The 115,343-nt window shown below is 34.0% G+C and carries 118 protein-coding genes and 1 tRNA gene (2 of these 119 cut by a window edge); 51 read left to right on the forward strand and 68 right to left on the reverse strand.

The window, feature by feature from the left end; translation table 11 throughout:
* The 23 genes from JM82_RS01965 to JM82_RS02075 form a co-directional block, all read left to right on the forward strand.
* Positions 1–429, forward strand: the end of a protein-coding gene (locus tag JM82_RS01965; RefSeq protein WP_145000749.1) for a dicarboxylate/amino acid:cation symporter. It extends 927 nt beyond the left edge of the window; 429 of the gene's 1,356 nt are visible here — the last part of the coding sequence; the start codon falls outside the window, past its left edge; the stop codon is at positions 427–429.
* The gene (locus JM82_RS01970) at positions 429–1,349 is read left to right on the forward strand and encodes an alpha/beta fold hydrolase (RefSeq protein ID WP_145000751.1); all 921 of its coding nucleotides are present in this window, start codon (positions 429–431) and stop codon (positions 1,347–1,349) included. The genes JM82_RS01965 and JM82_RS01970 overlap by 1 nt, the downstream gene beginning before the upstream one ends.
* Positions 1,336–2,310: an ATP-dependent 6-phosphofructokinase gene (locus JM82_RS01975; protein WP_145000753.1), complete on the forward strand. Its 975-nt coding sequence runs from the start codon at positions 1,336–1,338 to the stop codon at positions 2,308–2,310. Before JM82_RS01970 ends, JM82_RS01975 begins: the two co-directional genes overlap by 14 nt.
* A 3-nt stretch (positions 2,311–2,313) precedes the next feature.
* A complete protein-coding gene (locus tag JM82_RS01980) occupies positions 2,314–3,582 on the forward strand; it encodes an MgtC/SapB family protein (protein WP_047418793.1) in 1,269 nt (422 codons plus the stop codon).
* A gap of 10 nt (positions 3,583–3,592) precedes the next feature.
* The gene (locus JM82_RS01985) at positions 3,593–4,582 is read left to right on the forward strand and encodes a 2-hydroxyacid dehydrogenase (RefSeq protein ID WP_145000754.1); all 990 of its coding nucleotides are present in this window, start codon (positions 3,593–3,595) and stop codon (positions 4,580–4,582) included.
* A 42-nt stretch (positions 4,583–4,624) separates the two neighbouring features.
* Positions 4,625–5,398: an SDR family oxidoreductase gene (locus JM82_RS01990; RefSeq protein ID WP_026813297.1), complete on the forward strand. Its 774-nt coding sequence runs from the start codon at positions 4,625–4,627 to the stop codon at positions 5,396–5,398.
* A 24-nt stretch (positions 5,399–5,422) separates the two neighbouring features.
* On the forward strand, positions 5,423–6,259 hold the full coding sequence (locus tag JM82_RS01995) for a universal stress protein (protein WP_026813296.1): 837 nt from the start codon (positions 5,423–5,425) through the stop codon (positions 6,257–6,259).
* Positions 6,256–7,098: an ATP cone domain-containing protein gene (locus tag JM82_RS02000; RefSeq protein WP_026813295.1), complete on the forward strand. Its 843-nt coding sequence runs from the start codon at positions 6,256–6,258 to the stop codon at positions 7,096–7,098. Before JM82_RS01995 ends, JM82_RS02000 begins: the two co-directional genes overlap by 4 nt.
* Before the next feature lie 38 nt (positions 7,099–7,136).
* Positions 7,137–7,391 carry a hypothetical protein gene (locus JM82_RS02005; protein WP_009778882.1) on the forward strand — a complete coding sequence of 85 codons (255 nt, stop codon included), beginning with the start codon at positions 7,137–7,139 and terminating at the stop codon, positions 7,389–7,391.
* A 14-nt stretch (positions 7,392–7,405) separates the two neighbouring features.
* Positions 7,406–8,782, forward strand: coding sequence for an MBL fold metallo-hydrolase RNA specificity domain-containing protein (locus JM82_RS02010; RefSeq protein WP_145000755.1), 1,377 nt, complete (start codon positions 7,406–7,408; stop codon positions 8,780–8,782).
* 28 nt (positions 8,783–8,810) lie between these two features.
* Positions 8,811–10,313 (forward strand): thymidine phosphorylase family protein, encoded by a 1,503-nt coding sequence (locus tag JM82_RS02015; RefSeq protein WP_145000757.1) that lies wholly within the window; start codon positions 8,811–8,813, stop codon positions 10,311–10,313.
* A gap of 6 nt (positions 10,314–10,319) precedes the next feature.
* Positions 10,320–11,213: a ribose-phosphate pyrophosphokinase gene (locus tag JM82_RS02020; RefSeq protein ID WP_145000759.1), complete on the forward strand. Its 894-nt coding sequence runs from the start codon at positions 10,320–10,322 to the stop codon at positions 11,211–11,213.
* Positions 11,214–11,257: 44 nt separating this feature from the next.
* Positions 11,258–11,854 (forward strand): hypothetical protein, encoded by a 597-nt coding sequence (locus JM82_RS02025; protein ID WP_261375255.1) that lies wholly within the window; start codon positions 11,258–11,260, stop codon positions 11,852–11,854.
* A 5-nt stretch (positions 11,855–11,859) separates the two neighbouring features.
* A complete protein-coding gene (locus JM82_RS02030; protein ID WP_145000763.1) occupies positions 11,860–12,153 on the forward strand; it encodes a phosphoribosylpyrophosphate synthetase in 294 nt (97 codons plus the stop codon).
* Between the two features lie 18 nt (positions 12,154–12,171).
* Positions 12,172–14,304 carry a copper-translocating P-type ATPase gene (locus tag JM82_RS02035; RefSeq protein WP_145000765.1) on the forward strand — a complete coding sequence of 711 codons (2,133 nt, stop codon included), beginning with the start codon at positions 12,172–12,174 and terminating at the stop codon, positions 14,302–14,304.
* The gene (locus JM82_RS02040) at positions 14,304–15,524 is read left to right on the forward strand and encodes an MFS transporter (protein WP_145000767.1); all 1,221 of its coding nucleotides are present in this window, start codon (positions 14,304–14,306) and stop codon (positions 15,522–15,524) included. Before JM82_RS02035 ends, JM82_RS02040 begins: the two co-directional genes overlap by 1 nt.
* Before the next feature lie 235 nt (positions 15,525–15,759).
* On the forward strand, positions 15,760–16,131 hold the full coding sequence (locus tag JM82_RS02045; RefSeq protein WP_145000769.1) for a hypothetical protein: 372 nt from the start codon (positions 15,760–15,762) through the stop codon (positions 16,129–16,131).
* Between the two features lie 114 nt (positions 16,132–16,245).
* Positions 16,246–20,610, forward strand: a complete 4,365-nt coding sequence (locus tag JM82_RS02050; RefSeq protein WP_145000771.1) for a CusA/CzcA family heavy metal efflux RND transporter — start codon at positions 16,246–16,248, stop codon at positions 20,608–20,610.
* Positions 20,611–21,804, forward strand: coding sequence for an efflux RND transporter periplasmic adaptor subunit (locus JM82_RS02055; RefSeq protein WP_145000773.1), 1,194 nt, complete (start codon positions 20,611–20,613; stop codon positions 21,802–21,804).
* A 10-nt stretch (positions 21,805–21,814) separates the two neighbouring features.
* Positions 21,815–22,231, forward strand: a complete 417-nt coding sequence (locus JM82_RS02060; protein ID WP_042293777.1) for a Fur family transcriptional regulator — start codon at positions 21,815–21,817, stop codon at positions 22,229–22,231.
* A gap of 53 nt (positions 22,232–22,284) precedes the next feature.
* Positions 22,285–22,647, forward strand: a complete 363-nt coding sequence (locus JM82_RS02065; RefSeq protein WP_145000776.1) for a DUF3703 domain-containing protein — start codon at positions 22,285–22,287, stop codon at positions 22,645–22,647.
* A complete protein-coding gene (locus JM82_RS02070) occupies positions 22,644–24,611 on the forward strand; it encodes a heavy metal translocating P-type ATPase (RefSeq protein ID WP_042247724.1) in 1,968 nt (655 codons plus the stop codon). Before JM82_RS02065 ends, JM82_RS02070 begins: the two co-directional genes overlap by 4 nt.
* Positions 24,612–24,784: 173 nt before the next feature.
* Positions 24,785–24,988: a DUF2892 domain-containing protein gene (locus JM82_RS02075; RefSeq protein WP_145000778.1), complete on the forward strand. Its 204-nt coding sequence runs from the start codon at positions 24,785–24,787 to the stop codon at positions 24,986–24,988.
* Between the two features lie 45 nt (positions 24,989–25,033).
* Here JM82_RS02075 and JM82_RS02080 read toward each other — a convergent pair whose 3' ends face one another.
* From JM82_RS02080 to JM82_RS02110, 7 genes are all read right to left on the reverse strand, one after another.
* Positions 25,034–25,309, reverse strand: coding sequence for an ATP-dependent Clp protease adaptor ClpS (locus tag JM82_RS02080; protein WP_145000780.1), 276 nt, complete (start codon positions 25,307–25,309; stop codon positions 25,034–25,036).
* A 95-nt stretch (positions 25,310–25,404) separates the two neighbouring features.
* On the reverse strand, positions 25,405–26,235 hold the full coding sequence (locus tag JM82_RS02085; protein WP_145000782.1) for a M57 family metalloprotease: 831 nt from the start codon (positions 26,233–26,235) through the stop codon (positions 25,405–25,407).
* A gap of 235 nt (positions 26,236–26,470) precedes the next feature.
* On the reverse strand, positions 26,471–27,310 hold the full coding sequence (gene prmA / locus JM82_RS02090; RefSeq protein ID WP_145000784.1) for a 50S ribosomal protein L11 methyltransferase: 840 nt from the start codon (positions 27,308–27,310) through the stop codon (positions 26,471–26,473).
* A gap of 146 nt (positions 27,311–27,456) precedes the next feature.
* Positions 27,457–28,206 (reverse strand): triose-phosphate isomerase, encoded by a 750-nt coding sequence (tpiA, locus tag JM82_RS02095; RefSeq protein ID WP_145000786.1) that lies wholly within the window; start codon positions 28,204–28,206, stop codon positions 27,457–27,459.
* 11 nt (positions 28,207–28,217) lie between these two features.
* Positions 28,218–29,294: an ABC transporter permease gene (locus tag JM82_RS02100; protein ID WP_145000788.1), complete on the reverse strand. Its 1,077-nt coding sequence runs from the start codon at positions 29,292–29,294 to the stop codon at positions 28,218–28,220.
* A 98-nt stretch (positions 29,295–29,392) separates the two neighbouring features.
* On the reverse strand, positions 29,393–30,721 hold the full coding sequence (locus JM82_RS02105) for a BT_3928 family protein (protein WP_145000790.1): 1,329 nt from the start codon (positions 30,719–30,721) through the stop codon (positions 29,393–29,395).
* Between the two features lie 34 nt (positions 30,722–30,755).
* Positions 30,756–31,295 carry a DUF1599 domain-containing protein gene (locus JM82_RS02110; protein ID WP_145000792.1) on the reverse strand — a complete coding sequence of 180 codons (540 nt, stop codon included), beginning with the start codon at positions 31,293–31,295 and terminating at the stop codon, positions 30,756–30,758.
* 115 nt (positions 31,296–31,410) lie between these two features.
* Here JM82_RS02110 and folP point away from each other — a divergent pair, with 115 nt between their 5' ends.
* The 4 genes from folP to JM82_RS02130 all read left to right on the forward strand — a co-directional run bounded on the left by folP (position 31,411) and on the right by JM82_RS02130 (position 34,231).
* On the forward strand, positions 31,411–32,235 hold the full coding sequence (folP, locus tag JM82_RS02115; RefSeq protein ID WP_145000793.1) for a dihydropteroate synthase: 825 nt from the start codon (positions 31,411–31,413) through the stop codon (positions 32,233–32,235).
* Entirely contained in the window at positions 32,228–32,935 is a 708-nt protein-coding gene (locus JM82_RS02120; protein ID WP_145000795.1) for a hypothetical protein, read from the forward strand. Before folP ends, JM82_RS02120 begins: the two co-directional genes overlap by 8 nt.
* Before the next feature lie 35 nt (positions 32,936–32,970).
* A complete protein-coding gene (gene cdaA, locus JM82_RS02125; protein ID WP_145000797.1) occupies positions 32,971–33,756 on the forward strand; it encodes a diadenylate cyclase CdaA in 786 nt (261 codons plus the stop codon).
* Between the two features lie 73 nt (positions 33,757–33,829).
* On the forward strand, positions 33,830–34,231 hold the full coding sequence (locus tag JM82_RS02130) for a hypothetical protein (protein WP_145000800.1): 402 nt from the start codon (positions 33,830–33,832) through the stop codon (positions 34,229–34,231).
* Between the two features lie 58 nt (positions 34,232–34,289).
* Here JM82_RS02130 and JM82_RS02135 read toward each other — a convergent pair whose 3' ends face one another.
* Both JM82_RS02135 and truA read right to left on the reverse strand, forming a co-directional pair.
* A complete protein-coding gene (locus tag JM82_RS02135) occupies positions 34,290–36,065 on the reverse strand; it encodes an ABC transporter ATP-binding protein (RefSeq protein ID WP_145000802.1) in 1,776 nt (591 codons plus the stop codon).
* Positions 36,058–36,807 (reverse strand): tRNA pseudouridine(38-40) synthase TruA, encoded by a 750-nt coding sequence (truA, locus tag JM82_RS02140; RefSeq protein ID WP_145000804.1) that lies wholly within the window; start codon positions 36,805–36,807, stop codon positions 36,058–36,060. The genes JM82_RS02135 and truA overlap by 8 nt, the downstream gene beginning before the upstream one ends.
* 154 nt (positions 36,808–36,961) lie before the next feature.
* Between truA and JM82_RS02145 the strand changes: the two genes are divergently transcribed.
* Positions 36,962–37,456 (forward strand): metallophosphoesterase family protein, encoded by a 495-nt coding sequence (locus JM82_RS02145; protein WP_145000806.1) that lies wholly within the window; start codon positions 36,962–36,964, stop codon positions 37,454–37,456.
* Positions 37,457–37,514: 58 nt separating this feature from the next.
* Here the strand turns inward: JM82_RS02145 and JM82_RS02150 are convergent, their stop codons facing one another.
* Complete coding sequence (locus tag JM82_RS02150; protein WP_145000808.1) at positions 37,515–37,928, reverse strand: DUF4293 domain-containing protein; 414 nt, start codon at positions 37,926–37,928, stop codon at positions 37,515–37,517.
* Between the two features lie 260 nt (positions 37,929–38,188).
* Here JM82_RS02150 and rho point away from each other — a divergent pair, with 260 nt between their 5' ends.
* Positions 38,189–39,874, forward strand: a complete 1,686-nt coding sequence (gene rho, locus JM82_RS02155; protein ID WP_145000810.1) for a transcription termination factor Rho — start codon at positions 38,189–38,191, stop codon at positions 39,872–39,874.
* A 319-nt stretch (positions 39,875–40,193) separates the two neighbouring features.
* Here the strand turns inward: rho and rpsT are convergent, their stop codons facing one another.
* The 3 genes from rpsT to proS all read right to left on the reverse strand — a co-directional run bounded on the left by rpsT (position 40,194) and on the right by proS (position 42,172).
* The gene (rpsT, locus tag JM82_RS02160) at positions 40,194–40,445 is read right to left on the reverse strand and encodes a 30S ribosomal protein S20 (protein ID WP_028282655.1); all 252 of its coding nucleotides are present in this window, start codon (positions 40,443–40,445) and stop codon (positions 40,194–40,196) included.
* Between the two features lie 30 nt (positions 40,446–40,475).
* Positions 40,476–40,547: transfer RNA gene (locus JM82_RS02165), tRNA-Glu, on the reverse strand.
* A 146-nt stretch (positions 40,548–40,693) separates the two neighbouring features.
* On the reverse strand, positions 40,694–42,172 hold the full coding sequence (gene proS, locus JM82_RS02170; protein WP_145000812.1) for a proline--tRNA ligase: 1,479 nt from the start codon (positions 42,170–42,172) through the stop codon (positions 40,694–40,696).
* A 101-nt stretch (positions 42,173–42,273) separates the two neighbouring features.
* On the opposite strand from proS, the gene JM82_RS02175 reads away from it, so the two are divergent.
* The 3 genes from JM82_RS02175 to JM82_RS02185 all read left to right on the forward strand — a co-directional run bounded on the left by JM82_RS02175 (position 42,274) and on the right by JM82_RS02185 (position 45,033).
* Positions 42,274–43,215: a hypothetical protein gene (locus JM82_RS02175; RefSeq protein WP_145000814.1), complete on the forward strand. Its 942-nt coding sequence runs from the start codon at positions 42,274–42,276 to the stop codon at positions 43,213–43,215.
* A 20-nt stretch (positions 43,216–43,235) separates the two neighbouring features.
* Positions 43,236–44,756, forward strand: coding sequence for an OmpP1/FadL family transporter (locus tag JM82_RS02180; RefSeq protein WP_145000816.1), 1,521 nt, complete (start codon positions 43,236–43,238; stop codon positions 44,754–44,756).
* 94 nt (positions 44,757–44,850) lie between these two features.
* On the forward strand, positions 44,851–45,033 hold the full coding sequence (locus JM82_RS02185) for a dodecin family protein (protein WP_409994618.1): 183 nt from the start codon (positions 44,851–44,853) through the stop codon (positions 45,031–45,033).
* A gap of 82 nt (positions 45,034–45,115) precedes the next feature.
* Here the strand turns inward: JM82_RS02185 and JM82_RS02190 are convergent, their stop codons facing one another.
* Both JM82_RS02190 and JM82_RS02195 read right to left on the reverse strand, forming a co-directional pair.
* Positions 45,116–52,501, reverse strand: coding sequence for a T9SS type B sorting domain-containing protein (locus tag JM82_RS02190; protein ID WP_261375258.1), 7,386 nt, complete (start codon positions 52,499–52,501; stop codon positions 45,116–45,118).
* A 42-nt stretch (positions 52,502–52,543) separates the two neighbouring features.
* Entirely contained in the window at positions 52,544–53,017 is a 474-nt protein-coding gene (locus tag JM82_RS02195) for a hypothetical protein (protein ID WP_145000820.1), read from the reverse strand.
* A gap of 195 nt (positions 53,018–53,212) precedes the next feature.
* Here JM82_RS02195 and folE point away from each other — a divergent pair, with 195 nt between their 5' ends.
* The 5 genes from folE to JM82_RS02220 all read left to right on the forward strand — a co-directional run bounded on the left by folE (position 53,213) and on the right by JM82_RS02220 (position 57,283).
* A complete protein-coding gene (gene folE / locus JM82_RS02200; protein WP_145000822.1) occupies positions 53,213–53,890 on the forward strand; it encodes a GTP cyclohydrolase I FolE in 678 nt (225 codons plus the stop codon).
* Positions 53,891–53,900: 10 nt separating this feature from the next.
* A complete protein-coding gene (gene cysS, locus JM82_RS02205; RefSeq protein WP_145000824.1) occupies positions 53,901–55,385 on the forward strand; it encodes a cysteine--tRNA ligase in 1,485 nt (494 codons plus the stop codon).
* 40 nt (positions 55,386–55,425) lie between these two features.
* On the forward strand, positions 55,426–55,647 hold the full coding sequence (gene yidD, locus JM82_RS02210) for a membrane protein insertion efficiency factor YidD (protein WP_145000826.1): 222 nt from the start codon (positions 55,426–55,428) through the stop codon (positions 55,645–55,647).
* Between the two features lie 200 nt (positions 55,648–55,847).
* Positions 55,848–56,777 (forward strand): prolipoprotein diacylglyceryl transferase, encoded by a 930-nt coding sequence (lgt, locus tag JM82_RS02215; RefSeq protein ID WP_145000829.1) that lies wholly within the window; start codon positions 55,848–55,850, stop codon positions 56,775–56,777.
* Complete coding sequence (locus tag JM82_RS02220) at positions 56,777–57,283, forward strand: DUF192 domain-containing protein (protein ID WP_145000831.1); 507 nt, start codon at positions 56,777–56,779, stop codon at positions 57,281–57,283. Before lgt ends, JM82_RS02220 begins: the two co-directional genes overlap by 1 nt.
* Positions 57,284–57,756: 473 nt before the next feature.
* Here JM82_RS02220 and secDF read toward each other — a convergent pair whose 3' ends face one another.
* The 8 genes from secDF to asnB form a co-directional block, all read right to left on the reverse strand.
* Positions 57,757–60,768, reverse strand: coding sequence for a protein translocase subunit SecDF (secDF, locus tag JM82_RS02225; protein ID WP_145000833.1), 3,012 nt, complete (start codon positions 60,766–60,768; stop codon positions 57,757–57,759).
* 145 nt (positions 60,769–60,913) lie between these two features.
* Positions 60,914–61,504, reverse strand: a complete 591-nt coding sequence (locus tag JM82_RS02230) for a hypothetical protein (protein WP_145000835.1) — start codon at positions 61,502–61,504, stop codon at positions 60,914–60,916.
* A 123-nt stretch (positions 61,505–61,627) separates the two neighbouring features.
* Complete coding sequence (locus tag JM82_RS02235) at positions 61,628–62,278, reverse strand: DUF4412 domain-containing protein (protein WP_145000837.1); 651 nt, start codon at positions 62,276–62,278, stop codon at positions 61,628–61,630.
* A 98-nt stretch (positions 62,279–62,376) separates the two neighbouring features.
* Entirely contained in the window at positions 62,377–63,303 is a 927-nt protein-coding gene (gene mdh, locus JM82_RS02240) for a malate dehydrogenase (RefSeq protein WP_145000839.1), read from the reverse strand.
* Between the two features lie 92 nt (positions 63,304–63,395).
* Complete coding sequence (locus JM82_RS02245; RefSeq protein WP_145000841.1) at positions 63,396–64,409, reverse strand: DUF6588 family protein; 1,014 nt, start codon at positions 64,407–64,409, stop codon at positions 63,396–63,398.
* 52 nt (positions 64,410–64,461) lie between these two features.
* Complete coding sequence (locus JM82_RS02250; protein WP_145000843.1) at positions 64,462–65,433, reverse strand: DUF6588 family protein; 972 nt, start codon at positions 65,431–65,433, stop codon at positions 64,462–64,464.
* Positions 65,434–65,524: 91 nt separating this feature from the next.
* The gene (gyrB, locus tag JM82_RS02255) at positions 65,525–67,474 is read right to left on the reverse strand and encodes a DNA topoisomerase (ATP-hydrolyzing) subunit B (protein ID WP_145000845.1); all 1,950 of its coding nucleotides are present in this window, start codon (positions 67,472–67,474) and stop codon (positions 65,525–65,527) included.
* 302 nt (positions 67,475–67,776) lie between these two features.
* On the reverse strand, positions 67,777–69,450 hold the full coding sequence (asnB, locus tag JM82_RS02260) for an asparagine synthase B (RefSeq protein WP_145000847.1): 1,674 nt from the start codon (positions 69,448–69,450) through the stop codon (positions 67,777–67,779).
* A gap of 192 nt (positions 69,451–69,642) precedes the next feature.
* Between asnB and JM82_RS02265 the strand changes: the two genes are divergently transcribed.
* Positions 69,643–70,920: a YCF48-related protein gene (locus JM82_RS02265; protein WP_145000849.1), complete on the forward strand. Its 1,278-nt coding sequence runs from the start codon at positions 69,643–69,645 to the stop codon at positions 70,918–70,920.
* On the opposite strand, the gene JM82_RS02270 is transcribed toward JM82_RS02265, so the two are convergent.
* Complete coding sequence (locus JM82_RS02270) at positions 70,921–71,469, reverse strand: HNH endonuclease (RefSeq protein WP_145000851.1); 549 nt, start codon at positions 71,467–71,469, stop codon at positions 70,921–70,923. It lies immediately after the preceding gene.
* Positions 71,470–71,534: 65 nt separating this feature from the next.
* Positions 71,535–72,164 carry a 7-carboxy-7-deazaguanine synthase QueE gene (locus JM82_RS02275; RefSeq protein WP_145000853.1) on the reverse strand — a complete coding sequence of 210 codons (630 nt, stop codon included), beginning with the start codon at positions 72,162–72,164 and terminating at the stop codon, positions 71,535–71,537.
* Between the two features lie 105 nt (positions 72,165–72,269).
* On the opposite strand from JM82_RS02275, the gene JM82_RS02280 reads away from it, so the two are divergent.
* The 7 genes from JM82_RS02280 (at position 72,270) to JM82_RS02310 (ending at position 77,469) form a co-directional block, all read left to right on the forward strand.
* Positions 72,270–73,799 (forward strand): helicase HerA-like domain-containing protein, encoded by a 1,530-nt coding sequence (locus tag JM82_RS02280; RefSeq protein ID WP_145000855.1) that lies wholly within the window; start codon positions 72,270–72,272, stop codon positions 73,797–73,799.
* A 69-nt stretch (positions 73,800–73,868) separates the two neighbouring features.
* Positions 73,869–74,420: a hypothetical protein gene (locus JM82_RS02285; RefSeq protein ID WP_145000857.1), complete on the forward strand. Its 552-nt coding sequence runs from the start codon at positions 73,869–73,871 to the stop codon at positions 74,418–74,420.
* A gap of 12 nt (positions 74,421–74,432) precedes the next feature.
* A complete protein-coding gene (locus JM82_RS02290; protein ID WP_145000859.1) occupies positions 74,433–74,819 on the forward strand; it encodes a hypothetical protein in 387 nt (128 codons plus the stop codon).
* 111 nt (positions 74,820–74,930) lie between these two features.
* Positions 74,931–75,299 (forward strand): cupin domain-containing protein, encoded by a 369-nt coding sequence (locus JM82_RS02295; protein ID WP_145000861.1) that lies wholly within the window; start codon positions 74,931–74,933, stop codon positions 75,297–75,299.
* Between the two features lie 4 nt (positions 75,300–75,303).
* Positions 75,304–76,143, forward strand: a complete 840-nt coding sequence (locus JM82_RS02300; protein ID WP_224742455.1) for an alpha/beta hydrolase — start codon at positions 75,304–75,306, stop codon at positions 76,141–76,143.
* 6 nt (positions 76,144–76,149) lie between these two features.
* Positions 76,150–77,043: a 23S rRNA pseudouridine(2604) synthase RluF gene (rluF, locus tag JM82_RS02305; protein WP_145000863.1), complete on the forward strand. Its 894-nt coding sequence runs from the start codon at positions 76,150–76,152 to the stop codon at positions 77,041–77,043.
* A gap of 3 nt (positions 77,044–77,046) precedes the next feature.
* Complete coding sequence (locus tag JM82_RS02310; protein ID WP_145000865.1) at positions 77,047–77,469, forward strand: VOC family protein; 423 nt, start codon at positions 77,047–77,049, stop codon at positions 77,467–77,469.
* A 156-nt stretch (positions 77,470–77,625) separates the two neighbouring features.
* On the opposite strand, the gene JM82_RS02315 is transcribed toward JM82_RS02310, so the two are convergent.
* The 5 genes from JM82_RS02315 to JM82_RS02335 form a co-directional block, all read right to left on the reverse strand.
* The gene (locus JM82_RS02315) at positions 77,626–78,105 is read right to left on the reverse strand and encodes a hypothetical protein (RefSeq protein ID WP_145000867.1); all 480 of its coding nucleotides are present in this window, start codon (positions 78,103–78,105) and stop codon (positions 77,626–77,628) included.
* Between the two features lie 14 nt (positions 78,106–78,119).
* Positions 78,120–78,842, reverse strand: coding sequence for a TIGR02206 family membrane protein (locus tag JM82_RS02320; RefSeq protein WP_145000869.1), 723 nt, complete (start codon positions 78,840–78,842; stop codon positions 78,120–78,122).
* A 43-nt stretch (positions 78,843–78,885) separates the two neighbouring features.
* The gene (locus JM82_RS02325) at positions 78,886–79,776 is read right to left on the reverse strand and encodes a bifunctional 5,10-methylenetetrahydrofolate dehydrogenase/5,10-methenyltetrahydrofolate cyclohydrolase (protein WP_028283907.1); all 891 of its coding nucleotides are present in this window, start codon (positions 79,774–79,776) and stop codon (positions 78,886–78,888) included.
* A 48-nt stretch (positions 79,777–79,824) separates the two neighbouring features.
* Entirely contained in the window at positions 79,825–81,153 is a 1,329-nt protein-coding gene (ffh, locus tag JM82_RS02330) for a signal recognition particle protein (RefSeq protein ID WP_099570098.1), read from the reverse strand.
* Between the two features lie 196 nt (positions 81,154–81,349).
* On the reverse strand, positions 81,350–82,363 hold the full coding sequence (locus JM82_RS02335) for a hypothetical protein (RefSeq protein WP_145000871.1): 1,014 nt from the start codon (positions 82,361–82,363) through the stop codon (positions 81,350–81,352).
* A gap of 134 nt (positions 82,364–82,497) precedes the next feature.
* Between JM82_RS02335 and JM82_RS02340 the strand changes: the two genes are divergently transcribed.
* The 4 genes from JM82_RS02340 (at position 82,498) to JM82_RS02355 (ending at position 87,076) form a co-directional block, all read left to right on the forward strand.
* Complete coding sequence (locus tag JM82_RS02340) at positions 82,498–83,013, forward strand: RNA polymerase sigma factor (protein WP_145000873.1); 516 nt, start codon at positions 82,498–82,500, stop codon at positions 83,011–83,013.
* A 66-nt stretch (positions 83,014–83,079) separates the two neighbouring features.
* Positions 83,080–83,979, forward strand: a complete 900-nt coding sequence (locus JM82_RS02345) for a FecR family protein (protein ID WP_145000875.1) — start codon at positions 83,080–83,082, stop codon at positions 83,977–83,979.
* Positions 83,972–86,248: a TonB-dependent receptor plug domain-containing protein gene (locus JM82_RS02350; RefSeq protein WP_261375262.1), complete on the forward strand. Its 2,277-nt coding sequence runs from the start codon at positions 83,972–83,974 to the stop codon at positions 86,246–86,248. Before JM82_RS02345 ends, JM82_RS02350 begins: the two co-directional genes overlap by 8 nt.
* Before the next feature lie 108 nt (positions 86,249–86,356).
* Entirely contained in the window at positions 86,357–87,076 is a 720-nt protein-coding gene (locus JM82_RS02355) for a 3-ketoacyl-ACP reductase (protein ID WP_145000877.1), read from the forward strand.
* 61 nt (positions 87,077–87,137) lie between these two features.
* Here JM82_RS02355 and JM82_RS02360 read toward each other — a convergent pair whose 3' ends face one another.
* From JM82_RS02360 to rpsL, 38 genes are all read right to left on the reverse strand, one after another.
* On the reverse strand, positions 87,138–88,052 hold the full coding sequence (locus tag JM82_RS02360; RefSeq protein ID WP_145000879.1) for a dimethylarginine dimethylaminohydrolase family protein: 915 nt from the start codon (positions 88,050–88,052) through the stop codon (positions 87,138–87,140).
* 66 nt (positions 88,053–88,118) lie between these two features.
* Positions 88,119–89,405 carry a citrate synthase gene (locus JM82_RS02365; RefSeq protein ID WP_145000881.1) on the reverse strand — a complete coding sequence of 429 codons (1,287 nt, stop codon included), beginning with the start codon at positions 89,403–89,405 and terminating at the stop codon, positions 88,119–88,121.
* 180 nt (positions 89,406–89,585) lie between these two features.
* Positions 89,586–90,878 carry a phosphopyruvate hydratase gene (eno, locus tag JM82_RS02370; protein ID WP_099570092.1) on the reverse strand — a complete coding sequence of 431 codons (1,293 nt, stop codon included), beginning with the start codon at positions 90,876–90,878 and terminating at the stop codon, positions 89,586–89,588.
* 151 nt (positions 90,879–91,029) lie between these two features.
* Positions 91,030–92,133 carry a glutamine-hydrolyzing carbamoyl-phosphate synthase small subunit gene (gene carA / locus JM82_RS02375; protein ID WP_145000883.1) on the reverse strand — a complete coding sequence of 368 codons (1,104 nt, stop codon included), beginning with the start codon at positions 92,131–92,133 and terminating at the stop codon, positions 91,030–91,032.
* A 77-nt stretch (positions 92,134–92,210) separates the two neighbouring features.
* A complete protein-coding gene (locus JM82_RS02380) occupies positions 92,211–92,918 on the reverse strand; it encodes a hypothetical protein (protein WP_145000885.1) in 708 nt (235 codons plus the stop codon).
* 43 nt (positions 92,919–92,961) lie between these two features.
* Positions 92,962–93,702: a hypothetical protein gene (locus JM82_RS02385; protein WP_145000887.1), complete on the reverse strand. Its 741-nt coding sequence runs from the start codon at positions 93,700–93,702 to the stop codon at positions 92,962–92,964.
* A 90-nt stretch (positions 93,703–93,792) separates the two neighbouring features.
* Complete coding sequence (gene rplQ / locus JM82_RS02390) at positions 93,793–94,257, reverse strand: 50S ribosomal protein L17 (RefSeq protein ID WP_145000889.1); 465 nt, start codon at positions 94,255–94,257, stop codon at positions 93,793–93,795.
* Between the two features lie 60 nt (positions 94,258–94,317).
* A complete protein-coding gene (locus JM82_RS02395) occupies positions 94,318–95,310 on the reverse strand; it encodes a DNA-directed RNA polymerase subunit alpha (RefSeq protein WP_028283893.1) in 993 nt (330 codons plus the stop codon).
* A gap of 97 nt (positions 95,311–95,407) precedes the next feature.
* Positions 95,408–96,013, reverse strand: a complete 606-nt coding sequence (gene rpsD, locus JM82_RS02400) for a 30S ribosomal protein S4 (RefSeq protein ID WP_145000891.1) — start codon at positions 96,011–96,013, stop codon at positions 95,408–95,410.
* 185 nt (positions 96,014–96,198) lie between these two features.
* The gene (gene rpsK / locus JM82_RS02405; protein WP_028283891.1) at positions 96,199–96,591 is read right to left on the reverse strand and encodes a 30S ribosomal protein S11; all 393 of its coding nucleotides are present in this window, start codon (positions 96,589–96,591) and stop codon (positions 96,199–96,201) included.
* Between the two features lie 8 nt (positions 96,592–96,599).
* Positions 96,600–96,974 (reverse strand): 30S ribosomal protein S13, encoded by a 375-nt coding sequence (gene rpsM / locus JM82_RS02410; protein WP_028283890.1) that lies wholly within the window; start codon positions 96,972–96,974, stop codon positions 96,600–96,602.
* 2 nt (positions 96,975–96,976) lie between these two features.
* Positions 96,977–97,093: a type B 50S ribosomal protein L36 gene (gene ykgO, locus JM82_RS02415; protein WP_010519235.1), complete on the reverse strand. Its 117-nt coding sequence runs from the start codon at positions 97,091–97,093 to the stop codon at positions 96,977–96,979.
* A 4-nt stretch (positions 97,094–97,097) separates the two neighbouring features.
* The gene (gene infA / locus JM82_RS02420) at positions 97,098–97,313 is read right to left on the reverse strand and encodes a translation initiation factor IF-1 (RefSeq protein WP_007094967.1); all 216 of its coding nucleotides are present in this window, start codon (positions 97,311–97,313) and stop codon (positions 97,098–97,100) included.
* Positions 97,314–97,323: 10 nt separating this feature from the next.
* Positions 97,324–98,673, reverse strand: a complete 1,350-nt coding sequence (secY, locus tag JM82_RS02425; protein WP_145000893.1) for a preprotein translocase subunit SecY — start codon at positions 98,671–98,673, stop codon at positions 97,324–97,326.
* 14 nt (positions 98,674–98,687) lie between these two features.
* A complete protein-coding gene (rplO, locus tag JM82_RS02430) occupies positions 98,688–99,140 on the reverse strand; it encodes a 50S ribosomal protein L15 (RefSeq protein ID WP_090841251.1) in 453 nt (150 codons plus the stop codon).
* A gap of 11 nt (positions 99,141–99,151) precedes the next feature.
* Entirely contained in the window at positions 99,152–99,334 is a 183-nt protein-coding gene (gene rpmD, locus JM82_RS02435) for a 50S ribosomal protein L30 (RefSeq protein WP_028283887.1), read from the reverse strand.
* Positions 99,335–99,345: 11 nt separating this feature from the next.
* Positions 99,346–99,870, reverse strand: coding sequence for a 30S ribosomal protein S5 (gene rpsE / locus JM82_RS02440; RefSeq protein WP_099570084.1), 525 nt, complete (start codon positions 99,868–99,870; stop codon positions 99,346–99,348).
* A 6-nt stretch (positions 99,871–99,876) separates the two neighbouring features.
* The gene (gene rplR, locus JM82_RS02445) at positions 99,877–100,230 is read right to left on the reverse strand and encodes a 50S ribosomal protein L18 (protein WP_145000895.1); all 354 of its coding nucleotides are present in this window, start codon (positions 100,228–100,230) and stop codon (positions 99,877–99,879) included.
* Between the two features lie 9 nt (positions 100,231–100,239).
* Positions 100,240–100,782, reverse strand: a complete 543-nt coding sequence (rplF, locus tag JM82_RS02450; RefSeq protein ID WP_145000897.1) for a 50S ribosomal protein L6 — start codon at positions 100,780–100,782, stop codon at positions 100,240–100,242.
* Positions 100,783–100,800: 18 nt separating this feature from the next.
* Positions 100,801–101,199 (reverse strand): 30S ribosomal protein S8, encoded by a 399-nt coding sequence (gene rpsH, locus JM82_RS02455; protein ID WP_145000899.1) that lies wholly within the window; start codon positions 101,197–101,199, stop codon positions 100,801–100,803.
* A gap of 59 nt (positions 101,200–101,258) precedes the next feature.
* Complete coding sequence (gene rpsN, locus JM82_RS02460) at positions 101,259–101,528, reverse strand: 30S ribosomal protein S14 (RefSeq protein WP_028283882.1); 270 nt, start codon at positions 101,526–101,528, stop codon at positions 101,259–101,261.
* A gap of 3 nt (positions 101,529–101,531) precedes the next feature.
* Positions 101,532–102,083: a 50S ribosomal protein L5 gene (gene rplE / locus JM82_RS02465; RefSeq protein ID WP_145000902.1), complete on the reverse strand. Its 552-nt coding sequence runs from the start codon at positions 102,081–102,083 to the stop codon at positions 101,532–101,534.
* A gap of 2 nt (positions 102,084–102,085) precedes the next feature.
* The gene (gene rplX, locus JM82_RS02470; RefSeq protein ID WP_145000904.1) at positions 102,086–102,397 is read right to left on the reverse strand and encodes a 50S ribosomal protein L24; all 312 of its coding nucleotides are present in this window, start codon (positions 102,395–102,397) and stop codon (positions 102,086–102,088) included.
* Between the two features lie 11 nt (positions 102,398–102,408).
* Complete coding sequence (gene rplN, locus JM82_RS02475) at positions 102,409–102,777, reverse strand: 50S ribosomal protein L14 (RefSeq protein WP_028283879.1); 369 nt, start codon at positions 102,775–102,777, stop codon at positions 102,409–102,411.
* Positions 102,778–102,779: 2 nt separating this feature from the next.
* Positions 102,780–103,037 carry a 30S ribosomal protein S17 gene (gene rpsQ / locus JM82_RS02480; RefSeq protein ID WP_028283878.1) on the reverse strand — a complete coding sequence of 86 codons (258 nt, stop codon included), beginning with the start codon at positions 103,035–103,037 and terminating at the stop codon, positions 102,780–102,782.
* Positions 103,038–103,050: 13 nt separating this feature from the next.
* Positions 103,051–103,242, reverse strand: coding sequence for a 50S ribosomal protein L29 (gene rpmC, locus JM82_RS02485; RefSeq protein WP_028283877.1), 192 nt, complete (start codon positions 103,240–103,242; stop codon positions 103,051–103,053).
* Between the two features lie 13 nt (positions 103,243–103,255).
* Positions 103,256–103,675 carry a 50S ribosomal protein L16 gene (gene rplP / locus JM82_RS02490; RefSeq protein WP_145000906.1) on the reverse strand — a complete coding sequence of 140 codons (420 nt, stop codon included), beginning with the start codon at positions 103,673–103,675 and terminating at the stop codon, positions 103,256–103,258.
* Between the two features lie 20 nt (positions 103,676–103,695).
* Positions 103,696–104,415 carry a 30S ribosomal protein S3 gene (gene rpsC / locus JM82_RS02495; protein WP_028283875.1) on the reverse strand — a complete coding sequence of 240 codons (720 nt, stop codon included), beginning with the start codon at positions 104,413–104,415 and terminating at the stop codon, positions 103,696–103,698.
* Positions 104,416–104,422: 7 nt separating this feature from the next.
* Complete coding sequence (gene rplV / locus JM82_RS02500) at positions 104,423–104,830, reverse strand: 50S ribosomal protein L22 (RefSeq protein ID WP_145000908.1); 408 nt, start codon at positions 104,828–104,830, stop codon at positions 104,423–104,425.
* Between the two features lie 3 nt (positions 104,831–104,833).
* Entirely contained in the window at positions 104,834–105,112 is a 279-nt protein-coding gene (gene rpsS, locus JM82_RS02505; RefSeq protein WP_028283873.1) for a 30S ribosomal protein S19, read from the reverse strand.
* A gap of 6 nt (positions 105,113–105,118) precedes the next feature.
* A complete protein-coding gene (gene rplB / locus JM82_RS02510; protein WP_145000910.1) occupies positions 105,119–105,943 on the reverse strand; it encodes a 50S ribosomal protein L2 in 825 nt (274 codons plus the stop codon).
* 10 nt (positions 105,944–105,953) lie between these two features.
* The gene (gene rplW, locus JM82_RS02515; protein WP_028283871.1) at positions 105,954–106,244 is read right to left on the reverse strand and encodes a 50S ribosomal protein L23; all 291 of its coding nucleotides are present in this window, start codon (positions 106,242–106,244) and stop codon (positions 105,954–105,956) included.
* A gap of 7 nt (positions 106,245–106,251) precedes the next feature.
* The gene (gene rplD / locus JM82_RS02520) at positions 106,252–106,881 is read right to left on the reverse strand and encodes a 50S ribosomal protein L4 (protein ID WP_145000912.1); all 630 of its coding nucleotides are present in this window, start codon (positions 106,879–106,881) and stop codon (positions 106,252–106,254) included.
* A complete protein-coding gene (gene rplC / locus JM82_RS02525) occupies positions 106,881–107,498 on the reverse strand; it encodes a 50S ribosomal protein L3 (protein WP_028283869.1) in 618 nt (205 codons plus the stop codon). Before rplC ends, rplD begins: the two co-directional genes overlap by 1 nt.
* 145 nt (positions 107,499–107,643) lie before the next feature.
* Entirely contained in the window at positions 107,644–107,949 is a 306-nt protein-coding gene (rpsJ, locus tag JM82_RS02530) for a 30S ribosomal protein S10 (protein WP_010181931.1), read from the reverse strand.
* An 11-nt stretch (positions 107,950–107,960) separates the two neighbouring features.
* Entirely contained in the window at positions 107,961–110,087 is a 2,127-nt protein-coding gene (gene fusA / locus JM82_RS02535) for an elongation factor G (protein ID WP_145000914.1), read from the reverse strand.
* A 6-nt stretch (positions 110,088–110,093) separates the two neighbouring features.
* Positions 110,094–110,570, reverse strand: coding sequence for a 30S ribosomal protein S7 (gene rpsG, locus JM82_RS02540; RefSeq protein WP_028283867.1), 477 nt, complete (start codon positions 110,568–110,570; stop codon positions 110,094–110,096).
* A gap of 21 nt (positions 110,571–110,591) precedes the next feature.
* The gene (gene rpsL, locus JM82_RS02545) at positions 110,592–110,966 is read right to left on the reverse strand and encodes a 30S ribosomal protein S12 (RefSeq protein WP_145000916.1); all 375 of its coding nucleotides are present in this window, start codon (positions 110,964–110,966) and stop codon (positions 110,592–110,594) included.
* A gap of 180 nt (positions 110,967–111,146) precedes the next feature.
* On the opposite strand from rpsL, the gene JM82_RS02550 reads away from it, so the two are divergent.
* Both JM82_RS02550 and JM82_RS02555 read left to right on the forward strand, forming a co-directional pair.
* Positions 111,147–112,841, forward strand: coding sequence for a hypothetical protein (locus tag JM82_RS02550; protein WP_145000918.1), 1,695 nt, complete (start codon positions 111,147–111,149; stop codon positions 112,839–112,841).
* Positions 112,842–112,960: 119 nt separating this feature from the next.
* On the forward strand, positions 112,961–115,343 hold the 5' portion of the coding sequence (locus tag JM82_RS02555; protein WP_145000920.1) for a SusC/RagA family TonB-linked outer membrane protein. The gene runs 680 nt beyond the window's last position; only the first 2,383 of its 3,063 coding nucleotides appear in the window; it begins with the start codon at positions 112,961–112,963; its stop codon lies beyond the right edge, outside the window.

A 115,343-nucleotide genomic window follows, 5' to 3' on the forward strand; every position in this document is an offset into this window, starting at 1 on the left:
ACCGCCGAAGAAGAACTAAAAGTGGACAAGACTATTAGCAATTTTATCATACCTATAGGGGCGACCGTCAATATGGATGGTACTGCACTATATCAAACTATTACAACTCTTTTTATTGCCCAAGCTTACGGACTGGAAATGAGTTTACTCAATATTATAGTGGTCATTGTAACTATTGTCGCTGCATCCATTGGTACACCTGCCATTCCAGGAGGTGGTGTGGTTATACTCGCTTCTGTTTTGGGAAGTGTCGGCATACCCGCTGAAGGCATCATCATTATCATTGGTGTAGAAAGACTCTTGGGAATGTTTAGGACTGCTGTAAATGTAACTGGTGATTTAACTGCCTGTATGGTCTTCAATAGATTCTATGGTAAAACCCCAATCTTGGTTAGTGAGAAAACGAATAATAAATCAATTTCAAAATAATGACATTACTACTCATATCCATAGTGTTCATTCTTCCTGTTGTGGCTATTGCCAGCTATCAGCATTATAAGATTGGTAAGCAACCAGCTTATGATGCCAAAGAAACACTGTTGAATTATGAAATAATAGGCTCTGGAGAAAACAAACTTGTTTTGTTACACGGTTTAACAGGCTCATTGCATTATTGGAAACGCAATTTAGAAAGTATTACAACTACGCATAAGCTACTTTTAGTCGACCTGCTAGGTTTTGGTGATTCGCCAAAACCACAAAGTGATTATTCCCTTTCAATACAATTGCAGGCCCTTGAATTGATTCTTAACAAAGAAGGATTCAATGATGGAAATATCATTATTGCAGGACATTCTATGGGAGCTATGATTTCATTAGCAATATTGGAAAAGCAACCAACTTGGTTCAAGGCAGGAATTTTTATAAGCATACCTGTCTACAAGAACGCTGATAAGTTTAAAGAAATTATGTCGTCCCATTCCTTTGTAGATAGGATTTCAACAAGCAAATTTTCGAAATACATATGTATGATTCATCCCATTTTTATGTCAAGCGCATTCAAACCCCATAACCTAACGGATGAAGTTTATGAAGATGTAAAAAAGCATCATTGGATGAGCTATTATTATTCGCTCACAAAAGTCATCTTGAAAACAGATTTATATGAAATGGCAAAGAAAATTAAAGATAAAGACGTGCTTTTTATTCACGGAGAAAAAGACACCACTGCACCTTTAGAAAATGCCTTGAAATTATCAAAGGAATTTAAAAACACACAAATAATTACTTCACCTGAAGGAGATCACCAGTTTTTTCTGAAAGAAACAGAATTTGTTTGGAGCACAATTCAAGATTTTACTAATTCGGAAAAAAAGTTACAAAAAACAATATCTAATGAGCACGAATAAAATTAAACATATAGGCGTATTCACATCTGGAGGCGATAGCCCTGGGATGAACGCTGCACTCTTCGCCATTGCCAAATCTACTGAAGCAAAGGGAATTAAAGTAAGTGGTTTTCGAAAAGGATATGAAGGATTGATAGATGGCGATTTGACACCCTTAAAATCCCACGAACTAAAGAAAATAACTCAAAAAGGCGGTACTATTCTAAAAACAGCACGGAGCAAACGATTTCTGGAATTGGAAGGTCGTAAAAAAGCATTCCAAACTCTAAAAGTAAATAATATAGATGCATTAATTGCTATTGGTGGCGATGGTACATTCAAAGGACTACTAGCTTTTTCAGAAATATGCGACATCCCATTTATAGGTATTCCTGGGACTATTGACAACGATATTTCAGGAACGGATTATACCCTTGGTTTTGATTCCGCAGTAAACACAGCCATTGAAAATATTGACAAAATAAAGGACACCGCCGAATCCCACAACCGCGTATTTATTGTAGAAGTAATGGGAAGAGATTCAGGTTACATAGCTATTCATTCGGGTTTAATGTCGGGTGCAGATGCCATACTAATTCCAGAAAGCGGGAAAGACTTTATTTATCTATTGGATAAGGTTAAAAATTACAATAGCGAAGATGCTTTCCTTGTCGTGGTCTCTGAAGGTGATGAAATAGGCGCTGAACTGGTTTCCTCAAAAATAAAGGAAGTTAATCCAAATGTCGATTTACGAATTACGAAGCTTGGGCACGTGCAGCGAGGTGGAAATCCGTCAGCTTTAGATAGAATGTTAGGCATTAGACTTGGAGTGGCGGCTGTGAAAACACTTTTACAAGGTAAAAAAAAAGTAATGGTAGGAATCTTAAATAATCAATTGCATCTAACCCCTTTTGAAGAGGTGGTCAAGCAACATCAAGTAGATAATGAATTGTATGAACTTTTAGAATTATTTGGAAAGTAAGAAATGATAGAAGCCTTTAAAAATATCAACCCTTTCATCCTTGGACTGCTCATCAGTCTGGGCATTGGCCTTATTCTTGGGCTGGAACGTGAATACGATAAATTGAAGGAAGAACAAGGCTTTGCAGGTATAAGAACCTTCCCAATTGTTGCCATTATTGGTTTTATATTGGGAAATCTTTCCACAACCTATACACCTTGGTTGGTCATTATAATTGCAGCAGCATTTCTTTTGTTTCTGTCTTTGAGTCATCTTTCCATAGTACAAAAGCATATTATGACTGGTATTACCACCAATATGGCATTATTCGCTACTTTGATTTTGGGTGTTATGGTTGCTAATCATTTGCATAAGGAAGCAGTTGCTACTGCGGTTATCATAGTTACTCTGTTATCATTGAAAACGACATTTAATACCTTCATTAAAAATATTACTTCCGAAGAGCTTTTCGCCTTTATTAAGTTTTCAATTATTGCGCTTCTTATTTTGCCTTTCTTACCAAATCAAGATTATGGTCCAGAGGGATTGCTTAACCCTTTTGAGATTGGAGCGATAATAGTGATAGTGTCATTTCTGAATTTCATTGGTTACTTTCTTGTAAAATATGTAGGTTCTAAACGTGGTATTCTGCTCACTGCTATTTTAGGCGGATTGATTTCAAGTACCGCAGTAGCTTGGATATATGCTTCGCGAAGTAAGGAATCGCCAGAACTTTCAAAAGAATATGCTGCGGGTATCATTATAGCTTCCGCAATTATGTTTCCCAGACTTGCGATTCTGGCCTATATTTTCAATAGTGCCATACTTTTAAATTTAGTCATTCCATTTACTATTCTTACCCTTATCTGCTTGATAAGCGCACTCTTATTCATCAAAAAGAATACAGATGTCACAAAAACAGCTATCAATCTGGGTAATCCGCTCAATATTTGGAACGCCCTTGGGTTTGGTGGTATTTATGTGGTCATCCTGTTTGCAGTTTTTTATGGAAATCAATTTTTTGGCGAAAGCGGTTTATACTATTCAGCCCTAATTGCAGGATTGGCAGATACGGATGCGATAACTATTAGTATGGCAAAATTTGGGTCATTGGAAGAAAAACTCACGCTGGCCACCAATGTCATTATAACAGCAACCATAAGCAATATGATTGTAAAACTTGGTATTACCTATTTCAAAGGTTCTAAAAAGACCGGGAAACTCGTGATGCTAATTTTTGGAACTGTTGTCATCGTAGGGTTAGTATATATTTTAATACAGTTAGGAAATTAAAAAAAGTGAAATGAAAACAACAGTATTCAGCACGCATAAGTTTGAAGAGCCGTATCTCGTAAAAGCGAATGATGGCAAGCATCAATTAAAGCTGCTTGAGAGTCGTTTAACTCAAGAAACTGCTATTCTCGCAACGGGTTCTAAAGCAGTAAGTCTATTTACGGGCGATGATGCCTCGGCACACATTCTTGAAAAATTCAATGCTTTTGGCATAAAATATATTGCTCTGCGTTCAGCAGGATTCAATCACGTGGATTTAGCAAAAGCAGCTGAACTGGATATGAAGGTGGCACGTGTTCCAGCCTATTCCCCTTATGCCATTGCAGAGCATACAATGGCGCTCATACTTGCATTAAACCGAAAATTGATTAAAGCACACAACAGGGTTCGTGACCAGAATTTCTCATTGAACGGTCTTACCGGTTTCGACCTCAATGGAAAAACCGTCGGCGTTATCGGGACTGGAAAAATTGGGTCTGTATTGGTAAAAATACTACACGGTTTTGGTTGTAAAATACTTGTTCAGGATGTCATTGAGGATGAAAATTTAATCAAGTTCTACAATGTAATCTATACCAATTGTGAAACTATTTGTAAGCAGTCCGATATCATAAGCTTACACGTACCACTAACGTCTTCAACGAAACACTTGATTGATGCAAAACATATTTCATTAATGAAGCAAGGCGTAATGCTTATCAATACAAGTCGTGGTGGATTGGTCGATACCAAAGCTGTTATCGAAGGATTGAAAACTAAAAAAATTGGGTATTTCGGAATAGATGTGTATGAGGAAGAAGAAGGATTGTTCTTTGAAGACCATTCCGATGACATTTTGCAAGACGATGTCATTGCACGCTTAATGACTTTTAATAATGTTTTAATTACCAGTCATCAGGCCTTTTTAACCGAAACTGCATTGACAAATATTGCTGAAACCACAATATATAATCTGGATTGTTTTGAAAAAGACAAAGTTTCAGGAAACGAAGTTTCTTGATTAAGAAGCAAAAAATAGTAGTAACACTTAAATCTTAAAATTATGAATCGAGTAAAAAATAAAGTAGCCATTGTCACAGGAGGTGCCTCTGGTCTAGGGAAATCAAGTGCTATTTTATTAGCACGTGAAGGAGCAAAAATCGTTGTTACAGATATAGATGAAGAAGATGGAAAAAAGGTAGTCCAACAAATCAAAGCTAACGGTGGGGAGGCTATATTCATTAAACAAGATGTATCCAAAGAAGATGAATGGAAAAATGTCATTGAGACCACGCTCAAAACTTTCGGAAAATTACACATATTAGCTAATTCTGCCGGAATAGGATTAGGTGGAACTGTAGAAGAAGTTACCCTTGAAGATTGGAAAAACCTCATAGATGTAAACCTAAATGGCACTTTTTTAGGTACTCAATATGGTATAAAGGGTATGAAGGAAACTGGAGAAGGTGGTTCCATCATCAACTTCTCTTCCATTGAAGGACTTATCGGTGACCCTAACCTACCTGCTTATAACGCAAGCAAAGGCGGTGTTACCATATTCACGAAATCTGCTGCCCTGCATTGTGCAAGACAAGGCTACGGAATCCGTATCAATTCTATACATCCTGCTTATATCTGGACACCAATGGTAGAAAATTTTCTGAAAGCTCAAGGTAATGTAGAAGAAGGCAAAAAGCAATTAGAAAGTTTGCATCCTGTTGGTCATTTGGGAGAGCCTGATGATATAGGCTATGGAGTCGTCTATCTAGCTTCGGATGAGTCCAAATTTATGACTGGTTCTGAATTGGTAATAGATGGTGGTTATACCGCACAATAACAAACTACCCTAAAACAAAAAATTATGAAAAACATACTTGTACCTACCGATTTCTCTGAAAACTGTACTAAAGCTGCACATCTCGGGATTAAAATGGCAAAAACATACAATGCAGAAATACACTTTCTACATCAAATGACAACACCTGTGGATTGGGTAAAATTAGACAAACTTAAAGAAAAGCGTTATCCAGAAACCTTAAAGCAGATAGGTGCTGCAAAGGCTAATTTACGTGAACTCGAAAAAATAGCGGAACACGAAGGTCTTAAATGCCGAACCTTTCTTCAGTTCGATTCAGGACAAAAAGATATTCTGGAACATTCTGGCCATTTTCATCACGATTTTATTATAACTGGCAGTAGTGGAACAAAGGGTCGAGTGAGGGAAATAACTGGCAGCAATGTTGAGAAAATTGTCCGAAAGGCCAATGCCCCGATTATTGTGGTCAAAGAAGAGGAAGTAACATTTCCCTTTAAGGACATTCTATTCGTATCAGATTTTGAAGAAGATGTGAGTCATCCGTTTCAAGAAGTACTTTCGATAGCTGAAAAATGTGATGCAAAAATTCATTTGTTACGCATAAATACAGAAACAGACTTTAACAGTATAGAAGTTGGATTAAACCCTGTTAAGGAATTCCTTGAAAAATTTCCCGACCTAAAAAAATTTTCTATGAGTGTTCATAACGAATCTTCAGTAGAGGCAGGTATTAATACATTTTTAAAACATCAGCCATCAGATTTAATTGCGATGAGTACCCACGGAAAGACAGGATTTTTGAGCTTATTTTCAAAAAGTATTGCCGAAGGTGTAACCAATCATTCAGAACTTCCTGTAATGACCATACATATTAAAAAATGAAACATCCAATAAACATAGTAAAATATTCGGGCGACGTGGTAGCCTTTGATGTGGATAAACTTATCAATTCATTAAGACGTTCGCAAGCAAGTGAAGAATTGATTCAGCAAATAGTAGGGCAAGTTGAAGACCAATTATATGAAGGCATTACCACCAAAAAAATCTATCAAATGGCATTTAAAATGCTAAAAGGTAAGTCGAGAGTAAGTGCTTCAAAATACAAACTCAAAAAAGCCCTGATGGAATTAGGTCCTTCTGGCTTCCCATTTGAGAAGTTAGTAGGCAAACTACTAGCACACGAAGGATTTTCAACACAGGTTGGTGTAATAGTTCAAGGCAATTGCGTTCAGCACGAAGTGGATGTAATAGCCCAAAAAGACAATACCCATTATATGATTGAATGTAAATACCACAGTGACCAAGGTCGCTTTTGCAACATTAAAATTCCCTTATATATCCACTCAAGATTTTTAGATGTTGAAAAACAATGGGAACGTCAAAAAGGTCACGAAGCCAAGCTTCATAAAGGAGGCGTTTACACCAATACACGATTTACAAGTGATGCGGTGAAATATGGTAAATGCGTGGGGCTACTATTGACAAGTTGGGATTATCCAATTGGTGACGGTTTAAAAGACAGAATAGATAAATCGGGGCTGCATCCATTAACAGCATTAACAACACTTACCAAAGCTGAAAAAACAAAACTATTGGATGAAGGTATCGTACTCTGTAAAGAGCTTCACGAAACCCCAAAAATTTTAGAACAAGTAGGAGTGCCAAAATCAAGACACAAAAAGGTTCTCGAAGATTCAAGAGAATTATGTGGAATTCATTAGAGCACTACTTAAATTTTTAATCTAAATAAATAGGACAAATGAAAACAGAAGAACTGAAAGAACAGAACCGTATAGATTTAGAGCCATTTTACCAAGCATTGGAAGATGATTCTAAACTACTTGAAGAAGCCCTCGAAATATTATTGGGTATGGTACACTTCGAGCCTAAATCCGTAAAGAAGTTGGCACTCGTAATAAAAGAGGATTCCCGCAATCTATATAACGAAATAGCGGAATTGAGCAAATCGAACCAAGACAAAGGAAATACGCCTTCCTGTTGTGGTGGACATTAATATATACTATAACGATGAAAAACAAAAAAATAAACATCCACTTTTTGGGAGCGGCAGGCACCGTGACTGGCTCAAAATATTTGGTGGATACAGGAGATAGAAAGATACTTATAGACTGTGGCCTCTTCCAAGGGTTAAAGGAATTACGCCTTAAAAACTGGGAGTACCCACCTGTTAATGTAGGTGATATTGATGCTGTTTTGCTTACCCACGGTCATATGGACCATACAGGCTATTTACCCAGATTGGTAAAACAAGGCTTCAATGGTCCCATTTATGGTACGAATCCTACTTTGGACATTGCAAAAATCATTTTGAATGATAGTGCAAAAATACAGGAGCAAGAAGCCGAACGTGCCAATAAGGAAGGCTATTCCAAACATAGTCCCGCAGAACCATTATACGATTTAAAGGATGTAGAAAAAACTATCCCACACTTTAAAGGAATTCCACAATCACAATGGATTCCGTTATTTGATGGTATTAGGGCTCGCTTCCAATACAACGGACATATTCTGGGTGCAACCTATATTGAGTTGGATGTGCACGGAAAACGTTTTGTCTTTTCAGGAGACATTGGTAGAACCAATGATTTATTGCTCTATCCACCCCTTAAACCAAAAAAAGCGGATGTGCTTTTCATTGAATCCACTTATGGTGGAAGGTTTCATCCCGATGAAGTAGAAGCACTTCCACATATTGAAAAATTAGTAAATGATACCATCAACAGAGGTGGTAGCTTATTTGTCCCAAGCTTTTCGGTAGAACGTGCCCAGCTAATGATGCTCATCTTTTGGAAATTATTGAAAGAAAAGAAAATCCCCAGAGTACAAATGATTATGGACAGCCCGATGGGTGCCAATGTATTGGAACTGTTTCATAGAACTCGCGATTGGCACAGATTGGAGGACAACGAATGTGACGAAATGTGTTCTCACTTTACGGTCGTAAGCAGTTATCGGGAAACAATGGAATTAAGAACAGACAACAAGCCAAAAATCGTGATTGCAGGAAGCGGAATGCTCACAGGCGGAAGAATGCTCAACTATCTCGAAACCCAAGCGCAAAATCCAAATAACACCTTACTTTTTGTAGGCTATCAAGCCGAAGGTACACGTGGTAGAAAATTATTGGAGGGTGAGAAAGAACTAACAGTCTATGGAAAATGGGTGCCGTTTCATATGGAAGTTGCTGAAATCGAAGGGCTTTCGGCACACGCAGACCACGCTGAACTTATGGATTGGATGCGCAAAATAAAAAATAAGCCAGAGCGGGTTTTCATTGTACACGGTGAAAAAGAAAGTGCAGAAGCATTACAAAAGGGCATCAAGGAAACCTATGGGTGGGATGCAGAAATTCCGCAATTATACACCATCGAAGAAATAGAATAAATCGAAAAATCACAACAATCAATAAAATATGGACACACACTCAAACATATTAAAATATAAACATCTCGGAATCTATACCCAAAACGAAAATGTAGTGTATATGCGCGAAGATTGCCACGTCTGTATTTCAGAAGGGTTTGAGGCACTTACCCGAATAAGAATATCCAATGCAAATAAATCAATCGTAGCAAGTCTTAATGTCCTGAATTCTGATATTCTGTTGCCCAATGAAATCGGGCTATCAGATGCTGCTGCGAAAAAACTGAATGTTTCCCCAAATGATACATTATATGTTTCCCATTTAGAACCAATTGAATCTTTAAGCCACGTCAGGGCGAAAATTTATAATCAAAAACTGGATTATTCAGCATTTAATGAAATCATAACCGATATAGTTGAAGGCGATTATTCCAACATCCACCTTTCGGCATTTATTACGGCCTGTGCAGGTGACCGACTGGATATTGACGAAATATCTGACCTTACCAAAGCAATGATTGCTTCTGGTAAGCAAATGAATTGGGACAAAGAAATTGTGGTCGATAAACATTGCATTGGCGGATTGCCTGGAAATAGAACCACCCCATTAGTGGTTGCTATTGTCGCTGCGTATGGACTTACAATGCCTAAAACATCCTCACGCGCCATCACTTCGCCAGCAGGCACAGCGGATACTATGGAAGTACTGACTAATGTGACGCTTTCTTTAGAAGAAATAAAGACCGTGGTAGAAAAAGAAGGCGGTTGTTTTGTTTGGGGCGGAACAGCCCATTTAAGTCCTGCGGATAATGTGCTCATCAAAATTGAAAAAGCCTTGGATATTGATAGTGAAGGGCAGCTCATTGCTTCGGTACTCTCTAAAAAAGCAGCAGCTGGTTCCACTCACGTGGTCATTGATATTCCCGTGGGTGAAACCGCCAAGGTTCGCAGTACCGAAATGGCTCAAAAACTAAAAAATCATATGGAAACCGTTGGGACATCTGTTGGCTTGAATGTAAAAGTTGTCATCACAGATGGCTCACAACCTGTCGGAAGGGGTATCGGCCCCACTTTAGAAGCCATTGATATTTTAAAAGTTTTGAAAAATGAAGCAGATGCACCAAAAGACCTAACAGAAAGAGCATTGCTTTTAGCCGCTGAACTAATAGAGCTTTCTGGCAAAGTAGAAAAAGGGAAAGGGTTAGAAACCGCACATCAAATTCTCACATCTGGTCAGGCTTATAAAAAATTCCTTGCTATTTGTAATGCGCAAGGTCGCTTTTCAAAACCTGTTTTAGCACCCTATAAAACCGAAATTAGAGCAGAAAACTCTGGGGTTTTAAAGCGCATAGATAATAGAAAGATAGCAAAACTCGCCAAGCTTTCCGGCGCACCGCAGTCTAAATCGGCTGGGATTCTTTTGAATGTCCATTTAAATGAAAAAATTGAAATAGACCAATTATTATATACCATATATGCTGAATCCAAAGGCGAACTCAACTATGCTCTGGAATATAAAAACAACCATAATGACATCATAACTATAATTTAAAAAACTATGAAAACAATATTATTCAGTCTTCCCGGAAACGAAAAACTCACAGAACTAATGGCTACAAAAATGGATGCCGAAGTTGGCAAAGCCACTTTGCGCAACTTCCCTGATGGAGAATCCTATACACGTATCTTATCTGATGTTAAAGACAAATGTGTTGTACTGGTATGCACCTTGCACGAACCAGACGAAAAACTATTGCCCCTTTATTTTTTAAGTCATACTGCCAAATCATTAGGGGCAATGTGCACCTGTTTGGTAGCGCCCTATTTGGCATATATGAGGCAGGACAAAGTATTTAATGAAGGCGAAGGGGTAACTTCTGGTTTCTTCGGAAAATTGATTTCAGGTTTTGCCGATAGCATTACCACGGTTGACCCTCACTTGCACAGAATTAGTTCATTAGGAGAAGTGTATCAAATTCCAAATAAAGTAATTCACGCTGCCGATGCTATTTCAGATTGGATAAAGGAAAACATCGAAAATCCGGTACTTATTGGACCCGATTCTGAAAGTGAACAATGGGTTTCAGAAGTCGCCAAGAATGCCGGAGCACCGTTTACGGTATTACAAAAGGTGCGTCACGGCGACCGTGATGTAGAAGTCTCTGTTCCCGATGTGGATAAGTACAAGGATGCTACACCTATTTTAGTAGATGATATTATTTCCACCGCGCGAACAATGATTGAAACCGTACAACATTTAAAAAAAGCAGGAATGAAATCACCTATATGTGTGGGCATTCACTCAGTTTTTTCAGGTAATGCCTATCAAGATTTATTAGATTCCGGTGTAGAAAAAATAGTGACTTGCAATACCATTCCGCATCCCTCAAATGCTATCGATTTAAGCGATATAATGGCAAAAGAGGTAAAGAAATTAATGCATCATATATGAGAAAAAAGGGCTTCATATTACTATTAATCTTATTCAGCATATCAATGAATGGACAAACTGAAATGCTCATCGGGCAGATTTCAGGCAGATCTATTGTTCGAGAAAATTTCGATGAAGAAGGTGCTTTTCTCAATAAACAAACTTTTGAAGCTGGTGAAACAATAAAGAAAAATGAATATTACGAAATTAAGGTGGTTACGGAATTGTTTGATAAAGACAAAAAATCCACCGATAAATATACAACGACCTATCGCTGTAAGCCTGATGAAGCCAGTGTAATGGTAATGGCATTTCCATTTTCAAACCCAAAATTAAAAGAAACTGAGATCAATACCACTTCTGAAAATTTTAAAGAGCTATACGATTTGGAAAACTTGGAAGAAATAGAACTGGAAATGAGTTTTGACTCGGGTCTGCTGATTTTTTTTGGTTCAAAAAGCATTATAAAAATTTACGACCGAACATTGGAAAGCAACAAAAACGATATTAATTCAAAAATAAATATTAAGGCCTATGCGTGGGGAATTCGCATTAAACAACTCAACTACACCGTCAACGAAAAATTAAACGAAAACGGCTTATTGACATTTCAAAAATTTACAGAAGAAGACAACAGTTATTTTACAATGACTTATAAATAAGACAAATGAAAAATTACGATACACTATCAGAAGCTATTAACGATTTACAGGCAAACGAGTATCCCTATGATTTCAACTTAAATCCTGAATGTTTGGAATGTGCTTCGTTAAAAATTGAGATCCGACCAGAAGATTTTAAAGTAGATAAAACCTATCGCTTTGAAGGTATGAGCAGTACCGATGACAATAGTGTGCTTTACGCCATTTCATCAAAAAATGGGATAAAAGGTCTTTTGGTAGATGCCTATGGCGTATATGCCGAAAACATTTCAGAAACAATGAGAAAGAAATTACGATAACACTTAAACAAGACAATAATGGAAAATCACGAACACCACAAAAAAGAAGAAATGGACCATTCAAAGATGGATCATTCAAAAATGAATCACGAAAAAAAGGACCACTCAAAAATGGATGATTCCAAAATAGATCATTCTAAAATGAAACACGGCAGTGAAGACCATTCAGGTCATAATCCGGGTCACGGGCAAATGGGCCACGACCACCATAAAATGATGATCGCAGACTTTAGAAAACGATTTTGGGTAACGCTTGTTCTTACCATTCCTATCTTGTTCTTCTCACCCATGATTCAAGAATTTTTCGGTTATGAATTTTTACTTCCTGGAAATTCTTATGTGCTGTTTGCACTTTCTACCATTGTATATTTCTATGGTGGTTGGCCATTTCTTAAAGGATTTGTTTCCGAAGTAAAGAATGGTGCACCTGGAATGATGACGCTCATCTCTATGGCAATAAGTGTCGCTTACTTTTATAGTTCAGCAACCGTCTTTGGTTTAAAAGGCGTTGATTTCTTCTGGGAATTGGCTACACTAATTGCAATTATGCTCATTGGGCATTGGATAGAAATGAAAAGTGTTTTGGGTGCTTCAAAGGCATTACAGCTGTTGGTAAGTATGATGCCTGCGGAAGCTCATCGCGTTAAAGGAGATACTATTGAAGATATTGCGCTTGAAGATTTATTAAAAGATGATGTAATACTAGTTAAGCCAGGAGAAAAAGTTCCAGCTGATGGAGTTATTGTTGAAGGTTCAAGTTATTTGAATGAATCAATGCTTACAGGAGAATCCAAACCAGTAAAAAAAGACGCAAAAGATAAAGTAATTGGAGGGTCAGTAAATGGTAATAGCACATTAAAAGTTAAAGTGGTGCATACAGGTAAAGATAGTTATCTCAACAAAGTTATTACAATGGTTGAGGAAGCACAAAAGACCAAGTCCAAAATGCAAAACCTTTCCGATAGAGCGGCAAAATGGTTGACATATATCGCTTTAGCTATTGGTTTTGGAACATTGGCAGTTTGGTTGCTTTTGGGCTTTCCATTTGTCTATGCGTTAGAAAGAATGGTTACCGTTATGGTAATTGCTTGTCCGCACGCATTAGGTCTTGCCATTCCACTTGTGGTTGCTATTTCTACCGCTGTTTCTGCGCAAAATGGATTATTGATTCGTAATAGAACTGCGTTTGAAGAATCGCGCAAGATATCTGCCTTACTATTTGACAAAACAGGGACATTGACCAAAGGAGACTTTGGCGTTACCAGAATTGAATCTATAGATAAGTCATATTCGCCAGAAGAAATTTTACGACTCTCAAGTGCGTTGGAACAAAGTTCAGAACATCCTATTGCAGTTGGTATCATTAAAAAAGTGAAAGAAAACAATGTTCCCATTCCCAATCCAGAAAACTTTAATTCAATAACAGGAAAAGGTGTTGAAGCCAAAGTTGAAGGTAAACAAGTAAAAGTAGTAAGTCCTGGTTATTTAAGAGACGAAAAAATCACCATTCCTGAAGATGCCTATAGTGATGCTGCAGAAACTGTAGTATTTGTATTAATTGATGGAAAATTGGCAGGTTATATTGCCCTTGCGGATGAAATTAGACCAGAATCTGCGGAAGCTATTAAAATATTCAAAAAGAATAATATTAAAGTCTTAATGGCGACAGGCGACAATGAAATAACAGCCAAGGCAGTAAGCGAGAAACTTGGATTGGATGGCTATTATGCCGAAGTATTACCACACCAAAAAGTGGAAATCGTAAAAGGACTACAAGACAAAGGAGAATTTGTTGCGATGACTGGTGATGGTGTTAATGATGCACCTGCATTGGCACAAGCAAATGTCGGGATAGCGGTTGGTTCAGGCACCGATGTGGCAGCAGAAACAGCCGATATTATTCTGGTAAATAGCAACCCACAGGATATCGCGAACCTAATTTTATTTGGAAAGGCTACCTACAATAAAATGATTCAAAATTTAATCTGGGCTACAGGTTATAATGTCGTAGCAATTCCACTAGCAGCTGGTGTACTATATTCTTCAGGCTTTGTTTTAGGTCCTGCGGTAGGAGCTGTATTTATGAGTTTAAGTACCATTATTGTGGCTATTAATGCGCAGTTATTAAAACGAAAAATCGGTAAAAAATAATGGATAGAAAAGAAAAACTCAACAGGATATCCTTAATTCTGTTGAGTTTATTTGTAGTGATGTTGGGCTATGGCATTTTATTGCCAACCCTTCCCTACTATACAGAGAGACTTGCTCTCAAAGATAATCTGGATGCGGATTTAGTCAATTTTCATATAGGATTACTCACTAGTATTTATCCATTTTTCCAATTACTTTTCGTAGTGGTATGGGGAAAGCTATCAGACAGATATGGTCGTAAACCTATTATCATTTGTGGATTAATTGGTTTTGTAATTATGCAATTACTTACTGGTCTTGCCACATCTCTAACAATGTTATATATCGCTCGAATTTTTGGTGGAATTTTCACTTCTTCGGTTATTCCCGTGAGCAATGCATATTTAAGTGATATTACATCTAAAAAACGTAGAACAAAAATAATGGCTTGGTCTGGTGTTGCCATTAGCTCTGGGGTTATTTTCGGTCCTATCATAGGTGGTTTTCTATCCCAAACAGACCTTCATCTAGAATATTCAATCGGTCAGCTGCATTTAGACCGATTTTCAATGCCATTCTTGTTTGCTGCTATATTGGGATCGATTGTTTTATTCATTGTAATGAAGTGGCTAAAAAATACCGTTCGAGTGCATAAACTTTTTGCAAAAAAAACACCTTTTCGATTTACATTTAGTAACCATTTTGTTGTGTTGCTATCGTTGTCGTTTGTACTACAATTTGTGGTGACTTTATTTGAAACAGTGTTTTCAATTTATGGAAAAGATGAATTAGGCTTTAACAGCAACCAAGTGGGTATTGGTTTTATGCTATGTGGTTCTGTAATGGCAGTTTTACAACCTGTTTTTGCAAGTTATGGAGAGAAGCTGTTATCAATCAAAAAACAAATTGCTTTAGGTTTGCTTATAGCTGGAACATCTTTAATTGCCTTTCCTTTTTTTAAAAATGAATACTTTGTCTACGGCTTAATTATTCTTTTTGCAGCTGGAGGAGCAATGGTAACTCCTAACTTATTATCAGCAGTTTCCTTAATATCAAAAGAAAATACGGGTAGAAATATATCTATACAAAGCTCTTCAAATAGTGTTGGTCAAATTTTGGGGCCTATTTTGGGAACTTGGTTAATTGCTGGGGGGTTCTATTATCCTTTTATTCTTTCAGGAGTAATCACTTTAATAGCCATAGGATTAGTTTATTTGTTAAAGCGGAACAGTCAAAATTAATTTCATCTAACCTAGATTTGAAATAAACGCGTATTTACATGATAGTTAAAAGTTTAATGGTTTGAACTTCTAACTATTTGAATAACTAATTGACAATTTGTTGACCACTACATTAAAGCAGGAAACCTGATTACAGTTTATCGAAAATTAAGGCTATGAAAACGAAAATGCAATCCAGTTGCATCATAATTCTGTTATCTTTGTATTTCAAATGAAAATATTCACATCCATATCAATGGCTATTTTATTCCTTACTCAAGGGGAATCGCCTAATATGGAATTATGTGAGCAACTGGAAAAATTCTCTAATTTCATTTCCCATTATCAAATTCACAAAGAATACGGTGGGGACTCTTTTTATGAGTACGTAGTAGAAGAGCTCTTTAGTGATGATGGAGATAATAAAGCACATCACGATGGTTCGCACGAAGATAAAGCTCCAGTACACTCACACCAGCAGTGCTGTCACCCTTCGGTTTTCATTCCAACCTCAAATAGTATAACCTTAAAGACATTTGATCTTAAGGTAAAAAAGGAATATTCCTATTATTCTTTTCAATTTAATTCCAGATATCTGGAATCTCTCTTTCAGCCTCCACGGGCTTAATTCAGTTTCATAGGGATTGCTATTCCCTATTACGTTGTGAGTTCAAATACTTGCAATTTTTGCGCTTTCGCGAAAGCGTAAAACATTTTGTTTAACTGAATTATTTTCAACCTTATGCTTAATAAAATTATTAAGTACTCCATAACCCATAAGTTGGTTATTGGATTACTCACCTTTGCTCTTATTATTTTAGGGGTATATTCTCTAAGGCAATTGCCTGTTGATGCAGTGCCTGATATTACTAATAATCAAGTACAAGTCATAACCAACTCGCCCACACTTGCGGCTCAGGAAGTAGAACGCCTTATTACATTTCCCATCGAAATAACGATGGCGACTATTCCACAAATTGAAGAAATACGTTCTTTTTCAAGGTTTGGACTTTCGGTCGTAACCATTGTTTTTGAGGAAGATGTAGATGTGTACTGGGCACGACAGCAGGTTAATGAACGCCTTGCCGAAGCTCAATCTGAAATTCCGAAAGAAATAGGTAAGCCGGGAATAGCACCTTTGACCACAGGTTTGGGAGAAATCTATCAATACGTAATCACAACTGAACCAGGTTACGAAGACCAATATAATGCAACCGAATTAAGAACAATCCAAGACTGGATCATCAGGCGCCAATTATTAGGCACGCCTGGCGTGGCTGACGTTAGTAGTTTTGGCGGTTATCTTAAACAATATGAGATTGCCATCAGACCTGAGCTTCTGAACACTATGAATATCTCAATTACAGAGATTTTTGATGCGCTCCAGACCAATAACCAAAACACAGGTGGTGCCTATATTGAAAAGAACGATAAAGCTCTTTTTATACGTAGTGAAGGTTTGGTAGGTTCACTGGAGGATATTGAAAATATTCTAGTCAAACAAACGGAATCTGGTAATCCCATATTGATACGCGATGTGGCTAAAGTTCAAATAGGAAAAGCCATACGTTACGGAGCGACTACCCGTAACGGAGAAGGTGAAGTGGTAAGTGCTATCGTGATGATGCTCAAAGGTGCTAATTCTGCCAAAGTAATAGAAGATGTAAAGGAGCAGATAGCAACCATTAGCAAAACGCTACCCGAAGGTGTGGTCATTGAGCCATTTCTGGATCGAACGAAACTAGTGGATAATGCGATTGGCACCGTGACCACAAATCTAATCGAGGGCGCTCTTATCGTTATATTTATCTTGCTGTTATTATTAGGAAACTGGCGGGCAGGTCTTATAACGGCATCTGTAATTCCATTAGCACTTCTTTTTGCATTCAGTATGATGCATATTTTTGGTGTTTCGGCTAATTTAATGAGTCTTGGTGCTATTGATTTTGGTCTAATTGTAGATGGAGCGGTCATCATTGTTGAAGCCACGCTGTTTCATTTGGGCGCTTTAACGCTTTCGCGAAAGCTGACTCAACAAGAAATGGATGAGGAAGTATTCAAATCTGCAAGTAAGATCAGGAATTCTGCTGCTTTTGGAGAGATCATTATTCTTATAGTTTATCTCCCTATTCTTGCTTTAGTAGGTACGGAGGGTAAAATGTTCGGCCCTATGGCGCAGACGGTAAGTTTTGCCATTCTGGGTGCGTTTCTTTTGTCATTGACCTATGTGCCGATGATGTCTGCGCTTGTTTTAAGTAAAAAAGGCGGTCATAAAAAGAATATTTCTGATCACATTATGAATTTTTTCTATCGCCTTTATGAGCCAGTAATAAAATGGGCGATGCATACAAGGATTATATTAGTTGGAGCAACCTTAGTCTTATTTGCAGTTGCGTTTTTCATATTCAGTACCTTGGGTGGCGAATTTATACCAACACTAGAAGAAGGAGATTTTGCGGTGGAGACCAGAGTGATTACGGGCAGTTCTCTATCCAACACAATTAAGGCGACCACCAAAGCCGAAAAAATCCTACTCGATAACTTTCCCGAGGTAGAACAGGTCGTATCTAAAATAGGTTCTGGGGAAATACCAACAGACCCTATGCCTGTAGAAGCTGCCGACCTTATGATCATTCTAAAAGATAAATCAGAATGGACAACGGCATCAAACAGGGAAGATCTGGCTAACAAAATGGCGGAAGCCTTGGAAGTTATTCCAGGGGTAACCTTTGGTTTTCAGCAGCCCATACAAATGCGTTTTAACGAACTGATGACAGGCGTGCGCCAAGATGTTGCGATTAAAATCTATGGAGAAGATCTGGAGCAACTATCTACGTATGCTAACCAGATAGGACGTATCGCAGGATCGGTCGATGGCGCAGTTGATATGTATGTGGAAGAAGTTACTGGTATCCCACAAATAGTTGTGGATTATAAGCGCAATCAGCTAGCAAAATACGGACTGTCCATTGATGATGTGAATATGGCTATTCAATCTGCCTTTGCTGGCGCTGCCACTGGAACAGTATATGAAGGAGAAAAAAGGTTTGAAATGGTCGTCCGGTTAAGCGATACCAATCGTTCCACAATTTCTGACGTTCAAAATTTATATATTAACGGCAGTAACGGCGAGCAAATCCCTTTAAAACAACTGGCAACAGTTTCAATTATTGATGGTCCGTATCAAATACAACGAGACGATACACAGCGTCGCATCATTGTAGCTTTTAATGTGCGTAACCGCGACGTGGAGAGCGTGGTCAATGAAGTTAGCAAGCTTATCAATACCCAAGTAGATCTAAAGCCGGGCTATACCGTAAGTTATGGTGGGCAATTTGAGAACTTAGTCGAAGCTAGGGAAAGACTTGCAGTAGCTGTTCCGCTTGCTCTGCTACTCATTTTCATATTACTCTACTTCACATTCGGCTCGCTTAAACAGGGAGTATTAATCTTTACTGCGATTCCGCTTTCTGCTATAGGTGGCGTGTTTGCGCTCTGGCTACGGGATATGCCTTTCAGTATATCTGCAGGAGTAGGTTTTATTGCGCTCTTTGGAGTCGCGGTATTAAATGGGATTGTCCTAATTGCAGAATTCAATAGTCTTGAAAAAGAAGGCGTGAAAGATATATTCCAACGCATTTATATGGGAACTAAATCACGTTTGCGACCTGTTATCCTTACTGCATCGGTGGCGTCCTTAGGTTTCCTGCCTATGGCTATTTCACAAACATCAGGAGCAGAAGTGCAGCGACCATTAGCAACCGTTGTAATTGGCGGACTGATTACAGCAACGTTTTTAACGCTGGTAGTTTTACCCATTCTCTACTATTACTCAGAAAAGAAATTCAAGATGAAAAAGAATAAAATTACAAGCGTTTTGCTATTTCTGATGATGGGAACGGCGTACCAAGCAAATGCTCAAACAGAACAAAAAGTATATCAATCCTTAGATCAAGTTTTAGAAGTAGCACTTGAGAACAATCCCAATCTCAAGGTAGCACAGTTTCAAACAGCACGAGAGCAGGCACTTAAAGGGACAAGCTTCAACTTACCTAAAACAGATCTGGGCGTTGAATACGGTCAGACCAATAGTATTGCAGACAATGATACGCGTTTCAGCATCAGTCAGACCTTTGAGTTTCCCACCGTTTATTCGCGTCAAAGCAAACTCAATAGTTCTAAAGTAGCCGCTTCAAAATTGAGGCAGGAAGTCGTTCAAAATGATCTGGTAGCCCAGGTATCTTCGACCTATTACCGCCTTTGGTTTTTGAAGAGCAAGGGAAATGTATTGCAACGTCAGGATAGTATTTATTCCCGTTTTTCTTACGCCGCGCAATTGCGTTATGATAACGGAGAAAGCAACGCACTGGAACTTGCCACAGCAAATGCAGAACTCGCTGATATCAACATTATGGTTCAACAAAATGAAGCCGCAATCGCTGAAGGTCAATTTACCTTACAGAATTTGATGAATGTGGATGACGCTGTTGAAATCGAAACTCCAAAATTGGAGATGAAATCTGCAATGGAAGTTAGCAATACCACAGATATGAACGTTTCAAAAAACCCTCTGGTGTCCTATTACAAGCAACAGATTGATGTGGCAGAAAATGAACGTAAGGTAGCATCAGCAAAACGGTTACCTGATATTACATTGGGTTATTTCAACCAATCATTTATAGGTACGGGAGATGCAGGAACCATTTACGATGCTGGAGATAGGTTTACTGGTGTGCAGCTGGGATTGAGCATTCCGCTATGGGCAAAACCACATACCGCTAAAATTACGGCTGCTAAAATTTATAAACAGGAAACTGAGGCTCAACTAGAGGTCATCGAAAATCAAACCAAATCTAAACTTCAATCGCTGTTTACCGAACTTCAAAAGAATTTAAAAAATATTGAATACTATCGCAAGAGTGGCCTGCCACAATCAGATGTGCTGTTTAAAACCGCGCAACGTGGGTTTGAAGAAGGCGAGATCGGGTACATTGAATATGTACAAGGTCTCAACCGTGCGTTGACTATTCAGGTAACCTATTTGGATTTTTTAAACCAATACAATCAAACACTCATCAACATTGAGCAACTTATAAAAGATATTTAAATGAAGAATATATATAACATCACAATCGCAGCCCTTCTATTGCTTGCAACAAGTTGCAAAACAGAATCGGAGCCCGCAATGGAAGAACATTCTGCAACAAACGAGAATGTTGTAGAGCTTACCCAAGCACAGCTGAAACAGACTTCTATTGAAGTGGGAAAGGCGGTGAAAAGAAATATTGGTAATGAAATAACTGTCAACGGTATGATAGACGTGCCACCACAAGGCAATATATCGGTAACCATTCCTTACGGTGGATTCCTGAAATACACGGAGATGCTTCCTGGAACCAAAATACGTAAAGGACAAATAGTTGCTAAAGTTGAGAATCCAGAATTTATTGAATTTCAAAGAGCCTATTTAGAAGCTATTGCAGATAATGATTATCTAAAATCCGATTACGACCGTCAGAAAATTTTGAACGATGAACGAGTATCATCCACCAAGGTTTTTGAGAAGGCAAAAAGCATATATCTCAACAATCAGGCAACGATCAAAGCCTTGGGAAGCAAACTGCGATTGATAGGCATCAATCCCAAAAACGTTAGAAATGGAACCATTTCATCCACTGTAAATGTGTATTCACCTATCAATGGTGTTGTTAGGGATGTGTATGTCAATACGGGAAAATATTTTGGAACACAGGATGTCTTGATGGACATAACGGACGCGTCAGACCTTCACGTAGAACTCAATGTTTATGAGGATGATATTCCACTAATCCGTATAGGACAGCGCATACGTTTCCGTCTGGCAAATGCTCCCGAGGAATGGATGAAAGCAGAAATTTTCCTTATAGGGAACAACGTTCGGGACGATAGGTCAGTTACCATACACGGGCACTTAAAGGAATCTGAAACTTATGAGGAGCTGCTGCCTGGAATGTTTGTCAATGCCAAAATTGAGGTAGGAACATTAGAAATGTACGCCGTACCAGAAGAAGCCATCGTAAGATATCAAGGCAACCAATATATTTTTGAAGCATTGGGCAACCGCACTGAAGGTAACGCAACAATGATGGATTATGAAATGCTCGAAGTTGAAAAGGGCAATGCGGAGGATGGTTTTGTAGCAATTGAATTAAAAGATAAATCGAGATCTATTGAATCTATAGATCTGGTATTAAAAGATGCATTTACACTTCTGGCCAAAGCAAAAAACAGTGAAGAAGAAGGTGGCGGACACGGACATTAATCAAATTAAAATGACAGAAATAGAAAAAACATTAGAAAATCATCAAGTACGTCCTACGGCGATGCGTATTTTGATTTATAAATACTTGGCTGAAAAGAAGATTGCGGTGGCGTTAACTGATATTGAGTACGCTTTCGCGAAAGCGGAACGTACCACATTATATCGTACACTCAAAACCTTTGAAGAAAAGAAGATCGTTCACCAAATAGATGACGGTACGGGAATTTCAAAATATGCTTTGTGCGAAAGTGGTTGCAACTGTGAGATTGAACAAGATTTACACTTGCATTTCCATTGTAACAATTGCAACGAAACTGTGTGTCTTACGGAACATAAAATTCCTCAAATTAAAGTACCTGATGGCTTTGTTTCAGAGAATGTAAACCTAGTCGTAAAAGGAATATGCGATAAATGCAGTGGTCAATAAATGCACTTCTGTTGCACTACTAATAGAACTACTTTTAATGAAATTTAAAGGATATGAGGTTGAATATTAAAATACCAAAACATCTAAAACAGGCATATAGTAAAGAGTTAGAGTTATACCGCAATAACTTAGAAATGGAAGAATTTGCTATTGCTTGGTATCATTTAGAAAGAAGTCACATTATAGGTCAATCGTATCCAATGGAGCATACCTATTCACATTGGTTAATGTTGAAATTTGGGTTGATGCAAAAGAATACTAAAGAAGTATTTGGTCAAATAATTAGATTAATCGTTGGTGGTTGGAAGTCGTTTATTAATCACGTGCCATTAGGTAATACAGGAGGTTCAAATGTGCCACCATTAAAACGTATGCCTATACCAAATGACATAATTAACTTATTCAATATCAAATGAAAAAGAAAAAAGTAAACTTAAGAGATATAGACACGCAGAAACATTCTGGTGAGCACAGTCACGATGATGGACACAATCACAGCAGTCCAGAAAGTGTTTCAAAATTCAAGACGTATGTACCTGCTATTTTCAGCTTTGTAATGCTTATGATAGGTATTGCAGTTGATTATTTTGACGCCTTACCATTTTTCAAAGGATGGGTGAGAATTGTATGGTATACAGTGGCGTATATTCCTGTTGGCTTTCCAGTAATTAAAGAAGGCTGGAACAGTATTAAGAATGGAGATTTCTTTACAGAATTCTTCTTAATGTCCATTGCGACTTTAGGTGCATTCGCCATTGGCGAATATCCAGAAGGTGTAGCTGTGATGTTATTTTATGCTGTAGGTGAACTGTTTCAACAAGCCGCAGTGAATCGAGCAAAGGGAAATATCAAGGCATTACTTGATGTGCGTCCTAATGAGGCTTTGGTTTTTCGTAATGGTGATTTTATTTCTGTGAATCCTGAGACTGTAGAAATTGGCGAAAAAATTCAAGTACGCGTAGGAGAAAAAGTGCCTCTTGATGGATTATTACTTTCAGAGAAGGGTTCTTTCAATACCGCTGCTCTTACCGGAGAAAGTAAACCAGATACCGTCCAGAAAGGAGCATCCGTATTTGCAGGAAGTATCAATCTTGATGGAGTTATTGAGGTAGAAGCGACAAAGGAGTTTAAGGACAGTTCTATTGCACGTATCCTAGATATGGTACAGAATGCAACAGCTCGTAAATCTAAAACTGAATTATTCATTAGGAAATTTGCTCGTGTTTATACGCCTATTGTAGTTTTCTTAGCGATAGGTCTCACATTACTTCCTTACTTTTTTGTAGATGATTATGTTTTTAGAGACTGGTTATATCGAGCTTTAATCTTTCTTGTAATCTCCTGTCCTTGTGCATTGGTAATCTCTATTCCGCTGGGATATTTTGGTGGATTGGGAGCAGCATCTCGTAATGGGATTTTATTCAAGGGAGCTTCTTTTCTAGACGCAATGACCCAAGTTAATACCGTTGTGATGGATAAAACTGGAACGGTAACTAAAGGTGTGTTCAAAATAAAGGAAGTTATAAGTGATTCCGCTTTCGCGAAAGCGGACTTTATGAAATACTTAATGGCAATGGAAGAGAAATCCACTCATCCCATTGCTAAAGCCATAATGGAATACAAAGCCGAAGGTGCCGACTATGATGCAACCGAAGTAACTGAAATCGCAGGAAAAGGATTGAAAGGAACCGTAAACGGGAAAACCGTGCTGGTAGGAAACAAAGCTTTAATGACTTCAAACGCTATTGACGTTCCATCAGAAACTGATAGTATTGTTCAATCCATAGTGATGGTCGGAATTGACGGTAAATTTGCTGGTTATGTAACCATTGCAGATGAGTTGAAAGAGGATGCTCATCAAGCCATTAAAGAAATACGTGCGTCAGGTATTATTAAAATTATTATGCTATCGGGCGATAAAGATTCTATTACTCAGCAAGTAGCCAAAGAATTAGGCATCGATTGGGCAAAAGGAGGATTACTCCCAGAAGATAAACTCAACGAAGTAGAAAAACTTAAAGCACAACCAGGCACTAAGGTTGCTTTTATAGGAGATGGAATTAACGATGCACCTGTACTTGCTGCCAGTGATGTAGGAATCGCGATGGGAGGCCTTGGAAGTGATGTTGCTATTGAAACCGCAGATGTCATCATTCAAAATGACCAACCCTCGAAGATTGCACGTGCTATAAAAATAGGACGTTCCACAAGAAGTATTGTTTGGCAGAATATTGTTCTAGCCTTTGGAGTCAAAATTATAGTTCTAATTTTGGGAGCAGGTGGTCTAGCCACAATGTGGGAAGCTGTATTTGCCGATGTGGGTGTAGCATTGCTCGCTATTTTAAATGCCGTTAGGTTGCAAAAAATGAAGTGGGATTAAATCATTAAGATGCTGAATTATTCATAATTATTGATTTTGAGATAATTAGGTTAATATCTTCCTTCAAAAAGTTCGAACTTTGTCCCTTCGAGGTCACGAAAAAAAAAGCAAGCTACTATAGCTTGCTTTTTTTATGACTTATACTTACATTTAGATACTTAACACCTTTTATTATGAAAAAAAATATGGGAGCTTTAGATAAAAGCTTAAGAGTATTAGTTGCTGTACTAATTGCACTATTGTATTATCTAAATGTTATTACCGGAACTCTAGCTTACGTTTTAATGGGTATTGCAATAATATTTTTAATAACCAGCTTTATCAATTTTTGTCCACTTTATACCATATTAGGTATAAACACGTGCAAACGAAAGTAATTACAACAAAAAAAAAGAGTCTTTAAAATTAAAGACTCTTTTTTTTTAAATTATTTCAGCACTTAATCCTGCTTCTAATAACATTGTACATCGTGGTTCTAATTCTTTATAGGCTCCAGTCTTAACTGTACATTGTCCTTTATAATGTACCAAAATTGTACATTGCTCTGCTTGTTCTGGTGTATGATCACAAGCATAAATTAAAGTATCTATGACGTGATCAAACGTATTAACATCGTCATTATAAACAACAATTTCATTATTAGGTTGTTCTAAGGTACTTACCTCGTGTTCTTCTTGTATTTTTTCTTTTGTACTCATACGTACTATTTTTTTTATAAAAGTAAAAAAATATTAGATATAAAAAAAGACTTCTGTCGTCACAGAAGTCTTTTGTAAATTATATCATATTACTTTTAATACATAATTTGAAGCGCATTGATATCGTCAGTTCCAAACTCGCCATCCTCTCCACTACTAAAGCATGCTAGCATAACAGATGTCTCTGGATTATTACCTCCTAAATCTATTGCACCAATAGATCCTGCTCCTTCATTTTGATTTTGACCACAACTAGCTCTATTAAACCAATCTGTGTGTCTAAAACCTATGGAGTGACCAATTTCGTGCGTAATAACATGCTCCACAACATTAGTATCGTAGTTGTCTAAACCATAAATTTGAACAAATTTATGAGGATTACCATTGCTTGGAAAACCTGCAGATCCTCCTGCTCCAGATTGACTAGGATTATGATATACTACCATATCTTTTGAAGAGTAATTAGTCCCAAATGATAATTGAAATGAAATTGAAACTCCGCTTAGCGCATTGTAATTATCAACAGCCCATTGCAAAGCAGTTCTCTCTTTGGTTGATAAGGCATTACTACCACCTGTATATCCAATAATAGTAATGGTTTTACCCTGTGACACTAAATTATTTGTACGATAATTTCGCTCTGATGCTGAAGCATCATCATCTAAGTTTAAAATGTCTTCTTCGCTCATAAAAAGATCACCTTCAACTTCAATCATTTCTTTAGTTGAACCATCAGGAAGCATGAAGTCTACTATTTTAGCATTGTCGGTATTAATTTGTGCTTTTGCCAATTTAGCTAAAAGCTCTGCAGACACTTCTATTGCTGCAACTTCTTCGTCTATAATCGTGTCTTCGTTTTTTTGACATGATTGTAATCCTAGAATAAAACATAGGCTAGCTAAAGCCATAAATTTAATTTTCTTCATTTTTGGTTGAATTTTAAATTAATAAATGGTTTGCTTTACGTAAAATGTTTCACACAATCTTAAAATATTAGTTTAAGGATATTTTGCTATTAATCTTATGTGAGATAATTATCAGGTCAAAGATAATTGTTTAAAAAAGAAGAATCCTGAGGTTTTAACCACAGGACTCTGTTTATTTTTAATAAAATTGTTAAAATTTTATGTATTTAATCGATAATTGTGATTTTAAGCAATTTTACTGCTTCTCAAACTTAAGTGCAACCCAATTATTTTTGGTTAATGTATCCTTTAAAAAAAGTTGATTATTATTACACTCTTTTTCTATCATTGAGATGTCTTCTTGGTAAAAACCACTTAAAAACAAGGTGCCTTTTGCATCCAAACATTTAGAATATGCTGCGATGTCATTTAATAAAATGTTACGATTAATGTTTGCAATAATAGTGTCGTACTTTTTATCTTTTAAAAGTGCTGCTTCCCCTTCGTAAACAGAAATATGTTTACAATTGTTACGCTCCACATTTTCTAAGCTATTTAAGTAGCACCAGTTGTCTATATCTATTGCATCTAATGGTTTTGCTCCTTTCATCTCTGCTAGTATTGCTAAAACAGCTGTACCGCATCCCATATCTAAAACGGACTTATCTGTAAAGTCGTTTTTAAGAATATGCTGGATCATCATGTGTGTGGTTTCATGATGTCCGGTTCCAAAACTCATCTTTGGCTCGATGATAATATCGTATTGTGTGTCAAACTTATCATGAAATGGTGCACGTACTGCACACATATCATCAACCACTATTGGGTTAAAGTTTTTCTCCCACTCTTCGTTCCAATTGGTTTGCTCAATTTCGTCAAAGGTATAGGTGATTTCAAACTCGTCCGACTTTAATATTTGGATATCGTCCAAAATGGAAGCGTTATATTCTTCTTTTTGAATGTATGCTGTAACCCCTTCTTCGGTTTCTACAAAACTTTCAAATCCTGCGTAACCTAGTTCTGCTATCAGGATTTCTGTTCCTGGTTGCATGGGTTGCACTTTAAAGTAATACCCTATGTAAATAATATTTGACATTATAATTTGTACTGTATTTTGCAGATTAGCCTGCGTTAGCGGTTGTAGTGGCATCCTTTTTTTGCTGCCACATATGGCAAAAAAAGATATAACGGAAGACGCGACCCTTGTGGTAACGCCCAAATTATTTTAATTTTTATTGTTATTTAAAAGGCATTTACGATTGCGTAAAAATCTTCGGCTTTTAAGGCTGCTCCTCCAATTAATCCACCATCTACGTCTGGTTTTGAGAAAATTTCTTTGGCGTTTGCTGGTTTTACACTCCCTCCGTAAAGGATAGTCATGTCATCTGCAACTTGGTTACCGTATTTGTCGTTTAATGTTTTACGGATAAATTTGTGCATGTCTTGTGCTTGTTCTGGACTTGCTGTTTCTCCTGTTCCGATTGCCCATACAGGCTCATAAGCCAACACGATATTTTTGAATGTTGAAGCGTCTAAATGAAACAATGCGTTTTTGATTTGACTTTCTACCACTGCTTCGTGGTTTGCTGCTTTACGGTCTGCTAGCTCTTCTCCAAAACAGAAAATTACGCGTAAGTCTTTAGATAAGGCTTGGTCTACTTTTTTAGCTAAAATAGCATCGTCTTCGTTAAAATATGCACGACGCTCTGAGTGACCCAAAATTACTGTTTGGATACCTACGCTTTTAAGCATGTCTGCACTTACCTCTCCTGTGTATGCACCATTTTCTGCGAAGTGCATGTTTTGTGCAATAACCTCGATATCGTCATGTCTTGTAGCTTCAAAAGCATGCCATAAGTTGGTAAATGTTGGCGCAATCATAACCTCTGCATTAGATGTTTTTGTTTGTCTTTTTAAATCTGAAATTAATGCTTCTGATTGTGGTAAATCGTTATTCATTTTCCAATTTCCGGCTACTATGTTTTTTCTCATGACGTTACGTTTTATTCTAATTTAACTTTTGGATCTAACCAAGTGTATATTATATCTACAAAAATATTAATTATTATGAATAGTAAGGCTATTATTAACACAGATCCCATAATTACAGGTAAATCTAAGGTGTTAAGTGCGTTTACAATTTCTTTTCCTAATCCGTTCCAACCAAAAATATACTCCACAAACACTGCGCCTGCTAGCATACTTGCAAACCAACCTGAGATTGCAGTTACTACTGGGTTTAATGCGTTTTTAATAGCGTGTTTTTTAATAATCTGAAACTCTGATAAGCCTTTTGCTCTGGCTGTCCTGATATAATCTTGATTAAGTACTTCTAATAGGGAGTTGCGCATTAATTGTATCACGACTGCTAATGGCCTTATCCCTAATACGATTGCTGGTAGGATTAAGTTTTTCCATTTTACGTGCATTTTTTCGCCAAAATCATCCAACTCGTAAAGACTTCCTGTCATTTCTAGATTGGTGTATTTATGCAATACAAATCCAAATAACCATGCAAATAATATGGCGCTGAAAAAGGATGGTACACTCATACCTAAGGTACTTAATATTTGAATGGTTTTATCTAAAAAAGTATCTTTTTTTAATGCAGAAACCACGCCTAATATAACACCTAAAAAGATTGCGATTAGTATTGCTGAAACTGCCAATACAAACGTATTGGGTAACGTCTCTGATAATACTTGGCTTACTTTTTTACCTTGCTTTGTAAAAGACTCGCGTAGGTATGGAAATTTAACAACCATTGTAGTATTGCCAATTGCAAATAGTTGTGTTGCTGCGTATTTATTTTGACTTAAATAAGTGTAGTCACCTTCTGTTTTTGAGTGAAATGATACTGGAGACAAATCGTTTAAATAATACAAATATTGCGTTGCAACAGGCTTATCAAAACCGTATTTTTTTTTGATAATTGCTAGTTGCTGACTATCCTCATTTTGACCCAACATCATTTGTGCTGGATCTCCTGGAAGCACACTAAATAATAAGAATATAACGGTTATTACACCAAATAATGTAAGTAATGCGTAACCTGTTTTATTTAGAAGGTATGTTGTCAGTGGGTATATTTATTTTAAATACGTTGTTTTACTGTTTTACAAATTAATGTGTTTCCAGATATAATTTGCTTATGCTTTACAAATCAATAGAAGTTATGTTATTCTGTTTTTTTTGTTACAATTTTTACAATACTTGTGTAATTTTTACCAGTAGCTGTGTTTATTGAATCAATAACTGTTTTAACCTCTGAAGCTCCTTTAAAAACAGATACCTTTTCAATTTGATCTTCACTTAACTGTAAAGCTTCAAATGCTTCTTTATTTAAAACTTTATCATCAACTACATGTGCTGTTCCATCATCTATAACCTTAGGTGCTGGTCTATCTACTTTTGGTAGTTCTAATTGATCAATATCATTCCAATGTACTTTTTGGATGATGGTCCCTTTTTCTAATTTTAATAATCCTGGATTAGAACGGATGATTGTTTTTAAAGCAGTCTCGTCACAGAAATAATACTCAAAACCTAATTTATAATTTGAGATTACACCATTTGCCTCATCTGGTCCAGATGCTGTTAAACCAATAACGTCATAACCATTTGCGATTGCTTTATCTGTAATTTGTTTTACAGCCATTAAACCATCACTTTCAGATTTTGCTAAGTTGTAATTAACTACCAATAGTACATTTGGTCGCGTTAGGATGTCCTGAGTAAAATCCTCACCATCTTTTTCAATTGAAAAATCATGGATTGGTGGCTCATAACCTTCCGATATTGTTTTTGTTGTCACTGTAAGATATTCTCCTGGAGATTCAGGGTATGAACCGTCTGTTATATATTGTTTTTCTGTACCATTTTCATTAAACGTCCACGTATACTCAATTACTGGTTGTGGTGCATCATCTGGCACAATCATGTTATCTGTAATGTTGTTTCCTATTTTAAATGGTCTAAAATCAATACTTGGTAAATGCCTTAACACATGGTAAGCAAAACCTAAACAAGCTATAAAACTTAATAAAGACAAAATAGTGGTAGCTAGTTTACCAAAAAATGGCTTAACGTATTTTATTCCAAAGAAAATAATTAAAATTAAAACTAATAGAAAAACATCTTTACCGAAGCTTTCCCATGGATCCATTTTCATAGCATCACCAAAGCAACCACAGTCTTTTACTTTATCAAAGTACGCTGAGTAAAAGGTTAAAAATGTGAAGAATATTATCATTAATAATAAACTCCAAATTGTAAATTTAGGTTTATATCCAATAATTAAAAATATACCTAAAAGCACCTCAAAAACGACAACTATTATTGAAATCCCTAAAGCATAAGGAATAAAAAATGGTAAATCTAAAACGGTTGGCCCAAAATATTCTTCTAATTTAAAAGCAAATCCGATTGGATCATTAAGCTTTATAAATCCTGAAATAATAAAAAATATACCAACAAATATTCTTAAAAAACCGACTATGTATTTCATAACTATATATAAATATCAAATTGCAAAAGCAATTTTATTGTTCTGTTAAATGTATCATTGCAAAAATGGCGTAATTAATCATGTCTTGATAATTAGCATCAATGCCTTCACTTACTATTGTTTTACCTGAATTATCTTCAATTTGCTTAACACGTAATAATTTTTGTAAAATTAAATCGGTTAAACTACTAACACGCATGTCTCTCCAAGCCTCTCCATAATCATGGTTTTTGTCCTTCATTAACTGCTTTGTTGCTTTTACTTGTTCGTCATATAAAACAGTCGCTTCTTCGACTTCCAAATCTGGCTGCTCTACCACTCCTTTTTGGAGTTGTATTAATGCCATAATACAATAGTTGATAATCCCGATAAATTCGCTTTGCTCACCTTCGTCAACTTTACGCACATCGTTTTGTTGCAAACCTCTAATACGTTGTGCTTTTATAAAAATTTGATCGGTTAATGATGGTAAACGTAAAATTCGCCATGCACTACCATAATCTGTCATTTTATTAATAAAAAGGTCACGACAGGTTTTTATTACAGCATCGTATTGTTTTGAAGTATCTTGCATATTTGATAAACTCTAATTGAATTTTGCGTAAATTTCGCATAAAATTATTTAAAGTTCAAGGTTTAGGGTTTAAAGTTTTACTAACGTTATCCCAACACCATATTTAAGTGTATCAATGACAATAAATTGTAAAGGCAAACTTATAGATTTAAGTACTCCAAAAGTAATGGGTATTTTAAATGTAACACCAGATTCTTTTTTTGATGGTGGACGTTATAAAGATGAAACTTCAATAATAAAACAAGTAGAAAACATGCTAAATGAAGGTGCCACGTTTATTGACGTTGGTGCTTACAGCTCAAGACCAAATGCGCCATTTGTAAGTGAAGACGAAGAATTGCAACGCATTGTACCAATAATAAAACTTTTGGTTGGTCATTTTCCAGATATTATAATATCTGTGGACACCTTTAGAAGTCAAGTAGCAAAAGCAACTATTATTGAAGGTGCTGCTTTAATTAATGATATTTCGGCAGGTTTATTAGATGACAACATGCTACCAATTATTGCCGACTTACAAGTCCCATATATAATGATGCATATGCGTGGTACACCACAAACTATGCAAACACTAACCCAATACAGCAACTTAATCAAGGATATTAATTTTTATTTTTCAGAACGTATCGCCAAAGCGCGCGAATTGGGTATTATAGATTTAATTTTAGATCCTGGTTTTGGTTTTGCTAAAACTTTAGAACAAAATTTTGAACTTTTAAGTAAGTTTGAATTATTAAATATTGCAGAATTGCCAGTATTAGCAGGTATATCCAGAAAATCTATGATTTACAAAACCATAGATACTACAGCAGCAAATGCTTTAAACGGAACAACCGCTTTACACGTGATTGCACTACAAAAAGGAGCTAAAATTTTGCGCGTGCACGATGTAAAAGAAGCTAAAGAATGTATCACACTATATAACAAATTACATGCTTAACAGATTTATATTTATTACTGTACTATTTTTATTTTTTTCTTGCGGAAACGAAAAAGTAATACAACTACCAGAAATACAAAATGCAGAAATAACTCAGATTTTAGACGTCTCTCCTGCTTATATTTTTTATGATGAAACCAAACAAGATAGTGTTGAGTTAAACCGAAAAAACTTAATTATTTCTACTAACTGGTTAGTAAACGTTGACAAGCGCTTAACATTAGAACAAGCGTTACCATCTATAATAAAACTACAAGAGAAGAAGCGTAATGCAACCTTGCATAAAAATGAAAAAGCTAGAAATTATTACACTTGTAATGATACTAGTATTAAAAATTTAGGCTTTATTGATTTTACTGAAGTTGTTTATCGTTTAAATTACTCTGAAACTAATTCTGAAGATATTGAAATAGATGATAACTCATTTGACATAAATCTTATTATCAATAGCCTTGAAGACATTACTATAAATTCTTTTATTATTTCAGGAGAAACGAATTTGAATCAATTGAATAATTATCTAAAAGAAAAACTTAACGTGTTTAATCTTGACGACAAGGATCATGGAGGCGACTTTTACAATGTTCAAATACTTTTCAATAAAAATTTAAGTTTCCAAGATTACATATCTATAAAATCAAAATTAATGCGTTTAAAAAATGAAAGAACCGTTATTAATAAAATCGAGCAGATCTTTTAACCCAATTTTACTAATTTTACAAAAACCGCTTTTCGTTGGAAATATTTAAAGACATTTTAAAATTTAGTTGGATTGACATGATAGATGTTGTGCTTGTTGCACTGCTACTTTATTACGTATACAAGCTAGTTAAAGGGACTGTAGCCATTAATATTTTTATTGGTATTGTGGTTATCTACTTTATTTACTTGACGGTTGAAGCCTTACAAATGGTTTTACTTACCAAGATTTTAGGAGGTTTTATTAGTGTCGGATTTATTGCTTTAATTATTGTATTTCAGCAGGAAGTAAGAAAGTTTTTATTAATGGTTGGATCTACAAACTTTGCTAGTCGACGCAAGTTTTTAAGTCAGTTAAAGTTTTTAAAGATAGAACAAGGTACATCCACAGATATTGATGCTATAATCTCTGCTTGCAATAAAATGAGCAGTTCTAAAACTGGTGCTTTAATTGTTTTGGAGCGTAATAATAATCTTGATTTTTTAGCCAATACAGGTGACGAAATGAATATTAAAGTTACACAACCAATTATAGAAAGTATCTTTTTTAAAAATAGTCCACTACACGATGGCGCCATTATTATACAAGATAATATTGTTAAAGCAACACGTGTTATTTTACCTGTAAACAACGAGAAAAACATTCCGCAACGTTTTGGATTACGTCATCGTGCTGCTGTTGGTGTTACAGAGCGTACTGACGCTATTGCAATTGCAGTAAGTGAAGAAACTGGACAGATTTCATGCTTTAGAAATGGCGAATTCCTTCCGTTTGAAAACACTATTGAATTAGCTCAAATTTTGAAAGATGATTTAGAGTAGGTCTTATTTCTATTCTGTTAAACATTTTATTCTACAACCATTTTATGCGTTTTCACCTTAATTAAAAATTATAATGAACATTATTTATAACGAAAAAGAAAATACCATAGACATTAAAGATGGATTAAAGTCTCAATATTTTATGATAAAAGCTTTGATGATTTTAAACCTATTAAACGCTATTCTTAACGTTTCTTATATTAGTGAAAGCGGAATTGGTTTTATGCAAATAATCTGGCTTATATTAGGATTAGTATCCATAGTAGTCCTATATTTTTTCATTTTTAAAAAATCAAGTCAAGAAAAAATTGATACAAAAACAATTGTTAGTTTGACAGAAAAAAAAGTCTTTGGTGCAAAACGATTATCACTACAATTAACCAATGGAAAACATCGTGATTTGGCTTACTTAAAATCTTCTGAAGAAATTATTAAAGTAAAAAAAATGCTTAGTAAATTAGGCATCTCTGCTTAATTATAATATAATCAACTAAATACTAGTTACTTTTCTATATTATTTGGTTTATCAAAAATTAACTAGCCACCTTTTCTGCTTGCAAAAACTGTACTTCGTATAAGTTTTTATAATAGCCATTTTCTTTTTTAAGCAACTCGGCATGTGTTCCTTGCTCTACAATTAAACCAGCATCCATAACAATAATATTATCTGCTTTTTGGATAGTTGCTAATCTGTGTGCAATAACTATAGAGGTACGACCTTTAGTAATTTTCTCTGTTGCTGTTTGTATTAATTGTTCTGAATACGAATCCACAGATGACGTTGCTTCATCTAATACCAAAATACTTGGGTTAGTTACATAGGCACGTAAAAAAGAGATTAATTGGCGTTGTCCAGAAGACAACATAACACCTCTTTCCTTTACATTGTAATGGTAACCATTTGGAAGACTCATTATAAAATCATGTATCCCAATATCCTTAGCTGCTTTGACCACATCAGCTTCGGTAATATTTGGATTACTAAGTGTAATATTGTTTAAAATGGTATCTGCAAACAAAAACACATCTTGAAGCACTACTGCTATTTGCTGTCTTAAAGAGACTAATGTATACTCTTTAATATCTATATTATCCACTGCTATGCTACCCGAATTAATTTCGTAAAAACGGTTTAACAAGTTAATAACTGTACTTTTTCCTGCTCCTGTAGCACCAACAATAGCAACCGTATCTCCAACATTAACATTAAAACTGATCCCTTTTAAAACTTCTTCATCCTCCACATAACTAAAGTGTACATTTTTAAAATTAATAGCTCCTTTAAAGTTATCTGCTATTAAGTTTCCAGCATTATCAATATGCGATGTTGTATCTAATATTTTAAATACACGATTTGAGGCAATCATACCCATTTGCAGCGTATTAAACTTATCTGCTATTTGACGTAATGGTCTAAACAACATTGGGATCATGGTAATAAACATAAATAAATCTCCAGGTGTAACATTACTACCTTCAACTAAAATATTTAAACCACCAAACCACACCACTAAACCTGTTGTTAGCGATCCTAAAAATTCTGCAATCGGAAAAAATATCGAGTTATACCAAACCGTTTTTAACCACGCTTTTTTATGACGATTATTAATTTCTTTAAAGTTTTTATACTCGGTATCTTCTCTTGTAAACAGTTGTAAAATTTTCATACCTGTTACACGCTCCTGCACAAACGAATTTAGGTTAGAGACCTCATTACGTACATCTTCAAACGCACGTTTCATGTAACGCTGAAAAATTTTAGTTGCAAATAAAACAATTGGTAAGGTCACAAATACAATTAAACTTAATTGCCAGTTGTAATATAACATTGCACCAGATATAACAACCATAACTAATAAATCTCTAACAATGGTAAATAAACCATCACCAAAAACAGATGCAATACGTTCCATATCTGTAACAGCTCTTGTTATTAAAACACCTACTGAAGAGGTGTTAAAATATTTCATCCTGAAGCTTAAAATATGGTCAAATAGTTTAACACGTATGTCTTTTACCATTTTTAAGCCTAACCAAGACGAGTAAAATATAAAAAACAATTGTAGCAAAACTTGTGCTACCAATAGCACAACCATTAATACTATAAGATATACAAAACCACTGTAATCTTTTTTAACAAGATGCTCGTCAATAATTTCTCTAAGTAAAACAGGTGTTGCAATACTTAAAGCACCTAAAATTAAAACAGACACTATTAATGCGTAAAAAACGGTTCTGTAAGGTTTTGTGTATTTAAACAAACGTTTAAATAGTTGTAAATCAAAAATGTTTTCTTTAGTCTTAGTCATTTAATTTTATAGTATCAGGATACTCAACTTTTATTAGATATAAACCTTTAGCAGGTACGGAATAACCAGCTTCACTTCTATTTTTAGATTGTATTATTGTATGCATGTCGTTAACTTCCAACTTACCAATACCAATATTTATTAGCGTACCAACAATTGCTCTAACCATATTACGCAAAAAACGATCTGCTTTAATTGTAAAATGAATTTCGTCCTCTACCACATCCCATTTTGCCTCCATAATATCACAATTATAGGTATGTACATCTGTATTAGACTTACTAAAGCACTGAAAATCTGTGTAATCAAATAATATTTTAGTCGCTTGATTAAGCTTATCAATATCTAAAGACTGTTTTAAAAAATAAGTCTGATCAAAATTAAAAGGACTTTTCCTTAACGCAATTCTATAAACATAAGCTCTGCTAGTTGCATGAAAACGAGCATGAGCGTCTGGTATTACCTTAAATATGGACTGAATAGCCACATCTTTAGGTAAAAAAGAATTTAATTTATACTGCAACGTGTCAATTTTAAATGCAACATCTGTATCCATATGAGCAAACAACTGTTTGGCATGTACACCTGCATCTGTACGTCCTGCTCCCATAACAGTAATAGTTTCTCCTAAAATAGTTGATAGTGCTTTTTCTAAAACTTCTTGTACAGATATAGCGTTGGGCTGATTTTGCCAACCATGATAATTTGTTCCGTTATAAGCGAGTTCTATAAAATAGCGCAAGAAAGCTGTATTTTTACATTCTAAAAAGCAAAGATAATACAAACACAGAAGCTTCAACTCACAAGCCTAAAGTTTTAAGAATAGTTTACAAAAAAATAAATTTAAGTTTAGCACTTTTGCAGAAACAGATCCGCCCGAAAAAATTTTGGAATAAATGAAAAAAATATTACTACTATCAGACACACATAGTCATATAGATGATGCTGTACTTAGTCACGTCAAACAAGCTGACGAAGTCTGGCATGCTGGAGATATTGGTGACCTTAAAGTTACAGATGCTATTAAAGCATTAAAACCACTTCGTGCTGTTTGGGGTAACATTGATAATAATAAAGCTAGAGCTGAATTCCCTGAAAACAATCGGTTTACTATTGAAGGTGTTGATGTTTGGATTACACACATTGGAGGATATCCAAATAGATACAATATTAGGGTAAGAGAGGAAATTACTAAAAATCCACCTAAATTATTTATTTGTGGACACTCACATATATTAAAAGTAATACAGGATAAAAAACTAGGTTTATTACACATGAATCCAGGAGCAATTGGCATCCATGGTTTTCATAATGTACGTACCATGTTACGCTTTACCATTGATAATGGTAAAATTGAAAATCTAGAAGTTATTGAATATCCAAGAAAATAAAAAAACCGAAGCTTTCGCTTCGGTTTTTTCTCGCACTAATACTACTAAGATGTTAGGTTTAACGTAGACGATCTACAGATTTTACAAGATCTTCATCCTTCTTAATGGCTCTATTTGATAAAATCAAAAAGACGATAGAAATAACAGGGAGGAAAATCGCAACACCTTTCTCTGAAACATCATTTGCTTCTCCAGATGCATTTAGTATTCGATACACGAAAAATCCTAGTAAAATTAAATTTAATATCTGATTAAGTCGTCCCAGCATAAATTGAGACTTTCTATTTTTAAAGCTAAATATTGAAACTAATGCTAATAACGCTGATGCCAAAAACAAACCAAAAACAAGTAGCTCATCTTTTGCAAACACAACAACCTCATTAGTTGTTGTCCATAACTCAAAGACAAAAATAAGTCCACCAGAAATTGCAGCAACAATTAATAAATATATGGTTTGTATACGTTGTAACATATTAAAGTTTCAAATGGTATGAATGACAAAAATATAGTTTCTTTTATTATAAATGAAACATACATCATTAAAAATTTAGACAATTATTAAAATGAATAAACATTAGTACTTAAATAAAAAATTAAAATAAAAGTTGTATAATTGCGTAACGGTTTGCAACACTCACACTAGCAAGACGTTAATTCTTCAGAAGTATATCTTATTTTCTTCAAGAAATAATCAATTCAAATTACATCAACACATAAGTTAATTCAACATCAATGTTTGAAATCTCACAATTAAAAGAAATGAAGCTACCTGAATTGCAGGATATAGCTAAAAAACTGAATGTCTCAAAGTTTCGTTCATTAAAAAAATTAGATTTAGTATATCAAATACTAGATAAGCAAGCAGCAGACCCAAAAGCTGTTTTAGAAGTAAAAAAAGAGGATACACCTGTCAAAAAAGCACCTGCTAAAACAGAAGCTTCAAAAAAGCCAGCTACGCAAAAACCAAAAAGAGCTAGAGTTAGTAAACCTGCACAACAAAAGGACAACACTAAGCAACCTCAATTAGATTTAAAACCTGAGGCAGAAGCAAAATCAGAGGTTGGAGATAAAACACCTGCAACAAAAGCACCTGCTAAACCACAACCAAAAAAACCGGTTCATAATCATCAAAAAAATAAGCAATCTAACGACAATAAAGATGATAAACAAGGTGACAACAAGCAACCTAATCGACCAAAACATAACAACCAAAAGAATCAAAAAAATAACAATCAAAAAAATGGTAACCAACATAACGGTAACAAAGACAGTCGTAACCGTTACAGAGAACCAGATTTTGAATTTGACGCAATAATAGAAAGCGAAGGAGTCTTAGACATCATGCAAGATGGCTATGGTTTTTTGCGTTCTTCAGATTATAATTACCTTTCATCACCAGATGATATTTATGTATCACAATCTCAAATCCGTTTATTTGGATTAAAAGTAGGAGATACAGTATTAGGTCAAGTAAGACCACCAAAAGAAGGCGAAAAATATTTCCCTTTAATTAAAGTAAGCAAAATAAATGGTCAAAACCCAAATGTGGTTAGAGACCGTGTTGCTTTTGAGCATTTAACACCATTATTTCCTCAAGAAAAATTCAATATTGCAGAAAAGCAAGCGACTATTTCTACACGAATTATGGACCTGTTTGCACCAATAGGCAAAGGACAACGTGGTATGATAGTATCACAACCAAAAACAGGTAAAACAATGCTTTTAAAGGATGTTGCCAATGCAATTGCTGCAAACCATCCTGAAGTATACCAAATGATATTACTAATTGACGAGCGTCCTGAAGAAGTAACAGACATGCAACGTAATGTGCGTGGAGAAGTTATTGCTTCTACTTTTGATAAAGAAGCGCATGAGCATGTAAAAATTGCTAACATCGTATTAGAAAAAGCAAAACGATTGGTAGAATGTGGACATGATGTAGTAATCTTATTAGATTCAATCACACGTTTAGCCAGAGCATACAACTCCGTACAACCAGCATCAGGAAAAATACTTTCTGGAGGTGTAGATGCAAACGCATTACACAAACCAAAACGTTTCTTTGGAGCTGCACGTAACATAGAAAATGGAGGGTCACTAACTATTATTGCAACAGCATTAACAGAAACAGGATCTAAAATGGACGAGGTTATCTTTGAAGAATTTAAAGGTACCGGAAATATGGAGCTACAATTAGACCGTAAAATATCTAACCGTCGTATTTTCCCTGCAATTGATTTAACATCATCAAGTACACGTCGTGACGACATATTACTAGATGCTTCCACAATCCAACGTATGTGGGTAATGCGTAAATACCTTGCAGACATGAACCCTGTAGAAGCTATGGAATTTATAAACGACCGCTTTAAACAAACCAGAAACAACGAAGAGTTTTTAATCTCAATGAATGGTTAAACACTAAAAACATAAACTAAAAAAAAAGCCTTAACAATCGTTAAGGCTTTTTTATGCACTAGAGTAAACTCTTAAGTTTAGCAGTTTTTAATTTTAGGGCGTTACCTATATCCTGATTTAAGATCAGGTTATAGGTCGCGTCATCCGTTACAAGTTTTGGCTCAAAGCGCAAGCTCGCCAAAAGCTATCCACTACTACCGCTAACGCAACACCAAAGGACGGTATCTTCATTAAAAAACAAAGACTACCAAAATATAAGGCACAAAAAAAGTGCTTCATTAAATGAAGCACTTATAATTTTATAGAAACTAAAAGCTAATTATAAAGCAGCTACGTGCTTAGCTAAACTAGACTTTAAGTTAGAAGCTTTGTTAGTGTGAATAACATTTTTCTTAGCTAATCTATCTAACATAGATACTACAGAAGGAAATAAAGCTTCAGCTTCTTTCTTGTCTTCTAATTCACGTAATTTTTTAATAGCATTACGTGTAGTCTTATGTTGGTACTTATTTAACAAACGCTTAGCTTCGTTACTTCTGATTCTTTTTAAAGTTGACTTATGATTTGCCATTTTTGTTTCCTTATTTTTTTATAAAAATTGTAGCCCGTAGGGGAATCGAACCCCTCTTACATGGATGAAAACCATGCGTCCTAGCCGATAGACGAACGGGCCATTTGATTATTGAGAGCGCAAATATAAAACATATTTTTTAAACTTACAACCCTTTCAAATAACTTAGCAACGTTTCCATTGCGGGTGCAAATATACAACTATATTTAAGTGTTGCAACAATTTTTATAAAAAAAATTAAAAAAAAATTAATACGCTTTTGCAAACAATACGCGACGTGCTGATTCTCTGCCAGTAAGCACACAAATTCCTTTTTCAATTTTTCCTTCTAAAGGCATACATCTAATCGTAGCTTTGGTAATTTCTTTAATTTTATCTTCAGTTTCTGCAGTTCCATCCCAATGCGCAGAGATAAATCCACCCTTTTCTTCTAAAACTTTTTTAAATTCCTCAAAAGTATCTACTTCTGTGATGTGATTATCTCTGTAAGTTTTAGCTTTATTAAATAAAGTGTCTTGTATTTCTGTCATTAATCCTTCAACCTTATCAATTAAACCATCCAATGCAACAACCTCTTTAGTTAATGTATCACGTCTAGCAAGCTCCACTGTTCCATTTTCTAGATCTCTTGATCCTATTGCTATTCTTAAAGGCACACCTTGTAATTCATGCTGTGCAAACTTAGCTCCAGGTCTATGCGTGTCTCTATTATCAAACTTAACAGAAATGTTTTTACTCCTTAGGTCTTTCATTATGCCATTTACCACTTCGGTAATAGCTTCTAATTGTTCGTCGGTCTTATATATAGGAACAATAACTACTTGATTAGGCGCTAAATTTGGAGGTAAGACTAAACCATGATCATCACTATGCGTCATTATTAATGCTCCCATTAATCTAGTAGACACTCCCCAAGATGTTGCCCATACATAATCCTGTTTCCCTTCTTTTGATGTAAACTTCACATCAAATGCTTTTGCAAAATTCTGCCCTAAAAAGTGAGACGTACCAGCTTGTAAAGCTTTTCCATCCTGCATTAATGCCTCAATACAATACGTTTCATCAGCACCTGCAAAACGCTCACTTTCGGTTTTCAATCCTTGTATTACTGGTATAGCCATAAAGTTTTCAGCAAAAGTGGCATATATATTATTCATTAATTCTGCTTCTGTGATTGCTTCTGCTTTAGTAGCATGTGCTGTATGACCTTCTTGCCATAAAAACTCAGCTGTTCTTAAAAACAAACGCGTACGCATTTCCCAACGTACCACATTAGCCCATTGATTGATTAATAAAGGTAAATCTCTGTAAGATTGAATCCATCCTTTATATGTATTCCAAATTATAGCTTCACTAGTTGGCCTTACAACTAACTCCTCCTCTAGCTTAGCATTAGGGTCCACTCGTAATTTACCTGGATTATCTGGATCGTTTTGTAATCTATAATGTGTAACGACTGCACATTCTTTAGCAAAACCTTCAGCATTTTTTTCTTCTGCTTCAAATAAGCTCTTAGGCACAAATAAAGGGAAGTATGCATTTTGATGACCTGTCTCTTTAAACATTCTATCTAACTCCGCTTGCATCTTTTCCCAAATAGCAAACCCATAAGGTTTAATAACCATACATCCTCTTACTGCTGAGTTTTCTGCTAAATCAGCTTCTACCACCAGTTCATTATACCATTTGGAATAATTTTCTGCTCTACTTGTTAGTTTTTTACTCATATATAGTCTTTTGGCACAAAAATTGTGATTATGTTAAATAATAAAATAGTTGGACAAAACTAACTATTTTTGTAATGTTCAACAATTAAAAACAACACGATATGAAATTAATTAACTACTTAACTAATAAAGTACAGGTTTTTACTGTTCTTTTCACTGCTTTAGCATTAAGTTCTTGCGGTTCTTACCAATATGTTGGACAAACTACTGATGGCATATATGATACTGGAACTGAAAACAGACAGTATGAGTCTGAGGCTATACCTGCAGAAAATAATAATGACTATTACTCTAATTATTTTAAAGAAAAAGCTGATGAAGCAGAAATATATAGTCAGACTGAAGAAATATTTACTGACGTTGACACTTATCAAGGTAACTATGATGATTCTATAGAAGTCACTGAACAGAATGCAGGTTGGGGAGCGACTAATAGTAATGTTATAATCAACATACACGATACTGGTTTTTACAACGACTATGGATGGGGTTGGAACAGACCTTGGGGTTGGAATGGATGGTATAATTGGGGATGGAACAGTCCTTATTCTTGGAGATATGGTTGGGGATGGAACAATAGTTTTTACAACTCTTACTGGAGATCACCATACTACGGTTTTAATAATTTTGGTTATGGTTATGGTTATGGATATAGCTATACCAATGGTTACCATAGAAGAGGCATATCATACAATTCCGGAAGAAGAGGTTCACTTGTTAACAGAAACTCTGTTTTAAGTTCAAGATACTCAAGAAATTCAGCTGTTAGACCAAGAACAAATACTACAACTAGACCTAGAACAAGTACTACAAGACCAAGAACGAATTCTACTTCTAAACCTAGATTAAATACAACTAGACCAAGAACTAATACTTCAACTCCTAGACCAAGAACAAATACATCGACGCCTAGACCAAGAACAAATACATCAACTCCAAGAAGTAACAATTCTACACCAAGAAGCATCTCTACACCTAGATCAAGCACTCCTTCTAGAAGTCGATCTACTTCTGGAGGTAGCTCAAGAAGAGGAAGAGGTTAAAATACAAAATCAAATTTGCTATGAAAAAATTATTTATACTAGTCATAGGTGTTATATCTGTGTCTGTAAGTCAAGCTCAAAACATAAATGACGCATTAAGATACTCCAGTGGAGACATTAAAGGAACCGCAAGATTTCAAAGTATGAGTGGTGCTTTTGGAGCGCTTGGAGGAGACTTAAGTGCTTTTAGCGTAAACCCTGCAGGTTCTGCAGTATTTACAAGTAGTTACGCCTCTATATCTTTAGGTATTGAAAATAATGAAAACGACACTAATTACTTTAACGGAATGAATAATTCATCAAATTCTTCAGTTAACTTAAATCAAGGTGGTGGTGTTTTTATTTTCAAAAACACCAATGATAATTCTAAATGGAGAAAATTTTCATTAGGGATTAATTATGACATCTCTAAAAATTATGAGGATGATTGGAGAGCTAATGGAACTGGTAATACTAGTATTGGCCAATATTTTTTAGCTAATGCACAAGGGTTACGTTTGGATGAAATATCAGCATTTCCTGGTGAATCCACCACCGAAGCTTATGCCGAAATAGGTAGCGCTTATGGTTTTGATAATCAGCAAGCCTTTTTAGGGTATGACTCATACATCTTAGAGCCTGAAACTTTTGATGATGATAATCAAAACTACACAAGTAACATTAGAGGTAATTCATTTAAACAAGATTACAGCTATGCAGCAACAGGTTATAATGGTAAGATTAGTTTTAATGTTGGTACCCAATATGGTGATGACACTTATTTTGGATTAAACCTAAATTCGCACTTTTTAAATTACGAACGTTATACCAGTTTATACGAAACCAACTCAAATGAAAACTCTACTGTAAGAGACGTTTTATTTGACAATACACTATCTACAAATGGATCAGGTTTTTCTTTTCAATTAGGTGGTATCTTTAAATTAACAAATGAATTAAGAGCAGGTTTAACTTATGACTCGCCAACATGGATGAGTTTACAAGACGAAACAACCCAATATTTAGAAACTTTAGTTATTGATGATACAAATGGAGACTTTTATCAAGTTGTAGACCCAAACATTGTTAATATTTATGAAACCTATCGTTTACAAACACCTAGTAAAATTACAGGAAGTTTAGCTTACGTATTTGGCACAAAAGGTTTAATAAGCTTTGATTATTCTAGAAAAGATCATAGTAAAACAAAATTTAAGCCTACGTCAGACACTTACTTTAATTATCAAAACACATTGATTGAAAATGCATTAACTGCAGCCTCTACATATAAGATTGGTGCAGAATACAAACTAAACCAATTTAGCTTCAGAGGAGGTTATAGAATTGAAGAAAGTCCATATGCAGACAAAAACACTATTGGAGATTTAAAAGGCTATTCTCTAGGTTTAGGTTATAATTTTGGAAATACTAATTTGGATTTATCTTACAGCAAATCTCAACAAGATAGAAACTATCAATTATATGACACAGGACTTACTAACACTGTCGCGATAGACAATTCTAACTCAAATATTACATTAACATTAGGTTTTAAAATTTAAAACCCTTTACAAACTATATTTTAAAAACCTGAACTTAACGTTCAGGTTTTTTTTATGATTAATAACTTTTAAGTCTATTAAAAATTTAAATATTATGGAAGTATTATCAAACTCTGATAAAAGTTGGGAAGATGCAACTAAAAAAGCAGTAAAGCATGCGTCTAAAAGCGTTAAAAACATTAGATCTGTTTATGTACAAGATCAAAGTGCTAGCGTTAAAGATGGCGAAGTTGTAGACTTTAGAGTTAATCTTAAAATTACATTTGAGGTTAACTAACATCTTTTTTAAATATAGTATTATATAAAAAGCCTGAACAAATGTTCAGGCTTTTTTATTGGTGTTATTTAATCTTGCTTAATTACCTTTTTAAAGTAAAGTGGGCTTTAAATTGTTTTCTTGTATTTGAGGTATCGTTTGGCTCTCTATACTCAACCGTAAACCAGTAGTCACTAGTTGGCATTGGATTACCATTATACGTTCCATCCCATCCTAGTCCACTTGGGCTTAATTGTTTTAATAATTTACCGTAACGATCAAAGATGTATATCTCGGCATCTAATTGGTCTTCTATTCCGTAAATGTTCCAAGTGTCGTTAAACCCATCGTCATTTGGTGTAAAGAAATGTGGATAGTCCATTACCATTACTGGTATACTTGCTTCTCCACAGCCATTAATGTCTCTTACTGTTATTATATGCTCTCCTGCTCCTACGTCTGTAAACATATACATGCCATCATTTGGTGTATTTGTTTCCCATGGTCCATCGTCTATACTAAACTCGAAGATTGAAACGCCACTTCCTGTTGCTGTTACTGATATGTTATGTACTTCTGCAAAGGCTGCTGTGGTTACTTCTGCTGTGATTACTGGTGGCTCACTTTCTTCTACCGTTGCAGAGTCGTCATTAGTACATCCTGTAACTGCATCTGTTACTATTACTGTATACAAACCACCTTGTGTTGGTGTTAAGCTGCTTCCTGTTTCTCCTGGAAGGGTTACGCTTTCTAATTGCCACTCAAAAGTGTAGTCTGTCGTACTTAATCCTGTATCTAATACTGGTGTGTTTACCACTTCGGTTCCGTTTGTATTAACACATAATAAATAAGTGTCATCTAAATCAAACTCTGGTAATGGGTTAACTTGTAATGTGATTTCGGCAGTGTCATAACATACTGAGCTGTCTGCTTGATTATCTAACACGCCATCGCCATCAATATCTACTGCATCTGCGATACCATCGCCATCAATATCTACTTCATCAATTAAACCATCTGCATCTGTATCTGTTCCGTCTGATAGTCCATCGCCATCAACATCTATTAGGTCAAAAACGCCATCTAAATCGGTATCAATTGTATCAATCGTTCCGTCGCCATTAAAGTCTATTCCTGTTGTCCCTAATCCTGCTAGGTCGATAGCCAATGGTAATACAGTCATGGTATTGTTATCTACACGTACATAAATGACTTGTGGATTAACACTGTTTTCATATAAAAATGGTAACGCATCTGTTGCTGCATCGGCATCTGCTTGTGTGGCATAATAGCTTACAATGTAATTCGCTGGATCTTGTCCATCTAATACTTCTGGATTTAATGTTAATAAATCAAATTGTGCGCTATCATCAGTTGTGTCTCCATCGGTTTCCATATTGTCATCACATATCTGGTATACGATTGGTACTAAGTCTGGATTGGCTTGTGCTGCTTCCTGAACTTCGATATTAAATGTAGTGGTCGTATCACATCCTGTTAGGGTATTGGTAATGTTAACGTATATGGTTTGTGGGTTACTTGTATTGGTATATGGACTACTTAATGCATTCATTGCCATATCTGCTTCACCTTGTGTTTCATGATACGTTACAGTAAAGATTGTTCCGTCTTGTCCGTTTAGGATTTCTGGTGTTTTACTTTCTAAATCAAAGCCATATTGACCATCATTAAATAATTCGCAATAGATATAATCTTCTATTGGGCTAACCTCTGGTAATGGATTTACTGTAATGTCAAAACTTACTATAGTATAACATCCTGTTCCTCCTGTTCCTGAGGCATCTGTTCCGTTTGTTACACGCATGTAAATCGTCTGCGGATTGATTGCTACGCCTGGATTATCTGGATCTTCATTACTATGTGCTGTTGGATCTACTATTTGATTAGTTCCCATTAAGGCATCATCTAAATCCGTATAGTAACTTGCGCTTACGCCTAATTCTCCGTTTATTGTGGTTACTTCATTTGTGGTTAGGTCAAAGATTTCTATTAAATCATTTGGTCCTACAATATTCACATCATCACATAATTCTAAATCTGTAGGGTTTTGTAATGGTGTTGGGTTTGGTAACACACGGATGGTTAATGTTGTAAATGAGAAACATCCTGTATCTGCATCTGTGACTCTAACATAAACTGTTTGTGGGTTAGCTGGATTTGTTCCTACCATCATATTAGTATACATGGTTGGGTCTACTATTGGACTAACATCGGCTTGTGCATTGGCTTGTGTTTCGTAATAGGTTACAATCCAACTAGGATTACCTGCGGTAATTTCGTCGTTTTTAACCGTTAGGTCAAACGTTGCCATATCGTCATTGTTTTCGTAATAATCTGCATCTAACTCATCGCATATTGCTAATGGTGTTGGTTGCACAATTACTGGTGGAAACTCAACTCGGATTATAAATGAGCCTGTTGTAACACATCCATTTACGTTACCTTCTAATCTAACATAAATTGTCTGTGGGTTAGTAACATTAGTATAGTTACCTGTGTTAACTATTGGGCTAGTTCCGTTGTCTGCTGCTATTTGTGTGGTGTGGTACGTTAATGTAAAATCTGCTGGATCTTGTGTCCCTAAGATTTGTGGTGCCATTACTGTATCAAAATCAAATTGGCTAAACCCATCATCGTTATCATCACATACAATATAATCATCGATTACTACTGGTACTACTGGTGATGGTTGTACTTGTAATGGTAATACGACTATTGTAAAACATCCTGTGATATCATTTTCTGCACGCACATATATCATTTGCGTGTTTGCAACGATATTTGTGTATGGACTAACTAAGGCATTTAAATCGTTTGTCGCATCGGCTTGTGTTTCGTGATAACTGATGCTTACGTCTGGCTCTCCATTTAAGATCGTTGTTGTTTGACTGTCTAAATTAAAGGTTGTAAATCCGTCGTTATCGTCATCACATTCTATTAAAGCTACTGGACTTGCTTGTGGTGATGGGATAGGATTAACTCTTAAGTCTAATGTAATTGTGCTGACACAGCCTGTTACATTATCCACTGCTCTTACATAAACCGTTTGTGGGTTTACAATATTAGTGTATGGACTAAATATTTGGTCCGCTGCTGTAGCATTGTCTGCTCCGGATTGACTAATATAGTAGGTTAAGGTGATTCCGGTTTGTCCTGCTAGAATTTGTGCATTGGCATCTTCTAAATTAAAGGCTTCTACTTCGTCTCCTGGATTGTTATAATCACATAAGGCTATTGGATCAGGTTGTACTAATACTGGTAATGGGTTTACAATTAAATCCATTGGTGTTACTGTAGAACAGCCATTAGCGTTATCATCCACGCGTACCCAAATAATTTGTATATCTGCGGTTGTGTTTGTGTAAGCATTTGGTGTTGCTATTGCATTTGTTGGCACATTAGCGTTGGCTTCTGTTTCGTAAAATGTTATCGTATAATCTGCTGCTGCTAAATCGTTTGTTGTATCTGAATCTAACTGATTTAATATCTCTGGATTGTTTAATTCTAAATCAAAAATTGCAAAACCGTCTGCATCATTATCACAAACTTCTAAAGCACTTGGGTCTGTTATTTGTGGTGTTGGGTTTACTATTAAAACCAAGTCTACAAACGTTGCACAGTCTGTTGAGATTGTTGCACTTTCTACGCGTACATAAATAACCTGTGTATTTGCTACAATGTTATTATATGGACTAACTAATGGGTTTACGTTATTTGTCGCATCACTTGAGGTTTCGTGATAAGTAACCGTTAATCCTGGTGCGCCTCCTGTGATTTCTGCTGTAGCATCACTTAATGTGAAGACTCCAAAGCCATCACTGTCTGGATCACAATACTCTAAAGCGGTTGGTGTAAATGCTACTGGTGCTTGTACAACATCTAATTGTAAAGTCGTTGTTGTAAAACAGCTTGTAGTCACATCTTCTACTCTTACATAAACTATTTGTGGGTTAGAAATGTTTGTATATGGTATGGCTAATGGACTAGTTTCTGTTTCTGCATCTAATTGCGTTAGGTAATAACTTACCGCATAGTCTGGGTTACCTCCACTAATCTCATTGTTTTTAATACTTAAATCTATACTTGTAAATCCGTCTGGTGTACCATCATCACAAACTTCTAATGGTGTTGGTGTGATTGCTGTTGGTTGAGGAAAAGATGTAATAGATTGATTAGTTGTAGTCGGACAAGGTCCATTTGTAGTGTAATCAATGCTATAAGTTGTATTTGGATTACCTCCAGAAATTAAACCTGTAGCAGCATCTAACATAGCGCCATCACCTGCAGCTGGTGGTGTGTTAAATGTAAATATACCTCCTGATAAACCATCTACTGTCGCTATAGCACCATCACATGTTGGCACATAACTAAATGACGAGTCATCAGCAGCTAATACATTTAATACTTGTGTACTTGAATTGATACAAGCTCCAGCTGTTGTATATAATATAGTATAGCTTGCGCCTGGAGTTGCAAAAGTAACTGTTCCTGTAGCTGCATCAATAACTGCTGTATCTGTTACAGGAGTATCAAAAGAAAATGTTCCACCTGGAGTAGCTACAAAGTCAACAGTTCCACCATTACAATCAGCAATTAATGTAAATGCAGGATCGTCTTGATTTAAAACTGTAATATTTTGAAAACTATTATCTGGACAAGGTCCTGATGTAGTATATTCTACAGTATAAGTTACACCTGAAACTCCATTAGTTACCTCTCCCGTTACAGGATCGATAGACGCTCCGTCTGTAACAGCAGGATTAAATGTAAATATCCCTGCTACATCTCCAATAATGGTAGCAGTACCACCATCACAATTTTCAAAGACAGAGAATGTTGCATCTTCTGTTGGATAAACAGTAACATCTTGAGTAGAACTAGCAGAACAAACTCCTCCTGTAGTGTATTGCACAGTATAAGTTGTTCCTGGAACACCATTAGTAATAGTTCCTGTCGTTGGATCTATGGTTTCGGTTCCAGTTGGCACTGGGTTGAAAGCAAAAGTACCTCCTGTTGTCGCTATTGTATCTACCACTGCTCCATCACAAGTAGGCAACATTGTAAACGATGGATCATCAGTCGCTAGCATTGTTAATGACTGATCTGTAGATGAAGGACAAATCCCTGTAGTAGTATATTGAATAGTATAGTTTGTACCTACAACTCCGTTAGTTACTTCTCCTGTTGCGGGATCTATTGTTGCTCCATCTGCTAAATCAGGATTGAATGAAAATGTCCCTCCTGTTGTTACAACAGCAGTAACTGTACCTCCATCACATGTTGGATCTATAGTAAAAGAAGAATCATCAACAGCATTAACAATCAAGTTAAAAACTGGTAAAGGAGAAGCTATATAACACGCATCGTCTCCAATTACTTGAACTCTTACGTATATAGGCTGTGGGTTAACTGTATTTGTATAGTCACTAACTAAAGCTGTACTTGCTATTCCAGCATCTGCATCTGCAAATGACAAATAATAAGTTACCACAAAACTAGCAGGTGATTGAGTACCTAATATAGCAGCATTTTGACTTTCTAAATCAAAAGGCTCAAAACCATCATTTGAAGCATCATCACAAACCTCCATATCTGGAGCTGGATTTATGGTTGGTTGTGTTGTAATATTTAGTGTAAAAGATTCTACTTCATAACATCCTGAACTCAAATATTCAACTCTTACATAAACAGTTTGAGGCACTCCTAAAACTGCAGACGAAGTATAGTTAGTTGGCGTTGCAATTGCTGCTGTGCCAGCCTCTGCATCTGCAAGCGTTTCATAATAAGTAATTACTAAGTCACCAGGAATAGCAGATGGACCTGTTATAGCTGAATCATTTTCAGTTAGATCAAAAATATATGGTGGTGCTCCAGGATTACATAAAAACAAATCGTTTGGTAAACCATTATCAATTTCTGGTAAAACATCAATACACACTACTTCTGTATATTCGCAACCAAAGTCATCTGTTGTTCTATAAGTATAACAATGTGTTCCAGCGGTTGTTGGTTGAACAGTAATATCATTTCCTGTCGTACTTGTTATCGATGGATCTGCATCCCAAGCTTCAGAGACTGTTACTGGAGTAAACGATAATTCTGGAGGTTGTAAAGCTGGATCAAATTCAATTCCCCAAGAAAATATGTAACCATTATCAACATTTAAATTATCAATAATTTGAATACACCAATCTCCATTTAATGGACTACCTAATAAGGTATTTAAAGAGCCTTCAGGAAGATAAGTACCTGGTGTATATGATGCTCCTGGAGGATTAGATCCCGCAGTTATTGTTGGTGCGTTTTCCAAAATAACCGTACCACTTGCAGAAAAACAATAATCTGCTCCAACACCTGGTGTTACTGAGCCATCATCATTAGCACCTCCAAGATAAGTACCACCTCCTCCTGGATATTCTTTTAAAACAGCTATTTGTCCTGTTGGACTAATAATATTAATATCTAAATCTCCTGCAAAAGAGTGTTCCATATTTACACATATAGAAACAATTTGATTTATATCTGTTAAGGTCTGACCTGAGTCATAGCAATCTACTGTAACACAAGTTTGATAAACAGCTCCTCCACCATCAGGTAAAAAAGTTGTACCACTGATAGGTGGTGTACAATCATTAATAAACTCGGTCGGAGTTACAACACCATTTAGTGTTGTTGAATCTCCAAAACAGATAACACTATCAACAGCTTGTGTACCTGTAAAATCTGGCTCTGTACCAACCTGAACAACTTGGTTGATCAAATTAGTGTTAGAACAACCTGCAGGATCTGGATCTGTGTTTGTATCAGTTACATTTAAATTGACAATGTAAACTCCAGGTGTTGCATATGAAAAGGTTGCATTTTCTCCACTAATAAAATTACCGTCTCCTAAATCCCACTCGTACGTAGCACCTGTTCCATCATTTGAAAAAGTTGCACTTCCGTTTAATGTAATATCTTCACCTGGACATACCCAAATATAACCATCTCCATTTGGAGCTGGCGTTGCACTATCTATTTGAGACACTATAGTTTGACAAGGCTCGTAACAAGCAACTGTCGCTGCCCAACCGGAAGTATTTGCACTTCCATCAGAGGTAAACTCTATTGTTAAACATCCTGTTGGGTTAGTTGGAGTTGCAGAGAACATTCCCGGATTTGCTGCTGCTCCACCTCCAGAAAATGTTCCAAAAGCGTTTGCAGTATTATCATCTCCATCATATATTGTCAACTCATCTGCATTTAATTGTGTACTAAAAGCAGTAAAATCTAATTGCACTTGTTGTCCAGGAGAATCTGGACAAATTGTTAAAATAAAACTTTCTCCATCTGCATAATTTGCAGAAGGTCCTCCTGAATCATAAAAAACGCCACCACATTGACTGACAGTTGTTGTTTGCATTAAAATATCCTGAGAGAAGGATATAAACGAATTTAAAAATAATAGTGCTAGTAAAAATTTTTTCATTGGTATGTGTTTAAAATACAACGTTAAAAAAAAACGTAAATATTATTTTTTATAGGTTTGTGGTTTAATAATTATAAAAAAATTGGTTCCGTCTATCTTGTATATAATAGATCCCATTCTGTAAAACTCTAAATTATACTTTAAAGGATTAAAAGTACTTTTATTAAAAGCTACATCTCTTTTAAGGCTTGGATTATAAATATCAAATAACTCAACTTCTGATAAAAGTGTATACTTATCATCATCCTTTAAATTTGTAATTTCTTTAATTACAATTCTATTACGTAAAAGGTGCTTTAAGTTTTTTACTTTTTGAGGCTTACTTAATACGTATGCATCTAATTTATCTTGATACACTTCCTTTATCATTGACAACTCTTGAGCTGTTAATGGTGCATCTACATTTTTACCAAATTTAACTAATTGCGTATTTTGGTTTTTCTGATTTTGAGCTATTCCGTTTTGTGCAAACATCACAAATCCAAATAAAAGGGGTAAGAAGATTCTAAGAGTCATTGTTTATAAGATAAAATTAAGTGGGAAAATTAAGAAAATTTTAATAAAGTAAATGTTAATATGGGTATCTAATTCTGTTTTTTATGATTTATAATAGTATAACAGTTATAATTAATAAATACCTACCCTTATTCAAATTTATTTATTGTTTATCTTTGCAAACTATTTTAAACACCTTTTACAGACTTTATTTAAATGAAGATTGATAACAATATAGATAATACAGATGCTATCGGAGAAAACCACATTAGCACTAATCACGATACGCCTTTAAGAGCTGATGCTTTTGAATTATCAGACGCTGATAAAATTGATAGCATAAAAAAAGACGTAACAAATATTTTACAAACATTAGGTTTAGATCTTACTGACGACAGTTTAAAAGGAACACCTAATCGTGTAGCTAAGATGTTTGTTAACGAAATTTTTGGTGGGCTTCACCCTGACAAAAAGCCAAAAGCTTCAACTTTTGATAATAAATACCAATATGGCGAAATGCTTGTAGAAAAAAACATTACTGTTTATTCTACCTGTGAGCATCACTTACTACCAATAGTAGGTCGTGCACACGTAGCATACATATCTAACGGAACCGTTGTTGGTTTATCTAAAATGAATCGTATTGTAGATTATTATGCTAAACGACCTCAAGTACAAGAGCGTTTAACAATCCAGATAGTAAAAGAGTTACAAAAAGCTTTAGGCACAGATGACGTTGCTTGCGTTATCGATGCTAAGCACTTATGTGTAAATTCTAGAGGAATTAGAGATATTGAAAGCAGTACAGTAACCTCAGAATTTGGAGGACAATTTAAAAAGAAAGCAACAAGACGCGAATTTTTAGATTACATCAACTTAGAAACAAAATTTTAGAAAAACAGTAATGGAACTTTACAAACAACAACACATAAAAATATATAATTCGCTTTCTGGCGAAAAAGAGAATTTTAAAGCTATTAACGATGGTTATGTTGGTATGTACGTTTGTGGTCCTACTGTATATAGTAATGTACATTTAGGTAATGTCAGAACATTTATGTCTTTTGATGTTATTTTTAGATACCTTAAACACTTAGGATATAAAGTACGTTATGTTAGAAACATAACCGACGCTGGACATTTAGAAAATGATGCAGATGTTGGAGAGGACAGAATTGCGAAAAAAGCAAGACTAGAAGAGATTGAGCCAATGGAAGTCGTGCAACGTTACACAGTAGATTTTCATAATATATTAAACACCTTCAATTTTCTTCCTCCAAGTATAGAGCCTACAGCTACTGGACATATTATTGAGCAAATAGAACTAATAAAAACCATCATAGATAATGGTTTTGGATATGAAGTAAATGGCTCTGTATATTTTGATGTCCATAAATATAACCAAACTAATAATTACGGAATTTTAAGTAAGCGTAAGCTAGAAGACTTAATCCATAATACCAGAGAACTAGAAGGACAATCAGACAAGAAAAATCCTCAAGATTTTGCACTTTGGAAAAAAGCCGAACCAACACATATCATGCGTTGGCCTTCTCCTTGGAGCGATGGATTTCCTGGATGGCATCTAGAATGTACAGCAATGAGCACTAAATACTTGGGAGAGCATTTTGACATACATGGTGGCGGAATGGATTTAAAATTCCCTCATCACGAATGTGAGATTGCACAAAACCAAGCAGCCAAAGGAAAAACACCTGTTAACTATTGGATGCATGCCAACATGCTAATCATGAACGGTAAAAAAATGGCAAAATCTACAGGTAACTTTATATTACCAACCGAGATTTTTACGGGTGAAAACAAAAACATCACCAAAGCATTTACACCAAGTGTCGCTAGATTTTTTATGCTTCAAGCACATTACAGAAGTATTTTAGATTTTACAAATGATGGCTTATTAGCTAGCGAGAAAGGCTACAACAGATTAATGGAGGCTATAAGTCAATTAGAAGATTTAAAAACATCAGACAATACAACGTTAAACATTGCTGCATGGACGCAAAAATGTTACGATGCCATGAATGACGATTTTAATACACCTATTCTAATTGCTAATTTATTTGAAGCAGTAAAATACATCAACCAAATAAAAGAAGGCACAGAAACTATTACTACAAAAGATTTAGAAGATTTTAAAAACACAATCAACGCTTTTGTATACGATATATTAGGATTAAAAAATGACAAAACTAATGCTGCAAACGGAACAGATAAACTATCTGGAGCAGTGCAATTATTAATAAAACTACGTCAAGAAGCCAGAATCAATAAAGATTTTGCACTATCAGATCAAATCAGAGACGAACTAGCAGAAGCTGGCATACAACTTAACGATGGTAAGGAAGGCACAACCTTTTCTACCAATTAAAACTAATTAAGTCCTTTCGGTAAGAGAGGACTTTTTTATTATGAAAAAGATAATCTTAGCTCCATTTCTATTTTTAATCAAGGTTTATCAAACCCTAATTTCTCCATTTACACCAGCCACTTGCAGGTACCAACCAACCTGCTCACATTACACCAAAGAAGCCCTATTAAAACACGGTTTATTAAAAGGACTAAAACTAAGCATTAAACGTATTTTAAGTTGCCATCCTTGGGGAGGAAGCGGTTATGATCCAGTACCATAATTACATTTATTTTTAATTTGGGCGTTTTAACAGGCTGTCCGTTATATCTTTTTTAAGAAAAATAAAAAAGGATGCCACTTCCATCCCTAACGCACTTGCGCCAAAAATTAGTACAAACATTAATTTATTGCTAAACCTTTGTCAAGTAATTCTAATAAATAAAGCATAAATACTATATTTACACTTACAAAAATTAAACTATGTACTTACTTAAATTCGATTGGAATCCTTTAACTGGAATCGATATTATCGGAAATTTTAAAATTCATTTTTACAGTGTCATGTGGATTGCTGCGTTTGTTATTGGACATGCCATAATGAAACGTATTTTTAAACGCGAAAAAATAAATATTGAATTTTTAGACCCATTATTTATTTACACTGTTTTAGCAACCATGTTAGGTGCACGTTTAGGACATGTCATTTTTTACCAACCAGAACTAATTACCCAAGACCCATTAAGTGTTTTATTACCCTTTAAATTTAATGGTGGATTCGAGTTTACCGGTTTTCAAGGATTAGCCAGTCATGGTGCTGCAATTGGTATAATCATAGGAATGATATTATATCGTCGCAAATACAACTACAAATCCTTAATGTGGATTTTAGATCGCATTGTAATACCTGTAGCGTCTGGAGCAGTTTTTATTAGAATAGGTAACTTTATAAATTCCGAAATTATTGGAAAAGTAACAGACTCTGATTTAGGTGTTAGATTTGTGCAAGAGTATTATAATAAGTATGAAATTGTACAAAAAACTGGAATTAAAGACGTAAAAAAAGCATACGCATCTATAACAGACAATCCAAATATGTCAGAGTTATTAAACGCTATACCTTATAGACATGCTGCACAGTTATATGAGTCGTTTTGCTACATATTTGTTTTTTTAATTTTATGGTTTATATACACTAAAACAACTAAAAAAGATCAAACAGGATTTTTATTCGGATTATTTTTAATACTACTATGGAGTGTTAGATTTTTTGTCGAGTTTGTTAAAGAGCCACAAGGAGAAGAGTTTATTAATTGGTTTGGACTTAACACAGGACAATGGTTAAGTATCCCATTTATATTAATTGGATTATATTTTATGTTTTTATTTAAACCAAAAACAAGTATCAAATAATGAGAAATTTAAAAAACTATACGACTATACTTTTTAGCTTAGTTTTACTTGTAAGCATTACGTCTTGTAAAAAAGAAAAGGAAGCTATTGCTCCTGTTGAAGTAAACTTTAAAAAGGAAGGAGAGTTAACTTTGTTTAAAGGGACTACAGATACTATTATTAAGGTTTTTAACATAGAGGTTGCTAAAACAGATTACGAAATCCAAACAGGCTTGATTTATCGTGATAGTATGAAAGATGATCAAGGTATGTTGTTTGCTTTTAATGACGTACAAATGCGATCATTTTACATGAAAAACACGCGTATACCATTGGACCTTATCTTTTTTGATCATAATAAAACTATTGTTAGTTTTCAGGAAAACGCAAAACCAATGGATCAAAGCAGCTTACCATCTAATACTCCTGCACAATTTGTGCTAGAGGTTAATGCAGGAACAGCACAAAAACTTTTACTTGACGTAGGAGATAAAATGGACTACTTTGAGTACATGTTAGAAAAATAAAACCATTATTTATAGATATAAAAAGCCTAATTGTAAAAGTTACAATTAGGCTTTTTTTTGTGCTAATATTTTAGGTTATAAGTTATTACATTAATAACCACATCTATTTAATGCATGACTAATACTATACAAACTAATTACGCATGATAGTACTTAAGACTCTTAGTGGTTTAAAGCTTTAATTGATAATATACTTATAGCTTAGTCATTAGTTTAAACTTTAGTATTGGCTTAATGTAAGGTCTGCGTTTGCGTTAAGGATTGATGTGGAAATCCTTTTTGTGAGGCACGAGCAAAAAGATTGTAACGGAAAGCCTGACGTACTTTTGCTACTAAAAGCAAAAGTAGGTAACGCCCTAAAAAATCATAGTGATTGATTTAAAAAGAGTGCTTAACTCTACTGGCAATGATACAAAACAAAAAAGCCTTTCTAAATTAATAGAAAGGCTTTTTATATTGGGTTTAGTTTATGACTACTTTACTACTGTTTCGTCAACTACTACTTCTTTCTTTTTTAATGCGTCTGCTGCATTTCCTTTTTTAACAAAGTCAAACATGATTGGCGTTGCTATAAATAAAGATGAGTACGTACCTACTACTACACCAATGATTAAGGCAAACATAAATCCTCTGATTGAGTCTCCACCAAAAATAAAGATTGCTAATAATACTACTAAAGTAGTTAAAGACGTATTTAACGTACGACTTAAAGTACTACTTAATGAGGTATCAATTACTTTACTAAATGGCCAGTCTGTGTGCTCGTTAAAAAACTCACGAATTCTGTCAAATACTACAACCGTATCATTTAATGAGTATCCAATTACTGTAAGGATTGCTGCAATAAATGCTTGGTCAATTTCCATTGAAAATGGCATAAACTTGTATGTTAAAGAGAATACTCCTAATACGATGATAACATCATGGAATACTGCTGCTACTGCACCAAGTGAGAATTGCCATCTCTTGAAACGGAATAAGATGTATAAGAACACGACTACTAATGACCCTAAGACTGCCCAGAAAGAGGCTTGCTTAATATCATCTGCAATTGATGGACTTACTTTGTATTGATCCATAATCCCTACTTGCTTGTTAGCTTTAGATAGGTCTTTAAAATCTTCAAACGATACTCCTTTTAAGTAAGGTTGTAATGCATCGTACATTTTAACTCTGACTTCTTCGTCAATTTCGTTTGCTGTTTCGTTAATCTTATACTTAGTCGAAATTTTTAAGTTATTCTCGTCTCCAACAGTTTTTACTGTCGCACTTCCAAATACCTCTTGAGAGGCTAAAAGACCTTCAATCTCTACTGCACTTACTGGCTCTGCAAATCTAACTTGTGTTGTACGTCCTCCAACAAAGTCAATACCTTGATCTAATCCGTTTGTAAATAAAGATCCTAAACTTACTACTAATGCTACTGCAGAAATAATGTAAGCTACTTTGCGTTTTGTAAGGAACGCGATATTAATGTTTCTGAATAAGTTTTTAGTTAATCCAGTTGAGAAGTCTAATTTACCACCTCTGTTAGCATACCAATCTACTAGTAATCTAGTGATAAAGATTGCTGTAAATAAAGATGTACCAATACCTATTAATAAAGTAGTTGCAAATCCTTTAATTGGTCCTGTACCAAAAACAAATAAGATTAATGCAGTTAAACCTGTTGTAATGTTGGCATCCAAAATAGATGATAATGCATTACTAAATCCATCTTGAATTGCTGACTTCTGGTCTTTTCCTTTTGATAGTTCTTCCCTGATACGCTCAAAGATAAGTACGTTTGCATCCACAGACATACCAATTGTTAAAACGATACCTGCAATACCTGGAAGTGTTAACACTGCTCCAATACCTGATAATACTCCAAAAATTAATAAGATGTTAAATAACATTGCGATGTCTGCAAATAAACCTGCTTTACCGTAGTAAAATGCCATCCAAATTAAAACTAATGCTAATGCAATACCAAATGACATTGTACCACTTTCAATAGCTTCTTGACCTAATGAAGGTCCAACTATACTACTTTGAATAATCTCTGCACGAGCTGGTAATTTACCTGCACGTAACACGTTTGCTAAATCCGTAGCCTCACTTAATTTAAAGCTTCCAGAAATCTCTGTGCTACCTCCTGCAATTGGTCCAGAAGATGATGTAGGTGCAGAATATACTGTGTTATCTAAAACAACAGCAATTTGACTTTGAGTTTTAAAAGCATCACCTGTCATTTTCTCCCAGATTTTTGCTCCTTTACTATTCATTTGCATGCTAACTACAACCTTGTTTGCTTGGTTGTAAGATTGACGAGCATCTGTAACTACTGCTCCATTTAATGGTGGCTCATTATCTCTGTTTCCATTTAATACAAATAGGTCTACTAACTCACTGTCTTCAGCTGGCTTACCAAATAAAAACTTAGTATATTTTAATTCTGATGGTAATAATGCCACAACTTCTGGCATAGCTAAATAGCTTAATACTTTGTCTTTATCTTCAATATTAAACTGCGCCAAAGTTGCTCCAAAACCAGGACCTGCAATTAGATCTAATAATGGGTTAACTTCATTTACTGTTTCGTTTTCTTCACCTGTAAGCGCAGCGATAGCTTTCTCTTCATCAGTCATTTCTGTGTCTGCAGCAGGAGTTTCTCCTTCTGTAGTTTTAGTTTCAAGCTTTGCTTTTAATACATCGTTAGCTTGAACTAAAAATTGATTAAACTGCTCTGCTTTTAATCCTTCCCAAAACTCTAATTGAGCAGTAGTTGTAATTAACTCTGTAGCACGTGCTACGTCTCTAACACCTGGTAATTCTAATAATACACGTCCAGAGTTACCTAAACGTTGGATGTTTGGAGATGTTACACCAAACTCGTCAATACGCTTACGTAATACTTCAAAAGCAGAAACGATAGACTCGTCTACTTTAGTTGCTAATACAGCTTTAGCATCACTATCAGACATGTTTAAATCAATCTCACCAACTAAAGATCTGTTAGCAAAAATATCTGGAGATGCTAATTTTTTATCTCCTTTGATTGCATCAAAAGCAGTAAAGAAGTCATCTAAATATGTATTTTGACTATCTTTTTGCATTTCGTCAGCATCATCTAATGCTTTTCTAAATGTAGGATCCTTACTCTCGTTAGATAATCCCATTAATAAATCTCTTACAGAGATTTGAAGTATTGCTTCTAAACCTCCTCTAAGGTCTAGACCTAACTTCATTGAGTTTTGCTTAACGTCTCCATAAGTGTTTCCTAAAAATACACTTTCTTTTGATGTTGCTAACGAATCTAAATACTTAGTAGCATACTCGCTTACTTGGTTTTTACGGTCATCTGCTGAAGCGTCAATTTTGCTTTCAGCTACTTGTGCTGCATTGTTTTCAATCGCATTATTTTTAAATGTGAAAGACAATTGGTAAATACTTACCAATCCAAACAATACTGCAAATAGTTTTACTAATCCTTTATTTTGCATGGTTTTGTTTATTTAATCAAATTTTTAATCGCGCAAATATATAGTTTACACGAAGATTTGACAATTATTTTTAATGGTTTAAAATGAATTGTTTAACGCCTAAATAGCAAGTACTATATAGCGAAAAATGTTTTACTAAAAAAGATTAAGCTTGTGGTCCTGCTCTACCTTCTGGAATGTTGAAGTTTCCTTTATCTATACTAATAGAGTTATTAGTATTTACTTTTGGAGTTACTTTTACAGGACTGGTTAATTGTAATATATTTTCTGTTATCCCAGAAAATGATAGCACTACCTGTGATGCTCTAGTATACTCTTGTTTTGCTTCTACTATAAACTTTCCGTCAAAACCAATACCTGATTGTGTGTTGGCTTTAATTTCAAAAACATCTACGTTATAACCATTATCTAAAGGACTATTTGGGAGACTTTCTTTACCGCTATTGTAGATTAGTTTTTCTTTTAATAAAAAAGATTTCACCTCAGTTATTGCTATATCGCTATAATAGGTGATTTTTAAAATTCCGTTATGCTCAAAAACTTGTGTGTTTTTTACACCAATATTTTCAAGTTGCGCTTTTATAGCATGTATTGCTTTTTCTGTCTGAGAAACAGTTGCTTGATTATCGGAAAATTGAAATACAATTTGTTGGTTAGGTACAGTGATTTGTTGTTGACTAACAACAAAAAATGTAAGTGCAGTAATTACAATGCCAAAGTACCATTTAGACTTCATGCGTCAAATATAAAAAATAAGACTTTATTTGTATAGTCTTTAAGTAATTAAATAAGTGTTTAAAGCAAAAAAAGAGTGCCTTTTTTGAGGCACTCTTTTAAATATCTAATAAAAATGTAAATTTTACATTCCTTCCATTAACTCATATCCTTCTGGAGGCGTCATAGAAAACTTATCGTCTGCAACAGTTTCTTTTTTAACTTCTGTTACTTCATAAGTCATTGACATATCCATACCAGCTTGATTTACATTAATATTCATTAATAATGGAAATCCTTTAAAATCTTCTCCAAACTCTACAGTCTGTTGGTTTGCAGCAACAATAGCTTCGGTAGTATAAACATCCATTTTCATGTCAACACCATCTTGATTCATTACAACGTTATACTCTTGACACTCGTAACCTAAGATAGTCTTAGTTTCATCACCTTTAGTGATTTTAACATCAGACTTATCAGGAGATTCTGCTATGTCTGTTAACGAATACATTTTACCCATCATTGGGTTATTAAGCAAAGTTAACATCTTTTTAGATTGTGTATCAATAATAGAAACTGTTTCTCCAGACATTGGATTGTTAGTTTCTGATCTAGTTTTGTCTGCTTTAAAATAAGTAACAATAGCAATATCGCCAATCATAGCAAACTGCTCATTCATTTGTTCATTACTACTTGACATTGTCATTTTAGAAGACACTACACCTTCTGTAATCTGCTCTTGAGCAACCATAGACAAACTAAAAGTTGCCACTAATAAGAATACTAATTTTTTCATTTTTGTAAAATTTGTTAAGGTTAATTAAAATTTATGTTGTTTTTACTTATTATAGGCAATTACCTTGCCATAACAAATTTTACAACTGGTATTAAAAATTATAGTTCTAATAATCCGTTTGTTGCAGATACACCTTTTGCGCTTTCTTGCATGTGTGCTTTTTCGGCATCACTTAGGTTTATCTCTACAATTTTTTCGATTCCGTTACGACCTAAAATTACTGGAACACCAATACATAAGTCTTTTAATCCGTATTCTCCATCTAATAACACAGAACATGGGAACATTTTTTTCTGGTCACAAGCAATAGCCTGAACTAATCCGCTTACTGCTGCTCCTGGCGCATACCAAGCCGAAGTCCCTAATAATTTAGTTAAAGTTGCTCCTCCTACTTTAGTATCCTCTTTTACTTGGTCTAATCTGTCTTCAGATAAAAACTCAGATACTTTTACACTGTTTCTAGTTGCGTGTGCAGTTAATGGTACCATCCCTTTATCAGAATGTCCACCAATTACCATACCGTCAACATCGCTAATTGGCGCACCTAAAGCTTCTGCTAATCTGTATTTAAAACGTGCAGAATCTAAAGCTCCACCCATTCCGATGATTCTATTTTTTGGTAAACCTGTAGTTTTGTGTACTAAATAAGTCATTGTATCCATTGGATTACTAACAACTATGATTATTGTATCTGGCGAGTTTTTTATTAAACTAGCTGATACTGTTTTAACTATTCCTGCATTAATACCAATTAACTCTTCACGAGTCATCCCTGGTTTTCTAGGAATACCAGAAGTAATAACGCAAATATCACTACCTGCAGTTTGACTATAGTCATTAGTTACACCTGTTATTTTTGTATCAAAACCGTTTAAAGAGGCTGTTTGCATTAAATCCATTGCTTTACCTTCGGCAAAACCTTCTTTAATGTCTAATAAAACAACTTCTGACGCAAAGTTTTTAATGGCAATATATTCTGCACAACTTGCTCCAACTGCTCCTGCTCCAACTACTGTTACTTTCATATGTATTTTGTATTTAAAAAATTAATTGTGTTTGTTTTAAGTTTTACAAAATTAACATTTTAAAATTACTTTTTATTAAGAAAATAATAATTCTAGAACATGAAATTAATTCCAAGGGATGCTGTGTCAAAATCGGCTAAGGTATAAGATGCATTTATGCCAAAAAATCCTGCCTTCACATTTACGCCAAGTGTTGCTGTTACTCCGTTTGTTTTAGAGTCTACTGAAAAAGGATCGACAATTTCTTCTGAAAATAAAATACCATCAGACACTCTGTATGTACCCAATAAATCTGTTTCTGAGGTTGCACTTAAGTAACCTACTGCACCATAAAAGTTTAAAACCTTAAAATTTGTACCTGCTATTAACTGAAACAATAAACTGTTAACATTGGTTTGTACTTGTTGATTTTCGCCATCCACTACTTCAGTATTTGTAAAATCATAATTTGCGTCTAAATGCGTGTACGATACTAAACCTGATATAGCTAACGGAAAATTACTGTCTTCTGGTAACCAGGTGGTAAATTCTTGCTGTATACCAACACCATACAACCCTATCTTAACGTCTTCGGTTTCTACTTTTGGAAAAAATCGACCTTTAATTTGTGTCCCTTCAAACAATGCAAAACTACCTTGCAAAAAAGCTGTTGGAATTAAATCTACATTTGATGATCCAATTCCTGTTGGTAAAGTCAATTCTACTTCTTGATTACCAAATATTGGATCTTGATAAGTTACCAAAACAGTAACCTCTGGATCATTATGGCCTAATGCTGTCGCTACATTTTTTGAAGGACTATTGTCTGGAAATCTAATGTTTTCGAAATTAGATACATTTAAATTAAAACTTTTATTTTCATCTTTAATAAAAGAAGTATTACCAATAATAGACAATTCAAAACTATATTTTTTAGGTGTTTTTGCATTGTTAAACCAACCCGAACTTATGCCATAAGCCAATCCATTTGTGGCTGGTAATAAATAGCTTTCAGAGAAGGTTTTTGCATCATTAACACCTGCTGCTAACAAATCGTTTAAATTTTGCTGAGCGATATTGCTTTGAGAAAAAAGTATTAAACTTATTACTGTAAGTAGTTTTTTCATTTTAAAAATTTTTAATTATACTATATTTTACGATAATTTTAATGAAATGGTTTTAAATAAAATTATAATTTAAACCAATAACAATGTTAGAGTAAGCACCAAAGGTCAACATTGTATTTATTGAAAAATTATCTAAGTTGTAATTAACAGACAAATCTGATTTAAAATTTGTTTTACTTTTACTTAACGTTTCTAAACCAGTATTAAGTATCTCTAGCAGCAAATCACCTTCTCCTCCTACTTTATAATCAAAATTTGATGTTGTTAATCCCAAGCCTAGTGAGACGTCAAAATTGCTAAAGGTTTTAGATGAAATAAGATTAAATCCATACGATTGACCATCCACTTTTATTGCGTTAATCTTACCTATTATTAAATCTGCTTCGTTAAAATCCTCGTCAACAGAATAATTAGAATACGTTCCTAAAAAAGCAAAATTATAAGTACTGTTTTTAATTCCGTTAAACCACTGATTTAGATTATGCATTACTCCAAAACCTAACGATTTATATACAGAGCTATTAATTTTAATACTTGGCGCTAACCTGACAATTACATTTGTTTTTTTCCATAAACCAATACTTGCTTGGACTTGACCATGTTGTACTGTATTGGCATTAATACCTTCTGGTGCGTCAAATTCAAATACCTCATCATTTATTGAGCCTTCTAAAACCACAGTGTTATCTCCTCCTAAAGCGGATGGTATTAGTGATGAAGTAGCACTACCTTGAATTCCTATATTTTGAAGTTGTGCTTGGTTTACTAAAAACGTTTTTTGATTATCCGGAATTAGTAACATGTTATATTGAATAGATAACTCTACATCAAATTTATTTTTTGGTTTAGCACTAGTATACCAACCTCCAGAAGCCTGAAATACTGATGCATTGGCTGCTGGAGTAATGTATTGATCTGTTAAAAAAATTAAATCTTCGGCTACAGCTTTGACATCTTCAAATTGAGAATAAGCCGAGTTACAAAATACAATTGCAACAATAAATAAAAGCTTTTGCTTTAACATGTTTAAGTTACTTTTAGTTTAGATTTGGGTATAAAAAAAAGGAAACATTTAAAAAAATGTTTCCTTTGCAATATAAAATTATATTTATTATTTAAGCATCGATGTTTGCGTAAATAGCATTTCTCTCAATAAAATCACGACGTGGTGGCACCTCGTCTCCCATTAACATAGAAAATACACGATCTGCCTCAACACCATTATCGATTTGGATTTGACGTAGCGTTCTAAATTCAGGATTCATTGTTGTATCCCAAAGTTGTTCTGCATTCATCTCTCCAAGACCTTTATAACGTTGGATTTTTGCTGACTCTCCAAAATCTTTCATAATAGCAACACGCTCTTCATCTGACCAAGCATATTGTTTTTTAGCTCCTTTTTTAACTAAATATAAAGGTGGAGTTGCAATGTAAATGTGTCCATTTTCAATTAACTCTTTCATAAATCTAAAGAAGAATGTTAAAATAAGTGTTTCAATGTGCGAACCATCAATATCGGCATCACACATGATTACTATTTTGTGGTATCTTAATTTAGAAAGGTTTAATGCCTTACTATCTTCTTCGGTACCTATAGTTACACCTAAAGCTGTAAAGATATTTTTAATCTCTTCGTTTTCAAACACCTTATGTGTCATTGCTTTTTCAACATTCAAAATCTTACCACGTAATGGCAAAATGGCTTGAAATGCACGATCACGACCTTGTTTTGCAGTTCCACCTGCCGAATCTCCCTCGACTAGGTAAACCTCACACTTAGATGGGTCTTGCTCTGAGCAGTCCGATAATTTTCCAGGTAAACCACCTATACTCATTACTGTTTTACGCTGCACCATTTCACGCGCTTTTTGAGCTGCATGTCTAGCTTGGGCTGCAAGAATTACTTTTTGAACAATGATTTTAGCATCATCTGGATGTTCTTCTAAATAATCAGATAACATTTCTGATACTGCCTGACTTACAGATGCAGACACTTCACGGTTACCTAATTTAGTTTTAGTTTGTCCTTCAAATTGTGGCTCTTGTACTTTTACAGATACAATTGCTGTAAGACCTTCACGGAAGTCATCTCCTGCGATATCAAACTTTAACTTGTCTAACATTCCAGACTCGTCAGCATACTTTTTAAGTGTATGCGTTAATCCACGTCTAAAACCTGAAAGGTGCGTACCACCTTCATGTGTATTAATATTATTTACATAAGAGTGTAAGTTTTCTGCATAACTAGTATTATATACCATTGCAACCTCAACAGGCACTCCGTTTTTTTCTCCTTCAAAAGAAATTACATCTTTCATTAAAGGCTCTCTGTTTCCGTCTAAAAACTTGATAAACTCTTTAAGACCTTCTTCACTATGAAATGTTTCTCCTTCAAAAGAACCATCTTCTTTAGTAAATCTTTTGTCTACTAAATGGATTGTAATTCCTTTGTTTAAGTATGCCAATTCACGCATTCTACTTGCTAATGTATCGTAATTATACTCTAGCGTTTGTGTAAAAATTGTCGAATCTGGTTTAAAAGTTACAGTTGTACCTCTTTTATCTGTATCACCAATTGCCTTTACAGGATATAAAGATTTACCTCTTTCATATTCTTGTTCCCATATTTTACCGTCTCTATAAACGGTTGCTGTTAGGTGCTCTGATAATGCGTTAACACAACTTACACCAACACCGTGAAGTCCTCCAGAAACCTTATAAGAATCTTTATCAAACTTACCTCCTGCACCAATTTTAGTCATTACAACCTCTAATGCAGAAATACCTTCTTTTTTGTGAAGATCTACAGGAATACCACGACCATCATCTTCAGTTGTGATTGAGTTATCCTCGTTAATTGTTACTGTGATATTATCACAATGACCAGCTAAAGCTTCGTCAATCGAGTTATCTACAACCTCATATACTAAATGGTGTAAACCACGTACACCAACATCTCCAATATACATGGAAGGACGCATACGTACATGCTCCATTCCTTCTAGCGCTTGGATACTATCAGCAGAATAATTGTGTTTGTTAAACTCTTCCTTTTTTTCGCTCATATTTATATTATTTATGATCTATTTCTGTTATTAAGGCATAAAAAAAGATGCGATTAGGCATCCTTTTGAATACAAACAAATATACACAATTAAAAACGTTTTTCAAGTGTATTTAAGCGTTGTCCTTAAAAATTATTAACATTTGTTAATTATTGAAAAAGTGTCTTAAAAGGCTTAAAAACCGCTTTAAAATAGATTTTGATAATCTTAATTGTTTTTTTTAAGACCAAAAAACACAAAACCTCGCATTTGCGAGGTTTTGAAGCTATTAATATATATACTTTATGCTAATTTTTGTTTAATTAAGATGTAGCATAAGACTTATCATGGACGTTTGCTATTGCACGACCACTTGGCTCATTCATGTTTTTAAAAGCCTCATCCCACTCTAACGCTGTGGCTGTACTGCACGCCACACTTGCTTCTTGAGGTACACTTTTTGCTGCAGCATCACTTGGGAAGTGCTCTTCAAAAATAGAACGATAGTAAAACTCTTCTTTGTTTTGTGGTGTTTGTATTGGAAAACGGAATTTAGCATTAGCCATTTGATCATCTGTAACTGCTTCATTAACCACTTCTTTAAGTGTGTCAATCCAACTATATCCAACACCATCGCTAAATTGTTCTTTTTGCCTCCAAGCTACACTTTCTGGTAACATATCCTCAAAAGCCTTACGTACTACCCATTTTTCCATACGTTCTCCATTAATCATTTTATCTTGAGGGTTAATGCGCATCGCTACATCCATAAACTCTTTATCTAAAAATGGTACACGTCCTTCAATTCCCCAAGCAGCTAAACTTTTGTTTGCTCTTAAACAATCGTACATGTGTAATTTATCTAGCTTACGCACTGTTTCTTCATGAAATTCTTTTGCATTTGGTGCTTTATGAAAGTATAAGTATCCACCAAAAATTTCATCTGCTCCTTCACCTGATAATACCATTTTAATTCCCATAGATTTAATAACTCTAGCCATTAAATACATAGGTGTTGACGATCGTATGGTTGTTATATCATAAGTTTCTATGTTATAAATTACATCCTTAATAGCATCTAAACCTTCTTGGATTGTAAATTTAATTTCATGGTGTACCGTTCCAATATGATCTGCCACTTTTTGTGCTGCAGCTAAATCTGGCGAGCCTTCTAACCCAACAGAGAAGCTATGTAATTGCGGATACCAAGCATCCGACTGGTCATCTGACTCTATACGTTTTTGCGCGTATTTTTTTGCAATTGCAGAAGTTACAGAACTATCTAATCCTCCTGAAAGTAAAACTCCGTAAGGCACATCACTCATTAACTGTCTGTGAACTGCTGCTTCTAAAGCTTCTTTAACTTCTGCAATACTAGTTTCGTTATCTTTTACAGCCTCATAATCACTCCAATCTCTATTATACCATTTTACAAATTCACCATCTTTACTTGACATATAATGTCCTGGAGGAAATAATTCAATTTTGGTACATACACCTTCTAAAGCCTTAAGCTCTGAGGCAACATAAAATGTTCCGTTTTGATCCCAACCAATGTATAATGGGATAATTCCCATGTGGTCACGTGCTATAAAATATTCATCTTTTTCTACATCATAAATTGCAAATCCAAAGATTCCGTTCATTTCATCTACAAAATCAACACCTTTTTCTTGGTACAATGCTAAGATTACTTCGCAGTCGCTTTGCGTTTGGAAATCATATTTGCCTTCAAATTGCTTACGCAAATCTCTGTGATTGTATATTTCGCCATTTGCAGCTAAAACCAATTTATTATCAGGACTAAACAATGGTTGTTTTCCTGAAGCAGGATCAACAATTGCTAAACGCTCATGTGCTAAAATAGCTTTATCATCACTATAAATACCTGACCAATCTGGTCCACGATGACGAATAGTTTTAGACATTTCTAACACTTGAGGTCTTAAATCTTCACTTTTTTGTTTTAGGTCGAAAGCACATACAATTCCACACATAATTTTATATTTTAAATTCTTTAATTCTAATTGATGAAGCAAATATTAGCTTTATGTTTCATAATTAAAACACTAAACGTATTAATGCTTACATTTTTACAACAATAATTAATATTACATTACAATATATCACTTTTTAGTTAGTTAAAAGTATTCTTAACTTTACAATCTGATAGTTAACCCCAAACCACAATGAGATTATTTGTTCTTTTATTTATTTTATTTAGCTTAAACATAACTGCTCAAGCTACTTGGCAACCACTACCTAATATTACTTCTAATCCTAACAATCAACGTTTTGATGACGTGTTTTTTTTAGATGATAATTTAGGCTGGGCTGCAAATGGCTTTTATGCGTCTGTATACAAAACTACAGATGGTGGTATAACATGGTCAGAACAACTAAATCAAACGGATTTAGGTAGTAGTCATTATTTTAGAAATATTGAATTTTCAAATGAAGACGTAGGCTTTTTAGGTACTTTAAATGGTCTTTTTTACAAAACTACAGATGGTGGTATAACATGGACAACTATAACTAATATAACACCAAATCCAGTTGCTATTTGCGGATTAGATGCTGTTGGAACCTCAACAATTTATGGATGTGGTGCTTACTTTGGTCCAGCTTTTATAATTAAATCTTCAGATAATGGTAACAATTGGACATCTATAGACATGTCTGCGTACGCTGATGCTTTAGTAGAAATTTATTTTGAAACTGAAACTATTGGTTATGCTTCTGGAAAAAGTGCAACAGGAGGCATCATTTTAAAAACTATCGATGGAGGAACTTCCTGGACTGAAATATATAACTCCAATATTATTGGAGATTACGTTTGGAAAATACAAGTATTAGAAAACAACACTAATATTATTTTTGGAGCTGTGGAGTCTACAGCAACCACATTAGGACAATTTATAAAGTCTGTTGATGGAGGCTTAACATGGTTTAGTACTAACGCACCAGAAACCCATTTACAGGCAGTTGGATTTACATCCGAAACCCATGGATGGATTGGAGGACACACCACAGGTTTTTACGAAACCACAGATGGAGGACTAACTTGGACAAACTTAAACATTGGTAATAATTTAAACCGAATATTTGTTACCTCATCAGGTCAAGCTTATGCGTCAGGTACTACTATTTACAAATACACAGACCAAACTTTAAATACTGAAGATTTCTCTGTACCAGCAAAATCGCCTTTACAGGTTACATTACTAAAAAATCCAGTTAAAAACAATCTTGAATTTTCAATAGATTTTAAAAGTGATGATAATTTATTAATCGAGCTTTATGACGCTAACGGTAGATTTGTCAAACAACTTTCTAGAGAAATAATTAAAACTAATGGTACCCAAAAACAGTATAAATTTCCGGTTATAGACTTAGCTACTGGAATCTATTTCTTAGATTTTCATAATAATAGTGGACGACAAACAGTTAAGTTTATAAAACAATAGTTACACTTTTACGTGTCCCCAATTTTCACCAGTTTTAATACGATGTAATTGCATTTCTGAAACTCCAAATTGTCGCGCTAAAATCTTTAATCTAGTACGTCTATTTGGATCAAAAAGACGCTTTTTAAGTCTAATCACCTCTGTTTCGGTTAACTTAGAGGATGTTATTACTTTTTTTCTAGTAAGATAATGCGGATTTTTAAATTGATGGATTTCCTTTTCACGTTTAGTTGCCCATTTTAAATTTTCGACTGCATTATTACTTTTATCGTAATCTAAGTGGAGCACAAATTTTGCGTCTTCTGGTTTATCTAAATGATGTTGTGCAACTAATTTGTGAATATATCTTGCTGTACGCTTACCATCTTTTTTTATAACAGGAACTGTACTATACCCATTAATAGGGTATTGGTTTTCTATCAAAACATCAACTCCATCTTCAACTTTACTAAGTCGTCCATGGTTTGATATTTTAAAAGACATATTTTCAGAAACATTGTCATCAAACTGGACAGGTTTCCATTTTTCATTGTAAAAATTTCTAATCATAATGTTAAGTTTATAAGGATTACTTACGCTATGATTAATAGCTATAGTTGCAAAATACAACTATTTTACGGAATATTAAGATACTTGTGTGTTTGTAGCGACACTTTCCATTTAGGATTAGCCATAACATAATCGACAATCATTGGTATCATTGTATCACGTTTACTCCATTCTGGTTGTAAATATAAAATACAATCTCCATTAACTTTAGCTGCTTGCGCTTCCGCAAACTTAAAGTCATCTTTATTATAGATAATACATTTTAACTCATGTGCCTTATCATAAACACCTTGAGTAGGCAGTTTCATTTTTTTTGGAGACAAGCAAATCCAATCCCATTGACCAGTTAACTCATAAGCACCAGAAGTTTCAATATGGATTTTACAACCTTCAGCCTTAAGCTTATCGGTTAATGCTGTCATATCCCAAGTTAACGGTTCTCCTCCTGTTACTACTACAGTATCGCTATACTTTTTAGCATTGGCAACTATTACATCTGTACTAGTTGGAGGATGTAAATCTGCATTCCAACTTTCTTTAACATCGCACCAATGACAACCAACATCGCAACCACCAATTCTTATAAAATAAGCAGCAGTTCCTTTATGGAAACCTTCCCCTTGGATAGTGTAAAACTCTTCCATTAAAGGCAACATTAATCCTTTGTTAACTAAATCTTGTGTCTCTTGCTTCATAGCTTGCAAATATAATCTTATCTAATGGAAAATTTAAGCATTTAAAGTTGAAAGTTTTCAATGATTTACGCTAAGATTAGTATTTTTACATCAAATATTTTTAGAATGAGTAGACAAGACGAATTTTTTAATCATATCACAGAAGGAAATACCTGTAAAGGCGACTACATAACGTTAGGTTCGGCAATGTTAGATGGTCAAACTATAAAAGATGCTTTTGTAAACGTACCATTAAAAACTATGAATAGGCATGGTTTGATAGCTGGTGCAACTGGAACTGGTAAAACTAAAACGTTACAAGTGTTGGCAGAAAACCTTAGTGATAAAGGGATTCCGGTCTTACTTATGGATATTAAAGGAGATTTAAGTGGTATCGCACAACCTAGTCCTGGACATGCCAAAATTGACGAACGTCATGCAAAAATAGGTTTACCATTTGAAGCAAAAGGATTTCCTGTTGAAATCATGAGTTTATCCGAACAAAATGGTGTAAGATTACGTGCAACTGTTAGCGAGTTTGGTCCTGTTTTACTATCTAGAATTTTGGATCTTACAGACACGCAATCTGGCGTTGTAGCAGTTATTTTTAAATATTGTGACGACAACAAACTACCCTTGTTAGATTTAAAAGATTTTAAAAAAATATTACAATATTGCACTAATGAAGGTAAAGAAGAATTTCAGGACGAGTATGGTCGCATCTCTTCGGCATCAACAGGAGCGATTTTAAGAAAAGTTATCGAGATTGAGCAACAAGGAGGTGATTTATTTTTTGGCGAAAAAAGTTTTGAGGTCGAAGATTTATTACGCACCACTAGAGATGGTCGTGGTTACATAAACATTATTAGACTTACAGACATACAAGACAGACCAAAATTATTCTCGACATTTATGTTAAGTTTATTGGCCGAAATATATGAGACTTTACCAGAACAAGGTGACTCTGGAAAACCAGAATTAATCATGTTTATTGATGAAGCGCATTTGATATTTAACGAAGCTTCAAAAGCCTTATTAAATCAAATAGAAAGCATTGTTAAACTAATACGTAGTAAAGGTGTTGGGTTATACTTTGTAACACAAAACCCAACAGATGTACCAGAAGGAGTTTTAAGTCAATTAGGGTTAAAAATCCAACATGCTTTGCGTGCCTTTACAGCAAAAGACAGAAAAGCCATAAAGTTAACAGCACAAAACTATCCAGATACTGCATACTATGATACAGCAGATGTATTAACCTCATTAGGTACTGGAGAAGCGTTAGTGTCTGCTTTAGATGAAAAAGGAAGACCAACACCATTAGCTGCCACAATGATGCGTGCACCAATGAGTAGAATGGATGTGTTAACAGACGTCGAGTTGCAAAACTTATTGGACGACTCCAAGTTAGTTTTAAAATATAACGAAACCATAGATCGTGAAAGCGCTTATGAGCTTTTAAATAAAAAAATAGAAGCTGCTGAAGCCTTACAACTTGAAGAAGACAAAAAAGTTGAAAAAGAAAAAGCTGAAAAACAATCTAGATCAACAACCACAAGAAGACGCAGCACTGCACAAAACCCAATTATCAAAGTATTAACAAGTGCTACATTTATTAGAAGCGTTTTTGGAATTTTAAAACGCGTGATGAAATAATCACTTTTATAAAAAGAATAACAAACAAAATAATTTCGCTTAAGCGGAAACAAAACCAATATAACCTCAATGAAAAAAACAATAGTAACTTTAGGTCTTTTAGCTGTGCTAGTAACGTCATGTAACAAAGCTGCAGATCCATATTTAGTGCAAAACCAAAATATTGGATTATTAACAGACTCAACTCAAGTCAAGGATTTAAAAACTATCTTTATCAACGACTCAGTAATAAGTCCAATTGCTGGAGACGAGTTTACAGGTGCTTTAAATACTATTGAAATTTACGAAAAAGGAGGTAAACACCTATTAAGCATAACACCAAAACAAGCATTAGACTCTACTGCTACAATCTCTAGTATCAAGATAAAAGACTCGAGATTTAAAACAGACAAAGGGATAACTAGCAATAGTACTTTTGGAGATATTAAAGCAAAATATACTATTACAAGCATTCAAAATTCATTTAAAAGTGCTTCCGTTTTTGTTAAAGAAAGCGATGCGTTTTTCTTAATTGATAAAAATGAATTACCATCAGAGTTTAGATTTGATATGAACAAAAAAATAGAGGAAGCAAACATACCAGAAACCGCTAAGATTAAACACTTTATTTTAGGTTGGTAGGTCTTACATAAAATGGAATTCAAAAATGTAAAAAAAAGAAAAGCAGATATTTTGTCTGCTGTACTTTGGATGGTATTTGGATTATCTTTCTTTTTAATTGAAAATCACAAAAACTATGTACTACAATTATTAGCCATACCTATGGTAATATTTTATTTGTATTCTTATTTTTTTGATAAAAGAGATTTATATAAAATAGAGGACGATACTATTAAAACCGTTGGTTGGTTTGCTAAATCTTTTGATTTAAATGAATTAAATAGAGTTAATCGAAATGATTATGGATTAAAATTAGTCTCTGATAATCAAAATGATTTTTTAATAGACAGAAGACTATTATCTATTCAGGACGTTAAAACTATTGAATACATTATAGTTAAATATGAGTCTAAGACTTAATCCATTCATTAAGTTAATAACCTATAAATAAGCAACCTAAACTATAAATTCAGGTTAATATTTTTGATATTAATCTTAATTATTGTTTATTAAGTAATTATAATTTTTAAAATGAAAGACAAAAAATATAAAATCCAAAACAGCCCATTTGTTGTACCAACAACTGATGGTAAAGTTATTGAAGAGCACTTTGGGTTAGCCACAGATGGTAATAAAGATATTAGTATAGCACATATGATTGCTCCAGCAGGTTGGAGTGAACCTTTTCAAACACCAGCTTTTGATGAGTATACCTATATTATTAAAGGTAAAAAACAGTTTATTATTGATGGCGAAGAAATAATCCTTGAAGCTGGACAATCCATTAAAATTAAAAAAAATACTCGTGTACAATACTCCAATCCTTTTACAATTGCTTGCGAGTATATTGCAATTTGTACTCCAGCATTTTCAATGGATTTGGTAAACAGAGAAGACTAAAAAAATGAAAAAGAAAATCGCAAAAGTACTTCCTAAAATAATTGGTAACGGTTTAAATGCGGTTAGTTATGTTGCTCCTAAATTTGCTAGCGCAAAAGCATTAGATATTTTTGCAACACCTAGACAAGGACGTTTTAAAGACAAACATCAACCATTTTTAAATACAGCTAACCAATACACTTTAAACTATCAAGACCACACCATACAAACTTACCACTGGGTAGGTACAAAAAAAACCATCTTACTTGCACATGGTTGGGAAAGCAATACTTTTAGATGGAAAAAATTAGTCGAAGCTTTACAGGATTTAGATTACAATGTCGTGTCTTTAGATGGTCCTGCTCATGGTAAATCTAGTGGTACGCAGTTTAATGCTATTTTGTATTCCGAGTTTTTAAATGTTGTTGCAAAACATTACAAGGCTAACGTAATTGTTGGACATTCAGTTGGTGGAATGGCATCTGTGTTTTTTCAACATAAATACCAAAATGACGCTTTACAAAAAATGATTTTGCTTGGCGCACCTTCAGAGTTTACAAATGTTTTTAAAAACTATGTTAACATGTTAGGGTTTAATAAGCGCATTGAAAATGGACTAAATCAGCTAGTTTTAGAACGTTTTAATTATATGCCTTCACATTTCTCGGCAGCTAAATTTTCAAAAGAAATTAATTTAGAAGGACTTATCATCCACGATAAAGGTGATAAGATTATACAATATGATGAGGCTGAGCTAATTTCATCTAACTTTAAAAATTCAACATTACTAACTACAGATGGTTTTGGTCATGGATTACGTGATGATAGCGTAAACAAAGCTGTTATTAATTTTATTAAAGCATAATATATTTTGGAAGAAAAATTAACAAGACTTAATAAATACCTTAGCGAAGCTGGTTTTTGCTCGCGTCGTGAAGGTGATAAATTAATTGATGCTGGACGTGTTACAATTAATGGCGTTGTACCAGAAATGGGCACAAAAGTAAGTCCAAATGATGTTGTTGCTGTAGATGGTGAAATTATTAAAAACAATACTGACAAGCCAATTTACCTTGCTTTTAACAAACCTGTAGGTATTGTATGTACTACAGATACCTCTGTTGAAAAAGACAATATTATAGATTACATAAACTATCCAAAACGTATTTTTCCTATTGGACGTTTAGATAAGTTAAGTGATGGATTAATTTTTATGACCGACGATGGTGATATTGTAAACAAAATTTTACGTGCTAGTAACAATCATGACAAAGAGTATATTGTTACTGTAGACAAACCAATATCACAAACCTTTATAAACAGAATGGCAAGTGGTATTTATCTAGAAGATTTAGATCGTACGACTAAAAAATGTTCGGTTAAAAAAATAGACTCGCATACCTTCAGTATTATTTTAACACAAGGTTTAAATAGACAGATTAGACGTATGTGCGAGTATCTAACTTATGAAGTAACCTCATTAAGACGTGTTAGAATCATGAATATTAAATTGGATGTTCCTGTTGGAGAATACAGAGAATTTACAGAAAAAGAGCTAAAAACATTGCACTTGCTTTTAGAGGATTCGACCAAGATACACGAAGCTAAAACAGCAAAAGACAATCCCTCTAGACCTAGTAGACCTATTAAAGAGGCACCAACTAAAGACAGAGCCAAACCAAAAGATCAACCAAGTAGAGAATCGTTTAAAGGAGAGCGACCTAATCGTGAGCGACCAATAAGAAACAGACGCAAAGACCATTAAATAATGAGTAGAGTATCACCTTTTCATTTAGCTATTCCTGTTCACAATTTACAGGACTGTCGCGAGTTTTACAGAGATGTTTTAAACTGCGAAGAAGGAAGAAGTAGTGACCATTGGGTAGACTTTAACTTTTTTGGTCACCAATTAGTAATTCATTATAAAGCTAAAACTAACGACGTTGAAGCTGCTAACCAAGTGGATGGTAAACAAGTACCAGTACCACATTTTGGTGTGGTTTTAGATTGGGACGCTTTCGCGGAATTTGAAGCACACTTAAAAAACAAAAATATTCAGTTTATTATTGAACCTTATGTAAGATTTGAAGGTTTAGTTGGCGAGCAAAAAACCATGTTTTTTAAAGACCCTTCTGGTAATGCTTTAGAGTTTAAAACATTTAGAGATCAGTCACAGTTGTTTGCAAAGTAACTTTCACTGGGTTTAGTTTAGGCAAACCCAACTAGTATCATAAAATTTAGACCTTACAGATTTTAAAAACTGTGAGGTCTTTTTTTTACTAACTCCTTCCAAGACTGACTATAAAAATTGTCAGTCTTTTTTTTAATTATTGATGTGGTTAGTATTTTAAGTCCAAACAAAACATTCGATTTTTGTTATAAATCCAGACTCGTTTGTTTCTAAAACAAATGCACAACAATCACCAGACAGTTTAGTGTATATAATAGATTTTGTGCCATCATTATTATTTCTAATTTGAATTGGACTTCCTAAAATAGAATAGTGATTATTTATACTTATGCTAATATTTTTTATTTTAATAGTATCCGTTTTTATATAGAATAACTCGGGATTAAATTCATCTGAGTTTATATTAGTAAAAACAAATTCTAAATCTGAATTAACCAATACTTTTTTTGTTCCTTCTCCATTTGAATCATCATTATTGTCAATAAAAGTAATATTAGGACCCAATACGTTTGTTAACAACGTCTCATCTCCATTAGTGTTTTTAATATCAGTAAATAATACATCACTAATTTCTATTGATTCAAATTCCTCGATAGTCAGTTCATTGTTTTGTGCTACACCATATTGTGTGCCCATAATCAATAGTAATATTAATATATGTTGTTATTGTTGTTTTTTGTCTTATAATATTTATTAGACCAAAAAAAAGGCAAGTAAATAAGCAAAAACAATGGTAATAAAGCTAATTGGACTATAATTACATAGTTTGGCCAATCACCCAACAAATCCAATACTGATCCAGAAAGTGGTTTATTATTTAAATAAGAATAGTTGGCATCCAACAGGTAGTTAATTACCATAATTATCAAAACATAAACCTGCAGTACTACAAAAGATTTAAATACACTTTTAAATTTTGGTCGCATTTTTAAGACCACTATAGCATAGGCTATAATTGTTAAAAGTCCAAGATGAACGATCCAATACCTTACATAATCATAACTAGGAAAACCTACCTCAATATCTGGTGTAATAACGCCTTGAGATGTACCTACTATAGTCCAAAAAAATAAGATTTCGAAGAGTAAAAACCGTCTTGTAAAAGTGAATATAAAAATAAACAAAGCCATAAAGCTACATAAAAACAAGGGTAAATCTGTTTGTAAACTGTAACCACCTTGTCCAATTTTATACAAGTGAAAAATAGCCATAAAACCAGACACAAAAATACCTAAGCCTTTAAATACTTTAAACTTTAGATGATTTGATTGTGTTTTGATTAGATAAAATAAAAACCAACACAAAATTACAGCCACAATTATTGGCAGAAGATGCTCTAAACTTCCAAACTGAACACGAGATAGTATTTGCATAAAAAAACCTGAAATGATTAATTTCAGGTTTAAAAATAAGTAATTAATTTTTATTAGATTTTCTGTGACGTTCTCTAGCTAATAAGGTGTTTTTTAATAACATGGCTATAGTCATTGGTCCTACTCCACCAGGAACAGGTGTAATGTGACTAGCTTTTTTACTAACATTTTCAAAATCAACATCACCAGTAATACGGTAACCTCTTTCTTTAGTGTCGTCAGGTACTCTAGTAATACCTACATCAATAATAACAGCATCATCTTTTACCATTTCTGCTTTTAAAAAGTTTGGTACACCTAACGCAGAAATTATAATGTCTGCTTGACTTGTAATTTGTGTAATATTTTTAGTGTGACTATGTGTTAAGGTTACTGTACTGTTACCAGGAAACCCTTTACGACCCATTAAAATACTCATTGGACGACCTACAATATGAGAACGACCAATAACCACTGTGTGCTTACCTTTAGTGTCTACGTTATATCTATCTAATAGCTCTAAAATACCAAATGGTGTTGCTGGAATAAAGGTAGACATGTCTAATGCCATTTTACCAAAATTCATGGGATGAAACCCATCAACATCCTTATCTGGATGCACAGCCATTAATACTTTTTGTGTATCTATTTGGTCTGGTAATGGTAACTGAATAATAAAGCCATCAATATCAGGATTATTATTAAGCTCGTCAATTTTATCTAACAATTCAACTTCACTGGTTGTATTAGACAATCTAACCATTGTAGACTCAAACCCTACACGCTCGCAAGCTCTAACTTTACTACCAACGTAAGTCAAACTTGCACCATCGTTACCTACTATTACTGCAGCAAGATGTGGCACTTTCTCGCCATTAGCTTTCATCTTATCGACTTCAGCTTTGATTTCGTTTTTAATGTCGTTACTAACTTTTTTTCCGTCTAGAATTGTCATTGTTGGTTGCTTTGTGTTTTGAATTTATTGTAAATAAAAAAACATGAGTTACCTCATGTTTTTCATAGCTTGCATCATTGCTTTTCCTTTTCCTCCTTGCATCATTTTCATCATCTTGCTCATCTGATTAAATTGCTTAAGTAATTGGTTTACTTCTTGTACAGAAGTACCTGATCCTTTACCAATTCGTTTTTTACGACTTGCATCGATAATAGAAGGATTTGTTCTTTCTTTTACAGTCATGGAATGGATAATGGCTTCAATACCTTTAAAGGCATCGTCGTCAATATCTATATCTTTCATCATTTTTCCAGCACCAGGAATCATTCCAATAAGGTCTTTCATGTTACCCATTTTCTTGATTTGCTGAATTTGCTTTAAGAAGTCGTCAAAACCAAATTGATTTTTAGCGATTTTCTTTTGTAATTTTCTAGCTTCTACCTCATCAAATTGTTCCTGAGCACGCTCTACTAAAGATACAACATCTCCCATTCCAAGAATACGATCTGCCATACGAGAAGGATAGAATACGTCAATCGCTTCCATCTTCTCTCCTGTACCAATAAACTTAATTGGTTTATTTACTACAGATTTAATAGATATTGCTGCTCCACCACGTGTATCACCATCTAATTTTGTTAAGATAACACCATCAAAGTTTAAAACATCATTAAAGGCTTTTGCTGTATTTACAGCATCTTGACCTGTCATGGAGTCTACTACAAATAATGTTTCTTGTGGTTGTATTGCTTTGTGAATGTTAGAAATTTCTTTCATCATCGCTTCATCCACAGCTAAACGACCAGCTGTATCAATTATAACGACGTTATGTCCATTTTGCTTTGCATGTGCAATACCTGCTTGTGCAATAGCTACTGGATCTGTGTTTCCTTTATCACTATAAACATCCACTTTTATTTGATCTCCTACAACATGTAATTGATCTACAGCTGCTGGACGATAAACGTCACAGGCTACTAATAAAGGTTTTTTAGTTTTTTTGGTTTTTAAAAAGTTGGCTAATTTACCTGAAAAAGTAGTTTTACCAGACCCTTGTAAACCAGACATTAATATAATAGTTGGCGTACCAGACATGTTTATGCCTTCTACATCTCCTCCCATTAGCTCAGTTAATTCGTCTTTAACGATTTTAACCATTAATTGTCCTGGTTGTAACGTTGTTAATACGTTTTGACCTAGTGCTTTTTCTTTTACTCTATTAGTAAATTCTTTAGCAATTTTAAAGTTAACATCGGCATCTAAAAGTGCTCTACGTACTTCTTTTAGGGTTTCGGCAACGTTTACTTCTGTAATGCTACCATGTCCTTTTAGTACGTGTAACGCTTTATCTAACTTTTCGCTTAAATTATTAAACATAATTTTTTCTGTTTTTAAGAAGCACAAAAATAGCAATTTGAAGCGTATTTACGAAGTTTCATATATAAATAATTCCATAAAAAAAGGCTACTAAAATTAGCAACCTTTTAAACATGATAATAATTAACTTAACTAAAACTAAATTTTTAATAGTTAGACTATCTAATGACTATAATATAATTATGTGATTATTTAATTATGTGCAGTCTTCAACCGTTATAACTATTGTAAATATTTGATATATATCTGGATTACTATATTGCGCTACCCTAACATAAATGGTCTGCGGATTTGTAACATTTGTAAAGGTCGATGTCAATGAATTAGCGTTATTAACAGCATCATCATAAGATATATGATAACTAATACCAACATTACTTTGATCGCAATCTTGATAAAATTCATCTAAATTAAACGTCTCTATTAAATCTCCATCCGCATCACAAATAGTGAGATTTATATCTTCAAAACAGCTAAATGGGTTAGAACTGCAATTTTGGGTCAATATTAGTTCTAAATCTTCCTGTTCTAAAACTAATTGTTCAGATTCACATTGTACGACTTCCCACTGTCCATTATAATTGTCTAATCCGCTAATTGTAATCAACACATACACATTCCCATCAATAGTCGAAATATCCCAAGCACCATTAAATAACATATCGCCTTCATATAAAACAGTTATGTTATTATCTTCCTGAAAATTAAAATGGGTCAAGTTAGGTGAAAGCCCATTTATTGTTGGCAACTGATTACAATCCATTAAATAATTGGCTATAGCTGTTTGGGTACAAGAATTTACACTGTCGCAACTACTACCTTCTAAGGTTATAATAGATTGTAAGGCTTGATTAGAATTTACTACAATTTGTTGCTCATCAGGTAAAACCATGGTGATAGGAAAGTTTAAACTAGCGACAATAGAGGTGTCTAAAGTTTGCAAAAATAAATATAATGCGTCATCATTATCTATAGTTACGATATCTGCTAACTGGAAATCTGCATCATAAATGGAAACAGTCAATGGATATTCAAAATCCATACAATTAATGTCTTCATCCAATGCAATTGTGCTAATTAAATTGAATAATGTAGAGTTATATTCAAGTGTTTCACTTTGCTGATCAACACTATTAATAGTTTCATTTTGACAATTAAAAAACAAGCCAAACACTAGTAATATTCCAAAAAGAGGTTGTTTAATTTTCATTAATATTACATTTTTAATACACTAGTAGTCAGTATATGTTTTACATGGTTTCAAGTATAAAACAGTTGTTTATTTAAAATACCTACCTAATTATCAAAAAAAATAGTCCTATTTTGTAGTACTTTAATAAAATTATGTCAAAACAGTTATATAAAAATATTTGTGATAAATCCCGATTCGAGGCATTTTTTAAAAAGCACTCAAAAAGCTTACATAGCTTTTTATATTTCAAGTTTGGAGACCGTTTAAATCCCGAAGACAAAACCCAAGAAGCCTTTATAAAGCTTTGGGAAAATTGTAAAAAAGTAAGTCCTGAGAAAGCTAAAAGTTATGTTTTTACAATTGCAAACAACTTAATGCTAAATGAGGTTGCACACCAAAAAGTAGTCCTAAAACACCAACAGACAAAAACAACACATCAAACAAATGTATCTCCAGAATTTTTAATGGAGGAAGATGAATACCGTAAAAAGCTAGAAAAAGCTATAGCTAATTTAACTGAGGCTCAACGGATTGCCTTTTTAATGAATCGTGTAGAAGGTAAACGTTTTAAAGAAATTGCTGCACTTTTGGACATTAGTACCAAAGCTGTAGAAAAACGCATTTATGGTGCCTTAAAAAAATTAAGACAAGAGATAGATGGGTTATAAATTTTATTTTTTTACCTAAGGGTAGGAATTTTCCGGATGGTCTTGTTATATAGTTAGATTAAAGTTATGAATAAAGAAGTACTAATATTAAAATGGTTGGACAACGACCTAACTCCTCAAGAACTTGAAGCGTTTAAAGCGCTTGAGGACTATGAGGCTATAGTAAAATTATCTAATTACAGTCAAGGGTTTAAAGCGCCAGAGTTTAACACTGACCAGGCTTTAAAAACAATTCTTACCAGTATTGAACAACCACCAAAAAGACAAACTAATTGGCTATCTCCTTTTCTTAAAATTGCAGCTATTTTAGCAATATGTTTTGGCGCCTATTATTATACCACAACGTTAGACACCACTATTAATACATATTATGCAGAAAAGTCATTAATCCAACTACCTGACCACTCTGAAGTTAATTTAAATGCGTTATCTAAAATCACCTATAATCCAAAACAATGGGCAAACAATACACGCAGTCTTAAATTAGAAGGCGAAGCCTTTTTTAAAGTTAAAAAAGGAAGCTCCTTTAATGTTGTTACAACATCAGGAATAGTAACCGTTTTGGGAACAGAATTTAATGTTAAGCAACGTCAAAATTATTTTGAAGTTACCTGCTATGAAGGCATAGTTAATGTGACTTTTAACAGTGCTGAAACAAAATTAAAAGCAGGAGATTCCTTTTTAATAATTAACAATAAGCCTATTGAGCGGTTAACTTTAAATGCAAAAAAACCAGATTGGCTAAACAGTCTAAGTAGTTTTATTAGCGTACCTTTAAGCGAAGTTTTAGACGAGTTTGAAAGACAGTATAATGTAAAGATTGATGCTAAAACGATTAAACAAGACGAATTGTTTTCGGGTAAGTTTACACACAATGACATTAATATTGCATTACAGTCCATAACACAACCACTACAATTACGCTATAAAAAAGTTAACAAAACCATTATTTTAACGCGTGAATAAATCGTTAAAAAAGACTCTATTATTAATTATTGCATTAGCCTTTAGCTTTTCTTTTTATGCCCAAACTAAAAAACTACCTTTATTGGATGTCCTATCTACAATAGAGTATCAGTATAAAGTTAGTTTTTCTTATGCAGACAAAGTAATTAAGGGTGTTTTTGTGACGTTTGATAGCAAGGATTCTTTGGATGATATGTTATCAAAAATAGAACTCCAAACTGATATAAAATTCAACAAATTAGACGACCATTTTATTACCGTTACAGGCAATATAAATGGTTTTTCTTTTCAAAAATTAGACGAAATTACTATCTCTAATTACTTAACCACTGGTATTAACAAAAACAAATCTGGTCATATAACCATATCACCAAAATCCTTTGAAATTTTACCTGGTTTAATTGAACCTGATATATTACAAACCATACAAGCCATACCTGGTGTTTTAAGTGTAGATGAAACCGTATCTAATATTAATGTTAGAGGAGGAACACATGATCAAAACCTTATTTTATATGATGGAATAAAAATGTATCAATCAGGACACTTTTTTGGATTAATCTCGGCTTTTAATCCGTATTTAACAAAACATGTCTCTGTAATAAAAAATGGAACAAGCGCGCGATTTGGTGACGGAATTAGTAGTATGATTGACATGAAATTATCGGATAATATAGATGCCGATTTTAGCGCTGGAATAGGCATAAATATGATTACTGCAGATGGTTTTGCTATTATACCATTAACACCAAAAACACAACTACAATTAGCAACTAGACGCGCTATTACTGATATACTAAATACACCAACGTATAATCAATATTTTAAACGTGTGTTTCAGGACTCTGAAGTGTCTAACACAGAACATTCGTTTAAAGACAATCAAACCTTTAGGTTTAGTGATATCTCATTAAAACTCTTACACAATATTACAGAAAAAGATAAATTACGTTTTACATTATTAAATGTATTTAATCAATTAGATTTTGAGGAGTCCTCAAATAGTGATGCCTCAGTAAATAACAGTAATCAACTAAAACAACAAAACAGAGCATCTGCTATACAATATCAACATATTTGGAATAACAAATTCAACACCACAATTAAAGGGTATTACTCAAATTACGATTTAAGATCTTCGGATTATGATATGGCAAATAACCAACGTTTAATACAAGAAAATAAAGTAGTTGATACTGGTTTTAATATTGATGCTTACTATGATTTTAATACCTATTTTTCAATTAATGTAGGTTATCAATTTAACGAAGTTTCGGTAAGTAATTTAGAAGAAACAAATGACTCTTTTTTAGATGTTAACCTAAAGCGAAACTTAACAGCACATAGTGTCTATGCCGAAACGATATTACAATCCAAAAACAAAAAATCTTTAATTAAACTAGGGTTTCGTCATAATTACTTCAAAAATTTTAAAATAGGTGTGTTAGAACCAAGGTTACATATTAGTCAACGCTTTTTAAAACATTTTAGAGCCGAACTTTCAGGTGAATATAAAAGTCAAACCACTTCACAGTTAATAGATTTACAAAACGACTTTTTAGGTGTAGAAAAGCGTCGATGGGTTTTGGCTAACAATAATACCATTCCAATTCAAAAAAGTAAGCAATTAGGTTTAGGGCTAACTTATAATAAAAACAAATTATTATTAAGTATTGAAGGCTATTATAAAACGGTTAATGGCGTGACTACCCGAAGTCAAGGATTGCAAAATCAATATCAATTTATTAATGTTAATGGAGGTTATGATGTTAAGGGTATTGATGTATTAGTTAACAAACAAATTAACCGTTTTAGTACGTGGATAGGCTATAGTTATAGCAATAATAATTATACGTTTAAAGACTTAAATAACAGTAACGCTTTCCCTAGTAATTTTGATATAAAACATCAAATTAATTATGGTAGTACGTATAGTTGGCAACAACTAAAATTAGCTTTTGGTGTCAATTGGCATTCTGGTAAACCTTACACGCAAGTCAATGACAATACGCCTATTATTAATAACACTATTAATTATAATGCACCAAACAGTAGTAGGTTAAGCTCCTATATTAGAGCAGACCTATCTGCTACATATCAATTTAAATTAGGCGAAAATAAAGCTGTTATTGGAGCGTCGGTATGGAATATTCTTAACAGAGAAAATATACTAAATACCTATTATACTATTGATAATAATCAAGTCACTACTATTGAAAACACATCATTAGGGATAACACCAAATCTTAGTTTTAGAGTTTCGTTTTAGTTTGACTTTCTGAAAAAAATCCTATAATTTCGTTAACTCTTATAATAGTCTCTATAATTTTATGAGGCTAGATAAACATTATAAAAACATATAGATACTAAAACAATTATGGAACATTTAAAAAATAGAAAAGCAATAATTACAGGAGGAAGTAAAGGTTTAGGTAAAGCTACTGCTATTGCTTTTGCTAAAGAAGGGATTGATGTTGCAATTACTGGAAGAAATGAAGCAGACTTACAAGAAACCGTTACCCAATTAAAAGCATTAGGTGTCCATGCAATTTATGCTGTTTTTGATGTAGGTAATTACGAGGCTGTTAAAGACGGAATAAAAACTATTATAGACCAATTAGGAAAAGTAGACATTTTAGTAAATAATGCAGGAATAGCTGCTTTTGGGTCTTTAAATGATATGGAAGTTGACCAATGGAGTAAAATTATTCAAACCAATGTTATGGGAATGTACTACGTAACTAAAGAGGTTTTACCATATTTAATAAACCAAAACGAAGGAGATATTATTAATATATCATCAACTGCTGGATTAAATGGTAATGCTAATACATCTGCTTATTCTGCATCAAAATTTGCTGTGATTGGCATGTCAGAGTCTTTAATGAAAGAGGTAAGAAAAAACAATATTAGAGTTTGCACTTTAACTCCAAGTACAATTGCATCTGATATGTCTATTAATTTAGGTATCGCAGATAAAAACTCTGAAGACAGTGTTTTACAACCCGATGATTTTGCAGAGTTAATTGTAGCTGGACTAAAACTACCTAGAAGAGCAATGCTTAAAAGCGCTGCATTATGGTCTACAAATCCATAAAAAATTGACAAAAAAAAAGCCTCTTTATTTAAGGAGGCTTTTTATTTATAAATATTTTAGTTTAATCCCTAATTAAAGGCATTGTGCTACATCGCAACAAACCTTCTTGTTTTGCTATTTCAGCATAAGGCACTTCTTCCACTGTAAATCCTTTGTCGCGCAACCAAGTATTAAGTCTAGTAAAGTTTTTTTCTGAAATAATAACGTCTTCAGAAATACTAAAAATATTACTATTCATGTTAAACATTTCTTCTTTAGAAATAATAAAACAATTGTCTTTTCCAAAGTAATCTAACAACCATTCATACTCAGTTTGGTCTCTAAAACCTTCTTTATGTAAAATTGCTTTATTAGTACCTATTGGTTGAAAACAACAATCTAAATGCAATGCATTATCATAAGCATTGGTTTGCGATTTATTTAAATCAAAACTTTTAACTTTTTTATGCGGAAACTGTTGTGTTATATAATCTACTCCTGCTTGATTTGTTCTAGCTACGATATAGTCTGAATAATCGTCACCTCTATAAGTTCCAATAAAGATATAGTCGTTGCATAGCATTACGTCTCCTCCTTCAATGTGTACTTCCACTGGTGGACGTATCACTTTTTTAGGATCTATTGTATCAATTAAGTATTGAATAGCATCTAATTCATTTTCTCTTTCGGGTAGTATGTTTGCTTTTATAAAAACATCATCAATTACAAAAGCAATATCTCTAGCAAAAATCTGATTGCAATCCTTTATTAATTCTGGTCTGTAAACTTTTACATCGTATTTTTCAAAAATCTTAGCTACAGACTCCATTTCATTGACCATATCTGCTTCAATTGGGTAAGTACCTGCTTTGATATGCAAATACGATTTTGGGTCGTATGCTTCTTCTAGTTTTGGTGTTGGACCATTACTAACTGCTGTTCCTAAAACGACTGCTCTTAATCTAGAGGTTTCGTTTTTTACGTTTAGTTTTAACATAAAGTAAAGATATAAAAAAGCTCCATAATGATTTATGAAGCTTTTTTTAATATTAATAATTGAAATCTATCTTTCAGAAATTGATTTGAAAGACCTTAAGTTTTCTCCAATATATATTTGTCTTGGACGTCCAATTGGCTCCTTACGGTTACGCATTTCTTTCCATTGTGCAATCCAACCTGGTAAACGTCCTAAAGCGAACATAACGGTAAACATTTCTGTTGGGATTCCCATACCTCTATAAATAATACCAGAATAGAAATCTACGTTAGGATATAATTTACGATCTACAAAATATGAATCGCTTAAAGCTTCTTCTGCTAATCCTTTAGCAATATCTAATACAGGATCATCGATTCCTAAATCTCCTAAAACTTCATCAGCAGCTTTTTTAATGATTTTTGCTCTTGGATCAAAGTTTTTATATACCCTGTGTCCAAAGCCCATTAAACGGAAAGGATCTTCTTTATCCTTAGCTTTAGCCATATATTTTTTAGTGTCTCCACCATCTTCCTTAATTGCTTCAAGCATCTCTAAAACTGCTTGGTTTGCTCCACCATGTAATGGTCCCCAAAGTGCTGAAATACCTGAAGATAAAGATGCAAATAAACCTGCGTGAGATGATCCTACTATTCTAACTGTAGATGTAGAACAGTTTTGCTCATGATCTGCATGTAAAATTAATAACTTATCTAAAGCATTAACTAGGATTGGATTTTGTGTATAGTCCTGATTAGGTTTTTTAAACATCATTTTAAGGATGTTTTCAACATAGCCTAAGTTATCATCTCCATAATCTAATGGTAAACCTTTTTGCTTACGCATTGTCCATGCTACTAACACCGGAAATTTACCCATAATTTTACATACAGTATTGTACATATCCTCTTCTGAGTCTACGTTTACCGATGAAGGGTTAAATGCTGTTAAAGCACTTGTTAAAGAAGAAAGGACACCCATTGGATGTGCTGACTTAGGAAATGCATCTAAAATTTTCTTTACATCGTCATCAACAACTGACTGCTCCTTAATATCTTTTTCAAATTTACTAAGTTGCTCTTTAGTTGGTAATTCACCAAAAATTAATAAAAACGCTACCTCAAGGAAATCTGCTTTTTCAGCTAATTCTTCAATAGAATAACCTCTGTATCTTAAAATTCCTTTTTCTCCATCTAAAAAAGTAATAGCACTCTCACATGATCCTGTATTTTTATAACCTGGATCAATAGTTGTCACACCACCTGTAACAGCTCTAAGATTTTTGATATCTATTCCTATTTCATTTTCAGTACCTACAATTAAGGGAAATTCGTGTTTTTCTCCATTAATTTCAAGCGTTGCTTTATTTGACATGTATATTGATTTAATGTATGTTTATTAGAATTGTAAATTTACAAAAACTATAACGATTTAGAAAGGGTATTTATAATGGTTTTAACAATTTTAATATAGGTTTAATTTATCAATATGAATAAAACTAAAAAAGCCTTTCAACTTACGCTGAAAGGCTTTGTATTTAGAATAGTAAATTACTTATCTTTTAATCTTGAATGCTTTATCTTTTGGATAGTATGCTACTTCTCCTAATTCTTCTTCAATACGAAGTAATTGGTTGTATTTAGCCATACGATCACTACGCGATGCAGAACCTGTTTTTATCTGTCCACAATTAAGTGCTACTGCTAAATCTGCAATGGTATTATCCTCAGTCTCTCCTGATCTATGAGACATTACTGAAGTATAACCTGCGTTATGAGCCATATTTACAGCAGCAATAGTTTCGGTTAAAGTACCAATTTGATTTACTTTTATTAAGATAGAATTAGCAATATCTTCTTTTATTCCTCTTGATAATCTTTCTACATTGGTAACAAATAAATCATCACCTACTAATTGTACTTTATCACCAACTTGTTCAGTTAAATATTTCCAACCTTCCCAGTCGTTTTCATCCATACCATCCTCAATAGAAATAATAGGGTAATTTCTAGACAATTCTGCTAAGTAATCTGCTTGTTCTTTACTTGAACGTACTTTACCAGTTTCGCCTTCAAATTTAGAATAATCGTAGTTTCCATTAACATAAAATTCTGCAGCAGCACAATCTAGAGCAATCATTACATCGTCTCCAAGCGTATATCCTGCATTTTTAACAGCTATTGCGATAGTATCCAAAGCATCCTCAGTACCATCTAAAGTTGGTGCAAAACCACCTTCATCACCTACAGCTGTACTTAAACCTCTGTCATGTAATACTTTTTTAAGATTATGAAAAATTTCTGTTCCCATTTGTAATGCATGAGAAAAGTTTTTGGCTTTGACTGGCATAACCATAAACTCTTGAAATGCGATAGGTGCATCACTATGTGATCCTCCGTTAATGATATTCATCATTGGCACTGGTAATGTATTTGCACTAACACCTCCAATGTATCTATATAATGGCATCCCTAATTCTGCAGCAGCAGCTTTAGCAACAGCTAAAGATACTCCTAAAATAGCATTGGCACCTAACTTCGATTTATTAGGTGTACCATCTATTTTACACATTAATGTATCTACATAATTTTGTTCAAAAACATTAACTCCTAAAAGCTCTTCAGCTAGAATATTATTTACATTATCTACAGCTTTACTAACTCCTTTACCCATGTATTTAGGTCCTCCATCACGTAACTCTACAGCTTCATGTTCTCCTGTTGAAGCTCCAGAAGGTACTGCTGCTCTACCAACATAACCGTTTTCTGTTTCAACATCTACTTCTACCGTTGGATTTCCTCTGGAATCAAAAATTTGTCTTGCGTGAACATTAATTATAATACTCATATGTGTGTGATTTTAGTTTATTAATTTCAAATTTAACGTTTAATTTTCAGCTAGATATAGGATTTATAATAGAAATACATAAAATTTTATCTATAACGTTTTAGTAAAATAAAAAAGACAACGAAACTTTAAAATCGTTGTCTTTTTAATATTAATTATTTTTTATATTACTTATAAATTGATCGAATAAATAGGATGAGTCATGTGGTCCTGGACTTGCTTCTGGATGATATTGTACAGAGAACACGTTTTTAGATTTCATCTTTAAACCTGCAACTGTATTATCGTTTAAATGCACATGTGTGATTTCAATGTCTGGATGCGCTTCAGCCTCTTCCCTATTTACTGCAAATCCATGGTTTTGAGATGTAATTTCACCTTTACCTGTAATTAAGTTTTTAACGGGATGATTTATTCCTCTGTGTCCATTATGCATTTTGTAAGTAGAGATTCCGTTAGCTAGAGCGATTACTTGATGTCCTAAGCAGATACCAAATAATGGCAAATCTCTTTTTATGACTTCTTTAGCTAATGCTTGAGCCTCTATCAATGGTTCTGGGTCACCTGGTCCATTAGACAAGAAATATCCATCAGGATTCCATGAATTTAAATCTTCAAATGTTGCATTGTAAGGAAATACTTTAACATAAGCCTGTCTTTTAACTAGGTTACGTAAAATATTCTTTTTTATACCTATGTCTAATGCAGCTATTTTGATTGGAGCATTTTCATCACCAATAAAATATGGCTCTTTGGTAGATACTTTTGATGCTAACTCTAGTCCACTCATAGATGGCACACCTGCTAACTGTTGCTTTAAACCATCTATATTATCTACATCTGTTGATATAATAGCATTCATTACACCATTGTCTCTAATATAGCTAACTAAGGCTCTGGTATCCACATCTGAAATTGCAAGTAAATTGTGCTTATTAAGAAAGTCCTCTAAAGATCCGTTTGAGTCAACTCTTGAAAAATCATAACTAAAATTTTTACAGATTAATCCCGAAATTTTAATCGAGTCCGATTCGTTTTCGTTATCATTAACACCATAGTTACCAATATGAGCATTGGTTGTTACCATAAGTTGACCAAAATATGAAGGATCTGTAAAAATTTCTTGATATCCAGTCATTCCTGTGTTGAAGCAAATTTCTCCAAATGCTGTTCCTTCTTTTCCAACAGCTTTTCCATGAAAAATGGTGCCATCCTCTAATAAGATCAGAGCTTTTTTTAATCTTTGATATTTCATAATTCTAAAAGTTTCACAAAATTGCATAAAAAAAAGGATAATCTAAAATAGATTACCCTTTTTTAATGTCTTGCATCTTAATTAATGCTATAATAATTAAATATCTTGACAACATCTGCTTCCTCTTTGTAAGATAAATCATTATCGTCAACAAATTTTTCGACTAACTTTTTCTTGTCACCAAGTAATTTTAAAATTGATTTCTTTTTCAATTTAAACTCTTCCGTAGTTACTCCATCTTTTGAAACAGCATAACTGTCATTAACAACATATTTATCTGGAGATGTTTTTTGCTTAGTCATTACATTAATCTGACCATCTTTAATTATCGCTTCATATCTTTTTAAAAGCTTAACCGTAGCATGTGGCGTTAACTCAAAAAAGAATTTAGCTCTACTATCTTCATCTCTATAAATCTTAGCAACATACTTATCAAATTTAACAGACTCTATTGCTTTTGCGTCAAAAACAAAAGAAGAGTCTTTGGCAAAGTTTGAAACGATTTGGTTTGATTTAGCATTATAATTTCCGTTTGGTACTTTATAAACTTTACCTTCCTTTGAAGTAATTTCAATTGTAGCATCCTCAAATGCAAAAGGAGATCCTACAACAGCGCTTGATTTACCATTTGCTAAGTAAGCACCTTGGTAATTAACCGCATTAAACATATTTTGCTGACTATTATCCATAGTTGCAGATGATAAGTTTGAGCTAAAACCGTTACTACCTTGCGCAAAGGATAAGGTTGATAATAATAAAGTAAAAATAAATAAGTAGTTTTTCATGTGTGTTTTTTTGAATGTGTGTGTGTGTGTGTGTGAATTATATTTAATTTGATTTTGAAATAACACTATAATAATTTAGCATTCTTATAACGTCATATTCTTCCTTGTAAGATAAATTTTCATTTTTAACAAAGTCTTGAATTAACTTTTTATGACTAGACAATAGTTTTAAAACAGACTTTTTGTTAAGCTTAAATTCTGTTACTGTTTTATCATCAATAGTTATGCCATAGCTGTCTGATAAACTAAACATATCAGAAGACGTTTTTTGTTTTGTTAAAACATTAATTTGACCATCAATAACTTTAGCTGAATACTTTTTTAACAACCTGATAGAAGCATGAGGTGTTAATTCAAAATAGAAACTAATTTTACTAGTAGTATCACTATATGGCTTAGCAGTATATTTTTGAAACTTAACAGATTTAATAGTGTTAGATTGAAAAACAAAAGAAGAATCTTTAGCAAAATTAGAAACCACTTCATCTGTACTAGCATTATAATTACCATTAGGTACTTTATATGCTTTACCATCTGTAGTGTTAATTATAATAACAGCATCTTCAAAGGGAAATGGCGAGCCAGAAACATCAGGTAGACTAGCATTTGCCAAATAATAACCTTGATAGTTTACAGCATTAAATTTGTCTTGTAGTCTAGAATTAAGATCTACTAAAGGAAGATGAGGATGTTTAGCTTGACCTGTAGAAACTTCGTTTTTAATAACTTGTGCTGACACCGAAGTCATAACAATAAAAGCAATAAGTAAAAAGATAGGTTTCATATAAATATGTTTGCTTAAATGTAAAAAAAAAGAGATAAACTTATAAAGCTTATCTCTCTTTTAATAATAATTTAACAGCAAATTAAGAAACTATTCTTCTTCATTTGAAGCAACTGGAGGAGTAACAGTATTACTACTACCACCTCTACGACTTCTACGAGTAGTTTTCTTAGCTTTTTTATCTGCATTGTAGATTTCGTTGTAATCTACTAATTCAATCATTGCCATATCAGCGTTATCACCTAAACGGTTTCCTAACTTGATAATTCTAGTATATCCACCTGGACGATCACCAATTTTAGCAGCAACATCTCTAAAAAGTTCAGTTACAGCTTCTTTTTGACGTAATTTAGAAAATACAAGACGTCTGTTGTGCGTTGTATCATCTTTAGCCTTAGTGATTAATGGCTCAATAAATCCTTTTAAAGCTTTAGCTTTAGCAACAGTTGTATTAATACGTTTATGTTCTATTAAAGAACAACCCATATTTGCCAACATTGATTTTCTGTGAGCAGTTTTTCTACCTAAATGGTTTACTTTTTTTCCGTGTCTCATGACATTTGTTTTTAATCATCATCTTGCTCAAACTCTTTGTGAGGAGCAAAATATGATGTATTAGTCTTTATCTAGTTTGTATTTTGAAAGATCCATTCCGAAATTTAATCCTTTAACATTTACTAGCTCTTCAAGCTCTGTTAAAGATTTCTTTCCAAAATTACGGAACTTCATTAAATCATTTTTATTAAAAGATACTAAGTCACCTAAAGTATCTACCTCTGCTGCTTTTAAACAATTTAGAGCACGAACAGAAAGGTCCATATCTACTAATTTAGTTTTAAGTAACTGTCTCATGTGAAGTGATTCTTCATCATAAGTTTCAGTTTGAGCAATCTCATCAGCTTCTAATGTAATACGCTCATCAGAGAATAACATGAAGTGGTGAATCAGAGTTTTTGCAGCTTCTGTTAATGCATCTTGAGGCGTAATAGAACCATCAGTCTGAATTTCGAAAACTAATTTTTCGTAATCCGTTTTTTGTTCTACACGATAATTCTCAATGCTGTACTTAACATTTTTAATTGGTGTGTAAATTGAATCAGTAAAAATAGTCCCTATTGGTGCTGAAGCTTTTTTGTTTTCTTCTGCAGGAACATATCCTCTACCTTTTTCAACAGTAATTTCCATGTTGATATTTACTTTAGAATCTAAGTTACAAATCACTTGATCTGTATTTAATACTTGGAAACCTGAAATAAATTTCTGGAAATCTCCTGCTACAATTTTGTCTTGACCAGAAATTGAAATCGAAATAGATTCGTTATCAACATCCTCTATTTGACGCTTAAAACGAACTTGTTTAAGATTTAAAATAATTTCTGTTACATCTTCAACAACACCTGCTATTGTTGAAAATTCGTGGTCTACACTTTCTATTCTAACAGATGTGATAGCAAACCCTTCTAGAGAAGATAATAAAACTCTTCTTAAAGCATTTCCTACTGTTAGTCCATAACCTGGTTCTAGAGGTCTGAATTCGAATTTACCTTCGAAGTCAGTTGAATCAATCATTATTACCTTATCAGGCTTTTGGAAATTAAATACTGCCATAATTTTTCTTCGTTTTAATTGTTATTTAGTTGCGCGGTTTATAAGTTTGAAGAGATACAAATAAACCCTTTGGCTAAACACCAATGTTAATAATTTATTATTTAGAGTATAATTCTACGATGAATTGCTCATTAATATTTTCTGGGATTTGGATTCTAGCAGGAACAGAAACGTAAGTACCTTCCTTTTTCTCGCTATTCCAAGTAATCCACTCATATACATTGCTAGAGTTTGATAAAGATCTATCAATAGACTCCAAAGATTTAGACTTCTCTCTTACAGCAACAACATCTCCAGCATTAAGTTGGTATGAAGGTATGTTTACTAACTCTCCATTAACAGTAATATGTCTGTGAGATACAAGTTGTCTTGCTCCGCTTCTAGAAGGAGATAATCCCATTCTAAACACTACATTATCTAATCTAGATTCACAAATTTGAAGTAATACTTCACCTGTGATTCCTTGAGCTGCAGTTGCTCTTTTAAACATGTTTCTGAATTGACGCTCTAAAATACCGTAAGTATATTTAGCTTTTTGCTTCTCCATTAATTGGATTGCGTACTCAGATTTTTTACCACGTCTTCTGTTGTTTCCATGTTGACCTGGTGGGTAATTTCTTTTCTCAAAAGACTTATCGTCTCCGAATATAGCTTCACCAAATTTACGAGCTATTTTAGTTTTAGGACCAGTATATCTTGCCATTTTTAAATTGATTTAAGAGTGATTATGAATTAAGGTCTAAATCTTATCCTTCGATAATCGTTAATCTCTTTGTTGATACTTGTTTTAAATTTTCAGTTTGCAAATTTATACAAAAAATTAATACCATCTGATAAACAGACGATATTAATTTTTTTCTTGCTTAAGTAAAGTACTATGTAGTAAACTTATACTCTTCTTCTTTTAGGTGGACGACAACCATTATGTGGTAATGGAGTAACATCAATTATTTCTGTTACTTCAATTCCTGCATTATGAATAGATCGTATAGCAGATTCTCTACCATTTCCAGGTCCTTTAACATAAACCTTTACCTTTTTTAATCCAGCTTCTTTAGCTACTTCAGAAGCATCTTCTGCTGCTAATTGTGCTGCGTAAGGTGTGTTTTTCTTAGAACCTCTAAATCCCATCTTACCAGCAGATGACCATGAAATGACATCTCCCTTTTTATTTGTAAGTGAAATAATGATATTGTTGAAAGAAGCAGTAATGTGAGCTTCTCCAACAGCGTCAATAATAACTTTACGTTTTTTTGTGCTTTTAGCGTTTGTCTTTGCCATACTACTTATTATTTAGTTGCTTTTTTCTTGTTAGCAACTGTTTTTCTTCTTCCTTTTCTTGTTCTAGAGTTATTCTTAGTACGTTGACCTCTTAAAGGTAAACCAACTCTATGACGAATTCCTCTGTAACAACCAATATCCATTAAACGTTTAATGTTTAATTGTGTTTCAGAACGTAATTCACCTTCAATAGTATAAGTACCTACAGTTTCACGGATTGCTCCAATTTGATCATCTGTCCAGTCTTGTACTTTGATGTTTTCGTCCACTTTAGCCTCAGCTAAAATTTCTTGAGCTCTACTTCTACCTACTCCGTAGATATAAGTTAATGAGATCACTCCTCTTTTTTGTTTTGGTATGTCTACACCTGCGATTCTTGCCATAATTACCCTTGTCTTTGTTTGAATCTAGGATTCTTTTTGTTAATGACGTAAAGTCTACCTTTTCTGCGCACAATCTTACAATCTGCACTTCTCTTTTTAATTGATGCTCTTACTTTCATCGTATTAGTATCTATAGGTTATACGAGCCTTAGTTAAATCATAAGGACTCATTTCTAATTTAACTTTATCTCCTGGTAACAACTTAATATAATGCATACGCATCTTACCCGAAATATGTGCGGTCACAATATGACCATTTTCTAATTCAACACGGAACATAGCATTTGATAATGCTTCAATGATAGTTCCGTCTTGTTCTATTGCTGCTTGTTTTGCCATAGTTAAAATATTAAGCTACTGCTTTTCTGTTTTTACCAGTCTTCATCAAGCCATCATAGTGTCTATTTAACAAGTAACTATTTACTTGTTGCATAGTGTCAATTGCAACTCCAACCATAATTAATAAAGATGTACCTCCGAAAAATAAAGCCCAACCAGATTGAACGTTAAGTAACTTAACAATAAATGCTGGGAACACAGCTATTAATGCAAGAAAGATAGAACCTGGTAAAGTTATTTGAGACATAATTTTGTCTAGATATTCAGAAGTTTCTGATCCTGGACGAATACCTGGAATAAATCCTCCGCTTCGTTTAAGATCATCAGCCATTTTATTTGTAGGAACGGTAATCGCAGTATAAAAATATGTAAATATAATAATCAATAATGCAAATACTAAATTATACCAAAATCCGAAGATATCAGAGAAATTAGATTGTAACCACAATCCAGAAGCAGTATCTTTTAATAAAGATGAACCACCAATTAAACCAGGAACAAACATAATCGCTTGAGCAAAAATGATTGGCATTACACCAGAAGCATTAAGCTTTAAAGGAATATATTGTCTTGATCCAAATACATTTTTCTCGTAACCTCCAGTTGCTGAACGCCTAGCATATTGTACTGCAATCTTACGAACTGCCATTACTAATAAGATTGAAAGAAGAATAATAACAAACCAAATAACGATTTCAAATAAAATCATCATTACATTATTACCCGTTTCTAATCTAGAAGCAGCATTTTGTAAGAAAGATTTAGGAAGTGTTGCAATAATACCCACCATAATTAATAGAGAGATACCATTACCAATTCCTTTATCTGTTATTTTCTCACCTAACCACATTGCAAAAATACAACCAGTTACTAATATAACTATTGATGAGAAATAAAACATCCCACCTTGCCCTAATAAAAAGGCCGAGTTTGGAATACCAAACATAGGTTGTAAACTAGCTAAATAACCTGGTGCTTGAACTAAGCATATTGCTATAGTCAACCAACGTGTTATTTGAGTAATCTTTTTCTGACCACTAGCGCCTTCTTTTTGTAGTTTTTGCAAATAAGGAATAGCAATTCCCATTAATTGAACTACAATAGAAGCAGAAATATATGGCATAATTCCAAGTGCAAATACAGAAGCATTAGCAAATGCACCTCCAGTGAAGGCATTTAATATCCCAAAAATACCTTCTGATGTTCCAGTTTGTAGGCTTTCTAATTGGGTTGCGTCAATACCTGGTAATACTACTTGTGCTCCGAAACGATAAACTAAAAGTAGACCTAGTGTAACTAGAATTCTATTTCTTAGTTCTTCAATTTTCCAAACATTTTTTAATGTCTCTATAAATTTCATGCGTTCGATTGTTCTTATAAAGTTACAGCTTCTCCTCCTGCAGCTTCAATAGCAGCTTTTGCAGTAGCAGTAAATTTATGAGCTGTGATACTTAATTTAGCTTTTAATTCTCCTCTTCCTAAAATCTTAACTAGCTCGTTTTTACCAGCTAAACCAAGACCTACTAAAGTATCAAAATCTAAAGTATCTTTAATTTTCTTATCGTCAACTAATTGTTGAATAACATCCAAGTTAACACCTTGATGCTCTATACGATTAATGTTAGTAAAACCAAACTTAGGTACTCTACGTTGAAGTGGCATTTGCCCTCCTTCGAAACCTACCTTCTTAGAATAACCAGATCTTGACTTAGCTCCTTTGTGACCACGTGTCGCAGTACCACCTTTACCAGAACCTTGTCCTCTTCCTATTCTTTTACCTTGATTTTTAACTGAACCTTCTGCAGGTTTTAAATTACTTAAATCCATTTTCAGTATTATTATTTAGTTTCTTCTACAGAAACTAAGTGGTTTACTTTTGCTACCATACCTAAAATATTAGGAGTAGCCTCATGTTCTATAGTTTGTCCAATCTTCTTAAGACCAAGAGCTAATAAAGTTCTTTTTTGTCTTTGAGTTCTGTTGATTGCACTTTTAACTTTTGTTACTTTTATCTTCGACATTGCTGTTGGGATTATCCGTTAAAAACTTTTTCTAAAGAAACACCTCTTTCACGAGCAATCGTTTTAGGGTCTCTTAATTGTAATAAAGCATCAAAAGTAGCCTTAACAACATTATGTGGATTTGATGAACCTTGAGATTTAGATAAAACATCATGTACACCTACTGCCTCTAAAACTGTTCTCACAGCTCCACCGGCAATAACTCCTGTACCAGGAGCTGCAGGAATAATATTTACTCTTGCTCCACCAAATTTACCTTTTTGTTCATGAGGTAATGTTCCTTTCATGATAGGGATACGAACTAGGTTTTTCTTAGCATCTTCTATTGCTTTTGCAATTGCACTAGCAACATCTTTTGATTTTCCTAAACCTTGACCTACAACACCTGCTTCATCTCCAACCACTACGATTGCAGAAAAACCAAATGCTCTACCTCCTTTAGTTACCTTAGTAACTCTTTGCACACCAACTAAACGATCTTTAAGATCTAATCCACTTGGTTTTACTAACTCTGCGCTTTTGTATTTTTGATACATAATTTCTTAGAATTTAAGTCCTCCTTCTCTAGCTCCTTCAGCTAACGATTTTACTCTACCATGATATAAATAACCACCTCTATCAAAAGCGATCGTTTCAACACCAGCCTTCAAGGCTTTTTCTGCGATAGACTTACCTACTAATGCAGCTAGTTCTACTTTATTTCCTTTTGCAGCAATATCTTTATCTCTAGAAGATGAAGCAGCTAATGTTTTACCAGTAACGTCATCTACTAATTGAGCATAAATTTCTTTATTACTTCTAAAAACAGCTAATCTAGGTCTTGCTTCTGTACCAGAAACAACCTTACGGATTCTGTTTTTAATTCTTATTCGTCTTTCGTTTTTTGTTAACGCCATAACTAATTATTATGCTGATTTACCTGCTTTTCTTCTTAATACTTCTCCAACAAACTTAATACCTTTTCCTTTGTACGGTTCAGGTCTTCTAAATCCTCTGATTTTAGCAGCAACTTGTCCTACTAATTGTTTATCATGAGAAGTTAATTTGATTATTGGATTCTTACCCTTATCAGAAACAGTTTCTACTTGTACTTCTGGTGCTAAACTTAAAATAATGTTGTGTGAAAAACCTAAAGCTAATTCAAGGACATTACCTTGATTAGAAGCTCTATAACCTACACCAACTAATTCTAATTGTTTAGTCCAACCTTTTGAAACACCTTCAATCATATTAAAAACTAATGAACGGTATAAACCATGCTTAGCTTTTTGATCTTTAGTATCTGTAGAACGTGTTACTAATACATTTCCATCTTCAACTTTTACTTCAACAGTATCAAAATCTTGAGTTAACTCACCTAATTTTCCTTTTACTGTTATTGTATTGTTATCAACTGTTACAGTTACTCCTTCTGGAATGGCAACTGGATTATTTCCTATTCTTGACATTTTCTTCTGGATTTTAAATTAGTAAACGTAACATAAAACTTCACCACCAACGTTTTCTCTTTGCGCTTGCTTTCCAGTCATTACTCCGTGAGAAGTTGAAACGATTGCAATACCCAAACCATTAAGTATACGTGGTAATTCTGTAGAACTAGAATATTTACGTAAACCAGGCTTACTGATTCTTTGCAATTTTCTAATTACAGGTTCTTTTGTTTCCTTATTGTATTTTAAGGCAATTTTGATTGTACCTTGAACAGTAGAATCATCGAACTTATAACTTAAAACATATCCTTGATCGAATAATATTTTAGTAATATCCTTTTTTAAATTTGAAGCAGGAATTTCTACAACTCTGTGATTAGCACGCACTGCGTTTCTAATTCTAGTTAAGTAATCTGCTATTGGATCTGTATACATATGTATTTATTTGCGGACTTGGTTTTCAGAATATCCCGAACCTAAGACCAATTAAAATTTTACCAACTTGCTTTTTTAACACCTGGTATTAAACCTTGATTTGCCATTTCTCTAAACATAACACGAGAAAGTCCAAAGGTACGCATATATCCCTTTGGTCTACCTGTTAATTTACATCTATTATGTTGACGTATAGGCGATGCGTTTTTAGGTAACTTTTGTAATGCTTGATAATCTCCAGCTTCTTTAAGAGCTTTACGTTTTTCAGCATATTTAGCTACTGTCTTCGATCTTTTAACCTCGCGGGCTTTCATTGATTCTTTAGCCATAACTTAGTTTTTTTGAAAAGGTAACCCTAATTCTGTTAATAATGATTTTGCTTCTTTATCTGTTTCAGCAGAAGTTACAAATGTAATATCCATTCCGTCAATTTTATTAACTTTGTCAATATTTATTTCTGGAAAGATAATTTGTTCAGTAACTCCTAGATTGTAGTTACCTCTTCCGTCAAAACCTGTCGCTTTTATTCCGTTAAAATCTCTAACACGTGGAAGTGCAGAAGTTATTAAACGATCTAAAAACTCATACATTCTTTCTCCTCTTAACGTAACTTTAGCACCAATTGGCATCCCTTTACGTAATTTGAAAGTTGCAACATCTTTTTTAGATAAAGTAGATACAGCTTTTTGACCTGTGATAGTTGTAAATTCATCAACTGCATGGTCAACCAATTTCTTATCAGCAACTGCAGCCCCAACACCTCTAGATAATACTATCTTTTGTAGTTTTGGCACTTGCATTACATTACTGTATCCAAATTCTTCTGTAAGAGCAGCAATTACTTTGCTTTTATACTCTTCTTTTAGTCTCGGTGAATATTCCATAACTATATTACTTCATTTGATTTTTTAGAAAATCTGACTTTTTTATCACCTTCCATTCTAAATCCTACTCTAGTCTCTTCTCCTTTAGAAGTTAATAAAGATAGGTTAGAAATGTTGATAGATGCCTCTTTTTCTACAATACCACCTTGAGGATTTTGTGCACTTGGTTTAGTATGTTTCTTAACCATGTTTACTCCTTCAACTATAGCTTTGTTCCTCTCGATAAATACTTTTTGTACTTTACCTTCAGAACCTTTATGATCACCAGCTATAACCTTGACGATATCTCCTGTTTTTATTTTTAGCTTTGTCATTTTTTTATCAATTAAAGCACCTCTGGTGCCAATGATACAATTTTCATGAATTGTTTATCACGAAGTTCTCTAGCTACAGGTCCAAAAACACGTGTACCTCTCATTTCTCCGGTAGGATTTAAAAGGACACAAGCGTTATCATCAAATCTGATATAAGATCCGTCTGGACGTCTAACTTCTTTTTTAGTACGCACAACTACTGCTGTTGATACTGCTCCTTTTTTAATGTTTCCATTAGGAGTTGCATCTTTAACAGTGACAACAATTTTGTCACCTACAGAAGCATATCTTCTTTTAGTACCACCTAAAACACGGATAGTTAATACTTCCTTTGCTCCAGTGTTATCTGCTACTCTTAGTCTTGATTCTTGTTGTACCATAATTACTTCGCTCTTTCAATTATTTCAACTAATCTCCAACATTTAGATTTACTTAAAGGTCTTGTTTCCATGATCTTTACTGTATCTCCAATATTACAATCGTTTGTCTCATCGTGTGCAACATATTTTTTTGTTTTCAACACGAATTTTCCGTACATAGGGTGTTTTACTTTTTTAACTTCTGCAACAACAATTGATTTTTGCATCTTGTTACTAGTAACGATCCCGATACGCTCTTTTCTTAAGTTTCTTTTTTCCATCTTGTAAGCAGAATTATTTTAAATCTCTTTTAGTTAATTCTGTTGCAATTTTTGCAACCGTACGTCTTACTTGACGTAATTGAATAGGATTCTCTAAAGGAGAAACTGCATGAGCCATTTTTAAATCTGAATAGCTCTTCTTTGTTTCACTAAGTTTCTCTTGTAACTCAGCTACAGATAATTCTTTAATTTCTGATTGTTTCATAATATCAAATAAATTATGCTTCGTAATCTCTAGCGATTACAAACTTAGTTTTTACTGGTAATTTTTGAGCTGCAAGTCTTAATGCTTCTTTAGCTACTTCTAAAGGCACTCCTCCAACTTCAAAAAGGATTCTTCCTGGTTTAACAACTGCTGCCCAATATTCTACTGCTCCTTTACCTTTACCCATACGTACTTCAAGAGGCTTTTTTGTAATCGGCTTATCTGGAAATATTTTAATCCAAAGTTGACCTTCTCTTTTCATGTAACGTGTAGCTGCAATACGAGCTGCTTCTATTTGACGTGATGTTAAAAAATTAGAATCCAATGATTTTATTCCAAAAGTTCCGTTTGAAAGTAAGTGACCTCTACCAGAGTTCCCTTTCATACGTCCCTTTTGCGTTTTTCTAAATTTTGTTCTTTTAGGCTGTAACATTTTTTCTGTTCTTTAAAAAATTACTTTCTACGACGTTGTTGTGGTTTTCCACCTCCTTGACGTCCACCTTTTCCTTGCTTCTTAGCTAAGCCAACAAGAGGAGAAAGCTCTCTTTTACCATATACTTCACCTTTCATGATCCATACTTTAACCCCTAATCTACCGTAAGTAGTATGAGATTCAACTAAAGCATAATCAATATCGGCTCTAAAAGTTGATAAAGGAATACGTCCTTCCTTGTAGTGTTCTGAACGTGCCATTTCAGCTCCATTCAAACGACCACTAATCTGTACTTTAATTCCTTCAGCATTCATACGCATTGTTGCAGCAATAGCCATTTTAATTGCACGTCTATATGAAATTCTATTTTCAATTTGACGAGCAATACTAGTTGCTACTAAAAACGCATCAAGTTCAGGTCTCTTAATTTCAAAGATGTTAATCTGAACTTCTTTACCTGTAATTTTCTTAAGTTCTTCTTTTAACTTGTCTACCTCTTGTCCACCTTTTCCGATAATAATACCAGGTCTAGCAGTAGTGATAGTAACGGTTACAAGTTTTAAAGTTCTCTCAATAATTACACGAGATACACTAGCTTTAGATAAACGCGCGTGAACGTATTTTCTAATCTTATCGTCTTCGGCAAGTTTATCACCATAATCGTTTCCTCCGTACCAGTTAGATTCCCATCCTCTGATAATTCCTAAGCGATTTCCGATTGGATTTGTCTTTTGTCCCATATCTATCTTAGCTTTGTGTTTTATTATTAGCTCCAACCACGATAGTTACGTGGTTTGAGCGTTTTCTTATTCTGTGAGCACGTCCTTGTGGTGCTGGACGTAATCTTTTTAACATAGATCCACCATCTACTCTTATTTCTTGAACAAATAATTCAGCATCTTCGATACTTGCATCTTCATTCTTAGCTTGCCAATTAGCTATCGCAGAAAGTAATAATTTCTCTAAACGATTTGAAGCTTCTTTTTGACTAAACTTTAAAATATTAAGTGCCTTTTCTACGCGTTCACCTCTTACTAAATCGGCTACTAAACGCATTTTTCTTGGTGACGTAGGACAGTTATTAAGTTTAGCGAAAGCTATTTGCTTTTTACCCTCCTTAATAGCGTCTGCCATTTGTTTTTTACGACTTCCCATAGCTTACTTTTTACCTTTATTTTTAGCACCAGCGTGACCTCTAAAAGATCTTGTTGGTGAAAATTCTCCTAACTTATGTCCAACCATGTTTTCTGTAACGTAAACTGGAACAAACTGACGACCGTTATGAACTGCAATTGTTTGCCCAACAAAATCAGGTGTTATCATACTTGCTCTTGACCAAGTTTTAATAACAGTCTTTTTGTTAGCTTCCACATTGTCAGCTACTTTTTTCTCTAATTTATAGTGAACGTAAGGTCCTTTTTTTAATGATCTTGCCATGATTTCTTATTTCTTTCTACGTTCTACAATATATTTATTACTCGCTTTAGTTTTAGAACGTGTTCTATATCCTTTAGCTGGTATACCGTTTCTAGAACGTGGATGTCCACCTGATGACTTACCTTCACCACCTCCCATTGGGTGATCAACTGGATTCATTACAACTGGTCTTGTTCTTGGTCTTCTACCTAACCATCTACTACGTCCAGCTTTACCTGAAACAAGTAATTGATGATCTGAATTAGAAACTGCTCCTATCGTTGCCATACATGTAACTAAAATTAATCTAGTTTCACCTGATGGTAATTTAATAGTAGCAAACTTACCATCTCTAGCCATTAACTGAGCAAAAGCTCCAGCACTTCTTGCCATTACAGCACCTTGTCCTGGTCTTAACTCAACACATGAGATAATTGTTCCTAATGGAATATTAGCTAATGGCATTGCATTTCCAATTTCCGGAGAAGAACCTTCACCTGAAACAACAGTTTGACCTACTTGTAAACCATTTTGAGCAATGATATAAGTTTTCTCACCATCTTGGTAATTCAATAATGCGATAAACGCTGTTCTGTTTGGATCGTATTGTATTGATGCTACTTCAGCAGGAATACCTGCTTTAGATCTTTTGAAATCAATTATACGATATCTACGTTTGTGCCCACCACCTTTATAGCGCATGGTCATACGTCCTTGACTGTTTCTACCACCTGATCGTTTTTTCGGAGCTAATAAGCTTTTTTCCGGCTTGTCAGTAGTAATGGCGTCAAATCCGTTTACTACTCTAAATCGCTGACCTGGTGTGATTGGTTTTAATTTTCTTACTGACATTTGTCTTTAATTACATGTTAGTGTATAAATCAATCATTTCACCTTCCGCCAGTTGTACAATTGCTTTTTTCTTAGCATTTGTTTTACCATGTTGAATACCAGTTTTAGTAAACTTGGTACTTCTATCTGGACGGACATTTATAGTACGAACTTTTTCAACAGAAACTCCATAAGCAGCTTCCACTGCTTTTTTGATTTCTACCTTGTTCGCCTTAGTGTTCACAAAGAAACTATAGCAGTTGTTTAACTCGCTATTAGCAGTTGCCTTTTCTGTGATTATAGGTTTAATTAAGATATTCATTTTGCTTCTATTTACTTAAATTCGACTCAATTCCTTCTAAAGAGCTCTCTAAAAGGACAACTTGATTTGCATTTAATATTTTGTAAGTACTTAATTCTGAGGCGATTATGACTTCTGAGCCTTTCAAATTACGTGACGACAAATATACATTATTATTTGACGTACCCAACACAAACAGTGATTTTTTGTTTTGTAGGTCTAACGCATTTAATACAGCTGTAAAGTTTTTAGTCTTTGGAGCATCAAAATTAAAGTCCTCTAGGACGATAATAGACTTTTCATTTGCCTTAATACTTAAAGCTGATTTACGCGCTAAACGTTTTAAGCTTTTATTAAGTTTGAATGAATAGTTTCTAGGTCTTGGTCCGAACATACGTCCTCCACCTCTAAAAACTCCTGACTTAATACTACCTGCTCTGGCAGTACCTGTACCTTTTTGTTTTTTAATCTTACGTGTACTTCCAGTAATCTCAGCACGCTCTTTAGCTTTGTGAGTTCCCTGTCTTTGATTTGCTAAGTATTGCTTAACATCCAAATATACAGCATGATTATTAGGTTCAATAGCAAAAACACCATCAGAAAGGTCTGCCTTTCTACCTGTTTCTTTTCCGTTTATATCTAAAACTGCTACTTTCATTATTTTCTGATAATTACATAAGCGTTTTTATGTCCAGGTACACAACCTTTAACAACTAGTAAGTTCTTTTCAGGAACTACTTTTAAAACTCTTAAATTTTCAACTTTAACTGAATCTGTTCCCATTCTACCTGCCATACGCATTCCTTTGAATACTCTTGCTGGATAAGATGCTGCTCCAATAGATCCTGGTGCTCTTAAACGGTTATGTTGTCCGTGAGTAGCTTGACCTACACCACCAAACCCATGACGTTTTACAACCCCTTGGAATCCTTTTCCTTTTGATGTACCTGATACATCAACAAATTCACCTTCTACAAAGTGCTCTACAGTGATTGCATCACCTAACTTGTACTCCGCATCAAAACCTTTAAATTCAACGATTTTGCGTTTTACAGAAGTCCCTGCTTTTTTAGCGTGACCTAAGTCAGCTTTAGTAGCACTTTTTTCTGTCGCGTCATCGAAACCAAGTTGCACAGCATTATAACCGTCAACTTCTTCAGTTCTGACTTGGGTAACGATACATGGTCCAGCTTCGATTACTGTACATGGTACATTCTTACCATTTTCATCGAAAATGCTGGTCATACCGATTTTTTTTCCAATTAACCCAGACATAATTATTATTTATTTATTATTACTATTTATTAAAAAATATTCAAGGCTGAAAATACGTTTCAGCCTTGAATTGTATTTTTACCGTTTTTCCTTCGCTCGAAGCTTAGGACATGTTTCGCTTAAAATCTTTAAACGAATAAATTACTTATACTTTAATTTCAACTTCTACTCCACTTGGTAATTCAAGTTTCATTAAAGCATCAATAGTCTTTGAAGATGAAGAGTAAATATCTAATAATCTCTTGTAAGAGCTTAATTGAAATTGTTCTCTAGACTTCTTATTTACGTGTGGTGAACGTAATACAGTAAAGATTTTTTTATGAGTTGGTAATGGAATTGGTCCAGTTACTACAGCTCCAGTACTTTTTACTGTCTTTACAATCTTCTCAGCAGATTTATCTACTAAATTGTGATCGTAAGATTTTAATTTTATTCTAATTTTTTGACTCATTTCTTTAAGATTTACGATTCAACGCCTTTAGCAGCTTTAATTACTTCTTCTGAAATATTAGAAGGAGTTTCAGCATAATGTGAAAATTCCATTGTAGAAGTTGCTCTACCAGAAGATAATGTTCTTAATGTTGTAACATAACCAAACATTTCAGATAATGGCACAGTAGCTTTAATTGTCTTAGCTCCAGCACGATCACCCATACCTTCCATCATACCTCTTCTTCTATTTAAATCTCCAACAATGTCACCCATATTTTCTTCAGGAGTAATTACCTCAAGCTTCATGATAGGCTCCATTATTACAGCTTTAGCAGCTTTAGCACAGTTTTTAAATCCTAGCTTAGCAGCCAACTCAAAAGATAATTGATCAGAATCCACATCATGGTAAGATCCATCTTTTAAAGTAACTTTCATTGAGTCGATTTCATAACCTGCTAATGGACCGTTAACCATTGCCATCTTAAATCCTTTTTCAATTGAAGGGATAAATTCCTTAGGAACGTTACCACCTTTAATTACAGATTCAAACTGTAATCCAACAACACCTTCGTCTGCTGGTTCAACAGTAAATACGATATCGGCAAATTTACCACGTCCACCTGATTGTTTCTTATAAACTTCTCTATGATCTGCCGATGCAGTAATAGCTTCTTTATATTCAACTTGAGGTTGACCTTGATTAACTTCTACTTTAAACTCACGTCTTAAACGATCTACAATTACATCTAAGTGAAGCTCTCCCATTCCAGAAATAATAGTCTGACCTGAAGCTTCATCTGAACGCACTGTAAACGTCGGATCTTCTTCTGCTAATTTAGCTAAACCAATACCTAATTTATCAACATCAGCTTTAGTTTTAGGCTCAACCGCGATACCAATTACTGGATCTGGGAAGTCCATAGACTCTAAAATGATTGGATGATCTTGGTCTGATAAAGTATCTCCTGTTTTGATAGATTTAAATCCAACAGCAGCTCCAATATCTCCAGCCTCGATAAAATCAATTGCATTTTGCTTGTTAGCATGCATTTGATAAATACGAGAGATACGTTCTTTTTTACCAGAACGATTATTTAACACATAAGAACCTGCATCTAAACGACCAGAGTAAGCTCTAAAAAATGCTAAACGTCCTACGAAAGGATCTGTTGCAATTTTAAACGCTAATGCTGCAAAAGGTTCGTCAACACTTGGCTTACGTAATTCTTCTTTTTCAGTATCTGGATTCATCCCTTTAATACCTTCCTTGTCCATTGGAGAAGGCAAGTAACGACATACAGCATCTAACAAGAATTGTACACCTTTATTTTTAAAAGCTGAACCACAAATCATAGGAATGATTGCCATATCCATTACAGCAGCTCTAAGTGCAGCATGCACTTCTTCTTCTGTAATTGAATCTTCATCTTCCATGAATTTTTCTAAAAGATTCTCGTCATAACTTGCTACTTCTTCAATTAAAAGTGCACGGTATTTACGAGCTTCTTCTTTCATATCCTCAGGAATTTCGATAACATCGAAAGTTGCTCCTTGAGTTTCATCGTGCCAAACAATAGCACGGTTTTTTACTAAATCTATGATACCTTTAAAATCTTCTTCATCACCAATGTTTAAAACAATTGGCACTGCGTTAGACTTTAACATATCTTTTACTTGTTGACAAACAGCTAAAAAGTCAGATCCTTGACGGTCCATCTTATTAACAAAACCAATTCTTGGTACTTTATAATTGTCTGCAAGTCTCCAGTTAGTTTCAGATTGAGGCTCAACACCATCAACTGCACTAAACAAGAATACTAAACCATCTAATACACGTAAAGATCTATTTACCTCTACAGTAAAATCAACGTGACCTGGAGTATCAATAATATTAAAGTGATAATCCTTTGTTGTTGGTGTAGGTTCTGCATTTTCTAATGGGAACTTCCAAGTACAAGTTGTAGCTGCAGACGTAATAGTAATACCACGTTCCTGCTCTTGCTCCATCCAGTCCATTGTAGCAGCACCATCATGCACTTCTCCAATTTTATGCGAAACACCTGTATAATAAAGAACACGCTCTGTTGTTGTAGTTTTACCTGCATCAATATGAGCTGCAATTCCAATGTTTCTTGTATATTTTAAATCTCTAGCCATGTCTTATTAAAATCTAAAGTGAGAGAATGCTTTGTTTGCTTCAGCCATCTTGTGAGTATCTACACGTTTTTTAACTGCTGCTCCTTCTTCTTTAGCTGCTGCTAAAATTTCTGATGCTAAACGCAATGCCATAGATTTTTCGTTTCTCTTACGAGAATAACTAATTAACCATTTCATTGCAGTTGAAACCTTACGATCTGCACGTATTGGATTAGGTATTTGAAATGTTGCTCCTCCAACTCTACGACTACGTACTTCTACGTGAGGCATAACGTTTGATAACGCATCTTTCCAAATTTCTAAAGCTGTTTTTTCTTCGTCTGTCTTCTTTGTATCTACGATGTCAATAGCATCATAAAACACTTTAAAGGCTACAGACTTCTTTCCGTCCCACATCATCATGTTAACAAATCTAGTTACTAACTGATCGTTAAAGCGAGGATCTGGTAAAAGCGGTCTTTTTTTCGCTGCTCTTTTTCTCATGTCTTCTTCTTAAGTTTTTAATTAACTTTTAGGGCGTTTTGCACCATACTTAGATCTACGTTGTGTTCCTCCTGCAACACCTGCTGTGTCTAAAGCACCACGAACGATGTGATATCTAACTCCTGGTAAATCTTTTACCCTTCCACCTCTAACCAATACTATCGAGTGCTCTTGTAAATTGTGACCTTCTCCACCGATGTATGCATTTACTTCGTTTCCGTTTGTTAAACGAACCCTTGCCACCTTACGCATTGCTGAGTTAGGTTTTTTAGGTGTCGTTGTATAAACACGAGTACACACACCACGTCTTTGAGGACACGAATCTAAAGCAGCCGATTTACTCTTCTTGGTTATTTTGGCTCTTCCTTTTCGTACTAATTGTGAAATTGTTGGCATATAACTTTAATATAATTTTATGTTACCTCTCTTTAAGAGGGGTGCAAATGTAGTGATTATATTTAATTAATCAAATCATAACACATTAATTTTCAATAGAATTTAAAAATAAATCAAAGCACCATATTATATAGTAAGAATTTTGCGTTATTTTATCCTCTAAAACATAATTATCACATCTTGAATCTAAAAACAGCAACATCAATACTTTTTATTCTTCTATTTCAATTTAGTTGGAGCCAAGAATTAGTTTTAAATATTTCTGGAGTTGATTCAAATGATGATAAAATAATTTCATTTTATGATTACACTAAAAAACACGAAACCTTACAGTCTTTAGAGGATGAAATAACACTATTTCAAAATAAACTTAAGAAGAACGGTTATATTAATAACACACTTTTTAGTATTACAGAAAATAAAGACTCAGTTTTTTCAGTTTTACTACAATTAAATAACAAAATAGAATTTTTAGCTATAACACTAGATAGCTCTATTACTGAGCAAAACTATTATTCAAAATTGAATTTAAAAATAACCAAAGACAACGAGGTCATAATTCCCTATAGCAATATAGAGAACGAACTTATAAAGTATAATAAAATAATAGCCTCAGCAGGCAACCCCTTTTCCACATTAAAACTAAGCGACATTATTAGTCGTGATCAAAACACATTAACAGCTAAACTTATGATTAGTGATGACGACAATAAAAGAAGTCTTGATAAAATAGTAATTAAAGGATACGAAAAATTTCCGAAGTCCTTTTTAAAACGTTTTTTGAAAATTAATAAAAACAAGATCTTCAATATTGAGGCCATTAATAAAAAAACAAAATCACTAAACAATTTAAGTTTTGCAAGACAATCAAAAAGTCCTGAAATATTATTTACTAAAGATTCAACTCACCTGTACCTTTATTTAGAAAAACTAACCAGCAACAATTTTGATGGATACATTGGATTTACCACAAACGAAAACACAGATAAAATTGAATTTAACGGATACCTTGATTTAAGCTTAAATAATAATTTAAATTACGGAGAAACCTTGTACCTAAATTACAAGAGCGATGAAAGTGACCAAAAAAATTTCAATCTTACAACCACTCTACCTTACATATTTTCATCGCCAATAGGCATTGAAGCATCGTTACAAATCATAAAACGAGACTCCTCTTTTATAAATACAAAACAAAAAGGAAACCTTTACTACCAATTAAACGACGCTAATCGCATATATGCAGGGATTGAATCCACCGAATCGAGCAACTTATCAAACACCGAAGATTTTACTAACATCACCGACTTTAATAGCCAACTTTTCACCATAAAACATCAATACAAAACATTACAAAACGCAGAAAGAATTTTCAAAACAAAAACCGATTTAAGTTTAGAGTTTGGAACAGGCTCTAGAAAAACAACCACAAACAACACTAAGCAAACCTTAATAACCATTATTGGAGAGCACATATTTAAATTAAATCACACCAACAGTATTTATACTAAAGCACTAATACATAGACTTGAATCTGATAATTATTTTGACAACGAACTATATAGGTTTGGAGGAATAAATAACATTAGAGGTTTTACAGAAAACAGCCTAAGTGCAAACAGCCTTAATATGCTAACGACAGAATATAGGTACACGTTAAGCGAAGGCGTGTTTGTAAATACAGTTTTAGACTATGCAAACTTTAAAAACCAACTACTAAACCAAAATGAAAATATTATAGGTTTTGGCTTTGGATTTGGCGTATTAACAAACAGCGGATTACTACGTTTTATATACGCTAATGGTAAGACAGAAAATGAAACAGTAAAATTCTCAAATTCTAAGATACACCTAAGTTTAACTGCTAATTTTTAGGTAAAACTTATGTTATTATTGAATATTTCAAAAAAAAAATGAAATTTTAACCAATAAATATTGTTTAATTAACTTTTTATTATGATTTTTGGCATAGACTAATTCAAATAAATTATAAAATGAAAACAAAGTTTAGTGGAATTTTAACGCTATTTCTAGCGTTTGTTGTGCAACTATCGTTCGCACAAGACAAAACAGTTTCAGGAGTTGTTTCTGACGAAAATGGGTTGCCTTTACCTTCGGCAACTATTGTAGTTAAAGGAACTTCTCAAGGAACGACAACAGATTTTGATGGTAATTACTCTATTGGTGTAACAACTGGTGGTGTTTTAACATTTAGTTATGTTGGTTACGGTACTAAGGAAGTAAAAGTTGGTGCTAGTAACAGTATTAATGTAAGCCTTGAGCCTGATAATGCTCTTGACGAAGTAGTAATTACCGTTTTAGGTATTGAAAGAAAAGCGGATGAGCTTACTGCTGCTACTGAAACTGTAGACGCAGAAGTGCTGACACAGGCTTCTAACCCTAACGTAATACAGAGTTTAGCTGGTAAAGTATCAGGATTAAAAATTAACACAACTAATAACGGTGTTAATCAATCAACTCGTATTGTATTAAGAGGTAACAGATCGTTAACAGGTAGTAACGAAGCGTTAATTGTAATTGATGGAGCGATTTCTTCAGCAAATACTTTAGCAAATCTTTCGCCTGAGATCATTGCATCTACAAACGTTATTAAAGGAGCTGGAGGTAGTGCACTTTACGGTTCTCAAGGAGCAAATGGTGTAATCATCGTTACTACTAAAAGAGGAACTAGTGATGAAAAAATCAAAATTGATTTTAACAGCTCAATTCAATTTGAGTCAGTTTCTTTCTTACCAAAAAGACAGACTAAGTACGGTCAAGGTTGGAATGGTGGTCACGTAGCATATGAAAATGGAGGATGGGGTCCAGAATTTGATGGATCAATAATGCCTGTAGGTTTAGCGCAAGCTGATGGATCTTACATTATGGCACCATATTCTGCTATTGAAGACAATATTAAAGATTTCTTTAAAACAGGTACAATTAAGCAAACAGGAGTTTCTATCTCAGGTGGAGATGCAACATCTTACGCTTTATTATCTGTTAACAGACAAAACACTGATTTTGTTGTAGATGGAGATGAATTAGGTAGAACAAACATCTTATTTAAGGCTGGTAAAACAATCGGAAAATGGGAATTAGGTGGTAACATTAACTATGTTAACTCTAAAACAAGTACTACTACTTCTGCTTTATTTACTGAGTTATTACAAACTGCAACTAACATTCCTGTTGGACAGTTTTCTCAACCTTTAAATCAATACCACTGGACATCATATTACAGAAGTCCATACTGGATGAGAGATAACATCAGAAACAATGATGAGTCTGATCGTTTTAACGGTATCATCAATTTAAAATACCAAATTAACGATAACATTAACGTAAGTTCTCTTTCAAGTTTAAGAACTTTTAGCAGCAACTTTTTAGGATATACTAATGGATATACTGACCTTTTAGGTGTTGGTGGTGGAGATCACTCTACTGTATCTAACTTTAGTACAAACAATCAAGAATCTAAGAATATCTATAACGATATCTTCTTAAACTTTGATTATATGTTAAATGATGATGTTTCATTAAAAGCAACATTAGGTAACAACATACAAGATAACTTATCTACATTCACAAGTGTTGCAGGTAGTAACTTAACTATCCCTGGTTTTTATAACATTGACAACATTACAGGAACACCAACAGTATCTAACAGTTCTTCTAGAAACAGAAGTTATGCTGTATTTGCAAGTGTGGATTTAGGATATAAAGATTTCTTATTTGCTACTTTAACAGGTAGAAATGACTGGACTTCAAGATTAAATAGTGATAACAACTCTTTCTTCTACCCAAGTGCAGGTTTATCTTTTATCCCAACTAAAGCATTCCCAGAATTAAAAGGAGATGTTTTAAACTACGCTAAAATATCAGCTAACTACGCAAGAGTAGGTAATGATCGTGTAGGAACTTATGAAATCAACAATACTTACAACCAAGTTAGTGGATTCCCTTTTGGAGGTCTTAACTCTTTTGGTGTAGACACAAGTGTAGCAGATCCAAACTTAGTTAATGAGTTTATTACAAACAAAGAGATAGGTTTAAACTTAGCATTCTTTAAAGGAGACCGTGTAACAATTGGAGCTTCTTACTATGTAACAAATAACACTGACTTAGTAACAAACGTTACTTCATCTACAGCTTCTGGATTAACTCAATCTACAATTAACATTGGAGAAACAGAAACTAAAGGTTACGAAGTTGATTTAGGTATTACACCAATCAGAAATGATAACTTTAGATGGGACTTAAACTTTAACATTGCTTCTGATGAAACAATCGTTAAGAAAGTATCTGATAACACTGATGAAGTTTCATTAGGAAACGGAAACGCAGATGTAGGTATCTTCGCTACAGTAGGTGAAG

The organism is Olleya sp. Hel_I_94, assembly GCF_007827365.1.
In the GTDB taxonomy this organism is placed as follows: domain Bacteria; phylum Bacteroidota; class Bacteroidia; order Flavobacteriales; family Flavobacteriaceae; genus Olleya.

What these genes read in the sequence shown, in the direction of transcription:
- JM82_RS01970 (WP_145000751.1), top strand. Translation starts at nt 429, where the DNA reads ATGACATTACTACTCATATCCATAGTGTTCATTCTTCCTGTTGTGGCT.
- JM82_RS01975 (WP_145000753.1), top strand. Translation starts at nt 1,336, where the DNA reads ATGAGCACGAATAAAATTAAACATATAGGCGTATTCACATCTGGAGGC.
- JM82_RS01980 (WP_047418793.1), top strand. Translation starts at nt 2,314, where the DNA reads ATGATAGAAGCCTTTAAAAATATCAACCCTTTCATCCTTGGACTGCTC.
- JM82_RS01985 (WP_145000754.1), top strand. Translation starts at nt 3,593, where the DNA reads ATGAAAACAACAGTATTCAGCACGCATAAGTTTGAAGAGCCGTATCTC.
- JM82_RS01990 (WP_026813297.1), top strand. Translation starts at nt 4,625, where the DNA reads ATGAATCGAGTAAAAAATAAAGTAGCCATTGTCACAGGAGGTGCCTCT.
- JM82_RS01995 (WP_026813296.1), top strand. Translation starts at nt 5,423, where the DNA reads ATGAAAAACATACTTGTACCTACCGATTTCTCTGAAAACTGTACTAAA.
- JM82_RS02000 (WP_026813295.1), top strand. Translation starts at nt 6,256, where the DNA reads ATGAAACATCCAATAAACATAGTAAAATATTCGGGCGACGTGGTAGCC.
- JM82_RS02005 (WP_009778882.1), top strand. Translation starts at nt 7,137, where the DNA reads ATGAAAACAGAAGAACTGAAAGAACAGAACCGTATAGATTTAGAGCCA.
- JM82_RS02010 (WP_145000755.1), top strand. Translation starts at nt 7,406, where the DNA reads ATGAAAAACAAAAAAATAAACATCCACTTTTTGGGAGCGGCAGGCACC.
- JM82_RS02015 (WP_145000757.1), top strand. Translation starts at nt 8,811, where the DNA reads ATGGACACACACTCAAACATATTAAAATATAAACATCTCGGAATCTAT.
- JM82_RS02020 (WP_145000759.1), top strand. Translation starts at nt 10,320, where the DNA reads ATGAAAACAATATTATTCAGTCTTCCCGGAAACGAAAAACTCACAGAA.
- JM82_RS02025 (WP_261375255.1), top strand. Translation starts at nt 11,258, where the DNA reads ATGAATGGACAAACTGAAATGCTCATCGGGCAGATTTCAGGCAGATCT.
- JM82_RS02030 (WP_145000763.1), top strand. Translation starts at nt 11,860, where the DNA reads ATGAAAAATTACGATACACTATCAGAAGCTATTAACGATTTACAGGCA.
- JM82_RS02035 (WP_145000765.1), top strand. Translation starts at nt 12,172, where the DNA reads ATGGAAAATCACGAACACCACAAAAAAGAAGAAATGGACCATTCAAAG.
- JM82_RS02040 (WP_145000767.1), top strand. Translation starts at nt 14,304, where the DNA reads ATGGATAGAAAAGAAAAACTCAACAGGATATCCTTAATTCTGTTGAGT.
- JM82_RS02045 (WP_145000769.1), top strand. Translation starts at nt 15,760, where the DNA reads ATGGCTATTTTATTCCTTACTCAAGGGGAATCGCCTAATATGGAATTA.
- JM82_RS02050 (WP_145000771.1), top strand. Translation starts at nt 16,246, where the DNA reads ATGCTTAATAAAATTATTAAGTACTCCATAACCCATAAGTTGGTTATT.
- JM82_RS02055 (WP_145000773.1), top strand. Translation starts at nt 20,611, where the DNA reads ATGAAGAATATATATAACATCACAATCGCAGCCCTTCTATTGCTTGCA.
- JM82_RS02060 (WP_042293777.1), top strand. Translation starts at nt 21,815, where the DNA reads ATGACAGAAATAGAAAAAACATTAGAAAATCATCAAGTACGTCCTACG.
- JM82_RS02065 (WP_145000776.1), top strand. Translation starts at nt 22,285, where the DNA reads ATGAGGTTGAATATTAAAATACCAAAACATCTAAAACAGGCATATAGT.
- JM82_RS02070 (WP_042247724.1), top strand. Translation starts at nt 22,644, where the DNA reads ATGAAAAAGAAAAAAGTAAACTTAAGAGATATAGACACGCAGAAACAT.
- JM82_RS02075 (WP_145000778.1), top strand. Translation starts at nt 24,785, where the DNA reads ATGAAAAAAAATATGGGAGCTTTAGATAAAAGCTTAAGAGTATTAGTT.
- JM82_RS02080 (WP_145000780.1), bottom strand. Translation starts at nt 25,309, where the DNA reads ATGAGTACAAAAGAAAAAATACAAGAAGAACACGAGGTAAGTACCTTA.
- JM82_RS02085 (WP_145000782.1), bottom strand. Translation starts at nt 26,235, where the DNA reads ATGAAGAAAATTAAATTTATGGCTTTAGCTAGCCTATGTTTTATTCTA.
- prmA (WP_145000784.1), bottom strand. Translation starts at nt 27,310, where the DNA reads ATGTCAAATATTATTTACATAGGGTATTACTTTAAAGTGCAACCCATG.
- tpiA (WP_145000786.1), bottom strand. Translation starts at nt 28,206, where the DNA reads ATGAGAAAAAACATAGTAGCCGGAAATTGGAAAATGAATAACGATTTA.
- JM82_RS02105 (WP_145000790.1), bottom strand. Translation starts at nt 30,721, where the DNA reads ATGAAATACATAGTCGGTTTTTTAAGAATATTTGTTGGTATATTTTTT.
- JM82_RS02110 (WP_145000792.1), bottom strand. Translation starts at nt 31,295, where the DNA reads ATGCAAGATACTTCAAAACAATACGATGCTGTAATAAAAACCTGTCGT.
- folP (WP_145000793.1), top strand. Translation starts at nt 31,411, where the DNA reads ATGACAATAAATTGTAAAGGCAAACTTATAGATTTAAGTACTCCAAAA.
- JM82_RS02120 (WP_145000795.1), top strand. Translation starts at nt 32,228, where the DNA reads ATGCTTAACAGATTTATATTTATTACTGTACTATTTTTATTTTTTTCT.
- JM82_RS02130 (WP_145000800.1), top strand. Translation starts at nt 33,830, where the DNA reads ATGAACATTATTTATAACGAAAAAGAAAATACCATAGACATTAAAGAT.
- JM82_RS02135 (WP_145000802.1), bottom strand. Translation starts at nt 36,065, where the DNA reads ATGACTAAGACTAAAGAAAACATTTTTGATTTACAACTATTTAAACGT.
- JM82_RS02145 (WP_145000806.1), top strand. Translation starts at nt 36,962, where the DNA reads ATGAAAAAAATATTACTACTATCAGACACACATAGTCATATAGATGAT.
- JM82_RS02150 (WP_145000808.1), bottom strand. Translation starts at nt 37,928, where the DNA reads ATGTTACAACGTATACAAACCATATATTTATTAATTGTTGCTGCAATT.
- rho (WP_145000810.1), top strand. Translation starts at nt 38,189, where the DNA reads ATGTTTGAAATCTCACAATTAAAAGAAATGAAGCTACCTGAATTGCAG.
- rpsT (WP_028282655.1), bottom strand. Translation starts at nt 40,445, where the DNA reads ATGGCAAATCATAAGTCAACTTTAAAAAGAATCAGAAGTAACGAAGCT.
- proS (WP_145000812.1), bottom strand. Translation starts at nt 42,172, where the DNA reads ATGAGTAAAAAACTAACAAGTAGAGCAGAAAATTATTCCAAATGGTAT.
- JM82_RS02175 (WP_145000814.1), top strand. Translation starts at nt 42,274, where the DNA reads ATGAAATTAATTAACTACTTAACTAATAAAGTACAGGTTTTTACTGTT.
- JM82_RS02180 (WP_145000816.1), top strand. Translation starts at nt 43,236, where the DNA reads ATGAAAAAATTATTTATACTAGTCATAGGTGTTATATCTGTGTCTGTA.
- JM82_RS02185 (WP_409994618.1), top strand. Translation starts at nt 44,851, where the DNA reads ATGGAAGTATTATCAAACTCTGATAAAAGTTGGGAAGATGCAACTAAA.
- JM82_RS02190 (WP_261375258.1), bottom strand. Translation starts at nt 52,501, where the DNA reads ATGAAAAAATTTTTACTAGCACTATTATTTTTAAATTCGTTTATATCC.
- JM82_RS02195 (WP_145000820.1), bottom strand. Translation starts at nt 53,017, where the DNA reads ATGACTCTTAGAATCTTCTTACCCCTTTTATTTGGATTTGTGATGTTT.
- folE (WP_145000822.1), top strand. Translation starts at nt 53,213, where the DNA reads ATGAAGATTGATAACAATATAGATAATACAGATGCTATCGGAGAAAAC.
- cysS (WP_145000824.1), top strand. Translation starts at nt 53,901, where the DNA reads ATGGAACTTTACAAACAACAACACATAAAAATATATAATTCGCTTTCT.
- yidD (WP_145000826.1), top strand. Translation starts at nt 55,426, where the DNA reads ATGAAAAAGATAATCTTAGCTCCATTTCTATTTTTAATCAAGGTTTAT.
- lgt (WP_145000829.1), top strand. Translation starts at nt 55,848, where the DNA reads ATGTACTTACTTAAATTCGATTGGAATCCTTTAACTGGAATCGATATT.
- JM82_RS02220 (WP_145000831.1), top strand. Translation starts at nt 56,777, where the DNA reads ATGAGAAATTTAAAAAACTATACGACTATACTTTTTAGCTTAGTTTTA.
- secDF (WP_145000833.1), bottom strand. Translation starts at nt 60,768, where the DNA reads ATGCAAAATAAAGGATTAGTAAAACTATTTGCAGTATTGTTTGGATTG.
- JM82_RS02230 (WP_145000835.1), bottom strand. Translation starts at nt 61,504, where the DNA reads ATGAAGTCTAAATGGTACTTTGGCATTGTAATTACTGCACTTACATTT.
- JM82_RS02235 (WP_145000837.1), bottom strand. Translation starts at nt 62,278, where the DNA reads ATGAAAAAATTAGTATTCTTATTAGTGGCAACTTTTAGTTTGTCTATG.
- mdh (WP_145000839.1), bottom strand. Translation starts at nt 63,303, where the DNA reads ATGAAAGTAACAGTAGTTGGAGCAGGAGCAGTTGGAGCAAGTTGTGCA.
- JM82_RS02245 (WP_145000841.1), bottom strand. Translation starts at nt 64,409, where the DNA reads ATGAAAAAACTACTTACAGTAATAAGTTTAATACTTTTTTCTCAAAGC.
- JM82_RS02250 (WP_145000843.1), bottom strand. Translation starts at nt 65,433, where the DNA reads ATGTTAAAGCAAAAGCTTTTATTTATTGTTGCAATTGTATTTTGTAAC.
- gyrB (WP_145000845.1), bottom strand. Translation starts at nt 67,474, where the DNA reads ATGAGCGAAAAAAAGGAAGAGTTTAACAAACACAATTATTCTGCTGAT.
- asnB (WP_145000847.1), bottom strand. Translation starts at nt 69,450, where the DNA reads ATGTGTGGAATTGTATGTGCTTTCGACCTAAAACAAAAAAGTGAAGAT.
- JM82_RS02265 (WP_145000849.1), top strand. Translation starts at nt 69,643, where the DNA reads ATGAGATTATTTGTTCTTTTATTTATTTTATTTAGCTTAAACATAACT.
- JM82_RS02270 (WP_145000851.1), bottom strand. Translation starts at nt 71,469, where the DNA reads ATGATTAGAAATTTTTACAATGAAAAATGGAAACCTGTCCAGTTTGAT.
- JM82_RS02275 (WP_145000853.1), bottom strand. Translation starts at nt 72,164, where the DNA reads ATGAAGCAAGAGACACAAGATTTAGTTAACAAAGGATTAATGTTGCCT.
- JM82_RS02280 (WP_145000855.1), top strand. Translation starts at nt 72,270, where the DNA reads ATGAGTAGACAAGACGAATTTTTTAATCATATCACAGAAGGAAATACC.
- JM82_RS02285 (WP_145000857.1), top strand. Translation starts at nt 73,869, where the DNA reads ATGAAAAAAACAATAGTAACTTTAGGTCTTTTAGCTGTGCTAGTAACG.
- JM82_RS02290 (WP_145000859.1), top strand. Translation starts at nt 74,433, where the DNA reads ATGGAATTCAAAAATGTAAAAAAAAGAAAAGCAGATATTTTGTCTGCT.
- JM82_RS02295 (WP_145000861.1), top strand. Translation starts at nt 74,931, where the DNA reads ATGAAAGACAAAAAATATAAAATCCAAAACAGCCCATTTGTTGTACCA.
- JM82_RS02300 (WP_224742455.1), top strand. Translation starts at nt 75,304, where the DNA reads ATGAAAAAGAAAATCGCAAAAGTACTTCCTAAAATAATTGGTAACGGT.
- JM82_RS02310 (WP_145000865.1), top strand. Translation starts at nt 77,047, where the DNA reads ATGAGTAGAGTATCACCTTTTCATTTAGCTATTCCTGTTCACAATTTA.
- JM82_RS02315 (WP_145000867.1), bottom strand. Translation starts at nt 78,105, where the DNA reads ATGGGCACACAATATGGTGTAGCACAAAACAATGAACTGACTATCGAG.
- JM82_RS02320 (WP_145000869.1), bottom strand. Translation starts at nt 78,842, where the DNA reads ATGCAAATACTATCTCGTGTTCAGTTTGGAAGTTTAGAGCATCTTCTG.
- JM82_RS02325 (WP_028283907.1), bottom strand. Translation starts at nt 79,776, where the DNA reads ATGACAATTCTAGACGGAAAAAAAGTTAGTAACGACATTAAAAACGAA.
- ffh (WP_099570098.1), bottom strand. Translation starts at nt 81,153, where the DNA reads ATGTTTAATAATTTAAGCGAAAAGTTAGATAAAGCGTTACACGTACTA.
- JM82_RS02335 (WP_145000871.1), bottom strand. Translation starts at nt 82,363, where the DNA reads ATGAAAATTAAACAACCTCTTTTTGGAATATTACTAGTGTTTGGCTTG.
- JM82_RS02340 (WP_145000873.1), top strand. Translation starts at nt 82,498, where the DNA reads ATGTCAAAACAGTTATATAAAAATATTTGTGATAAATCCCGATTCGAG.
- JM82_RS02345 (WP_145000875.1), top strand. Translation starts at nt 83,080, where the DNA reads ATGAATAAAGAAGTACTAATATTAAAATGGTTGGACAACGACCTAACT.
- JM82_RS02355 (WP_145000877.1), top strand. Translation starts at nt 86,357, where the DNA reads ATGGAACATTTAAAAAATAGAAAAGCAATAATTACAGGAGGAAGTAAA.
- JM82_RS02360 (WP_145000879.1), bottom strand. Translation starts at nt 88,052, where the DNA reads ATGTTAAAACTAAACGTAAAAAACGAAACCTCTAGATTAAGAGCAGTC.
- JM82_RS02365 (WP_145000881.1), bottom strand. Translation starts at nt 89,405, where the DNA reads ATGTCAAATAAAGCAACGCTTGAAATTAATGGAGAAAAACACGAATTT.
- eno (WP_099570092.1), bottom strand. Translation starts at nt 90,878, where the DNA reads ATGAGTATTATAATTAATGTTCACGCAAGACAAATTTTTGATTCCAGA.
- carA (WP_145000883.1), bottom strand. Translation starts at nt 92,133, where the DNA reads ATGAAATATCAAAGATTAAAAAAAGCTCTGATCTTATTAGAGGATGGC.
- JM82_RS02380 (WP_145000885.1), bottom strand. Translation starts at nt 92,918, where the DNA reads ATGAAAAACTACTTATTTATTTTTACTTTATTATTATCAACCTTATCC.
- JM82_RS02385 (WP_145000887.1), bottom strand. Translation starts at nt 93,702, where the DNA reads ATGAAACCTATCTTTTTACTTATTGCTTTTATTGTTATGACTTCGGTG.
- rplQ (WP_145000889.1), bottom strand. Translation starts at nt 94,257, where the DNA reads ATGAGACACGGAAAAAAAGTAAACCATTTAGGTAGAAAAACTGCTCAC.
- JM82_RS02395 (WP_028283893.1), bottom strand. Translation starts at nt 95,310, where the DNA reads ATGGCAGTATTTAATTTCCAAAAGCCTGATAAGGTAATAATGATTGAT.
- rpsD (WP_145000891.1), bottom strand. Translation starts at nt 96,013, where the DNA reads ATGGCAAGATATACTGGTCCTAAAACTAAAATAGCTCGTAAATTTGGT.
- rpsK (WP_028283891.1), bottom strand. Translation starts at nt 96,591, where the DNA reads ATGGCAAAGACAAACGCTAAAAGCACAAAAAAACGTAAAGTTATTATT.
- rpsM (WP_028283890.1), bottom strand. Translation starts at nt 96,974, where the DNA reads ATGGCAAGAATCGCAGGTGTAGACATACCAAAACAAAAAAGAGGAGTG.
- ykgO (WP_010519235.1), bottom strand. Translation starts at nt 97,093, where the DNA reads ATGAAAGTAAGAGCATCAATTAAAAAGAGAAGTGCAGATTGTAAGATT.
- infA (WP_007094967.1), bottom strand. Translation starts at nt 97,313, where the DNA reads ATGGCAAAACAAGCAGCAATAGAACAAGACGGAACTATCATTGAAGCA.
- secY (WP_145000893.1), bottom strand. Translation starts at nt 98,673, where the DNA reads ATGAAATTTATAGAGACATTAAAAAATGTTTGGAAAATTGAAGAACTA.
- rplO (WP_090841251.1), bottom strand. Translation starts at nt 99,140, where the DNA reads ATGGATTTAAGTAATTTAAAACCTGCAGAAGGTTCAGTTAAAAATCAA.
- rpmD (WP_028283887.1), bottom strand. Translation starts at nt 99,334, where the DNA reads ATGTCGAAGATAAAAGTAACAAAAGTTAAAAGTGCAATCAACAGAACT.
- rpsE (WP_099570084.1), bottom strand. Translation starts at nt 99,870, where the DNA reads ATGTATCAAAAATACAAAAGCGCAGAGTTAGTAAAACCAAGTGGATTA.
- rplR (WP_145000895.1), bottom strand. Translation starts at nt 100,230, where the DNA reads ATGGCGTTAACAAAAAACGAAAGACGAATAAGAATTAAAAACAGAATC.
- rplF (WP_145000897.1), bottom strand. Translation starts at nt 100,782, where the DNA reads ATGTCAAGAATAGGAAATAATCCAGTTGCCATTCCAGAAGGAGTAACT.
- rpsH (WP_145000899.1), bottom strand. Translation starts at nt 101,199, where the DNA reads ATGTATACAGATCCAATAGCAGATTACTTAACTAGAATTAGAAACGCA.
- rpsN (WP_028283882.1), bottom strand. Translation starts at nt 101,528, where the DNA reads ATGGCTAAAGAATCAATGAAAGCCCGCGAGGTTAAAAGATCGAAGACA.
- rplE (WP_145000902.1), bottom strand. Translation starts at nt 102,083, where the DNA reads ATGGAATATTCACCGAGACTAAAAGAAGAGTATAAAAGCAAAGTAATT.
- rplX (WP_145000904.1), bottom strand. Translation starts at nt 102,397, where the DNA reads ATGACAAAGCTAAAAATAAAAACAGGAGATATCGTCAAGGTTATAGCT.
- rplN (WP_028283879.1), bottom strand. Translation starts at nt 102,777, where the DNA reads ATGGTACAACAAGAATCAAGACTAAGAGTAGCAGATAACACTGGAGCA.
- rpsQ (WP_028283878.1), bottom strand. Translation starts at nt 103,037, where the DNA reads ATGGAAAAAAGAAACTTAAGAAAAGAGCGTATCGGGATCGTTACTAGT.
- rpmC (WP_028283877.1), bottom strand. Translation starts at nt 103,242, where the DNA reads ATGAAACAATCAGAAATTAAAGAATTATCTGTAGCTGAGTTACAAGAG.
- rplP (WP_145000906.1), bottom strand. Translation starts at nt 103,675, where the DNA reads ATGTTACAGCCTAAAAGAACAAAATTTAGAAAAACGCAAAAGGGACGT.
- rpsC (WP_028283875.1), bottom strand. Translation starts at nt 104,415, where the DNA reads ATGGGACAAAAGACAAATCCAATCGGAAATCGCTTAGGAATTATCAGA.
- rplV (WP_145000908.1), bottom strand. Translation starts at nt 104,830, where the DNA reads ATGGGAAGTCGTAAAAAACAAATGGCAGACGCTATTAAGGAGGGTAAA.
- rpsS (WP_028283873.1), bottom strand. Translation starts at nt 105,112, where the DNA reads ATGGCAAGATCATTAAAAAAAGGACCTTACGTTCACTATAAATTAGAG.
- rplB (WP_145000910.1), bottom strand. Translation starts at nt 105,943, where the DNA reads ATGTCAGTAAGAAAATTAAAACCAATCACACCAGGTCAGCGATTTAGA.
- rplW (WP_028283871.1), bottom strand. Translation starts at nt 106,244, where the DNA reads ATGAATATCTTAATTAAACCTATAATCACAGAAAAGGCAACTGCTAAT.
- rplD (WP_145000912.1), bottom strand. Translation starts at nt 106,881, where the DNA reads ATGAAAGTAGCAGTTTTAGATATAAACGGAAAAGAAACAGGTAGAAAG.
- rplC (WP_028283869.1), bottom strand. Translation starts at nt 107,498, where the DNA reads ATGTCTGGGTTAATTGGAAAAAAAATCGGTATGACCAGCATTTTCGAT.
- rpsJ (WP_010181931.1), bottom strand. Translation starts at nt 107,949, where the DNA reads ATGAGTCAAAAAATTAGAATAAAATTAAAATCTTACGATCACAATTTA.
- fusA (WP_145000914.1), bottom strand. Translation starts at nt 110,087, where the DNA reads ATGGCTAGAGATTTAAAATATACAAGAAACATTGGAATTGCAGCTCAT.
- rpsG (WP_028283867.1), bottom strand. Translation starts at nt 110,570, where the DNA reads ATGAGAAAAAGAGCAGCGAAAAAAAGACCGCTTTTACCAGATCCTCGC.
- rpsL (WP_145000916.1), bottom strand. Translation starts at nt 110,966, where the DNA reads ATGCCAACAATTTCACAATTAGTACGAAAAGGAAGAGCCAAAATAACC.